This is a genomic window from Ochrobactrum chromiisoli, assembly GCF_026241335.1.
GTDB classification, from domain to species: Bacteria; Pseudomonadota; Alphaproteobacteria; order Rhizobiales; family Rhizobiaceae; genus Brucella; species Brucella chromiisoli.
Genome location: NZ_JAPHAV010000001.1, coordinates 57,120 through 172,197 on the forward strand (window position 1 = coordinate 57,120; position 115,078 = coordinate 172,197).

Below are 115,078 nucleotides of genomic sequence, written 5' to 3' on the forward strand. Positions count from 1 at the left end.
CACGTTCATCCGGCACGATACCACGTGCCCGCACCCAGACATGCTGGCTTGGTGGCAGTTTTTCGCGCGAAAAATAATGTTTGAGTGACACCGGCTTGATCTCAATGGGGCGCTCCTGCTCCCAATATTTGCGCACGCCTGCCGGTGCCAGATGCAAATACTCTTCCTTAAGATCATGATCGCCCATCAATTGTTCCGGCATGGGAAGCCCCTCGGGCATATTGATCTGGTGCTCCAGACCATTTTCATCAATCTGGAACGATGCTGAGAGCGTAAAAATCGCCTTGCCGTGCTGCTTTGCCAACACGCGGCGCGTGTTGAAGCTTGACCCGTCGCGGATGCGATCCACCTCATAAATGATCGGGATAGCCGGATCGCCCGGCCGCACAAAATAGCCATGCAGCGAATGAACATGCCGTTCGGGGTCGACGGTGCGCTGCGCTGCGATCAGCGCCTGCCCGATCACCTGCCCGCCAAAAACGCGCTGCCAGCCCACCTGCGGGCTGTTGCCGCGGAAAAGATCCATTTCAAGCGTTTCAAGATCAAGCGTGTCGAGGAGCTGCTGCATGGCAGCAGTCTGCTCAGCCTTCAATAGATCGGTCTTTTCGTTATTCGACATGGACAGCCTGTCTCCTGGAACCTTATATAGACGATATATTTTGTTGAACTGTTTGGGCCTGCATAGACGAAACTGTCAAGTTCCTGTGTCCTGTTGCAGCCTGTTATGTTCATCGAAGAGCGCTCTGAAGATATCCGAAAGGAAGAGGCAATGGCTGCGGCAAGCAAGCAGAAAACCACGGAAAAAAGCGATCTGGTAATCGCAGGCGGCGGCTATGTCGGCCTCGTTACTGCCGTGGCGGTCAAGGCAGCGGCTCCGCATCTTTCTGTTGCCGTCATTGACGGCGCCCCGGTGGGCGCATGGAAGAAGGACCCACGGGCATCCTCCATTGCAGCGGCGGCTTCGCGCATGCTCGATAAACTCGGCTGCTGGCAGGAGATCGTTGCCGACGCGCAGCCGATCACTGAAATGGTCATCACTGATTCCCGCACCTCCGATCCTGTGCGCCCGGTCTTTCTAACCTTTTCAGGCGATGTGAACCCCGGCGAACCTTTCGCACACATGGTTGAAAACCGCGTGCTCAACACTGCGCTGCACAAAAAGGCACACGAACTCGGCATCACCTTCATTGAGGGCATGAGTGTCGAGACGTTTAAAACCAGCCCTAAATCCGTCACCGTCACGCTGGCCAATGGTGAAACACTCATCACACGTCTGTTGATTGCCGCGGATGGCGCAAAATCGCGCCTGCGTGACATTGCTGGCATCAAGACAGTGAACTGGGACTATGACCAATCAGGCATTGTCTGCAATGTTAAGCATGAGCGTCCGCATGGTGGCCGCGCGGATGAACATTTCCTGCCTGCCGGCCCCTTTGCCATCCTGCCACTCAAAGGCAATCGCAGTTCGCTCGTGTGGACAGAACGCAGAGCTGATGCCGAACGTCTGGTCCGCGAAGATGATTTCATCTTTGATGCCGAGCTTGAGCAGCGTTTTGGACACCGTCTTGGCGCGCTGCACGTTGAAGGCCCTCGCCGTGCTTTCCCGCTTGGCCTGACACTGGCCCGCGAATTTGTGAAGCCACGCTTTGCGCTTGTGGGCGATGCAGCCCACCGTATCCACCCGATTGCCGGCCAGGGCCTCAATCTCGGCTTCCGTGATGCAGCAGCCATTGCCCAAGTTATCGTTGAAACAGACCGCCTCGGCCTCGACATCGGCTCCTTTGCAGCGCTTGAGCGCTATCAGGCTTGGCGTCGTTTCGACACCGTGCAGATGGGCGTCACAACCGACGTGCTGACAAAATTGTTCTCCAACGACAATCCCGCAGTCCGGACCATCCGCGACATCGGACTGGGCCTTGTGGACCGCGTACCAAGCCTCAAATCCTTCTTCATCAAGCAGGCAGCCGGTCTTTCGGGCGAAACGCCGCGCCTATTGCAAGGCGAGGCGATTTAATCTGGAAGCTTGGGGAGGCTGCCCTATCTGGTGGTTAGAAACCAATCAAGAGGAGCTTCCCAATGGACAGAAAAGCAACCGCAGTCTGGAAAGGCACACTCAAGGAAGGCAAAGGCACGCTCAACACGCAGAGCGGCGCGCTCAAAGACCTTCCTTATGATTTCAAGGCGCGCTTTGAAGATGAAAGCGGACGCGCAGGCACAAATCCCGAAGAGCTTCTGGGGGCGGCGCACGCCGGCTGCCTCGCCATGCAGCTTTCAGCACTTCTGACAGAGCACGGCACACCACCGGAAAAGCTTGAAGCAACAGCGGCTATAAGCGTTGGACCGGCTTCAGGTGGTGGCTTTGCAATCAGCAAGAGCGCAATCACGCTTACAGCCACAATCCCTGGCATTGAAGAAGCTGATTTTGCGGCGCTGGCAAAAAAGGCGAAGGAATCCTGCCCCTTGTCAAAAGCACTGGGTGCCATTGAAGTGACACTGGACGCCAAGCTGGTTTAAAGCGTATCCCGAGAAGTGTGAAACGGATTTCGGACAAAGATGCTCGTTAAAATAAATAATGCGAGCGCCCATCTCACGCGAGCTGGCAGATAATCGAAAGGCGGGCATGGCCCGCCTTTTTCATTCGGGAAGATGACAGACCGCTTCGATATTATGCCCGTCAGGATCAAGCACGAAGGCTGCATAATAATCGGGATGATAATGCTCGCGGATTCCCGGTTTGCCATTGTCACGCCCACCCGCAGCCATGGCAGCCTCATAAAAGCGATCAACCTCCGAGCGGGTGCCTGCCGAAAAAGCCACATGCAAAACGCCTTCGAGTTTTGCGCCCTTCTGCTTGCCGATCCAGAATTCCGGCTTGCCATTGCGGCCATAGCCGACCCAGTCACCAAACTCCATCGCCCGCGTGATGCCGAGTGGCGCCAACGCAGCGTCATAGAAAGCGCTGGACTTTGGCATGCTGGAAATATTGAAACCGATATGATCAAGCATGATGCCCCCCTGAAGCAGCGTTAAGTTTCTGCTTTCAGATCAGATATGGCCAGCACGGAAAAATCAAGCCTCCGCCATTATTTTGGCAAAAGAAAAGGGAGGCAGAGCCTCCCTTCTATCGATTATGAAAACACGTTCTACACGCGGCGCTCGACCATCATCTTCTTGATTTCGGCAATCGCCTTGGCAGGGTTGAGACCCTTCGGGCAGGTCTGCGCGCAGTTCATGATGGTGTGGCAGCGATAGAGGCGGAACGGATCTTCGAGATTGTCGAGACGTTCGCCCTTGGCTTCGTCGCGACTGTCGATCAGCCAGCGATAGGCCTGAAGCAGCACAGCCGGTCCAAGGTAACGATCGCCATTCCACCAATAGCTTGGGCACGAGGTCGAGCAGCAAGCGCAGAGAATGCATTCGTAAAGACCATCGAGCTTCTGACGATCTTCGTGGCTCTGCAGCCATTCCTTCTGCGGCTCCGGCGATACCGTCTTGAGCCAAGGCTCAATCGAACGGTGCTGGGCGTAGAAGTTGCTCAAATCCGGCACCAGATCCTTCACCACCGGCATATGCGGCAGCGGATAAACCTTGATGGAGCCCTTGATCTCATCCATGCCCTTCGTACAGGCAAGCGTGTTGGCACCATCAATGTTCATGGCGCAGGACCCGCAAATGCCTTCACGGCACGAACGGCGCAGCGTCAGCGTCGGGTCAATCTTGTTCTTGATATAAAGAAGACCGTCGAGCACCATCGGGCCGCAATCGTCACGATCGACATAATACGTGTCGATGCTTGGATTTGCGTCGTCATCCGGCGACCAGCGATAAATGCGGAACTCCGTGACATTCTTGGCACCATCTGGACGCGGCCAGGTCTTGCCTTCCTGCATGCGGGAGTTCTTGGGAAGTGCGAGTTCAACCATTGCTCATTCCCTCGATCAGTAAACGCGCTTCTTGGGCGCAATCTTGGCCAGATTGATGCCGCCTTCTTCCTCGGTCGTCAGCGGATCGAGATGAACTGGACGGTAATCAAGCTTCACTTCGCCATTTGGCGACAGCCAGGAAAGGGTGTGTTTACGCCATTCGGCATCGTTACGGTCCGGGAAATCCTCATGCGCATGCGCACCGCGGCTTTCTTGACGGGCTTCAGCCGAAACGACTGTCACCATCGCGTTTGCCATCAGATTTTCCAGTTCCAGCGTTTCAACCAGATCCGAATTCCAGATCATCGAACGGTCACTGACCTTAACGTCAGGCAGTTCTTTCCAGATTGCGGACATACGCTCGACGCCTTGCTTGAGCGATTCAGAAGTCCGGAAAACGGCTGCATCTTCCTGCATGGTGCGCTGCATTTTTTCGCGCAGTTCTGCGGTCGGTGTCGAGCCGTTGGCATAACGCAGGCGATGGAAGCGATCCATGATCTTATCGACGGCTGCTTCGTTGATGTCAGGAATCTTCGCAGCGCGGTCGATCACTTCGCCAGCGCGAATTGCAGCCGCACGGCCAAACACAACAAGGTCAATCAGCGAGTTGGAGCCAAGACGGTTGGCACCATGCACGGATGCGCAACCTGCTTCACCCACAGCCATCAGGCCCGGCTGAACGCGGTCAGGATCTTCTTGCGTCGGGTTCAGCACTTCGCCCCAATAATTGGTTGGAATGCCGCCCATATTATAGTGCACGGTTGGCAGAACCGGGATCGGTTCCTTGGTCACATCAACGCCTGCGAAAATCTTGGCCGACTCGGAAATACCCGGCAGGCGTTCATGCAGAACAGCCGGATCAAGATGGTCGAGATGCAGGTAGATGTGGTCCTTGTTCTTGCCAACGCCGCGACCAGCGCGGATTTCCATGGTCATGCAGCGCGAAACAACGTCACGCGAGGCCAGATCCTTGGCGGAAGGCGCATAACGCTCCATGAAGCGCTCGCCTTCGGAATTAACGAGATAGCCGCCTTCGCCGCGTGCGCCTTCCGTAATCAGGCAGCCCGCGCCGTAAATGCCGGTTGGGTGGAACTGAACGAATTCCATGTCCTGGAGCGGAAGCCCCGCACGCGCCGCCATGCCGCCGCCGTCGCCGGTGCAGGTATGCGCCGAAGTCGCCGAGAAATAGGAACGACCATAACCACCCGTCGCCAGAACCACCATTTTGGCAGAAAAGCGATGGATCGTCCCATCATCAAGGTTCCACGCAACAACGCCGGTGCAAACACCATCAGTCATGATGAGATCAAGCGCGAAATATTCAATGAAGAACTGCGCGTTGTTTTTCAGCGACTGGCCGTAAAGCGTATGCAGGATCGCATGACCGGTACGGTCAGCGGCCGCACACGTGCGCTGTACTGGTGGACCATCACCAAAATTCTGCATGTGGCCGCCGAATGGGCGCTGATAGATTTTGCCTTCTTCGGTACGCGAGAACGGAACGCCGTAATGTTCCAGCTCATAAACCGCAGCCGGTGCTTCACGCGCCAGATATTCCATAGCGTCCGTATCGCCCAGCCAGTCCGACCCCTTGACGGTGTCGTACATATGCCACTGCCAGCTATCCGGCCCCATATTTTTCAGCGAAGCGGCAATGCCGCCCTGCGCTGCAACCGTGTGCGAACGCGTTGGGAACACTTTGGTGATACAGGCGGTCTTAAAACCCTGTTCGGCCATACCGAGCGTTGCACGCAGGCCAGCACCGCCAGCGCCAACGACAACAACGTCGAATTTGTGATCGATGAACGTATAGTTCTTTTCGCCCGCAGCATTGGCTGCATTGTTTTGTGCACTAGCCATCGGGCTATCAACCTCCGAAGCTCAGCTTGAGGATCGCATAAACGCAAGCCACGCCCACAACCACCGTGAAAAAGGTGTTGAGCATGACGAGCAGGACCTTCATGCCTTCGCCGTGAATGTAATCTTCAATAATAACCTGCATGCCAAGACGCATGTGATAGACGCCGGTCAGCACGAACAGCGCCATCACCAGAGCGGTGAACGGATGCGCCAAAGCGGCCTTTACTTCGGCATAGCTTGCGCCGTGAAGCGAAATAACCAGACCGATGAAAAACAGAACGAGCGGCACGAGTGCGACAGCACTCATGCGCTGAAACCAGAAATGGCCGGTGCCTTCCTTGGCCGAGCCAAGTCCACGAACCTTGCCGAGAGGCGTACGCATATCGTTCATGTCAGAACTCCTTTCAGCGCACTGCAAAAGCAACAACCCAGACAAGGATCGTTGCAGGCAGCGAGAAGGCCAGCGTCAGCCATGCAATCTTGCTGGCTGTGTGCTTTTCAAGACCGGCACCCATGTCCCAGATGAAATGGCGCACACCGCCGGCCAGATGGTGCAGAAGCGCCCAGGTGTAGCCAAACAGAACCAGATAGCCAAACCACGAACTGTAGATTGCGCTTACGGTGTTGAAGGCATCTTCACCGATTGCAGCCGCAATCAGCCATGCAGCGAGGAGAAGGGTTCCGAAATAAAGGGCGCCGCCCGTGATACGATGGATGATGGACATCGTCATCGTGATCTTTGGTCGATAAATCGACAAATGCGGCGACAAAGGACGCTGACGCGTTGCGGTCGGTTGTGTCATGGCTCTCGTGGGCTTCCCTGACGTTTCTACCCGCCTTATCCCGCCAAACACGTTTGGCATGACAAAGCGAATGGCCGGTTCATGCAGAACCGAGTTCGATGTCGTTCACAGCACAGGAAACAGAATCTTCAATCCTGCGCCGGCACGACCCAGAAAATGTGGCTGGATCGTGTCACACGACCCTATGAGGCGCTTTCTACTGCGCTTTCACCACCACGTCAAAGACGCTTTTTCACGAAAAGACTAACAATTGGTCGCACCTCAACGACACATTCGCGTGATTCCTGAATTCAAACGATTGAAGTCGATGTTTCACAAAAACATGTGTAATTTCATCTACTTTTGCGGACGCAGCTTAGTTGCCAAAGCGAATCACATAGCTGGACCAGTCGGCAGCGGCGGCAATCTGCTCATATAACTTGCGGCCATCTTCAGGAACACGCGGCGCATTGAGCATAAGCTTCGACCAGCTGCGCTCTTCCGCCTTGTCGGCAAGCAGATCAATAAACGCTTTGGCGATACCCTTACCGCGATGATCATGATGCACATAAATATGGTCAACCTGGCCGGCGCGCAGGCCGGAAATAGGTTCAGGAAGATCATAAAAAATCACAAAGCCAACCAGATTGCCATCCACGCGTGCGCCGAGAATTTCTGTGGCACGATCCTGCAAAAGCTGCTCGGCGTAAAACTCATCCGGGCGACGTGGTGCCCCGCGCTTCAACGCTTGTGCATAACTCGCAAGCAGAGGCGCAAACTCATGCGCGTCCCGCAGATGAAGCAGCCCGATATCGACGGAATGATCATTGGTCATAAGAACTCTCTCTCGAAACACAGCCCAGCATCACGGAGCTCAACGATTGTAGACGCCAGCCCGACCAAAGGTAAAGCACGGCGCGCACAAAATCAGATGAGCCAGAGCATTTCCTGTTTGATTGAAGCATTGGAAGTGCTCAACGACCTTTGGCAGCACCACGAAGCTCGACCACATTATCGTCAAGCATCATCGGAAGTGCCGTGCGAACGCAATTGCGGCCATTCTTCTTGGCTTCATAGAGCGCGCCATCAGCCCGCTTAAAGACATCGGCAAAGACATCGTCGAACTCCATTTCCGTCACGCCAAAACTCACCGCGAAACCCACATCGCCCGAAGGACCGGAAAGCGTTATATCGGCACAGGCCAGCCGCACGCGTTCAGCAAAACGCCATGCCGACTGGATGGTATGGCCGGGCAACAGAACAGCGAATTCCTCGCCGCCCATCCGTGCGGCAATGCCATCCTTCGCCGCCGCCGCACGACGCAATTCATCAGCAAAAGCTGCAATCACCCTGTCGCCCAAAGCGTGTCCATGGGTATCGTTGATCGACTTGAAGTAATCAATATCGCAGATAATGAGCGAAAGTGCCTGTCGCATGCGCTTGGATTTTTCGATCGCCGCTTCGGCGCGGAACTCAAAACCGCGCCGGTTGAGAAGTCCGGAAAGCTGATCCGTCTCCGAACGCAGCGTCACATCGGAAATCAGCTCCCCCATCAGACTGAGCAGAAGCAGCAAACCACCGGCAACCGAAAGCCCGGCACCGATCGACTGAACCAGCAGCGCATAATTGGTATGCATATAATCATCAGGCGAAGCACCAACACCGCCGACCATAGTGGCGAGAACCGGTTTAATCAGAAAATGAAGGGCGCTCACCATAAAGAGCGCCGCCATCATGCCATCCAATGCCCCCCACGACCTGCCAAAGGGCTTGCTGCGGGAATGAACGCTCGTGCGGCTGCGCAAAACGATCCACGCAGCCAGCACGAGGATCAGAAAATACGGCAACTGATAAAGAATACGGCCAAGCATCTGACTGCGGGCGATATCGTAAATCGCAAAGATCATGACCAGCGAACCGGCAAAGAGAAGCCCCAGCCGCACCCACGGCACAGGAAGACCATACATGCGGGCAAGACCGACAACCAGACAGGAAAGCGTTATGAAATACATGCCAAAACTGAGCATGTAAGCGAATTTCTGGCTGGGGAGGAAGGAGATGAGGATCTCAGTGAGAAAGTACAGCATCGCAAAAACAAAGCCGAGCCCAAACACGGGGGCGGCAGCGTTATCACGGGCATAGGCAGCGATACCGAAAAAGGTGAGAGCAAACAGACCCGAAACCGTCGTATTTATAAGCAGTATGAACTCAGCACCATCCATCCGTCCATCCCTGCATATATCTGGTGGCGCGAGAAGACCATACCCCGCACCATTCATTGAATGCCATATTAGACCAAAACCGCTAAAAAAGCATCTAATTTAGAAATGCAAATAATACGTTGTTTACGAAACAAAAAAACCGCCGGATCACTCCGGCGGTTTTCTCAATCATCTTTTACGACCATCAGTTCCAGTCGCGAATGTCCACGAAATGACCGGCAATCGCTGCAGCGGCTGCCATGGCGGGCGAAACGAGATGCGTGCGACCCTTGAAGCCCTGACGGCCTTCAAAGTTACGGTTTGACGTCGAAGCGCAACGCTCACCCGGCTTCAGACGGTCATCATTCATGGCAAGGCACATCGAACAGCCCGGCTCGCGCCAGTCAAAACCCGCTTCGATAAAAATCTTGTCGAGACCTTCGGCTTCCGCCTGCTCCTTCACAAGGCCCGAACCCGGAACGATCATGGCGTTCACGCTTGCCGCAACCTTCTTGCCTTCGACCATACGGGCTGCATCGCGCAAATCCTCAATACGTCCGTTCGTGCAAGATCCGATGAAAACGCGGTCAATGGCGATGTCCGTCATCTTGGTGCCGGGCTTCAGGCCCATATAGTCAAGCGCACGCCACTTGGATGCACGCTTGGTTTCGTCCTTGATCTCGTCCGGGTTGGGAACGATACCGGTGACGAAGACCACATCTTCCGGCGATGAGCCCCAGGATACAACCGGCGAAATCTTGGCAGCATCAAGCTCGACGATCTTGTCGAAATGCGCCCCTTCATCCGAATTGAGCGTCTTCCAATACCGGATCGCCTGCTCAAGCTCTTCGCCCTTGGGCGCACGCGGCTTGTCTTTGATATATTCAAATGTGGTTTCATCCGGCGCAATAAGACCGGCGCGCGCACCACCTTCAATCGACATGTTGCAGACGGTCATACGACCTTCCATCGACAGCGAGCGAATGGCGCTGCCTGCATATTCGATCACGTAGCCGGTGCCACCTGCGGTGCCGATTTCGCCGATGATGGCAAGCGTGATGTCCTTGGCAGTAACGCCCGGAGCCAGTTCACCCTCAACACGCACCAGCATGTTCTTGGCTTTTTTCTGGATCAGCGTCTGCGTTGCCAGAACATGTTCGACTTCCGATGTGCCGATACCATGCGCCAGCGAACCAAATGCACCATGCGTCGATGTATGGCTGTCACCGCACACAATCGTCATGCCCGGCAGCGTAAAGCCCTGCTCTGGACCAACGATATGCACCACGCCCTGACGACGATCACGCTCGGAATAATATTCAACGCCAAAATCAGCGGCATTCTTGGCAAGAGCCTCAACCTGAATGCGGCTTTCTTCATTCTTGATGCCGTTGATACGATCTGGCGATGTTGGAACATTATGATCGACAACAGCCAGTGTACGCTCTGGATGGCGCACCTTGCGGCCCGTCATGCGCAGGCCTTCGAAAGCCTGTGGGCTTGTCACTTCATGCACAAGATGGCGATCAATATAAAGGAGGCAGGTACCATCGTCCTGCTGATCCACCACATGGTCGTCCCAGATCTTGTCATAAAGTGTACGCGGCGCGCTCATTGCGAGAGTTCCTTTGAATAGTTCTTAATTGGCTGTCATATGCACCCGCCACCGCATTTCGTCAAGAAACACAAACCGCAACAGGGTGTCGCAGTAACAATCTTGCGCAATGTAGGCGAAATTGTGCAATATGTTACGCAGCCTTTTGGCTTTTGCAAATAAAAAAGGCGACCCAAAGGCCGCCCTTTTCAGATTCTTGCACAACTGGCTTATTCAGCAGCAGTCTTTGCAGCTTCTGCCTTGGCAGCAGCGATCTTGTCGGCTTCGCGTTCTGCCTTGGAGCGGTTGTCTTTCTTTTCAGCAATACGTGCAGCCTTACCGGTGAGGCCACGGAGGTAGTAAAGCTTCGCGCGACGGACCTTACCGCGGCGAACAACTTCAACACCTTCTACGATTGGCGAATAAACCGGGAATACGCGCTCAACGCCTTCGCCGTAAGAAATCTTACGAACGGTGAAGTTTTCGTTGATGCCAGCGCCGGAACGGGCAATGCAAACGCCTTCATAGGCCTGCACACGGGTACGTGTACCTTCGGTAACGCGCACCTGAACGCGAACGCTGTCACCTGGCTGGAAATCTGGAAGCTTGCGCTTTTCTTCGATCTTGGCTGCCTGTTCGGCTTCAAGCTGACGAATGATATTCATCGTCTCTTCCTTCTGAATTCTTCTCAAACAGCCAGAGCGCTCTGCACTCACCACCAAGCATCTTTGGCCCTGTGGTTATGCCCGAAAAATCAGGCAGGAGCGGTACACCATTTATTGGTTTAAAGATGTCGGGCTTTTGCCCAACTGGCGCGGCAATACACCATTGCTGTCAATGAATCAATATCAGCGCAACGAAATCGCTATTTTCCGCCAATACGGCCAAGATGCGTATCCTGAAAACCGGTTCCGTATTTAAGGCCGAAGCCAAGCGCACGATCCACGCCAATATGAACAGCCCAGATAAGCGCAATCAAAAGGCAAACTGGCCAGCTCATAACCCAGCCAAGCACGGCCACAAGCACAACGCCAATCCAGCTATGCGCGATATTATAGACGACAGCGCCCGTGCGTGGTCCTTTAAGATAAGCAAAGAACGATAGATCCGGTGCAAGGACGAGAATCGCAAACAGCCACCAGTTTGCGCCCATCACCCAATATGCGCCAAGCGCCAACAGCGCCAGAGAAAGGCTTTCAAGCCGCTGGATCAGGTTCATGAGCGCTTGCCCTTGCGATAGGCTTCCCAAAGATCAGGACGCCGTTCTTCTGTAATGCGTTCAGCCTCAGCATGGCGCCATTTATCAATCGCACCATGATTGCCGGAGGTGAGAATTTCAGGGATCGAGCGATCCTCCCAAATCTGCGGGCGGGTATAATGCGGATGTTCCAGAAGCCCGGTTTCAAAGCTTTCCGTCTCGCCCGATTCCCGGTTGCCCATCACGCCAGGCAAAAGCCGCACAATCGCATCCAGCAAAACGATGGCCGCAGTCTCGCCACCCGACAGAATATAATCGCCGATCGAAATCTCTTCGAGCGCGCGTCCTTCGATCACCCGCTCATCGACACCTTCAAAACGGCCACACAGAATAATCGCGCCCGGACCGTCAGCCAGTTCACGCACGCGCTTTTGTGTGAGCGGCGCACCGCGCGGACTCATCAGCAGCATCGGGCGATCATCAGCAACCGAATCGAGCGCGCGCGCCACCACGTCCGGTTTCATCACCATGCCCGCACCACCACCCGATGGCGTGTCATCCACCATGCGGTGCTTGCCTTCAGCAAAATCGCGAATCTGCACTGTATCAAGCAACCACGTGCTTTCAGAAAGCGCCTTGCCAGCAAGCGAAATGCCAAGCGGCCCCGGAAACATTTCAGGATAAAGCGTCAGCACCGAAGCATGAAATCCCGGTCGCGCTTTATCCGTATCAGAAAGCGCGCTCATGATTTCTTTGGTCGCTTCTGGTCGTTTTGCTGCTTGGTATATTCGCGAAGCGCTGCCTCATCATCCTCGGCAATCAGTCCCGCAGCATAAGGCTCGACCGTTATAGTCCCCTTGTCAAAATCGATTTCCGGCACCGCTGCTTCCGTAAACGGGATCAGCATTGGACGTTTGCCTTTGAGACTGAGCTCAATCAGATCGCCGCCACCAAAATCGAAAAGGGCACTCACAACCCCATAGGATTGACCGTTCGCATCAACGGCTTCAAGCCCGATCAAATCCGTCTGGAAAAACTCATCTTCATCAAGTTCATCATCGTGCAATTGTGAGCGGTCGATGAAAAGCTCGGTGCCGTTGAGCGCTTCGGCAGCATTGCGATCATTGACGCCCTTGAAGCGAACAACAACCACTGTCTTTGCCGCACGGGCTTCCAGCACCTCATAGGCCTTGCCCTGCGCATCATAGAGATGGCCGTAATCAGCAATAGCCAGCGGATCATCGGTAAATGTCTTGACCCGGACTTCGCCACGTATGCCATGCGCGGCTCCGATGACGGCAAGCTGGATTGGGTTCTCGGGACGAGGCATGAATATTTCCGTGATTAGATACAATTGCTAATCGCATACCCAATTTCTCGCAAGAACGCCAAGGAAAAGAGCGAAAAGCAATATTTACTGCCCGGCAACCTATCGCTGTCACACTGCACCGACAACAACGCCAAGAGCGAATCCCGATCATGACCAGCAAAGCCGAATTCCTTATCCCAGCCCGCGCCGACCTTGCGGCGGCACGCGAGGAATGGCTGAAATCACTCAAAGACATGCGCCGTCTTTCGGAAAACACCCTTGAAGCCTATGAGCGCGACACACGCCAGTTTCTGCAATTCATGACCGGGCATCTGGGCGAGCCGCCGTCGATCAAAGACATCGGCAATCTGCGTATCGCGGATTTGCGCTCCTATCTTGCCAATCGCCGCAACAATGGTGCAGGCGCGCGCACGCTTGGCCGCGGTCTCGCAGGCGTTCGCTCGCTGTTGCGGCATCTGGAACGGCGCGGCCTGATCAATGCAGCCGGTGCAGGTGCCATACGCGCACCGCGCCAGCCAAAGTCGCTGCCAAAGCCACTCACCGCAGAAGATGCGCGCCGCGTTGTTGCTGCCGATGGCCAGATGGCGGAAGAGCCGTGGATTGCAGCGCGCAATGCTGCCGTTCTCACACTGCTCTATGGGTGCGGCCTGCGCATTTCAGAAGCTTTAAGCCTTGCAGGTGATGCGCTAAACGACCCATCCGTGCTTTCGATCACCATCACCGGTAAAGGCGGCAAGTCCCGCATGGTGCCACTGTTGCCAGCGGTGCATCGCGCCGTGGCGCAATACAGAGCGCTTTGCCCGTTTGATCTTTCGCCCGACAAAGCTTTGTTCCGCGGTGCCAAGGGCGGACAGCTTCATGCCGCCATTATTCAACGCGAGATGCAGAAACTGCGTGCCGGCCTCGGCCTTCCCGATACCGCAACCCCGCATGCCCTGCGCCATTCCTTTGCCACGCATCTGCTTGGCCGTGGCGGCGATCTGCGCACCATTCAGGAGCTGCTCGGTCATGCGAGCCTTTCAACAACACAGGTCTATACCGGCGTCGATACCGCGCGCCTTCTCGAAGTGTATGACAACGCGCATCCCCGCGCCTGACTACGCTGTTTCGGAACAATCAGCGCAACCGGCGGCACCGCCTGCCCCACCGGCACAAAACTGACAAAAAAGGCCTGCGCGAGCAGGCCTTTCTTCATATCGGTTTGAACCAATAATTACATATGGATTGGTTTGGCAAAGGTTGCCAGCGCCGATTCACGAACGGCTTCCGACATGGTTGGATGCGCGTGGCAGGTGCGTGCGAGATCTTCGGACGAACCACCAAACTCCATCAGAACAGCCAGCTCGTGGATCATTTCGCCGGCATTATAGCCGAGGATATGGGCGCCAAGAACGCGATCCGTTGCCTTGTCGGCGAGGATCTTCACAAAGCCATCCGTGTGCTGCATGGCGCGTGCGCGACCATTGGCCGTGAACGGGAATTTGCCGATCTTGTATTCGATACCTGCGGCTTTCAGCTCTTCCTCGGTCTTGCCAACGGAGGCGACTTCCGGCTGCGTATAAACAACGCTTGGAATAACGTCGAAGTTTACATGTCCCGCCTGACCGGCGATGATTTCCGCAACGGCAATGCCTTCGTCTTCGGCCTTATGTGCGAGCATTGGGCCCTGAACCACGTCACCGATGGCATAAATGCCCTCGACATTGGTGCGCCAATGATCATCGATTGCCACACGACCGCGATCATCGACATTGACGCCTGCTTCAGCAAGACCAAGACCATCGGTATAAGGACGGCGGCCCGTCGAAATCAGAACGGCATCGGCTTCGAGTGTTTCCGCATCGCCGCCCTTGACTGGTTCAAAGGTCACTTTTGCGCCCTTACCAGCCTTTTCAACGCCCGTCACCTTTGCGCCAAGCTTGAAAACAATGCCCTGCTTTTCAAGAAGACGCTGGAACTGCTTGGACACTTCGCCGTCCATCGCGCCCAGAACCTTGTCGAGATATTCGACAACCGTCACTTTCGCACCAAGACGGGACCAGACGGAACCAAGCTCCAGACCGATCACGCCGCCGCCAACGACAACCAGATGACCCGGAACCTTGTCGAGCGCGATTGCCCCCGTTGAAGACAGGATGACCTTCTCATCGATGTCCACCTTGACACCGGGAATGCCAGCAACGTCCGAACCAGTTGCGATAATGATGTTCTTGGCTTCGATTTCCTGAACGCTGCCATCTTCGGCCGTCACGGAAACCTTGCCCTTGGCAACGATCTTGCCAGTGCCGATGAATGGCGTGATCTTGTTCTTTTTGAACAGGAATTCGACGCCCGACGTATTCGACTTCACCGTCGCATCCTTGTGCGCCATCATCTTTTCAAGATTGAGCTTCGGCGTACCGACTTCAACACCCAGCGTATCAAAAGAATGTCCGGCTTCCGCAAACACTTCCGATGCGTGCAACAACGCCTTGGAAGGAATGCAGCCAACGTTGAGACACGTGCCGCCAAAGGTCTTGCGCTTTTCGATCACCGCCACCGAAAGGCCAAGCTGTGCGGCCTTGATTGCAGCAACATAACCGCCGGGGCCGGTACCGATGACAACCACATCGTATGACATTAAACTATCCTTCTTCAGTCTGATCCAGAATGGCCGTTACGGCCCTTAAACTGTTACAAAACCGGAAATCCGGTCATTCTTCAGGGGTGCAGGCCTTGAAACGAAACGTCTCGAACTGAAGCGGCTTTTCAGGCTTCGCTGCACCAAAATCATATCCGTCGAGCGCTGTTGCCAGATCGGGAAACAGAATGGCCTGCGCTGCCGGCTCATCGGCCTTGGGCAACACATCGGCTTCCGCACCTTCTTTCAGCGCATAGATAACACTCTGCCAGAGACTGCAATCATCAAGGTCTTCAGGGTCAGTGCCACCGTTCTTGCAGTTATAGGTAATGAGCGCATACGGACGTGCAACGCCCTCTTCCGGCCAGATCACCAGACCGGAAAGCTTGAACTCCGGCTTGTCATCGGCGGTAATCGTGAATTCATTGGTGGGGGCCGGATTCATCTTGAGCGCGTTCGACTGCCCCTCATGAAACGTGAGCGTGTAAGCATCACCCCGGTCACGATACACTGCACGGTTCTGCGTGCAAGCGGCCTGAACAGCACTTGAGAAAACCGTAACGGCGAGCGCAGATGCTGCCACCACTTTGAAGAGCTTCTTAACATCAGGCATCTGTCGGTTCTCCTCGTTCATCCGGCAGCTTTAATGCGCCTTTTCAGCAGCAAGTTTCAGACCAAGCGCAATGAAAACAACGCCACTCGTTCTGTCGATCCACTTTGAAGCACGCGAAAAAACCGCGCGCATCTTCGGCGTTGTCATAAAGAGGCTGACACCGATAAACCACGAAATCAATGCTGTGGCCATCACAACGCCGTAGCCAAGCTTGACTTCTGTCGGTGTATGAAGACTGACGACGGTCGAGAAAATCGACAGAAAGAAAAACACCGCCTTGGGGTTAAGCGCATTGGCGGCAAAACCAAGGCTGAAAGCCTTGAGCGCGCTCTGCTTGCGTTGCTTGTCCTGCTCTCGCATGTCGATATCGATCTTCGTCGTACCAGCGCGCAGTGCCTTGATGCCGATATAGACCAGATAGGCCACACCGCACCATTTCACGATATTAAACAGATAGATCGACTTGGAAATAATCAGCCCGAGACCAAGCACCGTATAGGTGACATGCATCATTAAGGCCGCACCAATGCCGAAACTGGTGATGATGGCCTCACGACGTCCATGCATCAGCGACTGGCGGATAACCATAGCCAAATCAGCGCCCGGCGAAACGATAGCAAAGGCAAAAATCGCCATCAGGGATGCAAGTTCAAACAGATAGGGATGCATCGCTTTTCCTTCGCCGCCGCATCAAGAGATGCAGGCAACCATCAAAAAACCAGATTGAAAAACATGCACGCAAGCCCGGCCAGCGAACCGATCCAGACAAGCGAGCGGATATAGGGAATGCCCGCAAGATAAAGCGGCACATAGATAATGCGGCAGATAAACCAGATCCATGCACCATAAAGCCCGAAACCTGCCGCCTCCCCTTTGAACACAAGTGCAAGAGCGAGCGCAACAAATGCAGGATAGGTCTCGCGGAAATTGGCAGACGCACGGTCCGCACGACCGGCCAGATGACCGGAGGGCTTGCGCCCTTCATCGCGCGGACCTGCATTCCATTGGGAGCCGAGTTCCCTCGTCGCCGTAAAGCCCTGCAAGAGGATGTGAACCACCAGCAGAACCACACTCCAGCCAATCAGCGGAAGAAAAGGCGACGATGAAAACATGCCCGGCTCCATCACTGTCTCCGATTAAAGATCAAGAACCAGACGCTCCGGATCTTCCAGGCTTTCCTTGACGCGAACAAGGAAGGTCACGGCTTCCTTGCCGTCAACGATGCGGTGATCGTAGGAGAGTGCAAGATACATCATCGGACGGATGACGATCTGGCCGCCAACAACAACCGGACGTTCCTGGATCTTGTGCATGCCAAGAATACCCGACTGCGGCGAATTGAGGATCGGCGAAGACATCAGCGAGCCGTAAACACCACCATTGGTGATGGTGAATGTGCCGCCCTGCATGTCGGCCATCGACAAAGAACCGTCGCGTGCCGCTTTCGCAAGACGACCCAGTTCCTTTTCAACGCCTGCGATCGAAAGCTGATCAGCGTCGCGGATAACAGGAACAACAAGACCCTTGTCGGTGCCGACGGCCATGCCGACATGCGCAAAGTTCTTGTAGATGATATCGGTGCCGTCGATCTCGGCATTAACAGCCGGAATTTCTTTGAGCGCATGCGTCACAGCCTTCGTGAAGAAGCCCATGAAGCCGAGCTTCACGCCATGCTTCTTCTCAAAAATATCCTTATAGCGCGAACGCAGTTCCATCACTGCCGACATATCGACTTCGTTGTAAGTCGTCAGCATCGCAGCGGTATTCTGCGCATCCTTGAGGCGCTTGGCAATGGTCTGGCGCAGACGGGTCATCTTCACGCGTTCTTCGCGTGGTGCATCATCAGCCGACGAAGCCGGACGCGCTGCAACAGGAGCGGCTGCCGCAGGAGCAGTCGAAACACCCTTGGCGATCGCGTCAAGAACATCGCCCTTGAGAACCTGACCGCGCTTGCCCGAACCTTCAACCTGATCAGCCGAAAGGCCTTTTTCAGTGAGGAGCTTTGAAGCGGCGGGGGCTGGCTGCATTGCCGGGCCCGACGATGCCGACGCAACAGGGGCCGCAACCGGAGCAGCAGCTGCAGCTGGCTTGGCTTCTTCCTTCTTCGGAGCAGGTGCAGCACCCGCACCGGAAATCTGGCCGAGCAGTGCGTTCACTTCAACCGTGTCGCCTTCCTGTGCCACGATTTCGGCCAGTACGCCCGCAGCCGCAGCTGGAACTTCCACTGTTACCTTGTCGGTTTCCAGTTCCACCAGAGGTTCATCGACAGCAACAGCATCGCCGACTTTCTTGAACCACTTTCCGATGGTTGCCTCAGTAACGGACTCCCCAAGCGTGGGAACGCGAATTTCGGTAGCCATGGTTTCTTCTTCCGTTGATCTTCAATCGTTAGATTTGACTTCAATTCAAGCGGAAGCAGCTTTTTTCAAACTGCTTCCGGCCGAAAGTTAAATTAATTGCCGAGTGCATCCTCAAGGAATGCGGCCAGCTGTTCAAGATGCTTCGACATCAGGCCCGTTGCAGGCGATGCCGCTGCCGGACGACCGGTATAGCGAACGCGCTGATGCTTGGCATCGATATGCGCTAAAACCCATTCCAGATACGGATCGATGAACGACCACGCACCCATGTTCTTCGGCTCTTCCTGACACCAGACAATTTCTGCCTGACGGAAGCGCGACAGCTCATTGATGAGTGCCTTGGCCGGGAACGGATACAGCTGTTCGACGCGCAGAAGATAGACATCGTCAATGCCACGCTTTTCGCGCTCTTCGTAAAGATCATAATAGACCTTGCCCGAGCACAGAACGACGCGACGGATCTTTGCATCCTTCTGAAGCTTAATGCCTTCATCGCCCTTGTTGTACTGTGCATCATCCCAAAGCAGACGGTGGAATGACGAATCACCCGACAATTCGTTCAGGCTTGAAACAGCACGCTTGTGGCGCAGCAGCGACTTCGGCGTCATCATGATAAGCGGCTTGCGGAAGTCACGCTTCATCTGACGGCGCAGAATGTGGAAGTAGTTAGCCGGCGTGGTAACATTGGCAACCTGCATGTTATCCTCAGCGCAAAGCTGGAGATAACGCTCAAGACGCGCTGACGAATGCTCTGGACCCTGACCTTCATAGCCATGCGGCAGAAGGCAGACGAGACCCGACATACGCAGCCACTTGCGTTCACCCGACGAGATGAACTGGTCGAAGACAACCTGCGCACCATTTGCGAAATCGCCGAACTGGGCTTCCCAGAGCACCAGCGCACGTGGATCGGACAGCGAATAACCATATTCGTAACCGAGCACGGCTTCTTCCGAAAGCATCGAGTTGATGGCTTCGTAGATCGCCTGACCCTTCTGAACATTGTTCAGCGGAATGTAGCGGTTCTGGTTTTCCTGATCGTAAAGAACCGTATGACGCTGCGAGAAGGTACCGCGTTCAACATCCTGACCCGACAGACGGATCGGATGGCCCTCCGAAACAAGCGAACCGAAAGCAAGCGATTCAGCCGTTGCCCAATCAATGCCTTCGCCCGTCTCAACCATCTTGGCACGGTTATCAAGGAAGCGCTGGATGGTGCGGTGGACATGAAAGTCCTTTGGCACTTCAACAAGCTTCTTGCCGATTTCTTTCAGCGTCTTGATTGGAACACCGGTCTTGCCACGACGCTGCTCATCGGCATTGTCAGCCGTGCGCAGACCACTCCAGGCACCATCGAACCAATCAGCCTTGTTCGGCTTGTAGCTCTGGCCAGCTTCGAATTCCTGCTCAAGCTTTTCGCGCCAGTCAGCCTTCATCTTGTCGACGTCAGCCTGTACCAGCAAACCTTCAGCAATCAGCTTTTCACTGTAAAGCTGAACAGTTGTCTTGTGCGCGCGGATTTCCTTATACATCAACGGCTGCGTGAAGGATGGTTCGTCACCTTCATTGTGACCAAAGCGGCGGTAACAGAACATGTCAATGACCACCGGCTTGTGGAAGATCATGCGGAATTCCATCGCAACCTTGGCTGCAAAAACAACCGCTTCCGGATCATCGCCATTGACGTGGAAAATCGGTGCTTCAATCATCTTGGCCACATCCGACGGATAAGGCGAAGAGCGCGAGAAGCCCGGATTGGTGGTGAAGCCAATCTGGTTGTTGATGATGAAATGCAGCGTACCGCCGACACGGTGACCGCGCAGACCTGAAAGACCAAGGCACTCAGCAACCACACCCTGACCGGCAAAAGCAGCATCGCCATGCAGAAGCAGCGGCAGAACCTTGGCGCGTTCCGTCAATGGCACCATGTCATCGCGGGTGCGGCCAACAAGCAGATCCTGCTTGGCGCGTGCCTTGCCCATGACAACTGGATTGACGATTTCGAGATGCGACGGGTTTGCAGTCAGCGAAAGGTGAACCTTGTTGCCATCAAACTCGCGGTCCGAGGAAGCACCAAGATGGTACTTCACGTCACCCGAACCTTCCACATCGTCAGGCGCATAAGAGCCGCCCTTGAACTCGTGGAAGATTGCGCGGTGCGGCTTGCCCATAACCTGAGACAGCACGTTCAGACGACCACGGTGCGCCATGCCAAGCACGACTTCCTTGAGGCCCATCTGCCCGCCACGCTTGACGATCTGTTCGAGCGCCGGGATCAGCGATTCACCGCCATCAAGACCGAAACGCTTGGTGCCCTTATACTTCACATCGATGAACTGCTCAAAGCCTTCAGCTTCGATCAGCTTCGACAGAATGGCCTTCTTGCCTTCAGCGGTGAAGGCATAGCCTTTATCCGGGCCTTCGATGCGTTCCTGAATCCAAGCCTTTTCAACCGGATCAGAGATGTGCATGAATTCGACGCCGATATTGCCGCAATAGGTGCGCTTGAGGATTTCAAGCATCTGCGGCACGGTCGCATATTCAAGACCCAGAACATTGTCGATGAAAATCTTGCGATCATAATCGGCAGGTGTGAAGCCATAGGTTGCCGGATCAAGTTCGCTAAAGTCGTTTGGCTTTTCAGCAAGACCAAGCGGATCAAGATTGGCATGGAGGTGGCCGCGCATACGATAGGCGCGGATCATCATGATGGCGCGAACGCTATCACGTGCAGCCTGTGCAATCTCTTCGGCGGTCAATGCTGCAGCGGCACTCTTGGCGTCAGCCTTGGCCTTGTCCTTCAGCTTGTCGGTCACATGCTTTTCGACACTGGCCCAGTTGCCGTCAAGCGCCGAGATCAGCTCGCCATTGGCCGGAATGGGCCAGTTCTTGCGCGTCCAGCTTGCGCCCTGCGCGTTTTTACGCACATCGTCGGCATCATCTTTCAGCTGTGCGAAGAACTCACGCCACTCGGGATCAACCGATGTGGGATCATCCTCGTACTTGGCATACAGCTCCTCAATATAGTCGGCATTGCCGCCATAGAGGAATGAGGTAAGGGCGAAAACGTCGTTGGCTTGTTCTTGCCTTGCCATAACCTAATCCGGAGCCTCCGCTCCGTCTCCTTGTAGTAGCTCATCATGCGCGGGCCGGAAGCTTTTGACCTTCATCCCTCACGCCGCCGGGGAGGAACCACAACAGACCCCGGCATAACTCGATCACAAACTTGATTCATGCGGAAGAATGATGGCCAAAGCCTGACATTCTCTTAACCGGCCGCCCCGGTATCTGTATGAAACCCGGCAGCAGCTTTCGCCACTGCCGGGGCATTTCAATCGACAATGCGCAATCTTAGCCCTTAAGGACTTCAACCAGCGTCTTGCCCAGCTGTGCTGGCGAAGGAGACACGCGAATGCCAGCCGATTCCATGGCTGCAATCTTGTCTTCTGCGCCGCCCTTGCCACCGGAGATCACAGCACCCGCATGGCCCATGGTGCGTCCGGCAGGAGCGGTACGGCCAGCGATAAAGCCAACCATTGGCTTGCTTCGACCGCGCTTGGCTTCGTCCTTCAGGAACTGCGCAGCTTCTTCTTCAGCCGAACCGCCGATTTCACCGATCATGACAATCGACTTGGTTTCGTCGTCGGCCAGGAACATTTCCAGCACGTCGATGAACTCGGTGCCCTTGACCGGGTCGCCGCCGATACCAACAGCCGTGGTCTGGCCGAGACCTTCGTTCGAAGTCTGAAACACTGCTTCATAGGTAAGTGTGCCGGAGCGGGAAACAACACCCACAGAACCCTTCTTGAAGATATTGCCCGGCATAATGCCGATCTTGCATTCTTCTGGGGTCAGGATGCCCGGGCAGTTTGGTCCGAGCAGGCGCGACTTTGAGCGTTCCAGACGCTCCTTGACGCGAACCATGTCCATGACCGGAATGCCTTCGGTGATGCAGACGATGAACGGAACTTCAGCGTCAATCGCTTCGATGATTGCGTCCGCCGCACCTGCTGGCGGAACGTAGATCACCGATGCGTCTGCACCTGTGCGTTCCTTGGCTTCTGCAACAGTTGCGAAGATCGGAAGCTTTTCGCCTTTCGAACCTTCCCAGGTTTCGCCACCCTTTTTCGGGTGAATACCGCCGACCATCTGCGTGCCGTAATAAGCAAGCGCCTGTTCGGTGTGGAAAGTACCGGTCTTGCCGGTCAGGCCCTGTACGAGAACCTTGGTGTCCTTGTTAACGAGAATGGACATGCCTTAATTCCCCTTCACTGCAGCGACGATTTTCTGCGCCGCATCGTCGAGATCGTCAGCTGAAATAACATTCAGGCCGCTCTCGTTGATGATCTTCTTGCCAAGCTCGACATTGGTGCCTTCAAGACGGACAACCAGAGGAACCTTGAGGCCGACTTCCTTGACGGCAGCAATCACGCCTTCAGCGATCACGTCGCACTTCATGATGCCACCGAAGATGTTGACCAGAATGCCCTGAACAGCCGGATCAGCGGTGATGATCTTGAACGCAGCCGTGACCTTTTCCTTGGAAGCGCCGCCGCCAACGTCGAGGAAGTTAGCCGGTTCAGCACCATAGAGCTTGATGATATCCATGGTTGCCATGGCAAGGCCTGCACCATTGACCATGCAGCCGATATTGCCATCAAGAGCAACGTAAGCGAGATCGTGCTTGGAAGCTTCGATTTCCTTTTCGTCTTCTTCCGACAGATCGCGCAGTTCCTGAATGTCAGGATGACGGAACAGTGCATTGCCGTCGAACGATACCTTGGCATCGAGAACGCGCACGCGACCATTGGTCATGACGATCAGCGGGTTGATTTCCAGAAGGCTCATGTCCTTCTCGGTGAAGGCCTTGTAGAGGATCGGGAACAGCTTGAGGCCGTCTTCACGGGCTTCGCCTTTAAGCTCTAACGCATCGGCGAGCTTGTTGGCGTCTGCATCGGTCACGCCCTTGGCAGGATCGATGGCAACCGTGATGATCTTTTCAGGGGTTTCTTCCGCAACAGCTTCGATATCCATGCCGCCTTCGGTCGAAACGACGAAAGCAGGACGGCCAACGGTGCGGTCGATGAGGATCGAGAGATAAAGCTCGCGCTCAATATCTGCACCATCTTCGATGTAAAGACGGTTGACCTGCTTGCCAGCTTCGCCGGTCTGCTTGGTGACGAGCGTGTTGCCGAGCATTTCCTTTGCATTGGCAACCACTTCCTCGACAGACTTTGCGAGGCGCACGCCGCCCTTGGCATCAGGGCCGAGTTCCTTGAACTTGCCCTTGCCGCGTCCACCAGCATGGATCTGGCTCTTGACGACATAAAGCGGGCCGGGAAGCGTCTTTGCCCATTCTTCCGCCTGTTCGACGGAATAAACAGCCACACCATTGGCGATCGGTGCGCCGTAAGTGTGGAGCAGGCGCTTGGCCTGGTATTCGTGAATATTCATCTGGTTGTCCTCTGCGGATTCCCGACCCTTTCAACAGAGCCGGTACGGATTGACAGCCGGAAAAGGCCGGGCGCGCCCAAGAGCAACCCGGCCTTGTCTGGAACTTATTTCAGTGACGGAGCAATGCCGATGCAAGCTTCGCAAAGACCGGCAACAGATGCGACCGACTTTTCGAACTCAGCCTTTTCGCCCTTATCAAGATCGATCTCGATAATGCGTTCAACGCCATTGGCACCAATCACGGTTGGAACGCCGACATACATGTCGTTCACGCCATACTGACCGGAAAGCTGTGCTGCGACAGGCAGAACCCGCTTCTTGTCCTTGAGGTAGGATTCAGCCATCGCGATTGCCGACGAAGCAGGCGCGTAGAAAGCAGAACCGGTCTTGAGCAGACCGACGATTTCTGCGCCGCCATCGCGGGTGCGCTGAATGATCTTGTCGAGCTTTTCCTGTGTGGTCCAGCCCATCTTGACGAGATCTGGCAGCGGAATACCGGCAACGGTCGAATAACGAGCGAGCGGAACCATTGAGTCGCCGTGGCCACCAAGCACGAATGCAGTGACATCTTCGACAGACACGTTGAATTCTTCCGACAGGAAGTAGCGGAAACGGGCGCTGTCGAGAACGCCAGCCATGCCGACAACTTTGTGCGCTGGCAGGCCGGAGAACTTCTGCAAAGCCCAGACCATCGCATCAAGCGGGTTGGTGATGCAGATGACGAAAGCTTCAGGCGCATATTTCTTGATGCCTGCGCCGACCTGTTCCATGACCTTCAGGTTGATACCCAGAAGATCGTCGCGGCTCATGCCCGGCTTACGCGGCACGCCTGCGGTAACGATGACAACGTCTGCGCCTTCAATTGCGGCATAGTCGTTTGCACCGGTGAACTTCGCATCAAAACCGTCAACGGGTGAAGATTCTGCAATATCCAGTCCCTTACCCTGCGGAGTGCCTTCCGCAATATCGAAAAGGACGACGTCGCCGAGTTCCTTCAGGCCAGCAAGATGAGCGAGCGTGCCGCCGATCATGCCGGAGCCGATGAGGGCAATCTTGTTGCGTGCCATGATTGTTTCTTTCCTCAAGTTTGATCCAGAAACGCATGAAGCTATCCGGTTTCCTCCCGGAAAACGCGTCTGCGCTGCGAGGGTTCGATAGGACTCTTTGCAAAAAAACTCAACTCATTATTTTGCGACTAATGTTTTCAATCGGTTAGATTTATATGTTCTTACGTAAACGTAAGATATTTTGACAAAATGAAGGCAACTCGACTCTATCGTCCGGCTGTTTCGCATCTTGAAAGATGCACCAGCCGGGCCGCAGGTGATCGTCTTAAAGAGCTTGCTGAAGGAGCACCGCTCCTCCCGCATTCTGCCCTTTTTGCAAAGCAACATAGCCCGAACTTTCTATAAGTCGAGTCTTTGTCAATTCGATGATAGGGCGCAAAGACGGCGAAGCTGTCTCAGCCTTGAGCTCTTTCTGAAAAACTGTCGAGATATTCTGCGCTCTGCATTTCAAAAAGGCGCGAGGCTGTACGGTCAAACTCAAAGGCTTCCACGCCCTGCTTAGCCTCATAGAGCTTTTCAGGCTGCGCTTCGGCAGAGATGAAAAGCCGCGCATGATGATCATAAAGCACGTCGATGAGCAAAATAAAGCGCTTGGCTTCATTGCGGCGCGAATAGTCAAGCATCGGCACATCATCAATAAACAATGTCGAATAGCGCGTGACGATAGCGATATAATCATTGGCTGCAAGCGGCTGCGCGCACAGTTCATCAAAGCTGAAGCGTGCTGCCCCCGGCACTGCACGGCGCACGGAAATATCGCGCCCCTTGATGTGGATCACATCCGGCTTTTCTTGCCGACCAGCCTTCAGCGCTGTCCACGCAGCCTCCATCCGTTTGCTCGTCTCGGAATTAAGCGGTGTCAGATAAACCGGCTGACGGTCGAGCTTTTCCAGCCGGTAATCGGTGCGCGAATCGAGATTGATCACATCGACATGCTGCTTGAGAATATCGACAAAGGGCAGGAACAGCTGACGGTTCAGCCCATCGCGATAAAGATTGTCGGGTGCCACGTTGGACGTCGCAATCAGCACCACGCCGCGCGCAAACAAAGCGCTGAACAGGCGCGACAAGATCATCGCATCCGCAATATCGGTCACAGTAAATTCGTCAAAGCAAAGCACCCAAGCCTGTTGCGCCAAAGCTTCTGCAACCGGCGGAATCGAGTCTTCCTGCTTGGTTTCGCCACGCTTCAAGGCCTGACGATGCGCATTGATACGCTCATGGACATCGGCCATGAAATCATTGAAATGCGCGCGGCGTTTGCGTTCGACCGGCAAAAGCTGGAAGAACATATCCATCAGCATGGTCTTGCCACGCCCAACCTCGCCATGGACATAAAGGCCTTTGACGGTGGCAATCTCTTTGCGCTTGCCAAACAGCCAGCCCAGCGCACTCGATTTGCGCGACAGGCGTTTGCTGCAAACTTCCTCGATCAGCCGGTCATAGCGTGCAGTCAGTTCAAGCTGCGCGGGATCGGCCTCGACTTCCCCCGCTTTGACCAGCGCGTCATAATGCTCGCGAACCGAGGGGAACGCCTTCAGATTACCGTCGAAAGACATGATTGTCTGTCCCACCACTCAATTGCAGAAAAGGCGGAGCGTCTTGCGACTGCTCCGCCTGTCTTTAACGCAGTTGCTTTATCAGCGCGACAGCGAAACGGCCTGACCGCTTGTGGTCTGGCCGTCAAATCGGCTCGGACCGGAAGAATAAAGCGTTGCGACCGTGCCGCCATTCGCATCATAGAGCGAAAGCTGCTTGCCATTGACCGCCCATGAAGCGAGGCTTCCAAGTTCACCGGGGCAGCGCAATGGGCCAGCGCGGAAACCCTGACCATATTTGGTCTGCGGGGTTGCGATCTTGCAGTTCTGACCGGCAAGGGAAGCATTCCACACGCCAGCAACCTTGCCCGGCGTCAGATCAGGTGCCGATTCGGGCGGCAGACTTGCAACCTGCGTGCCTGCGGCAGGCATTGAAGTGTCAGTCGTCGGCGCCGTCGGAAACGATGTCGGCGCGTTCAAATTGCCGGACTGCACAGAACTGACGGGAGCAGAGCGCAGCGGTGCTGGTGGCGGCGGCGATGCATTATTGTCAAAACCTCCGACCCGGGAGCTTTGGCAACCGGCCAGAATAGCGCCCGCCGCAGCAATGCTGAGCAAACTTGCTTTTGAAATTCCCATCTGGTTCTCCAATTCCTGGTCTTGGTGGGGCCAACAAGTGGGGGAGTGCCCCTTGCAGGATCGAGTTTGAAAGCTCGACCTAAAACATTATTGCACCGATAAAATGGCGATATGGTTAAAAAATCAACTGTAGTCTTGTGCGAATTTCGTCAAAACAGGATCAGGAAGGCTTGAAAGTGCTTAGAAATTTTCAAAATGGCGCAGGAAGGACACAGTTTTTGCGCAAATAGCGATCCACAAGTTCAGCAATCAGACAGAGCTGAAGCCAATCGTGCACCGGTACTGGCAATTTGTGGGCTTTTCCGCCATATAGAGCCTTTCTAAACGAACGGGACCACGAACCAGCAATGAGCAAGGCCATCTTCGCCAAGATGAACGGATTGGGCAACAAGATCATTGTTGCTGATATGCGCGGACGCAGCGATCATATTGCTGCGACTGCTGCTATCCGTTTGGCCGCAGATGAGGCAACCGCGTTTGATCAAATCATGGCCATTCATGATCCCAAAACGCCCGGCACCGATCATTATATCGAGATCATCAATTGCGATGGCACGCAGGCGCAGGCTTGCGGCAATGGTACGCGCTGCGTTGTGCAATGGCTTTCCAAAGAAAGCGGCAAGCAGGATTATACGTTCCAGACACTGGCTGGCATCCTGACCGCCAATGAGCACGAAGATGGGCTGATTACCGTCGATATGGGCAAGCCGCATTTCGGCTGGAAGGAAATCCCCCTCGCCCATGCAGTTGAAGACACAAGCGCCATCGACCTGTCTGCTGGCCCTGCTGATGCGCCTGTTCTGCAAGCGCCGTCGATCGCATCCATGGGCAATCCGCACGCGATCTTCTGGGTTGAAAACGATGTCTGGTCCTATGCACTGGATAAATATGGTCCCGGACTGGAACATGCCCCGGTCTTCCCGCAACGCGCCAATATTTCCATCGCCCAAATCACATCGCGCGACAGCATGAACCTGCGCACATGGGAACGTGGCGCGGGCCTCACCCTTGCCTGTGGTTCTGCCGCCTGCGCTGCTGCCGTCTCAGGCGCACGCACGGGACGCACCGAACGCAATGTCACCGTGAATGTCCCCGGCGGCCCACTCAAAATCGAATGGCGCGACGATGATCACGTCATGATGACCGGGCCTGCCGAGTGGGAGTTTGATGGCACATTTGATCCTGTAACCGGCGAATGGGACTACGCCCCCAATCAAGACCGGGGAGCTGCCTGATGGCCGTGGAAGTCATAACCTTTGGATGCCGCCTCAACACCTATGAATCCGAGGTGATGAAGCGCGAAGCGGATAATGCCGGTCTTGGTGAACTCAAAGACGGCGCGATCATCTTCAACACCTGTGCGGTCACGGCAGAAGCCGTCCGTCAGGCGCGTCAGGCCATTCGCAAAGCCCGGCGCGACAACCCGGAGGCTCGCATCATTGTGACGGGCTGTGCCGCGCAAACGGAATCGGCAAAATTTGAGGCCATGGACGAAGTCGACCTCATTCTGGGTAATGAGGAAAAGCTAAAGGCCAATTCCTATCGCATGCTGCCCGATTTCGGCGTGAACCAGTTCGAAAAAGTGCGCGTCAACGACATTATGGAAGTGCGCGAAACCGCAAGCCATATGGTCGATGCCATTGAAGGCCGCGCGCGCGCTTTCGTGCAGGTGCAGAATGGCTGCGATCATCGCTGCACCTTCTGCATCATTCCTTATGGGCGCGGCAATTCGCGTTCGGTGCCAATGGGCGGCGTGGTCGATCAGGTCAAACGCCTTGTCGATAACGGCTATCGGGAAGTCGTTCTAACGGGCGTGGACATGACCTCTTACGGTCCCGATCTGCCGGGTAGCCTGCGTCTTGGAAAACTGGTCAAAACCGTTCTCAATCAAGTGCCGGATTTGCAGCGCCTGCGTCTCTCATCCATCGATTCCATTGAGGCCGATGAAGACCTGATGGAAGCAATCGCCAATGAAAAGCGCCTGATGCCGCATCTGCATCTGTCGCTTCAGGCAGGCGACGACATGATTTTAAAGCGCATGAAGCGCCGTCATTTACGCGATGATTCCATCCGCTTCTGCGAAGATGTACGCGCACTTCGCCCCGACATCGTGTTCGGTGCCGACATCATTGCCGGTTTCCCGACCGAAACAGAAGAGATGTTCGCAAACTCGATGAAAATCGTTGAGGAATGTGGCCTGACACATCTGCACGTCTTCCCCTATAGCGCACGCGAAGGCACACCGGCTGCACGCATGCCACAGGTCAGACGCGAAATCGTGAAAGATCGCGCCGCACGTTTGCGTGCCGTTGGTGACCGCGCATATCAAAAACACTTAGCTTCTCTCAATGGCACTGTGCAGCGCCTGTTGATCGAGAAGGAAGGCATTGCCCGCACGGAAGGCTTTACGCTTGCCGCTGTGGATCAGGGCAATGCTGGCGAAATTATCGAACGAATTGTGACGGGGCATGACGGTGAAAAACTCCTCACCCGTCAGACAGAGCCGCAAGCGGCTTAAAGCTTAAGGGCATCAAAATTCATGGCAATGGGTTTCATCAAGAAAATGTTCTCCTTCGGCAAGAAGGAGGTCGAGGAAAAACCGGTCGAAGAACTGGCTCCCGATTCTTTGGAAGCACAGCTTCCTGAAACCACCGAGTTAGCCGCAACCGAAGTGGTCGTTTCCGAACAGGACACACCAGTTGTTATTGCTGATCCTGAGCCGGTTGAGGAAGAGAAGGCAGAACCGGAACATCCGGTTGCCGAGATTGAAATTCCGATTGAACAGCCTCCAGTGATGGAGCCAATCGTCGTTGAAGCCCCTGTTGCAGAGCCGAACATTGAGCCAGAGCCGGAACCTGTTGCTGAACCTGAACAGGTTGAAGTGCCGGCAATCCCCGAGACAGCGACTGTTGAGGATGGGGTTGAACCCGCCGTTCAGCCGGAACCGGTAAAGCCCAAAAAGGTCAAGGTCGCAAAGGCCGTTGAAGAGCATCAGGAAGAAGTGCCGGTTGAGGCAGCGCCTGAACCAAGGCTTTCCTGGTTCGAGCGCCTGCGCCGCGGGTTGTTGCGCTCATCGAATTCATTAAGCGATTCCATCGGCAGCATTTTCACCAAGCGCAAGCTCGATGAAGATACGTTGCAGGATCTTGAAGACGTACTCATTCAGGCCGATCTCGGTCTTGAAACCGCGATGCGCGTCACCGACGCGCTGTCATCCGGCCGTTATGGCAAGGACGTGACTGGCGAAGAAGTCCGAAACATCATGGGCGCAGAAATCGAGAAGGTTCTCGGTCCCGTTGCTAAACCGCTGGAACTCGATCTTTCGCATAAGCCGCATGTCATTCTGGTTGTCGGCGTCAATGGAACCGGCAAGACCACGACCATCGGCAAGCTGGCGGCAAAACTCACCGCTGGCGGCCTCAAAGTCATGCTTGCGGCAGGCGACACATTCCGCGCCGCAGCCATCGAACAGCTTCATATCTGGGGTGAGCGCACCGGCTCTCCGGTTGTTTCGAGCAAGCTTGGCGCCGATGCGGCAGGCCTTGCCTATGATGCATGGAAGCAGGCGAAAGAGGCGGGCAGCGATGTGCTCATCATCGACACCGCAGGCCGTTTGCAGAACAAGGCCGAGCTGATGGACGAACTCGCCAAGATCGTCCGTGTGCTTGGCAAGCATGACCCGGAAGCCCCGCACACCGTCCTTCAGACGCTGGATGCCACCACCGGGCAGAACGCGCTCAATCAGGTCGAGATTTTCAAAAATATCGCTGGCGTCAACGGCCTTGTCATGACCAAGCTGGACGGCACGGCACGCGGTGGCATTCTGGTGGCAATCTCTGCCAAACATAAGCTCCCAATCTATTTCATCGGCGTCGGCGAAGGTGTCGACGATCTTGAACCATTTGCGGCCAAGGATTTTGCCCGCGCCATCGCAGGAGTTGCCTGATGGAGCATCCCGTTTTCGAACGCGATCCCTCGCAAAAAACCGAAGCCGAACGCAAGGAAGTGCCGCCGCTGCTCAAGCTTGCGCTGGAACTCGGGCCGCTTCTGGTTTTCTTTTTCGCCAATGCGCGTGGTGAAAGCCTGATTGAGCATTTTCCGGTGCTCGCTCAGATTGGCGAGCCGATCTTTCTGGCAACTGCCCTCTTCATGGTTGCGACCGTCATAGCCCTTGCCATTTCATGGTCGATGACACGCACCTTGCCGATGATGCCACTCATTTCCGGTATCGTGGTGCTGGTTTTTGGTGCGCTCACACTCTGGCTGCACAACGACACCTTCATCAAAATGAAGCCCACAATCGTCAACACGCTGTTTGGCGCGATCCTGCTTGGCGGACTGCTGTTCGGCAAATCCCTGCTCGGTTATGTGTTTGATTCGGCCTTCCGGCTTGATGCCGAAGGCTGGCGGAAACTGACCTTCCGCTGGGGCCTGTTCTTCATCTTCCTCGCAGTGGTGAATGAAGTGGTGTGGCGGAATTTTTCGACCGATGCCTGGGTCTCTTTCAAGGTCTGGGGCATTATGCCGATCACCATTGTCTTCACGCTTTCACAAATGCCGCTTATCCAGAAGCACACATTGCCTGAAGCTAAAAAAGATTAGAGCATGTCTCCCAAAAGTGGGAACCGGTTTTGGGACAAAGACATGCGTAAAAACAAAGAATTAGAGCGAGCGCAACACGCTCTAAGATATATGGGAGGACGCCATGTTACGCCTGGACATTGAACAATTCATCTGCCGCAGCGATAATTATGGTGTTCTCATTCATGATCCCGAAAGCGACCTGACAGCTGCAATCGATGCGCCGGATGCGGCAGCCATTGAAGCGGCACTAAAACGCCGTGGCTGGACACTCGACTTCATCTTCACGACGCATCATCACCTTGATCATGTTGAAGGCAATGCGGCGTTGAAAGCCAAATTCGGCGTCAGCATCATCGGCCCGGAAGCAGAAGCCAGCAAAATCCCGACGCTCGACCGCAAGATGAAAGACGGCGACGAATTCACCTTCGGACTTTTCAAGGTGAAAGTGATCTCCACCCCCGGCCATACGGCTGGCGAGATTTCCTTCTATCTGCCGGAAGCGAAAGTCGTGTTCACGGGCGACACGCTTTTTGCATTGGGCTGCGGTCGTCTGTTCGAAGGAACACCGGCAACCATGTTCCAGTCTCTGCAAAAACTTGTGAGGCTTCCGGGTGACACGGTCGTTTATTGCGGTCATGAATACACGCAGAGCAATGCGCGTTTCGCCCTGACGATTGATCCTGACAATTCGGCCTTGAAAGAACGGGCGGCAGAGATTGCGCGGTTGCGTGCGGCTGATAAAATGACCCTGCCCACAAGCATTGCGCTTGAAATGGCCACCAATCCGTTTCTGCGCTGGCACGATAGTGGCATTCGCGCACGCCTTGATATGCGCGAAGCAAGTGATGAAGCCATTTTCGCAGAAATCCGTAAGCGCAAAGACCATTTCTAGGATACGATCATGACGACCTTTTCCCGCATCAAGAAGTTCAACGCAGCCGCAGTCTTTGGCCTTTCGCTTATCGTCCTTCCGCAATCATTGAACGTCACTTATGCCGAAGATATTATTGCGATTGCCACGCCGCCGAAGACACCAGAAGAAATCAACAATTTCAAGCTGAGCGAAGACCTGCTCACGCGCATGGAAAAAATCCATAACAAGCTTGAGGAAATGCAGCTTTCGCCCACGGCAGAAGAAGGTCAGGATGCACGTCCGACCATGGATTCCATGGTAAAAAGCATTGAATCGCGGCCACAGGTTGTTGCTGTTATGAAGGCTGAAAATATCGAACCACGCGATTATCTTCTTGCCTATTTCGCCATGATGAACGGACTTGCGGCGGCGGATGCCGAAGAAGAAGAACAGCTCGTCGATGAAGTGAAGCAGATTAATCCCGAACACCTCGCCTTTGCCAAGCAATATGGTGAACGCATTCGCGAACTGATCGGCGAGTAAATATAAAAAAAACGGCGAAGTTTTCTTCGCCGGTTTTGGTTTTACGAAGGTTGTCTTAACAAACGCAGCGCGTTGATTGTCACGAGAACTGTTGCACCCGTATCGGCCAGAATAGCAGGCCAGAGGCCGGTAATCCCAAGCACCGTGGTCACGAGGAACACCGCTTTCAGCCCAAGCGCGATTGTGATGTTCTGATGGATATTGCGCATGGTCCGCTTCGACAGATCAACCATCGCAGCCACATCACCCACCCGGCCATGCAGCACCGCTGCATCAGCTGTTTCAAGCGCCACATCGGTGCCGCCGCCCATGGCAATGCCAACATCGGCAGCAGCCAGTGCTGGCGCATCATTGATGCCGTCGCCAACCTTGGCAACAATCTGACCGTCATTGCGAAACGCGCCAACAATCCGTTGCTTGTCTTCCGGCAGGAGCTCGGCGTGAACTTCAATACCGAGATCCTTACCAATGGCTTCTGCGGTACGGCGATTATCACCCGTCAGCATGACGGTGCGAATGCCTGCATTTTTCAGCACCTTCAGCCCTGCAATGGCATCCGCACGCGGCTCATCACGCATGGCGATAGCGCCTGCAATTTTGCCGTCTGCAACCAAAACAGAAACCGTTTTGCCTTCATCATTGCAGGCGGCAATCCGAGCTGCAAGATCGTCCGGAATGGGAGAGATTTCATTGGCAGCCTTGCGCGAACCAAGGAACAGCTCAATCCCATCAGCTTTACCTGACACACCCTTGCCGCCATGTGCCTTGCCAGTCGCAACGGAGGAGAGCTTCAGACCGCGCGCATCTGATGCGCTGACAATTGCAAGCGCCAGCGGATGGCTGGAACCTGCATCAAGCGAAGCAGAGAGACGCAAAACTTCTTCTTCCGAAAGTGCTCCCGGCAGAACATCCGTTACCTTCGGCTTACCTTCGGTGAGCGTTCCGGTTTTATCAAAACAGGCGGTCGTGATCTTTCCGATGGTTTCAAGGACAGCACCACCTTTCAAAAGCAACCCGCGCCGCGCACCCGCCGAAAGCGAAGCCGCAATGGCCGCAGGCGTCGAAATAACCAGCGCACAGGGGCAGCCGATCAGTAGAATGGCCAGACCCTTGTAAATCCACTCCCCCCATTCAGCGCCCGCAACAAGCGGCGGCAGAATGGCAACCAGTGCAGCCACAACAACCACGCCCGGCGTGTAATAGGTCGAAAAGCGATTGATGAAACGCTCGGTCGGCGCTTTGGCTTCCTGTGCTTCCTCAACCAGCCGCACAACGCGTGCGATGGTGTTGTCCTCAGCCGCAGCCGTCACCTTCACCCGCAGCAAGCCATCGCCATTGATCGTGCCTGCAAAGACGTTTTCGCCCACGCCCTTGCCAACCGGCGTGCTTTCGCCCGTCACCGGTGCTTCATCAATGGCACTTTCACCCGAAATGATCTCACCATCAGCTGGCATACGATCACCGGGGCGCACCACAATCACATCGCCCACATTGAGCGCCGCCGCAGGCACTTCACTGGTTACGCCATTGCTTTCAACAAACGCGGTCTTGGGCACCAGCGCGGTCAGCGACTGGATGCTGTCACGCGCTTTGCCAGCAGCAACCCCTTCGAGCAATTCGCCGACCAGAAACAGAAAAACAACCGCTGCTGCTTCTTCTGTCGCGCCGATAATGACAGCGCCAATGGCTGCAATCGTCATTAGCATTTCGATGGAAAACGGTGTGCCATTGATGGCTGCCGAATAAGCGCGTTTTGCAATCGGTATAAGACCGATCAGCATGGCAGCCGTGAACGCCCACAGTGCAACCGGTGGATAAAAATAGCCGACAACATAAGCCACCACCAGACCACCACCGCAGGCGAGCATCATCTTGCCCTTTGCGGTTTGCCACCAGCGCTTTTGCTTTTCTGGCGCGGCAGGCTGGAGCTTGCGCGTGGCGGTTGATTGCGCACTGGCCTTATAGCCAAGTGCCGTCACCTTTGCGGCAATCGCATCAACACTGGCCGAGCCATCATGATTGACGATCATGGTGCCATTGGTCACCGAAACAGACACATCCTGCACACCACCGACGCGACGCACAGCCGTATCGATCTTGGCCGCGCAAGAGGCACAATCCATCCCCTCCACACGAAAACGCAGACTGTCAGCACCCGCAACAATCTGCTTTGCTTCAGCTTCGTCATGAACGTGATCATGGTGATTGTGGTCATGCTTATGATCATGGCCGCCGCAGCCTGCATGATCGTGATCGTGATCGTGATCGTGATCGTGATCGTGATCGTGATGCTCGTGTTTGTGAGGCGCTTTTTTGTCAACCAATTGTTCGATGCCATAGCCAAGGCTGCGCACTTTTTTGGCAACGCTTTCCAAATCGCTGCTGCCATCATGACGCACCGTCATCATGCCTGTCGTCACCGACACGGAAACATCTTCCACACCCGAAACACGACGCACAGCCGTATCGATTTTCGTCGCGCAGGAAGCACAATCCATACCTTCCACGCGAAACCGGTTCTGTTTTAAAATCTCATTCATAATCTGCCCCTGTCGAGACCACTCTTGAATTGTCTGAAACAAGGTCTACATCCTCTAGTGACTAGAGGAGCAAGAGCAAAAATGATCACCAACGTTCCGATCGGCGAAGCATCCAAAGCCAGCGGTGTGAAAGTGCCGACAATCCGTTATTACGAGCAAATCGGACTTCTTCCGGTGCCCCCGCGCACGCAAGGCAATCGTCGCCTTTATGACAATGCTGACATTCAGCGGCTGTTATTTATCCGCCATGCGCGCGATCTGGGCTTTGAGGTCGATGCAATCCGCACGCTTCTCGACCTTCAGGACAATCCCGACCAGTCGTGCGCTGCCGCTGATTCGATTGCGCGCACACGCCTGATCGATGTCGAAAATCGCATCGCAAAACTGATGTCTTTGAAAACAGAACTGTTACGGATGCTGGATTGCACGGCACATGGCCGCATCGACCAGTGCCGGGTTATCGAAATTCTCGGCAATCACGAGGGATGCCTTCACCCCAGCCACTGACACTATTTTGCCAGAAGTGGGATTTTCTGGATATGCTCTAACCTGATTGCGTGGAAGCCGCTTCTTTGCGCCGCGATAGAATCATGTCTTTTGCAGCAAGTGCTGCACCTGCCGTGATCAACAGGCAGGCGGCGAGGATGCGCATGGATGGTTGCGCCATACCGGCTGAAATAAGCACAAGCGTCGAAAGAAGCGGCGCAGCGTAACTTGCCGCGCCCAGCACCTGAATATTGCCGCGCTTCACTCCAAAATCCCAGGCATAGAAGGCCGCCCCTACTGGCAAAAGGCCAAGCGCCATAACACTGAGCCACTGCGTTGCGGTTTCCGGCCACACTGTCTGCTCAAGTGCCAGATGACAAATCAGCGATAAAACAGCCGTCGCCACACAGAACCCAGTCACAGCATCGGTTGGCACACTCGAAAAACGGCGGGAAAGCAGCGAGTAGCTGGACCATGTCAAAGCGCAAAGCGCAGCCATTGCATAACCAAAACTATAGCGGGCTTCAAAGCCGATACCGTCCCCTTTGCTTACAATGAGCGCCGTCCCGCCAAGCCCAAGAAGCGCGCCAACGATATGATACCAGCGCAGCCGTTCGCCCGGCATCAGGGCAGATCCGACCACAATCAGCAGGGGCCAGAGATAGGCAATCAGGCTGGCATCGACCGCTGGCGCATTTCGGAGTGCTGTAAAATAAAAAAAGTGGTAACCAAACAGACCAATCACGCCGACAAGCCAGACGATTGGCGGCTGACGCAGATGTTTGATGGCCCCCGGCCGCCACAGCCATGAAATGAGACCGATGGATGCGCCAATCGAAAACGTCATGGCTGAGAGTTGGAAAGGCGGAACCTGACCGGAACCCGCAGTAAAAAGCGCCAACAGCGCCCACATCGCGATAGCCGAAAAACCGATCAGCGTTGCCAGCTTCATAATGAATCCCCCATTTGCGGGATCACATGCGCGTCTTACGCCGTCTTTTGCGTCCCGTTACCTTATCTTTTCAAATCGCGTAGCTTCGATCTTCAGCGTCCCCAGCTGTGTGCCGATGCGTGCCACGACGGGCGCATAAATACCGGAATGGCCCAAGGAAGCAAAAGAAATCGTTATCTTGCTGCGATTGGCAAGATAATCGATAGCCTTCTTACCCTTCTGATAGCCGGAAATCGGCACGAACTTTGCCGAGCAGATCACCGATTCGCCGGTAAAGCCCTTTGTGGTGAAGGATTCCGTGCCATTGAAACTCAATTTTAAATCGGCGCGCGTCTGCCCGTCAAAAACCTGAAGCGTACGATTGCACACAGCTTTGGGATCGTTGGTTGGAATCATGAGCGCGCTCAATGGATCACTGACATTCACCAGATCATTCGGTCCGCTCTCCACCCAGGGATCGCGCTTTTTGACCGGCGGCACATTTTCAGAAGCGATCACTTTGCCATCGGCAAAACGGATCATGGTGCTCTTATTTTTCCGCCCATGCTTGTAGGCGAGATCAAAAGCCGATGGCATGACCTTGCCCTGAGAGGAACTGCCACCGACATAGACCGTACCGTCGGTATCATCGAAAATCCGTGCAATGCCCGACGTTTTGAATCGTCCATTCACACCATAATTGGCACCCTTGACGATGGTTTCTATCGCTGAACGCGCAATAGAAAGACCAAACATCGAGATTTCATATTCGGTGCGATAGAGATCCTCAGCCCGGGCGCTGCTCATCGCAGATAGGCTCGCAATCGACAGCACAGTAAAAAAAGCGATTCCCCGCTCCCAAGCCTGCTTCTTCACCGTTTGTTCGAAATGCACCTGCTCGATCATGCAGATTTTCCTTTCGATTTATCAGCCCTGATAGCATTCACCCACATGAATGCTATATGGCAAATCCGAAACACATCTGCGAACCGATTCTGCTTTTCTGCCAGATGCGATTTTTATCTTTGAGCTTTCGCCTGTAGATCACTCCAAATCTGCTTTGGATTTTCGATTCATACCCACTGTCGAACAAGAAAAGCTGGCAAAGTTATGATCAGGAGGCGCAAAGGATACTGCAAACGACCGTAAATGCGCACCTTTCAAGCTTCAAAGCGGAATCTGTCTTGACTGTTTTCTCTCCTGTCACTATAGAAACGCGACTTTCCCAATAGGCCGCCTGTCCGAGATCGCGCGCCAGCAGCAGCAAACTGCTATGATTGCTTTGAATTCGGACATTCGGGTCGGGGCCTGAGAAACAAAAATTTGAAGGTGAGACCAAAATGTCCCGCGCTTGTGAATTGACCGGCACTTCGGTCCAGTACGGCAACAATGTAAGCCACGCAAACAACAGAACGCGTCGTCGCTTCCTGCCAAATCTCTGCAACGTTACGCTGATGTCCGAAGCACTCGGCCAGAGCTACCGTCTTCGCGTTTCCGCTTCTGCTCTGCGTTCGGTTGAGCATCGCGGCGGCCTCGACGCTTTCCTCGTCAAGTCTGACGACAAGGAACTCTCGCAGCGCGCGCGCCTGCTGAAGCGTCAGATCGTGAAGAAGCAGGCTGAAGTTGCTGCATAAGCAATCAGCTTTTTAAGTTTTGACAAAAAAGGCTGACAAACGTCAGCCTTTTTTGCTGGTTCCATCACCCAGGATAAAAAAATGCCTATGACAGGTTCTTCCTTTGCCCGGTTGATTCCGGCCATTTTTTGCATGTGCGCAGCGGTTGCTGCCTCCAACATTCTTGTCCAATATCCGTTTGAGCATTTCGGCCTTGGCGAGCTGCTGACCTATGGCGCTTTCACCTATCCGGTGGCCTTTCTCGTCAATGACCTCACAAATCGCCGTTTTGGACCCGCAGCAGCGCGCAAGGTCGTCTATGCGGGGTTTGTGCTTGGTGTCGTCATGTCGATCTGGCTTGCCACGCCACGCATTGCCATTGCTTCCGGTTCGGCATTTCTGATCGCACAATTAATGGACATCACTGTCTTCAACCGCCTGCGCCAGAAAACATGGTGGAAAGCACCTTTTGCCGCCGCCATGTTCGGCTCCGTTGTCGATACGGTGCTGTTCTTCTCCATCGCCTTTGCCGCGCAGTTTGCATGGATTGACGCAATAACGGGCATGCCCGATTCGTCGCTTGCGGAGCCTGCCTCACTCCTTGGACTTGGCGTCCCGCTCTGGGCTTCACTGGCGTTCGGCGACTTCTTCGTGAAGGTTGTGATGGGAACGCTGATGTTGGTGCCCTATGGTGCCATTCTGGCGATTTTCGCGCCAGCGCTTTATGCCCCTGACAGGCTGAACACGACCAAGCGCTGATCGGAAACATGCCGGTCGGCGTACTGCCTTCACGTTCCGTTTATCTGAATGAAAATCAATTTCATTGCAGTGTTTTCATATCTATATACAGCACTCCGATAAGTCGGCACGAATGATATGCCGACTATCTTTTCTGAATTCGGCTCCTATATTGTTCTCAATAATCATAATCTGCATGGATTTATTTCCATCGCGGGCTTCGTGATTTTGGTGGATATATTTATATTTAGATAAGGGTAATTTAAATGTCTATTAACAAAGAAAAACGTCCACTCGCCATCATCACCGGCGCAAGTTCCGGCATCGGCCTTGCCAGCGCAAAAATGTTTGCGGATCGCGGCCACCCCTTGCTCCTGCTGGCGCGCCGTCTTGATGCGATGGAAAAGCTCAACCTGCCCAACACACTCTGCAAGTCCGTTGACGTGACCGATCGAAAGGCACTTGTGGCGGCAGTTCAGGAGGCCGAAGCAAAATTTGGCCCCGCCGATGTCATTGTCAACAATGCCGGTGTGATGCTGCTGGGCGATGCAACCAGGCAGAATCCCGATGAATGGGACCGCATGCTTGATGTGAACGTCAAGGGCCTGCTCAACGGCATTCATGCAGTCTCAAGCGGAATGGTCAAGCGCAAGCACGGCACCATCATCAATATCAGCTCGGTGGCAGGTCGCAAGACCTTCGCCAATCATGTGGCCTATACGGCCACGAAATTCGCCGTACACGGGCTTTCTGAAAACTTGCGTGAAGAACTCTCTCCGCATGACGTGCGCGTCGTGACAATCGCACCCGGTGCCGTTGAGACCGAGCTTCTCAGCCACACCAGTGATACAGGCATCAAAGCCGGCTATCAGGACTGGAAGAAGAGCATGGGCACGCCCGTGCTTGCAGCAGACGATGTCGCGCGCGCCATCGTCTATGCTTACGATCAGCCGCAGGGTGTCTGCATTCGCGAAATCGTTCTCGCAGCAACCCGCCAGCAGGCATAATGGCATAAAAAAGGGGCCGGTCCGGCCCCTTTTATCGATCTGTATTTTATCGTTTTCCTGCGCGGCGGCGCCCCTGCCCTGCGCCACCTGCCCCTTGTTCTTCGAACAAAGAGGCAAGCTGCTCGGTCATAGCACCGGCAAGCTCTTCCGCGTCCACAATCGTCACAGCACGCTGATAATAACGCGTCACATCATGGCCGATACCGATGGCAATCAGTTCAACCGGCGAACGCGTTTCGATCTCTTCGATAACCGCACGCAAATGACGCTCCAGATAATTGCCCGGATTAACCGAAAGCGTTGAGTCATCCACTGGTGCGCCGTCCGAAATCATCATCAGAATCTTGCGCTGTTCAGGACGTGCCAACAGGCGCTGATGTGCCCAGATCAGTGCTTCGCCGTCGATGTTTTCTTTCAGCAAGCCTTCGCGCATCATCAATCCGAGATTGTTGCGCGCACGACGCCACGGCGCATCTGCGCGCTTATAGATGATATGGCGCAGATCATTAAGGCGGCCCGGATTGGACGGCTTGCCACGACCAAGCCAGGCTTCGCGCGATTGTCCGCCCTTCCATGCCTTGGTGGTGAAGCCGAGGATTTCGACCTTCACACCGCAACGCTCAAGCGTGCGCGCCAGAATATCCGCACAGGTCGCTGCAACCGTAATCGGGCGGCCGCGCATGGAGCCGGAATTATCAATCACCAGCGTCACGACCGTATCGCGGAAATCTGTATCGCGCTCCATCTTGTAGGAAAGCGGCTGCGTGGGGTCGATCACGATACGCACAAGACGCGCACTGTCGAGATAGCCCTCTTCCAGATCAAAATCCCATGAGCGGTTCTGCTGCGCCATCAAGCGGCGCTGCAAACGATTGGCAAGCCTGCCGACCACACCCTGCAAATTAGAAAGCTGTTTATCGAGAAAGCCGCGCAAACGGCTCAGTTCCGCCTCATCGCAAAGATCGGTGGCTTCGACTTCCTCATCGAATTCACGCGTGAAAACCTTGTAATCGACATGCTCGGCAAAATTGGCGAAGGGCTGGTTCTGACGGCGCGTGTCACCGGGCGTTTCCGCGTCGACATCTTCGCTGTCATCCATATCGTCAGAGGAAGCGTCCGTGGCTTCCATCTCGCCCTGCTCGCCCTCTTCGCTGGAATTATCCGATTCATCACTTTCAGCGGAATCAGAACCTTCCTGGCTTTCGTCTCCGCCTTCCTCGTTTTCATCCGGATCCGGCGTCTGTTCGTTGTTATCGTCCTGCTCGTCGCTTTGCTCTTCCTGCGAAAGCTCCTCAGCCATATCCATCGAAGCGAGCATATCGCGCACAGTGCGCGCAAAGGCCTGCTGATCTTCAATATTTTCACCAAGGCGGGTAAGCGTGCTGCCGGCCTTCTGTTCGATCCATTCGCGCCACAGATCAAGCACAGGCCCCGCTTCGGCTGGTGCTTTGCGCCCGGTCAGCTTTTCACGCAGCAGAAGCGAAATCGCTTCCTCTAGCGGCGCATCATCCTTGTTGGTGACAGAAGAGAAATTGGCGCGGGCATATTTATCCGCCAGCATCACCGAAAGATTTTCGGCAACCCCGGCCATCGCGCGCGCACCAATGGCTTCCACACGCGCCTGCTCAACCGCATCATAAATCGCACGCGCCTGTTTGCCTTCCGGCGCAAGGCTTGCGTGTATGCGCGCATTGTGGCGCGCCTGACGCAGCGCCATGGAATCACCCAAACCCCGCGTAACGGCAAGATCATGCGCCGTCGGGCGCTTTGGCAGTTCAGGCAGACGGGCACGATTGCCAGTCAGCGCCGGACGGTCATTGCTGAAAGCCACTTCCAGCTCGTTCTCGCCGGAAATAGCGCGCATGGTCGCCGTCATCGCTCGCTTGAACGGTTCGGAATCCACCGGTCCGTTTTTACGCTCGCGCGAATTATCGCCTATTGCTGACTTCTGGCCCGACATCTGCCTATCCTGACTTCACAACACAACACCGCCGCCCGGTCTGGGCGGCAGGCATTATCCAACCTTATGCCAATACGATATTGGCAGCAGATTCTGGAAGTTCCTCACCGAAAGCACGCTGATAAAACTCAGCCACAGTCTGGCGTTCAAGCTCATCACACTTGTTGAGGAAGGTCAGGCGGAATGCAAAACCGACATCATTGAAAATGGCAGCATTTTCAGACCAGGTAATGACAGTACGCGGGCTCATCACGGTCGAAAGATCGCCATTGATGAAAGCCTGGCGGGTCATATCGGCCACGCGCACCATCTTGTTGACGATCTCACGGCCTTCCGCATTCTGATAATGCTTTGACTTGGCAAGAACGATGTTCACTTCGTTATCATGCGGCAGATAATTCAGCGTGGTGACGATCGACCAGCGGTCCATCTGCGCCTGATTGATCTGCTGCGTGCCGTGATAAAGGCCGGTCGTATCGCCAAGGCCAACCGTGTTGGCGGTGGCAAACAGGCGGAACGCCGGATGCGGGCGGATGACCCGGCTCTGATCAAGAAGCGTCAGACGGCCCGAGGTTTCCAGAACACGCTGGATCACGAACATAACATCCGGGCGACCGGCATCATATTCATCGAAAACCAGCGCGACATTGTGCTGATAGGCCCAAGGCAGAATGCCGTCCTTGAATTCGGTAACCTGCACACCGTCCTTGACGACGATGGCATCCTTGCCGACGAGATCGATACGGCTGACGTGGCTGTCGAGATTGATGCGGACACACGGCCAGTTGAGACGGGCTGCAACCTGTTCAATATGGGTCGATTTACCCGTTCCGTGATAACCGGAAACCATCACGCGGCGATTATAGGCAAATCCTGCCAGAATTGCGAGCGTCGTCTGACGGTCGAAAATATAATCCGGGTCCGTTTCCGGCACATAGGAATCGCCCGCCGCATAGGCTGGCACACGCATGTCGGAATCGATTCCAAACACGTCGCGTACCGAAACCGTTGTATCCGGCAAATTGGCTATATCCCGCTCAACCTTGTTCATCATGCCTCCAAAGCAGCAGGACTATCCCACCGCGACATTCAAATTCGATCAGGGAGCCTTGCGGTGAACCGGATGACGCCCTTCTGTTTCGTTGCGGGCATCCGTAATCGCATCCGCGCAAAAGCGCAGTAGATGAATGTCCGTCAGGGCATGGTCACGCCCTGATACTCGGCTTATAAAGCCCAGACAGGCTTTAGCAAAAACCTGCCGTCTTGAGCAATTGATAAGCCTGAATGACCTCACGAAATCTTTCTTCCGACCCGCGGTCACCACCATTTGCATCGGGATGGTGTTGCTTCACAAGTTCTTTATAGCGTGCCTTAATCATATCGCTAGTCGAATTTGCTTCAAGACCAAGTGTCGAAAGCGCTTTTATTTCCAAAGTACGCGGTTTGCGCGGTGCATTGCCCGCCGAGGCCGCTTTCGCACCCCGCACGAAGCCAAATGGATCGCGCATACGATTCTGATAGGCCGCAGACCCGGAACGACGCGTCGCCATATCAGGCGACGTGCGCGCAGACCCTGTCGAATTGGATGCGGTTGACCAGGTCGGACGATTGCCGATAATCGCATCCTTCTGGAACTTCGATATTTCCCCATCGGAAAGACCGGAGAAATAATTGAAATTCTTATTATATTCGCGGACGTGATCCACGCAGAAATGCAGATACTCACCCTCGCGCATACGCCCAACCGGCGCACGATGCGTACCAGGCTTATCGCAACCATCCCATTGGCAGCAGGGACCACTGGACTTCTTTTCCGCTTCCTTCTTGGGACGGATGCGGATGCTGTCGAAAAGTTTTGAGTGCGTTGTCATCGAATCAGATTATGCGAATTAAGAGTGGCTAAACAAGAATTGACATTTCGTCCCGAATGGTTTTGGCCATGACTTCAGGGCAAAATCGAATACAGATTGCAATTCCTGTGCGGATTTGCCCCACCGATTGTCGCCGGGGCGACGTCTATATGAGGCACAGCGTCTATATGGGGAGAACTGGCCCAAATGTCCATTCACAATAGCAAACAATCTTCGATGGAAGCAAAACTGCGTGCAGCTTTTGCACCCGAAAGACTTGAAATCATCAATGAAAGCCATCTCCATGCCGGCCATCATCACGAAGATCGTGGCAATCATGAGGTCTATGACGGCACCGGCGAAACACATTTTCGCGTGCGCATCGTGTCCGAAGCTTTTGCAGGCTTAAGCCGTGTTGCACGCCACCGCGCGATCAATGAGCTTCTGAAGCAGGAGCTGGATACCGGCGTTCATGCGCTGGCATTGGAGCCATCCGCTCCCGGTGAAGCCACACGCCGCTGATCGTCCTTATGCCTGAACCTTAAGCCATTTGCGCAAACGCCCCCGCGCATTGGCATAGGGTGAGGATGTATTGAACTGGATCATCCGACCCAGCGTATAGTTCTCATACCATTGAACGCCATATAGTTCGGCGTCTGTATGCGCCGCGATGAGCGCGACCAGCGCATTTTTCGCAGCTTCAAAGCGCAAAAGCAGGTCTAAAAAAGCCAGCGTCTCATAGTCACGGTAAAATTTTGCGGCAAGAGCGCCAAGTTCATTCCATTTAAAGCCCGTTTCTGGAAAATCGACCGCAAGCCGCTGATTACGGCGCTCACACCATTTAAGCACCAGCTCGTTCCATCCGACCAGATAGGCAACAAGATCATGCACGCTCATCAGCGTGCCCTTTGCATGGCCTTCCATGGTCTTTTGCATGGCCTGCTCGGGTTTTACACGCGCAAGATCAAGCTTGAGCCGGGCATAATTTGTTTCAATTGCCGCAAGCAGTTCCAGTTTATTTGAGGGCACAGCCATCAGGCGGAAAGACGCTCTTTCAGGAATTCCAACACCGCGGCAGGCGGTACGTCCTTGGCAATGAAAGATTGGCCGACACCGCGCGTCAAAATGAAGGTGAGTGCACCGCGCGCCACTTTCTTGTCCTGCGCAATGAAATCCATCAGCTTTTCAGCATCCGGCAGACCGCCCGGCACGTCATTGAGCGTGGTCGGCAGGCCAACGGCCTTCAAATGCGCTTCGACACGTTCTGCATCCTCAACGCCGCAAAGGTTCATCTTGACCGAAAAACGATGCGCAAGCGCCATACCGATGGCAACACCCTCGCCATGCACCAGACGGCTTGAATCGTAACCCGTTGCCGTTTCAAGCGCGTGACCAAATGTATGACCAAGATTAAGCAGCGCACGATCGCCATTCTCACGCTCGTCACGTGCCACGACCGCAGCCTTTGAGCGGCAGGACTCAGCAATGGCTTGCGCGCGCGCAGCCCCCCCTGCAAAGACGTCCTGCCAGTTCTTTTCAAGCCAGGCAAAGAAATCCGGGCGGTCAATCAGGCCATATTTGGCCACTTCCGCATAGCCTGCACGAAATTCACGTGGGCTCAGTGTATCAAGCACCTGCGTGTCGGCCAGCACCAGCTGCGGCTGATAGAAAACGCCAACAAGGTTTTTGCCATATTGCGTGTTGATGCCGGTCTTGCCGCCAACAGACGAATCCACCTGCGCAAGCAACGAGGTCGGCATCTGAACAAAATTCATACCGCGCCGCACGATACCGGCTACAAAGCCGGACAGATCGCCCACAACACCGCCACCAAAAGCCACGACCGCGTCACCACGCTCAAGCCTTGCGGCGAGCACAGCATTGGTCACGGTTTCCAGGGTCGAAAAGGATTTCGATTTTTCGCCGGGCGCCACGATAACAGGCGTGGATTCGATGCCCACACGTGCAAAACTTTCCGTCAAAGCTTCCAGATGTGCCTTGGCTACACTCTCATCGGTGACGATAGCCACACGAATGCCCGGCAGGCGCTTTGCAACTTCTTCACCCGCGCGTGCAATCAGACCTTTTCCGATCAGAATGTCGTAAGATCGCTCCCCCAGCGAGACCGGAACTGTCACACTGTCGGCGTTTAAAGAGGCACTCATGCAAATCGTCTCCCAATGCATGTCGTGGAAAAGTGGAAACCGGTTTTCCGATAACAACATGCGTAAAACAACAAATTAGAGCAAGCGTGGCATGTATGATCAGGCCCGCCACGCCCTATCATCAGGCCTGGCCCTTGCTCAGATGCGCGATCAGCGTATCGATCAACTCTCCCGCAATCACTTCCTTCTTATCGTCCCGCGTCATCACATGCAGATCAGCGAAAGCATAAACAGGATAACGGACCTCCATCAGCCGCTGCATCACGCCGCGCGGATCGTCATTTTTCAAAAGCGGGCGGTTCTGACGGCGCGAAACACGGTCCATCAGCACGTCAAGCTCAGCATTCAGCCAGATGGAAACACCGGCATGCGCAATCGCCTCACGGGTTTCGGCATTCATATAAGCGCCGCCGCCGGTCGCCAGAATCATCGGGCCATCATCGAGAAGCCGCAGGATCACCCGGCGCTCCAGATCGCGAAACTCTGCTTCACCATAGGTTTCAAACAGTTCAGGGATGCTCATGCGCGAAACGGTTTCTATTTCCGTATCCACATCGCGGAAAGGCAGACCGAGCATCGTTGCCACTTTACGACCGACTGTCGACTTGCCTGCACCCATCAGCCCAACAAGAACAACCACTTTTGTGCCAAGAAGCCGGCGAACGGCATCTGCCTTGTCGTTAAGATTTGTCTGATTTGCTGTACTGCTCATTGACCTCGTCCATTTATATCGGTTCCACATGAAAAACCGTGCGGCGTCAATTGCTTTCGTCGTCTAAAATGAACCGAAGAGGGCTTTTTATGCATAGAAACAGCCCGTCGCTGCTTTCGTAACACCCCTCCTTGCTTTCGTATCAATAGCACAGCATAAACGCACCATGCCCACGCTGACGCGCATTCTTCTGTTGCTCGCTGTCCTTGCTGCCATTGTCTATGGCGCAATGTTTTCCCTTGCCAATTTTGTAAAACCCACAACCCACGAAATAACGGTGGAGATTCCATCGTCGAAACTCAAACAGACCGTGGTGGCACCACCTGCGCCTGCAACACCGGATGACCAGCAGGCAACAAGCGAAGCGGGACAGGAATAAGATGCGTGCTTCACTGGCGATTGAAAATTTTCTTGAAATGATGAGTGCGGAACGCGGCGCTGCAAGCAACACGCTTGAATCCTACCGCCGCGATCTGGAAGCTGCGGCTGATGCGATGAAGACGCGTGGCGTCAATCTGGCAGAAGCCAGAACTGACGATATCCGTAATGTTCTTGATGGCATGTCGAGCGAAGGCTTTGCCGCCACCTCTCAAGCGCGGCGTCTTTCAGCGCTCAGGCAATTTTTTCGTTTTCTTTATGCCGAAGGCTTTCGGCAGGATGATCCAACCAGCATTATCGATGCCCCCAAAAAGCAAAAGCCGCTGCCAAAAATCATGAGCGTCGAGAATGTCGGGCGTCTTCTTGATCGCGCCGAACGTGAGGCGAAAGAAGCAACAGAGCCATCGGAACGCATCAAAGCCTTGCGCCTGCATGCACTGCTTGAAACGCTTTATGCAACAGGATTGCGTGTCTCCGAACTTGTCGGTCTTCCGGTGAGCGTTGCGCGCACCGATCACCGTTTTCTGATCGTGCGCGGCAAAGGGGCGAAAGATCGCATGGTACCCTTGTCGCAAAAGGCGCGTGAGGCTTTGCAGGCGTTTCTGGCACTGCGCGATTCCCTGCCCGGCTATGATGACAACCCGTGGCTCTTCCCAGCTTTCTCCGAAAGCGGCCATCTGGCGCGTCAGGTTTTTGGCCGGGAACTGAAAAATCTTGCTGCAAGAGCAGGGCTTTCAAGCGCCTCCGTCTCTCCGCATGTGCTGCGCCACGCCTTTGCCAGCCACCTTTTGCAAAACGGCGCAGACCTGAGAACCGTACAGCAATTGCTTGGACATGCAGACATTTCGACCACCCAGATTTACACCCATGTTCTGGAAGAAAGACTGCATAAGCTGGTAACTGAACATCATCCGCTTGCCGATTAAACGCTCTGCGGGTAAGAGGATTTCAGAAAAATTTGCAAGATGCGCGCGAAGTTAATATGTAAGACGCCGTAAAACAGCCGTTTTCTGGCATGTTTTATGCCCGATATCTCTGGAAACGCACAATAGTCAGGCCCGATGTATAACTATCTCGACTTTGAAAAACCCGTTGCCGACCTCGAAGGCCAGATCCTTGAGCTGAAAAAGCTCGCACAGGAACAGGGCAGCGTCGAGATGAGCGACGAGATCAGCCGTCTTGAGAAACGCTCGGCCGATGCACTCAAGGATATTTATCGCAAGCTGACGCCATGGCAGAAGGCGCAGATCGCCCGCCATCCTGATCGTCCGCATTGCCTCGAATATATCAGCCAGCTGTTCACGGAATTCACGCCACTGGCCGGCGACCGTCAGTTTGCCAATGACGAAGCCATTCAGGGCGGCTTTGCCCGCTTCAATGGCCTGCCCGTTGCCATTCTCGGTCAGGAAAAAGGCTCCGACACCAAGACCCGCCTCAAGCATAATTTCGGCTCGGCGCGTCCGGAAGGCTATCGCAAAGCCGTTCGCATTATGGAAATGGCTGACCGTTTCCAGCTTCCCCTCATCACTTTTGTTGACACCGCCGGCGCCTATCCCGGCGTAAGTGCTGAAGAACGCGGACAGGCGGAAGCCATTGCACGCTCCACGGCTGAGTGCCTCAAGCTGCGCGTGCCCGTCATCTCGATCATCATCGGTGAAGGCGGTTCGGGCGGCGCCATTGCGATTGCTGTCGCAAACCGCGTCTATATGCTCGAACATTCAATCTATTCGGTGATTTCGCCTGAAGGGGCAGCTTCCATTCTCTGGCATGATTCCACTCGCGCCAAGGATGCAGCCTCGAATATGCGCATTACCGCGCAGGATTTGTTTGATCTTAAGATTATCGACGGCATCATTCCTGAACCGCTCGGCGGCGCGCATCGCGGTAAAGATGCTGTTATTGCGGCGGCTGGGGACATCATCACCGCCTCATTGCGTTCGATGAAGGATGTTGACGGCGAAACGCTCAAACAGGAGCGCCGTCAGAAATTCCTCGATATCGGCCGTAATATTTAATTTACCATAAAATTCAAAAACTTGCTCCGGCGCAGCCCAAACTGCGCCGGATTTGCATCATGCCGCTATTTCCGCCATATTGCGGACACGCTGTTTTTTAGGTATTTGAGCAAGGATTTATCAACGATACCGAAAGGTTTTGTTGTTAATTTGCGAAGACTGAAAAGTCAGATTTCGAACAGGCTTGATGCGATATGAAGATCAGAACCGCACTTTTGGGAACTCTCATGGCATCCGCTTTGCTGGCGGGCTGTCAGGGTTCGTCCGTTTCCGATCTCAGCCTGCGGGCTGAAAAGCCGCTTCCGCAAAAGATTATTGCCAAGATGCAGGCGAAGGGCATGACCCGCACATCGCCGGTTATGGTGCGCATTTTCAAGGAAGAAGGCGTGCTTGAAGTCTGGAAGCAGAAAAACAACGGCAAGTACGACCAGATTGCATCTTACGAGATTTGCAAATGGTCCGGCAAGCTCGGTCCAAAGTTCATCGAAGGCGATCGTCAGGCGCCAGAAGGCTTCTACACCGTGCGCCCGGCTCAGATGAACCCGAATTCGCAATATCATCTCGCCTTCAATATCGGCTTCCCCAATGCCTATGACCGCGCCCATAACCGCACCGGTCAAAATCTGATGGTGCATGGCGCGTGCTCGTCATCGGGCTGCTATTCAATGACCGATGACAGCATCAGCGAAATTTACGCTTTCGGCCGCGACGCCTTCAAGGGTGGGCAGCGGGATTTCCAGATACAGGCCTTTCCGTTCCGGATGACTGCCGCCAATATGGCGCGTTACAAGAACGATCCGAATTACGGCTTCTGGAAAATGCTCAAGCAGGGCTACGATTCTTTCGAAGCGACGAAGGTGCCGCCGAAGGTTGACGTTTGCGAAAAACGGTATGTCTTCAACGTACCGACACCAAACGGCCAGCCGCTTTCGGCAACCGACGCCTGCCCGCCTTCAGCAACAGCTGAATCGATGGCTTATACCTCGTCTTATGAAAAGACGTTCCAGTCCGCTTTCAGTGCAGCGCAGAAAAAGCCGGCACCATCCATTCAGGGCATCACGGAAGCGAAGCTTGTTTCGGCATGGAGTGCGGCACGTGCACGTGGCGAAAAAGTAACGCGGGAACCGCCTTCGCTTTCACCAAGCTCGGCAGAAACCCCGAACGCACCGGATATTGCGCCAGCGGCAACGCCGATCTCGGCTGTGCCAACCACGGCTATTGCGGCAACGCCAGCAGTCGCCACCAACCCGGTTCAGGCGGCCAATGTGCCAGTGCCACAGCAAAACCCGGCCAATGTTTCGCCAATGACCACGGCAAGCACTGTTGCAGACACCGTTGCGGCTAAAGCGCCTGAAAAGAAAAAAGCCTGGTGGAAGCTCGGCGGAAACTAAAGCGCAATGCGTGAAGAGATAGCTGTCTATGACTTAAGGGGGCTTAAATGCCCTCTTCCTGTTTTAAAAACCCGCAATCGCCTGCAAAACATGGCCTCTGGTTCGCTTCTCTGGGTGGAAACAACCGACCCTTTGTCGGGCATTGATCTTCCGCATTTCTGCACGCAGGAAGGTCACGCTCTGATCAAACAAGAGCGTGACGAAAAACTTTACCGTTTTCTCATTCAGAGAAAATAATCAGCGCGTTGAAAAGCCCGGAATAGCCAGTGGATTGTCCATCATTGCTGCCCGATCCGGGCGATCAATCCCCGCTTTGCCAAGAAATGCATCGAACAGTTCACGCACGTAACTCTCTGGCAAATCCTTGACGATCATCACCAAAAGCGTCTCATGCTCATCCTTCGGCCATTTTGGCAGACGAGCAGGCGGGTGGAAAATCTTCTGCACACCATGGATGACCAGCGGACGATCCGGGTCTTCGGCAATCTGCACAATGCCTTTTACGCGCAACAGCTTTTCGCCATGGGTTGAGCGCAGCAGATCAAGAAACATCTCGAATGTCGAAAACGGAATTGGGGCCTTGTGCCGCAGCGAAAAGGAACGGATCGCATCATCGTGGTGGTGATGATGATGGTGGTCATGATCGCAATCAGGGCCGCACACATGGTCATGGCCATGATGATGGTGCGAATGGTGATGATCGTGATGATCATCATCTTCATAGGCTTCTGCATTGAGCCAGTGCTGCACATCTGCCGTCTTGGTTTCAGGATTATAAAGGCCGCATTCAAAGAGTGCAGCATAACCGGTGCGCGCATCAGAGGCTTCCAGAATGTCCGCACCCGGATTAAGCAGCTTCAATCTTGCCCTGAGTGCTGCAAGCCCGGCCTTTGCTTCGGGCATATCCGCCTTGGTAATGATAATGCGATCGGCCATGGCAGCCTGCTTGACCGCTTCCTCATGATGATCAAGCGTCGCCATTCCATTGACGGCATCAACGGTTGCAAGCACACCGTCAAGGCGGAAAGCCTGCATCAAAACAGGATGCCCCATGATCGAATGCAGCACCGGAGCCGGATCGGCAAGGCCCGTTGTTTCGATGATCACGCGCTTCAATGCCTTGATACGACCTGTCTGAAGACGATCAATCAGATCGGCCAGCGTATCCACCAACTCACCACGCACCGTGCAGCACAGGCAACCATCGGCAAGCTCGATCACCCCTTCACTGGCTTCTTCAACCAGCAGATGATCAATGCTCACTTCACCAAACTCGTTGATAATGACGGCCGTATCGGTCAGCGCCGGGTCTTTGAGCAGACGATTGAGCAACGTTGTCTTGCCCGAGCCAAGAAAGCCGGTCAGTACGGAAACAGGGATTGGATGCGACATGATACGATCTTAATTGATTGAGGCGGCGGCACGCTGTGGGCGTGGCATCGGTACAGGAACCTGCGAAATATCAAGCTGGCCTACGCGGGTAATCTTTGCAGGCGGCGCGGAAACAAGCCCAACCTGAACCGGAACAGGCTCACGGGTCATCGCATGGATATAAGGCGAATTGAGCTGCAAATGCCCCTCGACATCACGGCCATCCCAGCGATCAGCCATGGCCTGCTGGCTGCAGATCGTCTTACGCATATCCACCGCCTGATTGACGGCACTGCTGGCTGGCGGCACCATCGATCCTAAGGTCGGCACACCGGCACCATTGCTGCGAAACGCATCCGTCATAAGCTGTGCAGCCTGCACAGCACGGGTTTCCTGACGGTCGGCCCCAAGCACAACGGCCAAAATAGTGCGTCCCTGACGTGTTGCGGAACTGGCAAGATTAAACCCCGATGCACAGACAAAACCGGTTTTCATCCCATCAGCACCATCGAAGCGGCCGAGCAGAATGTTGTAATTGGCCTGTGGCTTCTTGCCGTCACCCGCATCAATCGCTTCTGTATTGAAATAATGCGCATATTGCGGAAACTCACGGCGCAGTTGCACGCCAAGCACAGCAAGATCGTGTGCGGTCGAATAATTGTTCGGATCATGCAAGCCATTCGGATTGGCAAAATGCGACCCGGTCATGCCGATGCGCTGCGCTTCCGCATTCATGCGCTTGACGAAACCGGCTTCGCTTCCGCCCACGGCCTCCGCAACGGCCACGGCCACATCATTGGCCGACTTTACCAGCATGATCTTGAGCGCATTATCGAGCGTCAATACCGACCCCGGACGATAGCCCATCTTGCTCGGCGGCTCTTTCGAAGCATTGACTGTCATTTTAACAGGCGATTCAAGCGTCAGCTGACCCGACTGAAGCGCGCGAAACGTGACATAAGCCGTCATCATCTTGGTCAGCGAAGCCGGATACCAGCGCTGGAAAGGATCCTGCGCAGAATAAACCTTGCCGGTCGCCACATCGACAGCAATCGATGGATTGGCCAGAGCAGCCGACAAAGTCAGGGCGGATAAAACCGCTGCTGCACCCAGGATTTTCAACGACTTCGCGATCATTTGTAGTTCCAATCAGCAAGGGCCTTAAAAGCCTGCGAATATATCAGTCAAAAAGCAAGATTTGCACTGCTCTTATCTATGCCATGTGGCAACCAAAAGGCAAATAGCGCATGCGCGGAAAAGTGGGAACCGGTTTGCCGATAACGCATGCGTGAGGAATAATCCCTGAAGCGCCAGGCGCTTTAGGGATTGCCCGCTTTCACCGAAACGTCATATTCTCCCGACATCTGCTTATTGAGAATCTCAGGATATTTCCGAAATGCCAGTGCTTAATCGTGTCGTCGAAACTGAAAGCCAGATCGCCGCATGGCGCCGCCATCTGCATCAGAACCCGGAACTGCTTTATGATGTTCACGAAACGGCGCGTTTTGTGGAAGAAAAGCTGAAATCTTTCGGCTGCGATCTGGTTGAAACCGGCATTGGACGCAGCGGCGTCGTTGCGGTCATCAAGGGCCGCCATGGCGATGGTCCGGCCATTGGCCTGCGCGCCGACATGGATGCGCTGCCGATCACCGAGACCAGCGGCGTTGAATGGGCATCCAAAAATCCGGGCAAAGCGCATTCCTGTGGCCATGATGGTCACACATCCATGCTGCTGGGCGCTGCACAATATCTGGCTGAAACCCGCAATTTCCGCGGCTCTGCTGTTGTGCTGTTCCAACCGGCTGAAGAGGGTGGCGCTGGCGCGCTGGCCATGGTTCAAGATGGCGTGATGGATCGCTTCGGCATTTCGGAAGTCTATGGCGTGCACAATCTGCCGGGCCTTCCTGTTGGCCAGTTTTCGATGTGCAAAGGCCCAATCATGGCCGCAACAGACGAGTTCGACCTGTTCATCACCGGACGCGGCGGCCATGCAGCCCAGCCGCACCGCACGATTGATCCGATCCTTGCCGGGTCGCAACTGCACCTTGCCATTCAGGGCATTGTGGCGCGCAATATCGATCCGCTCGATTCTCTCGTGATCTCGGTCACGAAGTTTCATGCGGGCGAGGCCTATAACGTCATTCCTGAAACGGCCAAGCTTTCGGGCACCGTGCGAACCTTGAGCAAGGAAACCCGCGCCTATGCAGAGCGCCGCATTCGTGAAGCGGCAGCGGGCATTGCAGCTGTGACCGGTGCAGACATTACGGTTCGCTACAAAAACAACTATCCTGTCACCTATAACCACGCCGAGCAGACCGATTTTGCGGCGCGCGTGGCAAAAAATGTGGCAGGCGAAGGCAAAGTGAAAACCGATGTCGCGCCGATGATGGCCGCAGAGGATTTTTCCTACATGCTGGAAGCACGCCCCGGCGCTTATATCTTCCTCGGCAATGGTGACACGCCCGGCCTGCATCACCCTGCCTATGACTTCAACGACGCAGCCATTCCTTATGGCGTGAGCTATTTTGTGTCGGTGATTGAAACCGCGCTTGCCGCCTGACGTCGAGAGCATTTGATGTTTTGAGTGAATCGCTGAAAATGCTCTTTTTATTAAGAGAAAATGCGCCTCCCCCGCTTTTTGCGGGGTTGGCGAATGGCACGAAAAACAGTATGTGTCGAAAAATGCTTAGCTTAGAGCGCATCCCGAAACAAGCGAAGCGGTTTTCGGATTAAGATGCGCGTTGAATAATTATTTTGAGCATTCAGATTGCTGGTCCCGTAGCTCAGTAGGATAGAGCGCAAGATTCCTAATCTTGAGGCCACTGGTTCGAATCCAGTCGGGATCACCATTTAAATGCCTGTTATCTTTTTCAAATCAGCATGAACATAATTCACCCGCAAACAAGCTAATTAGCCCGCTCAAAAGCGATCCCAATAAAGCAAATGAGATAATTATTCAGTTACAAGACGGTAGATGAGATCGTTAACTTTCTAATTTCTTGACGGCACTACATGACTCTGCCAGCTTACCAATATATCGGGATTTAAATTTCGAGTTGCTTATGGGGGATAATGTATGAGCACTTTCGAAGAAAGCATCAAAGTTATTGCTGAACGTGTAAAAACGCATTCGAGTACTATGGCGACAGAGGAGGCAGTTAAGACAGCTGTTGTCTTACCTTTTCTTCGAGCTTTAGGTTACGATGTCTTTGATCCCAATGAAGTCATTCCCGAATTTACAGCCGATGCGGTTGGAAAAAAAGGCGAGAAGGTCGATTATGCAATCTACATGGATAATCAAATACGCATTCTGATAGAATGCAAGCCAATCAACGTTAACTTGGAAAAAAAGCACTTAGATCAGCTTTATCGGTATTTCAGCGTCACCAGCGCCAAATTTGCCATTTTGACCAATGGTCGCACATTCAATTTCTATACCGATCTGGATGCGTTAAATAAGCTTGATACCCGTCCCTTTTTCGTTTTCGATCTCGCAGACTTTAACCCGGTAATCGCAGCGGAACTAAAAAAATTCGAAAAAGGCAGTTTCAACGAAGACAGTATTTTAGCCACTGCTGAACGTCTAAAGTACACTTCGGGTATAAAAAAGGCTATCAACAAGCTCATAGAAGATCCATCAGAGGATTTTGTTAGAATCGTTTCGAGTGATGTGTATGAAAAGCGCTTCACGGCCAGCGTAAAAGAAATGCTTACTGCGGTAACCAAGTCTGCCTTCCGCGACGTAATTATGGATGCGGTGAAGAACCGCTTATCCAACGCACTTGCTGAAACACAGCAGGTTATTGAAGAGATCGAACAGCCCGAAGAAGAAGCCGAAATCGTAACAACCGAAGATGAAATCGAAGGTTTTATGATTGTCCGGGCCATATGCCGAGAAGTGGTTCCGGCGAAGCGGATTGTAATGCGCGATGCCAAGTCATATTGCGCCATTCTTCTGGACGATAATAATCGTAAGCCGCTGGTACGCCTACATTTCAATCGCGCAACAAAGTACATCGGGATTTTTGACGGCGATACTGAAGACCGCGTAATCATCGAAACCCTTGATCAAATATATGAATATGCAGATCGTATAAAAATCGCAGCTCAAAAATACTCTTGATTACAATAAACTCATCTGCCAGCCGAGCTACTATAACATAGTTTATAGGCTCGACTGACAGTTTGAAAAATTCTTTTTAGCAAAGATCACCACCGTTTCCTCATCCTTCATAGGGCCAATTGGCTTGTGAAAACACACCGCCATCAACCCATAAAGTTTGCCCGGTTACAAACTGCGCGGCATCGGATGCAAAAAACAGCGCTGGACCACAAATATCATCCGCAGTGCCCACCCGTCGCAGCGGCGTAATGCGGCTCCATGTGCCTGCATAATCCGGCTGCTCCTGTGCTGTGCGTTCGTTGAGAATAGCGCCGGGTGCCACGCAGTTCACCCGAATGCCGTGTGGGCCCAGTTCAACCGCGGAAACCTTGGTGAACTGCTCGATACCACCCTTGGAGGCCGTATAGGAAACCAGTTTCGGAAAAGCCAGTTTGTTGCAGCCAGAGCCGATATTAATGATCGATCCGCCCTTGCCCACATCGATCATCCGCTTGGCTGCGGCCTTGGTGTTGAGAAAACAGCCCTTCATATTGGTGCGGATAACATCGTCCCAGCCCTCTTCGGAAAGCTCCAGCAAGGTGCTCCATACCTGAATACCGGCATTGTTGATCAGCACATCCGGCGCATCGCCATACCAGCTGCAAACCTCGTCAAAGAACTCTTCAACCTCCGCGCCAAGACCCACATCGCATTCAAGCCCAAGTGCCTGACCACCAGCCGCTTCAACCGCCTGCATCAATGTGTCTGCCGTATCAACATCACCCCGGTAGCTGAAAGCAACCGCATATCCCGCTCTGGCCAGAGCCAGCACGAGATGCCTTCCAATGCCGGTGCTTCCACCTGTGACGACTGCAAACCCACTCATAAAATTCCCTCCCAAAGAATATCGAAAAGGAATTTAATCAAAGTTCGGCAATGGTAAAGCTGAGAAATTGGAAATATCAATTTTCCCGAAAGAGGAGAGCAAGATGAACCCCGATATTGAAACTGCCAATGGCGCCTGCCACTGCGGAACGGTTCGCTTTCGTGTGAAGCTTTCCGATGGTCTTCACACGGCACGCCGCTGCACCTGCTCCTATTGCCGGATGCGCGGCGCTGTCGCCGTTTCTGCCGAACTCAATGGCGTTGAAATTCTGGAAGGCAAAGAGGCGCTGACGCTCTATACATTCAACACAGGAGCCGCGAAGCACTATTTCTGCTCGAAATGCGGGATCTACACCTTCCACCAGCGCCGTTCAAACCCACAGCAATATGGTGTCAACGTTGCCTGTCTCGAAGGCATTTCACCCTTCGACTTTGCCAGTATTCCGGTCAATGATGGCGTAAACCACCCATCTGACAATCCGAAGCGCAAAGGGTCTGGCATTGCTGGCTATCTGCATTTTGAGCCAGTTGTGGATGAAGATTAAATCCTTGATCGCCGCTTCTGTTCATTTTTCTCCCATGAAAACACAAAAGGCGGCAGCGGGTCGAGACCGCGAATAATATCCGCACCCTTTTCGCCGACCATGATGGTCGGCGCATTGGTGTTGCACGACGGAACACGTGGCATGATCGAACTGTCGCACACCCGCAGACCTTCAAGACCGCGTACTTTGAGCTCCAGATCGACAACAGCCATCGCATCTGTCCCCATCCTGCAGGTGCCGACCGGATGATGATCGGTCTTGGCATTGGCACAGGCATAATCGAACAGATCATCATCACTGACGACCTTTGGGCCCGGTAGACGCTCGGCCATGACATAAGGTTTCAATGCATCCTGGCTCAGGATTTCGCGCGCGATCTTCAGGCCTTCCAGCGACATTTTGCGATCATGCGGATCGCTCCAGTAATTGGGGTCAATCAGGGGTGCTGCAGCCGGATCACTGGAAGCCAGCCGCACGGTGCCACGCGAGCGCGGATGCAGATAAGCGGAATTAAGCGTCACGCCTGCATTTTTGAGCTTCTCAACACCCGCCTCAATGCCCGAACCAAGCCCCAGATGAAACTGGATATCCGGTGAGCGGGCATCCGGGTCCGCATACCAGAAGCCGCCGGTTTCAAAGAGGCTCGATGCCACCGGGCCAGAGCGCAAAAAGATATATTGCAAGCCCGCGCCCAGCGTCCGGTGCAATTTCACCACGCCATCATAGGTGTGATCGCCCGTACATTCGGCAATGACAAACAGATCAAGATGATCCTGCATGTTCTCACCCACACCCGGCAGATCATGTTTTACATTCACGCCCACTTTTTTAAGATGATCGGCAGGGCCGATGCCCGATTGCAGCAGAAGTTTTGGTGAACCAATGGCACCGGAGGAGACAATCACCTCGCGGTTTGCGCGCAAAACCTCGCCGCTCATCAGCGTAACACCGGTGACTAGGGTGTTTTCCAGATTGACCGCGCGCACCGGCGCATTCATCCGCACGGTCAGATTTTTGCGATCCCTGATCGGTGTGAGATAAGCAAGGGATGCCGACGAGCGACGGCGATTGCGCTGGGTGAGCTGATAAAAACCGACGCCTGCCTGATCACGACCATTAAAATCCGCATTATACGGAATGCCGAGTTCTTGACCCGCGCGGATATAGGCATCACAGATAGGCAGCGGCGCTGAAGGCATCGAAACGCCAAGCGGCCCGCCATAGGAATGAAAATCATCGTTGAACCGCTGATTGTCTTCAGCGCGTTTGAAATAGGGCAACACATGGCGATAGTCCCAGCCGGTACAGCCGTCCTCATTCGCCCAGAGATCATAGTCGACTGCATTGCCACGCGTGTAAATCTGCGCATTGATGCTGGATCCACCGCCGATGACTTTTGCCTGCGTATAGCGCAAAACACGATTTTTCAGATGTTTTTGCGGAACGGTCTCCCAGCCCCAACTGGCCACCCCCTTTGTCATCTTGGCAAAACCGGCAGGCATGTGAAACAGCGGATTCCAGTCGCTTCCACCGGCTTCCAGCAGCAGCACTTTTATCGCTGCCTCTTCACTCAATCGATTGGCGAGAACACAACCGGCAGGACCGCCACCAACGATGATATAGTCATACTTCATGCGTTTCTCCTCCCGAGAAACTAAAGCTTCGCAATCGACAGGCCGCCATCGACATTGATCGCCGAGCCTGTCGCAAAAATGAAATCGCCACTGGCAAGTTGCGCCACAATCGCACCGACATCGCCTGCCTCTCCCCAGCGTTTCATCGGCACCAGACCGCCTTCGATCAGTCCGTCATAACGCTCGGCAACACGCGCTGTCATATCGGTGCGGATGATACCAGGACGCACCTCAAACACGCCGATCCGTGCTTCGGCAAGACGCAGCGCTAGCCCCTGCACGAAAGCTGTCAGTCCCGCTTTACTGATGCAGTAATCAAGCCTTTCGGGCGAAGTCATCACCGATGAAACCGAACTGATCGTCACGATACTGCGCGGAAAACGCACATCCGTCACCGCCAGCATGGATTTCACCACCGCTTGCGTAAAAAACACTGTGCCGCGCAGGTTCACGCTCATAATCGTGTCGAAATTCTCAAGCTTAAGCCCAAGAAAATCCCCGCGCTCGACTGAGCCCATGCCAGCATTGTTGACGAGACAATCAATGCCACCCAGCGCCTTCACTACGGCTGAAACCGTCGCTTCATGCGTTTCGACACAAGCCAGATCGCTTTCAAAGAAAACCACCCTTCCCCCAAGCCCGCGCAATTCATGGATGACCGCCTCGTCACGCTCTCGGTCGGTAATCGCCAGATCGAACCCTTTGGCGGCCAAGGCGCGCGCGATGCCAAGCCCGATCCCGCGCCGCCCGCCAGTCACCAGTGCCACTGGTCTTTGACGGTTCATAGGAGCCTCTCCCGGTTCAGGTAATCAGCAACGCGCAGAGCCTGCGCGGCAATGGTCAGCGCAGGATTGACCGCCGCCGAAGTCGGCAGAAATGACGCATCGACCACGTAGAGATTGGGATGGTCATAAGCACGGCAATAAGGATCAAGCGGCGCAGTTGCGGAATCATTGCCAATCCGCACCGTGCCGCATTGATGCGATGGTGTTCGCCTGTCGAACGCCCGCGACAGCACGATTGGAAACCCTGCCTGCTTGAGCGCAGATTTGAGCTTATCAACCAGCATCAGATGCGCCTTCCAGTTGGAACGCACCCAATGCAGAACGATGCGATCACCATCCACGCTCAAGCGACTTTCCGGCGATGGCAGATCTTCGCTCATCGCGTAAAAATCAATCGTATGCCCGGCAATGCGGTTTAAAAGCCATTCCGGCACCTGGCGCATGTTGGATTTCAGGATCGCGCCCGACACCCGCCCCAGCAACTGCACATTGCCAAGCGGCGGCCCACCCGCCCCATCGCTTAGATAGTAATCGTTGAAGCCAAAGGTCTTCTGATAAACGCTGTCATTGCGATAATGCGGATCAAACCCAATCACCGCACTGGCATTGTGGTTCATGAAATTGCGACCGACCTGATCGGAACGGTTCGCCAGTCCCGAACGCAGCAAAAGCGCTGCCGACTGCACGGCTCCCGCTGAGAGAATGACCAGCTTTGGATGCAGGACCAGCGCCTCGCCATTCTTCACATAATGAACTTCTGTAATGGTTTTACCATCGGGCCCGGTTTCAAGCTTTATTACCCGCGCGGATGTTTCAAGCCGGACATTCGGATGTTTAAGCGCTAGTGCTAACGGACAAGTTTCCGCATCCATTTTGCCGTCATTGCTGTTGGGATGCGCATCCCACGGCGTTTTGGCCTTCGCCAGCCAGCGATCAATATCAACGCCCAATGGCAAGGAAGCCGGATGCAGCCCTGCTTTCTTCAGCCGTGCGCGCAGATCGGCAATCGGACGTTCATCCCGGATTGCCGGATAGGAATAGGGCTTTGAATGATAGGGTTCAGTGGGGTCATCACCCAATTCACCGCGCACCTGAAAAAGCTCTTCCGCCTTGCAATACCAGGGCTCAAGCGCGTCGTATGAAAATGGCCATGCGGGAGACACGCCTTCCAGATGCACCAGCTCCTCAAAGTCCTCGCGCCGATAGCGCACCAGCACTGCGCCATAGAATTTGGAATTGCCGCCGACATTGTAATAATTACCGGGATTAAACGGCGTACCATCCGTCTCATACCAGAACTCTTTCGGGCGAAAGAAACCACGCTGGAAAATAGCGCGCGGGTCGCGGTTTTCCGGCCTGTCCGGCAAATGCTCCCCTGCCTCAAGAATAAGGATGTCAGCACCTGATGCGCTCAGACCGGCGGCTATGCTAGCACCGCCGATACCCGATCCGATGATGACAATATCCGGCTGTCCTCCCAAAGCCGTCACTCCTATTTTCCTTGCGGCATCCACCAGCCCGTCCGCGCACCGATATGCATGTTGAGCGTCTTGGTTTCGGTATAGTCCTCCACCGCATGACGGCCCAGTTCGCGGCCGAGACCCGACTGGCGATAACCGCCAAAAGGCAATTCCGGCGTGCCATCCATGAAAGTGTTCATCCAGACCGTACCAGCCCGCACCTTGCGGCCAATGTTCATGCAGGTGTCGAAATCGCGGCTCCACACGCCAGCCGACAAGCCATAATCAACCGCATTGGCAATCGAAATTGCCTCATCCACCGTATCAAAAGACAGCACCGACAGAACCGGCCCGAATACTTCTTCACGCGCAACGGCCATGTCGGCTTTCACACCCGCAATGATGGTCGGTCCCATATATTGGCCAAGGCCGAGATCCAGCACATCCCCGCCATGGGCAATGGCAGCACCCGCCTTTTTAGCCTGTTCGACATAGGCGCCAACCTTGCTCAGATGCTGTGGCGTGATAATCGCGCCCACCTGCGTGTTGACATCCAACGGATCACCGACGATAACTTTCTTCGACAGATCAGCGACCCGACCGACAATCTCATCGACAATTGAGCGATGCACGATCAGTCGCGAACCGGCATTGCAACACTCGCCCGCATTGAACCATGCGCCGAACACGGCCGCATCGATAAAGGCATCCATATCCGCATCCGGGAACAGGATTTGCGGATTCTTACCACCAAGCTCCAGCGATACTTTCTTGAGCGTCTGCGCCGCATTGGCCATGGTCAGCTTTCCAACACCTGTGGAGCCTGTGAACGACACCATATCCACTTCCGGATGCGTGCTCATATGCTGGCCGACATCAGCGCCCGTTCCGGTGATGATGTTGACGACACCGTCAGGGACGCCTGCTTCGGCCAGAATTTCGCCGAGTAACAATGTTGATCCGGAAGTCAGCTCCGAAGGTTTTACGACTGCCGTGCAGCCCGCGGCCAATGCAAATGGCAGCTTCTGGCCCACGATCAGGAACGGGAAATTCCACGGCGTAATGATCGACACAACACCAATCGCCTCGCGCAGCACGACACCCAACGTGCCATCACCCAAATTGTTGTAGCTTTCACCGTGCAGATCGCGCGCAAGCGCTGCCGCATAGCGCCAGATGTCAACGGAGCCGGCAATTTCGCCGCGCACCTGAGAGATGGGTTTGCCCGCTTCAATCGCATCGAGATAGGCGAGTTCTTCCGCCCGTGTTTCAATCAGATCAGCGGCTTTCAGCAAGATCAGCGAACGCTGCGATGCCGTTTTTGACGACCAGCGCCCGTCATCGAAAGCCTTACGCGCGCTCGTAACCGCGCGTTCCACATCTGCCTTGTTGCCAGCCGGATAGCGGCTCACCGTGACGCCATGGCCGGGCGCTACACGTTCAAGTGTCTCGCCGCTTTGACTGCCAACCCATTTGCCATCGATCAGCATCGAGAATTCGCGAACTTCAAGCCCGTTCAGCGGCTGTGGTTTAACGACTACGCTCATCACCATTTTCCTTCAAAATTCGCTTCGCGCTTTTCGGTAAACGAGCGCACGCCTTCTTTCAGATCGTCGGTCTTGGCGACAAGAATGGACCCCAGCGCCTCGACTGCCGTGCCATTATCCTCACCATTGGCGACCGACAGCATCAGTTTGGAAATTTCCAGCGCAGCCGGTCCGCGTTTTGCCACCCGCGTCGCATAGTCTTGCGCGGCTTTTAACGCCTCGCCCGTCTCCACCACAGCATCGACCAACCCGTGCGACAGCGCTTCCTCGGCCGTGAACATTTCGCCCCCCAGCACCATACGGCGCACAATCTGCGCACCAAAGCGGCGCACGAGGCGCTGCGTGCCCGACCAGCCGGGGATCATGCCGAGCGATGTTTCCGGCAGGCCGATTTTTGCCTGACGCTCAGCAATGCGGATATCGGCAGCACCCGCCAGTTCCAGACCGCCACCCAAAGCATGACCATTCATCGCTGCAATCAGCGGCACACGCAAAGTCGCAAGCCGCTCGAACACACGATGCCCATAGCGCACCCATGCATGACCGAATTCTTGCGGTTCCATGCCGCCCCAAGCTTTGATGTCGCCGCCTGCCGAAAAGGCCTTGCCTTCGCCAGTCAGGATCGCAACCCGCACGGAGCCATCGGCTTCCACCTGATCACAGGCCGCAGACAATTCCTGCAAAAGCTCAATATCAAACGCATTAAGCTTTTCGGGCCGCTTGATAAGCATGACTGCGATGTGGTTCTCGATTTTAATCTCAATCCGTTGAGCCATTTAAGCCTCCAGCTTTCGTGCAGGCTTTTGCGGCAATTCAAGCCCTATCGGCTCGTCACGAAACAGTGCCTCATCCATGCGTTTAAGCTGATCCGAAACAATCAGCGGAAACTCAGCCTGATCGAGAATATGCGTCTGCAAATCCACACCCGGCGCGATCTCGGTGAGCACAATGCCTTCTGGCGTGAGCTTTAAAACCGCGCGCTCGGTGACATAGGTAATGTCCTGCCCCTGCTCGACACTGCGCGCACCGGAGAAAGTAACATGCTCAACCTCATTAACGAACTTTTTGAGCTTCCCTTCCTTCTCGATCACCAGCTTACCGTCAGCGACCGACAATTTCGCCCCTGCATTGAACATGCCGGAGAAGACGATCTTCCTGGCCCTTGCAGTAATATCAACAAAACCGCCAGCACCAGCCGTCACATGCGGACGGAATGACAGCTTCGACACATTGACCGAGCCATCGCGTCCGATCTCAAGGAAGGACAGAAGTGAGGCATCAAACCCCGCGCCCTGAAAATAGGTGAACTGATAAGGTGACGGCATATAAGCATCCGCATTGGACGCACAGCCAAAAGCAAAGTCGAGAAGCGGCACGCCGCCAACTGCACCCTGCTCAATCACCCAGGTAACGGCACCATGCAGCCCTTCTTCCAACAGAATGCGCGGTACATTGGCGGAAATGCCGAAGCCGAGATTGACCGCACTTCCGGCCTGTAACTCCTGTGCGACACGCCGCGCAATCGCCTTCTGAATATTGAACTCGGCCAAGCGGAACGTATCGAGCGGACGGAAAATTTCGCCTGAAATTGCCGGATCATAAAGTGTCTGTGTTGTCTGCTTCTGATCGGGATCAACCACGATATAATCAACCAGAATGCCCGGCACGCGCACATCATGCGGTTTCAGCGTGCCCTCCTTGGCGATACGCTTCACCTGCGCAATGACGATGCCGCCATTGTTACGCGCAGCCAGCGCCTGATCCAGCCCACCAAGATATGCGCCCTCATGTTCATAGGTGAGATTGCCGCGTTCATCCGCAGTGGTGGCGCGGAGGATCGTCACATGCGGCACGATATTGGGAAAATACAGCCAGTCTTCGCCTTCAAAACTGACCTGCTTGACCACCGGCTCTTCACGCGCCTTGTCGTTCATTGCTGATCCCTGACGTTTGGGATCAACGAAAGTATCAAGCCCCACTTTGGTCAGTACACCAGGGCGCTTGGCAGCTGCCTCACGATGCATGTCGAACAGAATGCCCGACGGAATATTATAGGCGGGAATCTCGTTATTGGTGATCATCTGCCAGATCAGCGGCGGTTCGGCGCTGGACGGTCCTGAGGGATAAGAACCGCCGATGATCTTTTTCAAAAGCCCCTTTTTGGCGATGTAATCAACGCCCTTGATGCCGCTCATATCGCCCGCAGCGATCGGGTGCAGTGTGGTGATATTTTGCGGGTGGCCGGTTTCATCAAACCGCTCGCCAATCGCTTTCAGCATCATATCGGGACAGCCGAGGCCACTGGATGAAGAAACAGAAACGACAGCACTGTCGGGAATAAGCGATGCTGCTTCCGCAAATGAAATATGTTTGCTCATAATTTTCAAAGTCCTGAATGAACAGCGGTTGCCTTGCCGGTCTTTGCAGCCTCAAGCACGGCGAGCCCGGTCGCCAGCGACCAGATGCCATCCTCCAGAGTTGCGGAAGGCTGGCCTTTGCCTGCAATGGCATTATGGAAAGCCTGTAAGGCCGTTTCGTAGAGATTCTTCTGGTCGAGCGGCAATTCGTGCTCGCCATTTTGATCACGCAGAATGACGGTCCCCACAGGCTTCTGCGTCATGACATTGCGTGCAATGAGCGAGCCTTCACGCCCATGCACTTCAAAGCCGGTTTCCGCATATTTGGTGGTGAAAGCATCGTGGAACTGGGCAATCGCGCCAGATGGAAAACGCAAAACGCCCATCACGCCATCTTCCAGCCCTTCGCCGCTTAAACCGCCCTGCTGGTTGAAAGCCAAAGCTTCGACCGGGTTTTCACCCAGCACAAAACGCAATGTATCGACATCATGCACGGTAATATCGAGGATCACACCGCCGCCCGCATCGGGCCGTTCAATGCGCCAGCCCTGCAAATGCGGCGGCAGATAAACCGCGTGAAAAACCCGCGCGCCGAGCACCTTGCCGATCTTGCCTTGAGCAATCGCATCACGCATGGCGCGGTGGCTTGCAGCATTGCGCAAGTGATGATTGGTGGCTGCCACCACACCAGCCTCACGCACGGCGTCTAGCATCTGATGCGCGTCGCCAATCGTCAGCGCCAGCGGCTTTTCACAGAGGATATGCTTACCCGCTTGTGCTGCTGCAATCGCCTGATCGCGGTGCAGTTCATTGGTGGTGGAGATATAGACAGCGTCAATTTCAGGATCATTCAACAGCGCATCAAGGCTTGTTACAGAGCGGGCAATCCCATTCTCACGGGCATAGGCCTCGCCACGTGTAGCATTGGTGCTGTAAACGGAAACAACTTCGCCACCAGTCGCGCGAATGGCACTGATGACCCATTCTTTTGCAATGGTGCTTGCGCCTATAAGGCCCCACTTTGCCATGCGAATTTCTCCTCCTTTTTAGACTGCGTACCGCAACTTGCACGCACCGCAAGACGCACCGACAAGCGCTGCGCCTCCGCCTCCACCCGTTCTGAATTGATCTGTTTCAGCAAAAGCTGCGCCGCACGTTCTCCCAGACCTTGCGGATCAACAGCCACAGTTGTCAGTGCCGGAACAGCGGTCTTTGCTTCGATCACATCGTCAAAACCAACCACCCCGAAATCGCGGCCCGGTTCCAGATTTGCGGCACGCAAACCATCGCAAACGCCAAAAGCTACAGCATCATTGAAACACACTGCTGCCGTCGGTTTCGTGCTCTGCCGCAACATGCGCTCAACTGCTTCCACACCGCCAGCCCGCGAGGGTGCTGAGGTAAAGACCAGCGCATCATCAAACACCAAGCCCGCCTGCTCAAGTCCCGCACGATAGCCCGCAACTCTTTCGCTAAAAACAGCCGTGTCCGCATAGCCGCCCATGAAAGCAATGATGCGATGGCCCAGTGAGAAAAGATGCTCGACCGCCTTTGCCACGCCACCACGATTATCCGAAACAATCGACGACACACCAGATCCCGGCACATCGCGCACCATCTGCACAACCGGAAGGCCGCTTTTTGCCAATGGTTTCAGATCACCAGCCTCGGTGCCGCGGGCAGGCGAAACGATCAGCCCCGCAATGCCATGCTCGCGCATCGAGGCAATCACCTCGCGCTGGCGATCAATGCTTTCCGCCGTATTGGCGAGAAACTGCACATAGCCTGCCGACTGCATGACACGATCAACACCCACCGCAAGCTCGGCAAAAAAGCTGTTGGTCAGATCATTGACCACAAGCCCGATGATCTTCGATTTCGACTGCCGGAGATTGGCCGCCGAGCGGTTATAAACATAGCCGAGCTTGTCGATTGCTTCCTGAACTTTTGCGCGGGTCTCAGCACGCACCAGCGGACTGTCACGCAGAACAAGCGACACGGTTGACTTCGACACGCCAGCCTCGCGTGCAATATCAATGACCGTAATGCTGCTCTTGCTCATGCCAAACTCCTGTTCCCATCATTTAATTGGAACGTTCCAAATTTGTCAACGATTTTAAACCACACCTGATTGAGCGCGAAACAAAGCTGAAAATGCTGCGGAAAAATCAAAAAATGCGATCAATTTTCGACTTTCCCGTAAAATAGATGCCCATTTTTCGCATTTCACAAATTATCCGCCATTAAGACATAATCGCGCCTTATTTAATCCCGTCTTGATATTTGGAACGATCTAAATTATTCATGTCGTCGTGGAGTTGGAGGATTGACATGAGTGCATTATCGGAAAACGTGCTATCCCTACCCTTTGCAGACGGAAGCGTAAAAGCCTATCACTTGCGTGGCACCCCGACACCGCGCCCCGCCTCTCCTCCGAAATTCAATCGCATCGCTTATGCGGCAGCACATGTGGTTTCAGACCCGCTCAGAGACAGCACGCCATGGAATGCTCCGGCGATTGACTGGGATGCGACCATGGCTTTCCGCCATCACCTCTGGAGCCTTGGCTTTCAGATCGCGGAAGCAATGGACACATCACAGCGCGGCATGGGCCTCAACTGGGCTGGTGCACAGGAACTCATCCGCCGCTCGCTCACAGAAAGCAAAACCGTGAGTGGCGCCGATCTGGCATCCGGCGCAGGCACCGATCATCTTGATCCGGCGGAGGCAAAAAGCCTTGATGATGTGATTAAAGCCTATGAAACACAGGCTGAATTCATCGAAAAACATGGCGGTCGTTTCATTCTCATGGCCAGCCGCGCGCTCGCCCACATTGCCCGTTCACCCAACGATTACATCAGGGTTTACAACCACATCCTCACAAACGCGCGCGAAAAAGTGGTCCTGCACTGGCTGGGCGATATGTTCGACCCACAGCTTAAAGGTTATTGGGGTTCGGACAGGTTTGAAGACGCACTTGATACAGTCATCGGCATTATAGAAACCAATAGCGACAAAGTAGAAGGCATCAAAATTTCACTGCTCGAAGAACGCTATGAGATCGCGCTGCGCAACCGCCTGCCGGATGGCGTTCTGTGTTTTACGGGCGATGATTTCAATTACGCACCATTGATCGAAGGTGATGGCAACAAGCACAGCCATGCGCTGCTTGGGATTTTTGATGCGGTTGCACCACAGGCTTCAAGCGCCCTTACCGCCCTTGCCAAGGGTAACAATGCAGGCTTCCGCGCGATCATCGAACCGACCGTGCCCCTATCGCGCAAAATTTTTGAAGCCCCCACACAATATTACAAGGCAGGCGTTGTATTCCTCGCCTGGCTCAATGGGCATCAGACCCATTTTACCATGCCTGCCGGGATGCAATCAGCCCGTGGCATCCTGCATTATGCGGAGATTTTCCGCCTGGCAGATCAGGCCAATGTTCTCGACCAGCCCGGCCTTGCAATCCAACGCATGAAAAATCTGCTTACTTTGCATGGCATAGAATAGAGACAATCAAAGACTTATAAAGCTTTATAAAAAAACACCTTCCTCATACAAAAATGCCATGGCGCATCCAAAGCGATGTGTGATCACGCACGTCCTCACTTCCCAATATACGGCCAGCTATAAGATAAATATTTAAATCAATAATGCTTGATTTTTATCCCAGCATCTCACTAGAATAAATTAAGTCTTTATTAAGTATTGCATACATTTAAATTATAAAATTCTAAATGAGAGCTGTATATTCCATGTCAAAATATAAGTTAATACTAAAATCAACAATAATTATGACAATCAGTTCTCAAGCCTGGGCTGACGCTCCTCTTTATGAAGTTCACGGTTCTTTCGGAGGATCACGCGCTGATGCAGTCACCATATCTGCGGACGGCAAAACATTTGGCGTAAGGCGAATGTCAGCAAGTGGTGCGTATGACAAATCTTTTGTCATTACCCCGGATGGTATAACCGATCTTGGGTCCCTTGATGGCTCTGGCGAAACCGCAATTCATGTGATTTCGGCAAACGGACGTGCTGCAATCGGCAGCAGTTCTGTCAGTGCCACACAAACAAACGCATTCTGGTGGACACGGGATACAGGCATGCGCAACATTGGCACGCTGGGGGGAAATACATCCTATACCACCGGGGTTTCAGCCAATGGCGATGTTGTCATTGGCAACAGTTCTCTCGCCGATAATGCCGAGACCAATGCGTTTCGCTGGACACTTCAGGATGGCATAACCGGTCTTGGCACGCTGGGTGGAATATCGTCCTTCTCCAACGCTATTTCCGCTGATGGCACCACCCTTGTTGGCTATAGCACAACCCAAACATTGCAAACAAAAGCATTTCGATGGACACAAGCCACGGGCATGGTCAGTCTTGAGACACTGGGCGGCAATAATTCAACCGCACGCGGCGTTTCAGCGGATGGATCCGTAATCGTCGGTGCCAGTGATACCGCCGATCATCAGCAACATGCTTTTCGCTGGACGGCAGAGACCGGCATGGTTGATCTCAATGCGCAGGGAAATATACAAAACAGCATTGCTGACTTGGTTTCCGCAGATGGAAAAGTTGTGATCGGCACAGCGACTATAGACAGCGGCTATGATCAGGCTTTTCGCTGGACATCGGAAACTGGCATGATGAGTTTGGGCTCACTGGGTGGTGAGATTTCACATGCTCTTGGCATGACCAGCAATGGCAAAGCGGTGACTGGTTACAGCTACACAGATACAATGGCGATGCGCGCTTTCCGGTGGACGGAAAATGACGGCATGATTGATCTGGGAACAATTGGCGGGGACAATGCCATTGCCTATGATATTTCTGATGATGGCAGCGTTATAGTTGGGACGGCCCAAACCGCTCAGGGTGAACTTCACGCGACATTATGGAAACTACCGGCAATCAATCCCGGAACGGATGAAGAGACGGATCCCGAGACAAATCCGACAAATCCCGGAACTGATCCTGATCCTGGGACGACACCAACAAATCCGGGAACCGATCCTGATCCTGGGCCGACACCGGGTGAAAATCATGGCGCTGGGCCGACACCAAACTCTCCATCAGCCGAGCCCGTGACCAAACCCACAGTCATCGATGTCGATCACACCGTTGCGACCGTGTTAAAGCTGGCATTCAGCGGCTTTTCCGCCATGGAAGCGCAGCGCCTGACGCTGAATAAATTGCAGGGCACCTGCAATGTGGATCGTGCCGGCCAGACCTGTTATTCGCAGTTCACAGACATCAGTGGTTTTGGCGATCAGCGCGATTTACTGACAGGTTTCACGCTCGCACACGGCTTTACCGATAGTTTCTCGGCAGGCGCCACCATCGCCCATTCTTTCTGGCAAGAACAGCCGGACGGTTTTGACACAGCACACGACAATTTCGGTGGCGGTATTTATGCGCAATGGAAACAAAAAACGGCAAATGGCGCGTGGTATGTGCGCGCAAGCCTTGCTGCAAACCGTTACGACACAGATATAACCCGCCCGCTCCTTCCCTTTACAGAAGCGGGAACCGGCACAACACGCCTGCAAGGCTGGAGCACAGCGCTTGAAATCGGACGCACCGACAATCTCAGCGTGAACAATGCAGCGTTCGGCTATTATGGTGGTCTGCGTTACAGCGATATTTCCATGGATGGATACACGGAAAACAATGTGCTGTTCCCGTTCACCTACAGCACGATGAAATATCAGCTCACAACGGCTTATGCAGGCGCCAATTACAGCATGCCGCTCAGCGATCGGTTCCGGTGGTCCGTCAATGGTGAGATCGAACAGGATATCGCGCACAAAGACCCGGAATTTGATGCGCACGCAGATTATATCGGCGCGCTGGTATATGGTTCGGACTTTGCCCATATGCGCGGTTCCGCATCAACAAGCCTCAGCTATGCGGTCAATAAATCAGTCGGTCTTTCATTAACGCCCTATATCATGCGCACCGCATCGCGCGAAAATGCTTATGGAGCGACGGTGCGAATATTCGGAGAATTTTGAGAAACTTAAAGCATGTCGCGGAAAAGTGGGAACCGGTTTTCCGATAACGACATGCGTGAAGAAAAAACCATGTCGCGGAAAAGTGGACACCGGTTTTCTGATAACGACATGCGTGAAGAAAAAAACCATGTCGCGGAAAAGTGGACACCGGTTTTCTGATAACGACATGCGTGAAGAAAAAAACCATGTCGCGGAAAGTGGGCACCGGTTTTCTGATAACGACATGCGTGAAGAAAAACACAGAGAGCCTTTCCAAGGATTCAGTCTAAACAGGAAATACTCCGAACCCTCGCGGCACGTTATGCCGCGAGCGTTTAATCAGGCCGCGTGTTAGCGCCAGCCCAGTGCCGGTGCAACATGCTTGAGGATCGCTTCGATCACATGGGCATTGTATGCAACGCCGAGCTGGTTCGGCACGGTCAGAAGCAGGGTATCGGCTTCGGCAATCGCTTCATCCTTTTGCAACTCTTTGATAAGCGCATCGGGCTCTGCGGCATAGGAACGGCCGAAGATGGCGCGCGTGTTCTCATCAAGATAGCCGATGGAATCCTGCTCTTTGCTCCCGCCACCGAAATAAGCCCGGTCGCGGTCATCAACCAGCGCAAAGATGCTGCGGCTCACCGAAACGCGTGGCGTGGTTGTATGGCCTGCTTCTTTCCATGCTTCGCGATAAGCACGGATTTGCGCTGCCTGCTGAACATGGAACGGCTCACCCGTTTCATCATCCTTCAGCGTCGAGCTTTGCAGGTTCATGCCAAGTTTTGCGGCCCAACGTGCTGTGGCATTGGAACCGGCACCCCACCAGATTCGATCCCGCAAACCTTCCGAATGCGGTTCAAGACGCAGCAGGCCGGGAGGGTTCGGAAACATCGGACGCGGGTTGGGCTGTGCAAAGCCTTCGCCTTTGAGCGCGCCCAAAAACACTTCCGCATGCTGGCGGCCCATATCGGCATCGCTTGTGCCTTCATCCGGCTTATAGCCAAAATAACGCCAGCCATCGATCACCTGTTCAGGCGATCCGCGGCTCAGCCCAAGCTGCAATCGGCCCTGCGCAATGAGATCGGCAGCACCGGCATCTTCAGCCATATAGAACGGGTTTTCATAGCGCATATCGATCACGGCAGTGCCGATCTCAATCTTGCTGGTTTTGGCACCCACGGCTGCAAGCAATGGAAATGGCGAAGCAAGCTGGCGCGCAAAATGGTGCACGCGGAAATAAGCGCCGTCTGCGCCCAGCTCTTCAGCGGCAACCGCCAGATCGATGGATTGCAGAAGCGCGTCACCCGCTGAACGGGTTCCCGACTGCGGAGAAGGCGACCAATGGCCGAATGAAAGAAAGCCTATCTTTTTCATGACGATTGTCCTTGCGTGCGAGGAAGCACTTTTCATCTGTTTTGTCAGAATATGGCACCGGGCGATAGTCATTGAAAGGCCGCTGAACACTGTGTTCATGAAACGGAATATAACGCGCGCAAGCCGGGCTGTGATGACAACACGTTGACAGTCTATTCGGACCGGATTAAGCCTCAAAAGACGCGGTTAAGCCCTTCAATCCGGGGAACCGGATATTGAGCCTATGCCGACAGACGACGCACCAAAACAGGGGAGATTTTCATGCGTTCTATGCTTCTGGCCTTGCTGGCCGCAACGGCCATCGCAACGCACGCGCAGGCCAAAGACGTAACGGTTGCCGTTACGGCCATTGTTGAGCATCCGGCACTGGATGCGGCACGCGATGGCGTCAAGGATGCGCTGGCAGAGGCCGGCTTCAAGGAAGGCGAAAATCTGACATTCGTCTATCAGTCCGCGCAGGGCAATCCGGCAACCGCCGCACAGATCGCACGGCAGTTCGTGGGGGACGCGCCGGATGTAATCGTTCCGATTTCCACGCCTTCGGCACAGGCCGTTGTTTCCGCCACCCGTGATATTCCGATTGTCTTCACCGCTGTTTCTGATCCGGTCGGCGCACAGCTCGTCAAGGATATGGCAAAACCGGGTGGCAATGTCACCGGCCTTTCCGACATGTCGCCGGTTGTCGAACACATCAAGCTCATCAAGGAAGTGATGCCGAACATCAAGAAGCTCGGCTATCTCTATAATTCCGGTGAAACCAACTCCGTTTCGCTTCTGGCAGCACTGAAAGAAGCGGCTGCGGCTGAAGGCATTGAAGTGGTTGAATCGGCTGCAACCAAGTCGGCAGAAGTTCAGGGTGCAGCCCGCGCGCTCGTTGGTCGTGCAGATGCGATGTATGTGCCAACCGACAACACCATCGTTTCAGCGCTTGAAAGTGCGGTCGGTGTTGCTGAAGAAAGCAAGCTGCCGCTCTTCACCGCAGATACGGATTCGGTCAAGCGCGGCGCACTCGCCGCTCTCGGCTTCAACTATTACGACGTTGGCAAACAGACCGGCGCTGTGGTTGTAAAAATCCTCAACGGCGAAAAGCCGGGCGATATTCCTGTCGACATCGCAAAAGGCACCGACCTCGTCATCAATCTTTCTGCTGCAAAGAAGATGGGCGTCGAGTTCCCACAGGCTGTTATCGACCGCGCAACCAGCAAGGTCGAATAATTGCAATTTCTATTGTAAGGAAAAGGGCGGGACGATCTCCCGCCCTTTTCTTTTAAACATGTTTCACATCTGTTGAGCTTTTAAAATGCCCGCCATCCGTATCCTTCCCGCTGATGACAATACCAATGGCTGGAGCAGGATATTGCCTGCGCGCGCACCACGCCCTGCCCTCAAAGGCCACATCAAAGCCGACTGGATCGTGCTGGGTGCAGGCTATGCCGGTGTCGCGGCAGCAAGACGGCTTGCCGAAAACCGGCCCAATGATCACATTGCACTGGTTGATGCACAGGAAGTGGGAAAAGGCACGTCGGGCCGGGCGGCAGGTTTTGCCATTGATCTGCCGCATAATGTCAGCTCATCCATGGAGGAACTGGCCAAGTCGCACAGCTACCGCGCACTGGCACGCGCGGCAATCGATCACCTCAAACAGCAGATTGACCAGCATGGCATCGACTGCGACTGGCGGCAGGATGGCAAGTTTCACGCCGCCGTTTCCGATCAGGGGATGCGCAAAGTTCTGGAGCCGACAGTCAAGGAGCTTGAGCGTCTTAACGAGCCCTTTGATTGGCTCGAAGGCAATGCTTTGACCAAACGGCTCGGCACCAGCCATTTCAAAGCAGCGATCTTCACCTATGGCACCGCGCTTTTAAATCCGGCCGCTCTGGTGCGTGGCCTTGCAGACAGCCTGCCCGCAAATGTCACGCTTTATGAAAACTCTGCTGTCACCAAAATCGACTATGGTGATCGCATCCTCATTACCACGGCAGAGGGCCGGCTTCAGGCCCGCGCCATGATCCTGACGGTCAATGGGTTTGGTGAACAGTTTGGCTTTTTCAGACATAAGCTACTGAACTTCGCAGCCCATGCGAGCCTCAGCCGTCCACTTGATGATCAGGAATACAAGGCCATAGGCGAAGTCGCACCGTGGGGCCTGACGCCTGCCAATTCTTTTGCCGGGATCACCATGCGCCTGACTTCTGATCGGCGCATTCTGGTGCGGCAGAACGTGCATTTCTGCCCGTCGCTGCGCCAGTCGAATGCGCAGCGTGAAACAATCAAGCGCGAGCACAAGCGGCTTTTTGATCAACGTTTCCCGATGCTGGCCAATGTCGATATGCAACACACCTGGACGGGTTTTATTTGCCTGTCGCGCAACGGTGCACCGGGTTTTGGCCAGATCGCCAAAAATATTTACACCTCACTCTGCCAGAATGGAGTCGGCATCACCAAGGGTACGATTGGCGGCATCCTTGCAGCCGACATGGCCTGCGATCTCGACAATCCGCTGATCGACGACATGTTAAAACTTGGAAATCCAAGCGGGTTGCCACCGCGCCCATTCCTCGATATCGGCGTCCGCGCGCGTTTTGCCTGGGAGTTGTGGCGAGCGCGCGGCGAAGTCTGACCCGCAAATAGCTCGAAAAATGTTGTAACCCGCCCACAGAACGCGGCTTTTCAGCGCTTTTTCAGCGATAATGCTTGCTTGTTGAAACTTTTGAGTTGTATCCGCAAAAAGAGTTAGCCAGAACAAGCGCAATCAATGCAATTGCGCATGCAAAACCGGGGGATGGTTCCACAAGGCTTTCGCTTCAAGGAACAAACTCAAATCAAAACCGGTCGTGATTGAAGCAGACCTTCCAGGCGGTCTTTGGCAAATGCCAGAACCTCCAGAAGGCCGGTAATGATATGGCGCTGAAAAGCTGCCCTATCATCTTCGATGACGGCAAAGAACAAGGAATCGCAATGTGAGTCAGATCGCCTTCTGGGGCGCGGTCGAACTGGGCCTCGTCTTTTCTTTTGTCGCCATTGGCGTCTATCTGGCTTTCCGCGTGCTCGATTTCCCCGATCTGACCGTGGATGGCTCGTTTCCGCTCGGTGCGGCGGTCACGGGCGTTCTGATCCTTGCTGGCTGGAATCCATGGCTGTCTGCTGGTGTTGCAATGATTGCAGGCTCGATTGCCGGTCTTGTAACAGCAACGCTGAATGTGCGCTTCAAGATCCTTAATCTGCTCGCTTCCATTCTGACGATGATTGCGCTGTTCTCGGTCAATCTGCGCATTATGGGCCGTCCAAACATTGCACTCATCAATCAGGATACAATGCTGTCTCCGTTTTTCGGTCACGGCATTCCTGAATATTATGTGCGCCCGGCCTTCCTGTTTGTGCTGGTTGCCATCGCAGTGTTCCTGGTCTGGCGCTTTCTCGAAAGTGACATGGGCCTTGCCATGCGCGCAACCGGTGCCAATCCGAGAATGGCGCGTGCGCAGGGCGTGCGCACCGATCGCCAGATTTACCTCGGCATGGCACTCTCCAATGCGCTCGTAGCGCTTGGTGGCTCGCTTTTTGCCCAGACAAACGGCTTTGCAGACGTCACCTCCGGCGTCGGCACCATTGTGGTTGGCCTTGCCGCTGTGATCATCGGTGAAACCTTGCTGCGCTCGCGCCTCATCCTTGTCATTCTCATTGGCTGTGTTTTGGGATCGATCATCTACCGTATCGCCATCCAGCTCGCACTTTCCAATGGCAGCATCGTCGGACTTCAGGCTTCCGACCTCAATATCGCAACAGCGCTTCTTGTTACATTCGCCCTGATCTTGCCGCGCCTGCGCCGTGGAGGAGCATCATCATGATTGAAGTATCCAATCTGGACGTTATTTTCGGCCGTGGAACACCGCTGGAAAAGCAGGTGCTCAACAAGATCAATCTGACTATGGATCGCGGTTCATTTGTAACCGTGATTGGCTCCAATGGCGCTGGCAAATCCACACTGCTAGGCGTTCTTGCTGGCGATGTCATTCCGACAGCCGGTAAAGTTGAGATCAGCGGACAGGATGTTACACGCAAATCCACCGCTGAGCGCGCCGGTCTTGTGGCGCGCGTGTTTCAGGATCCGCTTGCAGGCAGCTGCGGCACGCTGACGATTGAAGAAAACCTGGCGCTGGCGGCATCGCGTGGAGCACGTCGTGGTCTCACCCATGCGCTTCATGCCAAGCGGCGCGACTGGTTTCGTGAACGCGTGGCAAGCCTCAATTTGGGCCTCGAAAGCCGTATGCAGGATCGTATGGAGCTGCTCTCGGGCGGCCAGCGTCAGGCGCTTTCGCTCATCATGGCAACACTGGCCGGCTCGGAAGTGCTGCTGCTGGACGAACATACGGCAGCGCTTGATCCAGGCATGGCGGAATTTGTGATGGAGCTGACCCGCACGCTGATTGCTGAAAACAAGTTGACGGCACTCATGGTCACCCATTCCATGCGTCAGGCGCTTGATTATGGCGACCGCACCATCATGCTGCATGGCGGCAAGATTTTGCTCGACGTCACCGGCGATAAACGCAAGACGCTTGGCGTGGAAGACCTGATCGACATGTTCCGCAAAGTGCGTGGGCAGACACTCGATGACGATGCTTTGCTGATCGAATAACATTACAAACAGCTTTGTTTCACAGCCACCGCTCTTAAAGACCGATGGCTGTTTTGTTTGAAGGCAAATTGCGCTAGTTAATCCTTATGGCGCAAAAGAAAGCACATGAAGTCGATCAGTTTATTGGCAAACCGAGCAGCTCGTTTCCGGTTGTGCTGCTCTATGGCCCCGATAAGGGGCTGGTAAGCGAACGTGCGCATCGGTACGCAAAAGCCACCAAATTACCGCTGGACGATCCATTTGCAGTCATTCGCATGGATGCCGATGAGATCGATGCTGATCCGGCAAAGCTTGCCGATGAAGCACGAACCATTTCCATGTTCGGTGGTGAGCGGCTGATCTGGATCAAAAATGCCGCCGGACAAAAGAAGCTGGCGGAAGCCGTGAAACTTCTGGTGAGCGAGCCGCCGCGTGAAACCTATATCCTCGTCGAAGCGGGCGATCTCAAAAAAGGTGCCGGCCTTCGCAGCGCTGTAGAAAACGGTTCTGCCGGCATGGCATTGCCGTGTTATTCAGACGATGCGCGCGGCATAGACGGCGTGATTGATGACGTGCTGGCCGAATGGAGAATGCAGATCACCATGGACGGACGGCAACTGTTGCGCGCAAGCCTCGGCGGTGATCGTCTGGCCACACGTGGTGAGTTGGAAAAGCTCTGCCTTTATGCACGCGGCAAGGAACGCATCGATATAGACGATGTGCGGGAAGCTGTCGGCGATGTGGCGGGACTTTCCACCGATGAAGTGGTGGACGCCGTTCTGACAGGCGATCTGCCGCGTTTTGAGGCCACATTTGACCGTGTCGTGAAATCGGGCACAGCACCCTTTCTGGTGCTCAACACGGCAGCGCGTCAGTTTCAACAGATACAGACGCTGCGCCATATCGCGGATACCGAACGCAAAAACGCGTCCGTTGTTGTCGCCTCGGCGCGACCACCGATCTTCTTCAACCGCAAGAAACTGATTGAAAATGCCGTTAGCCGATGGAATGCCGAAAGTCTTTCGCGTGTGATGGAACGTGTGCAGCGAGCCGTTCTCGAAAGCCGTCAGAATGCGGCGCTGTCGGTACCAATCATCCGTCAATGCCTGCTTGCAATTTCCGTTGAAGCCGTGAAACTTTCACGGCGGTAAAGCATTTCCAGCAAAAGTGCGGAGCGGTTTTGCGCAAGGACAATGCTTAAAAAACAAAGCATTTCCAGCAAAAGTACGGAGCGGTTTTGCGTAAGGACAATGCTTAAAAAAACAAAGCATTTCCAGCAAAAGTGCATGAACTTTTGCGTAAAACAAAAAGATAAAACGGCAGATGCGCTCTATCCGAGCTTAAGCTGTGGGCTTTGCTGGTATTTTCTCCACAACGCGATAAGCCAACCACCAAAATACCCGGCCGAAGCACCTGATACAACACCTGTAATCAGCGTGAGATTGGCATGATCTTCTGGATAAAGAACATTCAACACCGCAAGCACATATTGAGCGCAAAAGAAGATCAGGTTGCGGATGAGCGGCAGCGTGGCGCCAGCCCGCTCGATGGTTTTGTTTTGGCGATCAACGGCAATAATTTTCGGACCTGTGAGCAATCCAAACGGAGCCAACAGCACCAGAGCGATAAACCACGCGGTCAAAAATGAACCAAACAGCTCAGAGCTGTCGTCGAAATGCAAAAAGCCCACACCAATGAATATGATCGGCACAAAAAGCATTCTCCAGACGGAAACAATCTGTGTTTCACGCCCCTTGATGCCTTGTATGATCAGATAAGCCAGCAATCCCCATACATAGATCGGCGTATAGATGACAATCTGAACAAGCATATCCATAAGCATTGCCCTCCCCTTGAGCGACCGGTAACTTCGAAACCTAGCAGTCCAAACAGAAAAGCGATCAGCGGTTTAAATGACCACCAATCGCTTTAGATGATGGATGCTGTGAAAAATCGAAACCCCAATTTCTCAGCAAGTGATTCACACCGAGCGCATTTCCTTCTCCGACTTTTGGGGACGCGCTCTAGCTTTGCAGGCGGCGGCAAATCTCATCGAGCTGTTCCAGCGAGCTGTAGCGAATTTTCACATCGCCACCGCGTTCGCGATGATTGATTTCGACCTTCATGCCAGTGACATCAGAAAGCAGCTTTTCGAGCGCTTTGGTATCGGCATCTTTCTCCACAGGGGCACTCTTGCCCGGCTTTGGCTCGCCACCATTGCGCGCCTGCGATAAAGCTTCCACCTGACGCACAGACAGACCTTCCTTGACCACGCGTTCCGCAAGAGCAGTCGGATCGTCCATGGTGATCAGGCTGCGCGCATGCCCCGCCGACAAAGCACCGTCTGAGATAAAATCCTGTACCCGCTGCGGCAGTTTCAACAGGCGCAGCGTATTGGCGACATGACTGCGGCTCTTGCCGATAACCTGTGCAAGATCGGCCTGCGTATAGTCATGATTATCGATAAGCTGTTGATATCCCATTGCTTCTTCAACTGCATTGAGGTCTGCACGCTGTACGTTTTCAACGATTGCGATCTCAAGCGCCACGCGATCATCAACATCGCGGATAATAACAGGGATCGTATCGACCCCTGCACGCTGTGATGCACGCCAGCGGCGTTCACCGGCAATCAGCTCAAACCGGTCTGGTTCACCGGGTGCCGGACGAACCACAATCGGCTGAACGACACCATGTTCCTTGATGGACTGCGCCAGATCTTCCAGTTCGACTTCCGAGAACATGCGCCGCGGATTGCGTGGATTGCGTGTTACGAATTCAATCGGAACATTGCGCTCGCTGGAGATTGGCACCTTGCGCTCTTCCGCCGGGCGGTCGATTTCACCAATCAGAGCGGCCAGGCCGCGGCCAAGCCGCTTTTTTGAAGGATCATCGTTCATCGTCAGCAGTCCCCAGAATCGTTACGTAGTCGAATCTATAAAGCATCGCCTGCGCGACACTCACTTAACTTATGCAGCTTTAAGCTGCCGCTCGCGCTGTATAACCTCAGATGCAAGCTGCAAATAAGCCTGGCTGCCCGCGCATTTCAGATCATAAAGAATCGCTGGCTTGCCATGCGATGGTGCTTCCGACACGCGGACATTGCGTGGGATAACAGTGCGATAGACCTTCTCTCCCATAAATGCGCGCACATCGTCAACAACCTGCGATGCAAGATTGTTCCGGCTATCAAACATTGTCAGGACAATTCCCTGAATTGTCAGTTCGGAATTGATTGTCGAACGCACCTGATCAACCGTCTGCAACAACTGGCTCAACCCTTCCAGCGCAAAGAACTCACACTGCAACGGCACCATAACAGAATCCGCAGCAGCCATTGCGTTCAACGTCAACAGATTCAGGGACGGAGGACAGTCGACGAGAATATAGGAAAACTTGTCAGCAACTGCGGAATCGAAACGCAATGCATCACGCAAGCGGCGGGTTCGATCCGGTGCCTGCGCAATCTCCATTTCGATACCCAGAAGATCCAGCGTCGATGGCACAATGTAAAGATTGGGCACGTCGCTCTGCATCGCTGCATCATTGGCAGATGCAGCCTGGGTCAATACATCATAAGACGACAAGGGGCGGTTAAGGCGATCAATACCGAGCCCTGTACTGGCATTGCCCTGTGGATCGAGATCAACGATCAGCACAGTTTCGCCAATGGCTGCCAGTGCTGTGGCGAGATTGATGGCAGTCGTTGTCTTGCCAACGCCACCCTTCTGATTTGCAATGGTTATGATCCGGGATCTTTTGCTCATTACCGTCGCCCTGCTGCTTTCTGTCTTATCGATGATGAATTAACCGGAGATACGACGCAGATTGCTGATCTCGAGTATCACTGAGGCTTTATCGATAGCACTTTCGTGTTGTATCAGATCAAAGCTCCAGTCGACACGGCTTTCATCAATTTCCCGCTGGTAATCCCGACCTTTTTGAAAAAGAGCTTTAGCCCCTCCGGTAAGCCAAGGTTCCGCGAGCACGAAAAGATCGTTCAGCGAAGCGAGTGCGCGGGCCGTTACAACATCCGGCACCTCGATTTTGTCCCACATCGCTTCGATACGGGCGGAGGAAACGCGTGCGGGAACAGTTAGCTGGCCAGCAGCCGTGCGAAGAAATGCGGCCTTTTTGCCGGCACTTTCGACCAGATCAATCGAAGCACCCGGAACTTCCTTGAGAAAGCAGGCGGTTACAATGCCGGGGAACCCCCCGCCCGATCCCAGATCAAGCCATCGCTTTGCATCGGGAGCGAGCGGAAATACCTGCGCACTGTCAAGAATATGACGGCTCCAGAGATCCGCCAATGTGGATGGAGAGGCCAGATTGATGGCTGAACACCATTTGCGAAACAGCGCTTCAAAAGCAATCAATCGCTCCGTTGTTTCACGTGAAACACCAGGAACAATCGTTTTCAAGCTAGAATAACGGCTATCCACAGTCATGCTGCGCCCTTCTCGGCGTCCAACTCATCTGCCGCCCGCGCCCGCGCGCCATGCTTCTTGATATGCGTAATCAGCAAAGCAAGAGCCGCCGGTGTAATGCCTTCCACACGCTGCGCCTCGGCAATCGTTTCCGGCATACGCTGTTTAAGCTTGGCTTTCAGCTCATTCGACAGGCCGGAAATCGAATCAAAATCCAGCGATGCCGGAATGAAAAGCCGTTCCTCACGCTCCATCACCGCTATATCACTTTGCTGCCGATCCATATAAACCGCATATTGCGCTTCAATCTCCAAAGCTTCGCGGGTCACAGATGCAATGCCATCGAGTTCTGGCCAGATAGCTTTCAGCTTCTCCAGATCAATATCAGGATAGGACAAAAGATCATAGGCTGAGCGACGCACACCGTCCTGATTGAGATGCAACGCATAGCGGCTCGCCTGATTGGGCGTGATCATCAGTTGCTTTGTCATGTCGCGCGCAGCGGACAATGCCTCTTCACGCGCCACAAACCTCTCGCGCCGTTCCTGACTGAGAATGCCAAGCTGATCAGCCAGCGGCGTCAGACGCTTATCGGCATTGTCCGCACGCAATGACAGGCGAAACTCGGCGCGCGATGTGAACATGCGATAAGGCTCACTCACTCCGCGCGATGTCAGATCATCCACCATCACGCCGATATAGGCTTCGGTCCGCTGGATGATAACAGGGTCACTGCCCCCTGCCCGTCTTGCGGCATTCAGGCCTGCCAGCAATCCCTGCGCACCGGCTTCTTCATAGCCGGTCGTGCCATTGATCTGACCGGCCAGAAACAGACCAGTCACCCGGCGGGTTTCAAGACTGCGCTTCAACTCGCGCGGATCGATGAAATCATATTCAATAGCATAGCCCGGCTGGAGCATAATCGTCTTCTCAAGACCGGGAATGGTCTTGAGATAAGCAAGCTGCACTTCTTCCGGCAATGATGTGGAAATGCCATTCGGGTAGACCGTGTGATCATCCAGTCCTTCCGGCTCAAGAAAAATCTGGTGCCCATCACGATCACCAAATTTGACGATCTTGTCTTCGACCGATGGGCAGTAACGCGGACCAATCCCCTCAATCGAACCGGAATACATCGCGGAACGATGCAGGTTAGCGCGAATGATAGCATGGGTCTCAGGTGTTGTGCGCGTGATGCCGCAATCGATCTGTGGCGTGGTGATCCTGTCCGTCATCAGTGAGAATGGAACCGGATCCTCATCTGCGGACTGCATATCAAGGCTTTGCCAATCAATGGTGCGGCCATCAAGGCGCGGCGGCGTGCCGGTCTTAAGACGCCCAACGGCAAAACCCAGGCCGCGCAATGTATCTGACAGGCCAAGCGCCGGCTTCTCACCCATGCGGCCAGCCGGTATCTTCTTCTCGCCGATATGGATCAAACCGTTGAGGAAAGTTCCTGTGGTCAGGACGACCGCAGCACAGGCAAGCCTGCGCCCATCCCCCAGAACAACGCCGGTAATCACGCCGTCAGTCACGCAAATATCCGATGCACCACCTTCAACGACAGTCAGATTATCCTGCGCCGAAATCAGCTCTTGCATGGCAAGGCGATAAAGCTTGCGGTCCGCCTGGGTACGAGGACCGCGAACAGCCGGACCTTTGCGACGATTAAGCAGACGAAACTGGATGCCTGCCTTGTCGGCAACACGTCCCATCAATCCATCCAACGCATCGATCTCACGCACAAGATGACCTTTGCCCAGTCCGCCGATAGCGGGATTGCATGACATAACGCCAATCGTATCAAAGCGATGCGTGACAAGTGCTGTACGAGCGCCCGCGCGTGCAGAAGCTGCGGCCGCTTCGCAGCCCGCATGTCCACCACCAATGACAATGACGTCAAAAGCTGTCGCTTCGGCAGAACCTGAAATGTTCATCCTGATGCACCCAAATCAATTCGAGAAAGCAGTCTCTTTGACATGTTTCAACGTTGAACGGAAGGGGGAAGTCGGGCAAAGCCTCATCAACTCTTTGCTAAAATTGATATGAAATGCGACTCACGCTTCCGTTCTGGAGTCAAGAAGGATAGGCAGATTCCACAGATGTTTCACGTGAAACAATCACCTCAACGCAGTCACCCCGCGATGGTGTTTCACGTGAATCACTCATTTTCCGATGCAGAATTGCGAGAAAATCACATCCAATATTTCTTCAACATCAACATCCCCGGTGATGCGTCCGAGATGTTGCGATGCGCGGCGCATATTCTCCGCACGCAATTCCAAAGGAAGGTCATCGCGCTCAATCGCGATGTTCATTTCCGAAATTGTTGATTGCAGCAGATTGATGTGCCGCTGCCGGGTTGGCACGGCATCATTGATCAACCCGATGCGCTTTTCAGCAAAGCCCTGTAAGGCTGCCAGCAAAGCATCAAGCCCCTCAGAGGTCCGCGTGGAAATGCGATAGTCCCAATTGCGCTCAGTCAAACCTTCAAGATCGGTTTTGGTACCAACTGTCCAAATGTCAGCAGCGCCCTCGTCAAGCGTAACGGAAATCGGCTCCTGCATATCTTCCAGCAACAGAACCAGATCCGCCTCAGCCGCACGTTCGCGCGCACGTTCAATCCCGATGCGTTCAACCTGACTTGTCGTCTCCCGCAAGCCGGCCGTGTCGGTCACATAAACCGGTATTCCACCGAGATTGAGTTTAACCTCAAGAAGATCACGCGTCGTACCCGCCTCTTCAGAAATAATCGCGATCTCGCGCCCGGCAAGAAAATTAAGCAGACTGGACTTTCCCGCATTGGGCGCACCCGCGATAACGACGTGCAAACCATCGCGCAGCATCGCGGCCCGTTTGCCGCTCTCTATATGGCGCGCAATTTCACCGCGCAAAGATTTGAGCGTGTCCCAAACCTGTCCGGAAACCGAACCGGGAACATCTCCCTCATCGGCAAAATCCAACTCCGCCTCAATCAATGCCCGTGCGCGGATCAGTCTTTGACGCCATTCTGTATAGAGCTGACGCTGCGCGCCCGATGCGACCTGAAGAGCCAGACGACGCTGGCCTTCAGTTTCAGCAGCAATCAAATCAGCCAGACCTTCTGCAATCGTCAGGTCCATCTTGCCATTGATGAAAGCGCGTCGCGTAAATTCGCCCGCTTCCGCAATCCGACAATGAGGAAAATGGGCAAATTCTTCCAACAGTTTTTCAACAACAGCAATGCCACCGTGAAGGTGGAACTCCGCGCAATCTTCACCGGTAAAGCTGTTTGGTCCGGCAAAGAACAGCGCCAATCCCCTATCGATCGCTTCACCATTGCGCGTGCGAAAGGTTTTGTAGGCGGCATATCGCGGTTCGATAGTCTGACCCAAAACCGTTTCGATAACGAATCGAACTTGCGGGCCAGATATGCGAACCACTGCCACGCCCGACGGCAGGCGTCCGCTCGACAAGGCAAAAATAGTGTCGTGAAGATGTTGCGGCTCGCTCATTTGATTTCCCGTTCTATATAGATTGTTACGTGATATTCATTCGTGTGAGGAAAGAAAAGGCTTATGACTGATATCAGCAGCAACCGGCTCGGCAAGGAGCCAAGCGCTTATCTTCGTCAGCACGCCGATAATCCGGTGCACTGGCAGCCCTGGAGCAGGCAAGCGCTGGATGCTGCCCGCGCCCTCAACCGCCCTATCCTGCTTTCCATTGGATATGCCGCTTGTCACTGGTGCCATGTGATGGCGCACGAGTCTTTTGAAGACCCGGAAGTGGCAAAAGTCATGAACACGCTTTTCGTCAATGTGAAGGTCGATCGCGAAGAACGTCCGGATATTGATCAGATTTATATGGCTGCGCTTGGCGCCATGGGCCAGCAGGGCGGATGGCCGCTCACAATGTTTCTGCGCCCGGATGGGAAACCGTTCTGGGGTGGCACCTATTTTCCACCAAAAGCAAGGCACAATCTGCCCGGCTTCGTTGATGTCCTCAAAGCAGTTGATAATCTCTGGCGAGAAGATCAAGAAAGAATTAACCATAATGCCGATGCGGTCTTCAGCCATCTCGAAAGCCACCTTGCCGCGCAAACAGTGGCCAGCGCCAATGAAATTGCGCATTTTGATCGGGTCACTGATCGCATATATGCGATGTTCGATCCCGTTCGCGGCGGCCTTGAGAATGCACCCAAATTCCCCAGCGCACCCTTTATGGATGCTTTGTGGTTGTCCTGGCTCTACAACCGCCAGAACCATCATCGCGATACATTCCTGTTGTCGCTGAAAACAATGCTGCAAGGTGGCATCTATGATCATTTGGGTGGCGGCCTTTGTCGCTACAGCGTCGATGCAGACTGGCTCGTGCCGCATTTCGAAAAGATGCTCTATGACAATGCACAACTCATTCGGCATGCAACCTATGCCTATGCTGAAACGCAAAATGATTTGTTCCGTATCCGAATCGAAGAGATCATTGACTGGCTGATCCGGGAAATGCGTTTGCCAGACGGAAGTTTTGCATCAAGCCTCGATGCCGACAGCGAAGGCGAAGAAGGAAAGTTCTATATTTTTACTGACACTGAGATTGATCATGTTCTCGGAGAACAGGCGTCAGCCTTCAAAGCCTTCTATGGCGTCAAACCGGAAGGCAATTTTGAGGGAAAAAATATTCTCAACCGCCTTCATGCTGTTGATGAAACAGCGGTGCATCCTGCCGATATAGAGGCATCAAGGAAAAAGCTGCTCGATTATCGCTCCAAACGTGTGCGTCCCGGACGTGACGAAAAAGCGCTGACAGACTGGAACGCACTGGCAATTCGCGCGCTGGCAGAAGCAGGACGCTGCTTCCAGAGACAGGACTGGATTGACCATGCGCTGACCGCTTACCGTTCAACAGGGTCATCCTTTCACGATGGCCGCATGGCGCATTGCCGGATGGATGACACGCTGCTCTACCCTGCCCTTGCAACCGATTATGCAGCAATGATCAACGCTGCAATTTCGCTGTTTGAAGCAACATCAGACCCAACATTCATTCAGGACGCGCTGGCGCTCAAAGAGGCGCTTGATAAAAACAATCGCGATGCGTCAGGCAATTACCGGCTCTCCGCAATCAACGCCGAAGATGTCATCCTTCATAGTTATGGCGATTATGACGAGGCAATCCCCAGCGCCACCGGTCAGATTATCGAAGCATGCACCCGCTTGTTTCTCATAACCGGCGATCTGCATCTCTATCATCAGAATGAGCGACTGGTCGAACAAGCCATGGGCCGCGCGCTTGTGCAACAATATGGACAGATCGGCATATTGAATGCGAGCCGATTTGCAGCCGAACCACTATCGCTTGTTATTGCCGATGACAGCGCTGAGGGAGACTTAACCGCAGTGGCTCGGAAAATTCCTGATCCACGACGTGTCGACAAGATTATCCGTTTTGAAGCGGGTAAAGCTATCGCGCTTCCGACAGGTGGCATTGCACAGGCCGATAAACCTTCAGCCTGGCTCTGTAAGGGGCAGGTCTGCCTCGCACCCGTAGAGACAGCGGCAGCGCTTAGAATCCTTCTCAGCGAGCATCCATGACGACTTTTCACAGCCAAACAAAACGCCGCGCTGATTGCTCAACGCGGCGTTTTTCATAACAACGAAGTCGAGAAATTACGTGTTCATCGAATCGAAGAACTCGCTGTTGCTCTTCGTCTGCTTGAGCTTGTCGATAAGGAATTCAATCGCATCGGTCGTTCCCATTGGAGCAAGGATACGACGCAGCACGAAAATCTTCTGAAGATCGGCGCGTGGAACAAGCAGATCTTCCTTACGGGTGCCGGACTTGAGAATGTCCATGGCCGGGAAGATACGCTTGTCGGCAACCTTGCGGTCGAGAACGATTTCAGAGTTGCCCGTGCCCTTAAATTCTTCAAAGATCACTTCGTCCATGCGCGAACCCGTGTCGATCAGCGCCGTTGCAATGATGGTGAGCGAGCCACCTTCTTCAATGTTACGGGCTGCACCAAAGAAGCGCTTTGGACGTTGCAGAGCATTCGCATCCACACCACCGGTCAGAACCTTGCCCGATGACGGCACAACCGTGTTGTAGGCGCGGCCAAGGCGAGTGATGGAATCAAGAAGGATCACAACATCGCGGCCGTGTTCAACAAGCCGCTTGGCCTTCTCGATGACCATTTCAGCAACCTGCACGTGACGCGTTGCCGGCTCATCGAAGGTCGAAGAAACAACTTCACCCTTCACCGAACGCTGCATGTCCGTCACTTCTTCCGGGCGTTCATCAATCAGAAGCACGATCAGATAGCATTCAGGATGATTTGCGGTGATCGAATGCGCGATATTCTGCAACAGAACCGTTTTACCGGTGCGTGGCGGCGCAACAATTAGACCGCGCTGGCCCTTGCCGAGCGGTGCAACAAGATCAATCACACGCGACGAAAGATCTTTCGATGTTGGAACTTCCAGTTCCATCTTGAAGCGCTCATTTGGATAGAGCGGCGTCAGATTGTCGAAGTGAACCTTATGGCGGATCTTTTCAGGATCTTCAAAATTGATGGTGTTGACCTTGAGAAGCGCAAAATACCGTTCGCCTTCCTTGGGACCGCGGATCGGACCTTCAACCGTATCACCGGTCTTCAACGAGAAGCGGCGAAGCTGGGAAGGTGAAATATAAATATCGTCCGGACCCGGCAGATAATTCGCGTCAGCCGAGCGCAGGAAGCCAAATCCGTCCTGCAACACTTCGACCACGCCTTCGCCGATAATTTCGACGTCCTGAGCAGCGAGGCTTTTGAGGATCGCGAACATCAGTTCCTGCTTGCGCATGGCGCTTGCATTTTCGACCTCAAGCGTATCGGCAAATGCCAGCAGCTCAACCGGAGTTTTGTTTTTAAGTTCTTGTAGTTTCATTTCCTGCATGGGTGAGGAACTCTTTTGAAATATAAGGAGAAAAATGCAGTTGTTCGGAAAGGTGGGTCACTTGGAACGCGACCGGCATCGAAGGCCTGCTGTCATGGTGGGAAGAGGACTCACTCATACCGGTTTGCGGCATGAAGAGCAAGTCTCAGTTAAGGACTGCTGGAAATTTGTGCAATAGGAAAAAGGTAGAAGCCCGGAAAAAAATCCGGGCTATCTTGTAAAAATATAAAAATCAGAATGGTTTCACGATCACCAGAATGACGATCAAGATCATCAAAATGGTTGGAACTTCGTTGATGACACGCCAATGTTTTGCAGATTTGGTGTTCTTATCCTGAGCAAAAAGCCGTGTCGCCTTTGACAGATAGCCGTGTACGCCCGACAACAGCACCACGAGAAGAATTTTTGCGTGCAGCCAGCCGCCCTGAAAATCAAATATCTCCCAGGCCATCCACAGACCGGCAATCCACGTTACAATCATAGCGGGATTTATAATAAACCGCAGCAACCTCCGCTCCATAACCTTGAAGGTTTCAGAGGTTTCAGAGCCGGGCGTTGCCGCACAATGATAAACGAAAAGTCGCGGCAGATAGAGCATGCCCGCCATCCAGGCGATCACCGCAATAACGTGGATAGACTTGACCCAAAGATAAGCATCAGCTGGATTCACGTGAAACAATCCCCATAAACCGAGTAGCACAATCACCAAAGCGGCAATGATGCGGATCAGAGCGGCTTTGCCGCTGTTTGTGTTGTCAGAGGCCACAATCAGTACCCTCCACGAACCCGATCAATCATACGCTGAACATTTTCAATCGGTGCCTGTGGCGTAATTCCATGGCCGAGATTGAAAATCAGCGGACCGTTGCCAAGATTTTTGAGGATCGCATCAACGCCTTCATCAAGCGCCGCTCCACCAGCAACAACCCGCAGCGGATCAAGATTACCCTGAATGGCGCCTTCCTTTTGCAATTCCTGCGCAAAAGAAACCGGCACCGACCAGTCAAGCCCCAGAACATCGACACCGGTTTTTTCACGATAGCCTGCATAAAGCATTCCCGCACCTTTCGGGAAACCGATAATGCGCGCGTCAGGATATACGGCCCTCACCTTTTGCACGATACGCGCAACAGGACGAATGCAGAAACGCTCAAAGCAATCTTCATCCAGAACGCCGGACCAGGAATCAAAAATCTGAACCGCATCTGCGCCGGCATCAAGCTGTTCGATCAAATATTCGGCTGAAACATCCGCCAGATCATTCAAAAGCTTTTCGAAAGCTTCCGGGAAGCGATAGGCAAACAAACGCGCGGGAGCCTGATCCGGGGTACCATGACCGGCGATCATGTAGGTCGCAACGGTCCAGGGAGCGCCACAGAAGCCCAACAGCGTTGTTTCGTCGGGTAACTGCTCGCGAAGCAGCCGAACCGTCTCATAGACCGGCTCCAGGCGTTTTGCGACACCTTCGGTTTCAAGCCAGAAGATTTCATCCGCATCAATCGGTGTCATCAAAGGCCCTCTTCCTTCTTCAAAGCGAAGGTCACGCCCAAGGGCATGAGGGACAACCAGAATATCGGAAAACAGAATGGCTGCATCAAAGCCAAAACGGCGGATAGGCTGAAGTGTGACTTCGACAGCCAGATCGGGCGAATAGCAAAGGTCGAGAAAGCTTCCGGCCTGTTTGCGGACTTCGCGATATTCAGGAAGGTATCGCCCTGCCTGGCGCATCATCCAGATCGGAGGTGGAAAGACTGTCTCACCGTCTATGACTTTCAAGACTTTGCGCTTCATTGCATTCCACCCTGTCTGATTTTCGTTATCTCGTGTGAAAGTTTTCCCGTCCGGCTTTCATAAAGAAAGGATGATTCAGGAATCTTTTGATTCTTAGAGTCTGTTGGAATCGGGGATTAAGCTTTGTCCGCTTTTTCTCCACAGTTCCGCTCTGGCCATCAAAGCCTGTGCGAACATTCACCGATCATTCTGCCAAATGCAATGAAAACTAAATTCTTTCATTGAATATAAGGAGTTACCAATTGCCGCAGTTTTGCACTATTTGTGGACAAGCTGGGTATATCGATGAGTTTTCCAAATGTTACGAGTCTTGTCCACAGTGACTTTCAAAAGCGGCCCACATGTTGGCTGGCTGTGGATGACTTGCCAAGTTTCCCACCGCCTGCCATGGCTTGTGGATGAAACCTGCGTTTTACGCACACTCGTCAACAGGGGCGGGAGAAAACTGTGACCAGACCGCTTTCTTACTTTCATCTTCATCTGATTTCTGATGCGACAGGAGAGACTCTCCTTGCTGCAGGGCGTGCAGCTTCAGCGCAATATGCCAATGCGCGCGCCATTGAGCACATCTATCCGCTTATTCGCACCGAGAAACAGTTGCGCAAAGTTCTGGAAGATATCGATGCTGAGCCGGGCATCGTCCTCTATACAATTGTTGATCAGAAGCTCGCGGCCATGATTGATGAAACCTGTGCGGAAATGGGTGTACCAAGTGTTTCGGTGCTCGAACCCGTGCTCAACACGTTTCAATCTTATCTTGGCGCACCGGCGCATCGCCGAGCCAGCGCGCAACATGTGCTCAATGCCGATTATTTTCGCCGGATTGACGCGCTCAATTTCACCATGGAGCATGATGACGGGCAATTGCCGCTCGATATAGAAGAAGCAGATGTCATTCTGGTGGGGATTTCACGAACCTCGAAAACGCCCACAAGCATCTATCTTGCCAATCGCGGTATCAAGGCAACCAATGTGCCGATTGTGCCGGGCATCCCGCTTCCCGATGTGCTTTTTACTGCAAAACGTCCGCTGATTGTCGGGCTTGTCGCAACGGCGGAACGGATTTCGCAAATCAGGCAGAACCGCCCGCTTGGCAATGCGCCTTCGCTCAATACCGGACTTTATACAGACCGCGTTTCAATTTCCGAAGAACTGGCTTATGCCCGCAATCTCTGCAACCGCAACGGCTGGCCGCTCATTGATGTGTCGCGCCGGTCAATTGAAGAAACAGCCGCAGCGATCCAGTCTTTGCTGCGTGATGGCAAGAAGGAAGATCAGGTATGACCGCAAAACTTATTCTCGCCTCCAAAAGCCCCTTTCGTTCAGCACTTCTGAAAAATGCTGGCATCGAATTTTCAAGCGAAAGCGCTGATATTGACGAGCGCGCCGTTGAAGCGCCGCTTTATAAGACCGGCGCAACACCGGAAGAAGTGGCGCAGGTTCTGGCGGAAGCCAAAGCCTTATCGGTCAGTGAAAACAATCCCGATGCTGTGGTGATTGGCTGTGATCAGACGCTTTCGCTGGAAGATCAGATTTTCCACAAGCCTGTGGATATGGACGCGGCGCGCCGCCAGCTTTTGCAGTTTTCGGGAAAAACCCATCAGTTGAACAGCGGCGTGGTTCTGGTGAAAAACGGCAAGCCCTTCTGGCGGCACGTCTCGGTGGCGCGCATGACCATGCGCGATCTTGATCCCGGGTTTATTGGCCGTTATCTGGGTCGCGTTGGCGATATTGCCCTTTCCAGCGTCGGCGCCTATCAGGTCGAAGGTCCGGGCATTCAGCTTTTTGAAAAAATCGACGGCGATTATTTCACCATTGTCGGATTGCCGCTGCTGCCGCTTCTGGCTGAATTAAGGAAAGAAAATCTGATCGATGGCTAAAAAGGCATTTGTCACCGGATTTCCGATTAAACATTCGCGCTCGCCGCTCATTCATCGCTTCTGGCTCAAAGAGCACGGTCTTGACGGCTCTTATGAAGCCATTGAAGTGGCGCCGGAAAATTTTGCCGAATTTGCTGCTTCATTGGCGCAAAATGGCTATGCCGGTGGAAATGTCACGATTCCGCATAAAGAAGCAGCTTATGAGAGCGTGGAAAGCCATGATGAAGCAGCGCAGGCTATAGGTGCGGTGAACACGCTCTGGTTTGAAAAGGGCAGGCTTTGCGGTGGCAATACCGATGCCTATGGCTTTGCCGCCAATCTTGATGCGCTTGCACCGGGTTGGGACAATGCCGATACGGCTCTGGTTCTGGGTGCAGGAGGTGCGGGTCGCGCGATTGTGCATGCCTTGCAGACACGTGGTTTCTCCCACATTGCCATCGCCAACCGGACCTTAAGCCGCGCGCAGGACCTGGCCAGCCATTTTGGCGATGGGGTTTTTGCCCATGGATGGGATGCCGCGCAGCATTTTGTCAAAGAAGCGGGATTGATCGTCAACACGACCGCGCTCGGCATGAGCGGGCATGGAGAAGAAACACACGTTTTTCCCCTTGATCTGAACGAAGCGCAAAAATCAGCGGTTGCCACGGATATTGTCTATGTTCCTTTGAAAACGCCCTTTCTGGCTAAGGCTGAAAGCGCGGGGCTCAAAACGGTCGATGGACTTGGCATGTTGCTGCATCAGGCGGTTCCCGGTTTTGAACGCTGGTTTGGCAAAAAACCGCAAGTGACAGATGCGCTGCGCGCGCATATTCTGGATGATATGAAAAAGGCTGGCGCTTTATGATCATCCTCGGACTGACCGGCTCGATCGGCATGGGAAAATCCACCGCCGCAAGCATGTTTGCAGATGCGGGCGTGCCAGTTTATAGCGCCGACGATGCGGTGCATCAGCTTTATGCAGGCCGCGCCGCCCCCCTGATCGAAGCCGCCTTCCCCGGAACAGTTGTCAATGGCACGGTTGACCGGACCAGGCTTTCGAGCGCTGTCCTCGGCAAACCGGAAGCACTCAAAAAGCTTGAATCCATCATTCACCCGCTTGTGCATGAAGAGGAAGCCGCCTTTCTTGCGCGCGCGCGTGCGGATGGGGCTGATATTGCATTGCTTGATATTCCGCTGCTGTTTGAAACGGAGGGCCAGAACCGCGTGCACAAGGTGGCGGTTGTCTCAGCCCCTGCCCACATTCAGCGAAAGCGGGTTCTTTCGCGCGAAGGCATGATGGAAGAGAAGCTGGAGGCCATTCTTGCCCGGCAGACACCGGACGCTGAAAAGCGGTCGCGCGCCGATTTCATTATTGATTCTTCAGGCGGCTTTGAGGACATGAGACAGCAGATTAACGCCATCCTTGCGCAATTGCGGGGAAAGCCGGCAATTTCATCGTGAGCGCAGTTTCGCCTGTGCTATAACGAACAATCATTTAAGAGGTTTTTCAATGCGTGAGATCGTTTTCGATACGGAAACCACTGGCCTTGAACGGCTTGAGGATCGGGTGATCGAAATCGGTGGCGTGGAAATGATCAACCGCTTTCCCACGGGCCGAACCTTTCATAAATTCATCAACCCACAGGGGCGTAAGGTTCATCCGGATGCGCTCGCGGTTCATGGGATCACCGATGAGCAATTGCTCGACAAGCCGACTTTTGCCGATATTCTCGATGAATTTATGGAATTTTTCGATGGCGCGAAGCTTGTCGCGCATAATGCCATGTTCGATCTTGGTTTCATCAATGCCGAATTGAGCCGCCTGGGTAAGCCGGAAATAGACGTTGATCGCATTGTCGATACGCTTGCGCTTGCGCGCCGTCGAAATCCGATGGGGCCAAATTCGCTGGATGCACTTTGCAAGCGTTATGGCATCGACAATTCACACCGCACATTGCACGGCGCATTGCTCGATTCTGAAATTCTGGCTGAAGTTTACATCGAACTGATTGGCGGAAAGCAGACAGCTCTCGGTCTGAGTTCCTCTGACAATTCCGGCAATGATGATCGCGCTGATCATGCCAGCCGAATTGCGCTGCGTCAGCGCCCTGTGCCGCTTGCACCCCGCATCAGTGAAAAAGAGCGTGCCGCGCATGATGCCCTTGTTGCCAAAATGGGTGATAAGGCGATCTGGAAGAAGTATTCTTCATAAAAAAACCCCGCAAAAAGCGGGGTTTTCTTTTGATATCAACGCAAGATCAGCTCTTTACAGCGTTCTTGGCTTCTTCTTCAGCCATACGGCTCTGGAACATCTGTGCAAAATCGATTGGATCGATCATCAGTGGTGGGTAGCCACCATTGCGCGTTGCATCAGCAACGATCTGACGGGCAAATGGGAACAGCAGACGTGGGCATTCGATAAACAGCAGCGGAAGCATATGTTCCTGCGCAATGCCCTGAATGCGGAATACGCCGCCATAAGTCAGCTCGGTGTTGAACAGAACGTCCTTGCCGTCCACAGCCTTGGCTTCGAGTGTTAGAACAACGTCGAAATCCGTTTCGGAAAGCGGGTTGGCGTTTACATTGACATTGATGTTGATCGAAGGCGCTTTGTCGCGTGGGCGCAGCGACAGAGGCGCGCCGGGGCTTTCAAAGGAAAGATCCTTGATATACTGGGCCAGAATGTTGAGGGACGGCTGGGTGGCTGCGCCATTGCCGTTCTTTGCTTCGTCCGCTACGGGCTTATCGCTCGGCGTTTTTGCCATTATCGGAATGCCTTCTTTTATTGTGATTAATCTGATTGCCTGTAAAGCAGCGATGCTTGGCTAGCATGTGTGGGTAGATGAGGCAAGAAACCGTTTTTAGGTTAGTAATTGCGCAATCAACGATCCTTGTGGTCAGGATTCCACGGTGAATTTTCGTCCGGCTTTGCTGTATAATCTTCCGGGTCGAGGTCGATCACGTTATTCTCTTTGCGCTCATAAGGACGATAGGCTTCCGAATAGCGGGTGGACGCTGTGGCAACGACGAGACGATTGCGCACAAATCGGTTCCAGACAAGATCGCGAATGAAGGGCACGAAAAGCAGCAGGCCAATGGCGCTTGTGACAAAGCCGGGCACGATCAGCATGATGGCAGCAACCACGATCATGGCGCCATGCATCATTTCGCGATCCGGCACACGCCCCGCAGCACTTTCCGCGCGGATGCGCTGCAACAGCCCGAAACCCTGCACGCGCAGCAGGAAAAAACCGAGCATCGTGCTTAGAACGACAAGACCCAGCGTTGCCAGAACACCGATTTTACTGCCGACAATCACAAAGCCGGCAATTTCGATGAACGGCATTGCCAGCATGAGCAGAGGGGCAAAGGAAAAGGACACGGCAGTTATGATCCTATGTTTATTGATGTTTTCATCAAAGATCTTCAGTCTATCATGAATTTGCAGATAGAGCGCATTCCGAAAAGTGAAAAGCGGTTTTCGCAATGAGATACGCCTAAAAACAAATAGGTATGCGTGATCGGGATTTGAATGATCAATCAAGGCGATCTATATGTATATTGAAAGAAATTGATGGCGGGAGCGGGATTCGTGATCGTTATCCGTTAAATGGTGGCAGGCGGTATGGAATTTTTTGATTTTGGTACGATATTTTTCTTCATCGCAGCGGTGGTGATATTTCTCCAGCTGCGCAATGTTCTCGGTCGTCGTACTGGAAATGAAAAGCCGCCGGTTGATCCCTACACATCTGCCCGTAATTCCGACACACAGACCAGTGGCGGCGAAACGGATAATGTTGTTTCCCTGCCGCAGCGTTCCGGCGAAAAAGATTATAGCGCAATCGATAAAATTGCGCCGGTCGGCACACCGGTCAATGATGGGCTGCGTTCCATCAAGGCCGCCGATCCATCTTTTGATCCGGTGAGTTTTGTGGATGGCGTGAAGATCGCTTACGAAATGATCGTCATGTCTTTTGCCGATGGCGATCGCAATGTTCTGCAAAATCTTTTGTCCAGGGAAGTCTATGAAGGATTTGTTTCGGCGATTGATGAGCGCGAAGCACGCGGTGAAACCATACGTTCCACCTTTGTTGGCATCGATAAGGCGGAAATCGCCAATGCCGAAATGAAGGGATCTGAGGCGCATGTGACGCTGAACATTGTCAGCCAGATGATTTCGTCCACACTCGACAAGAACGGTAATGTGGTTGAAGGCGATCAGGAAAATGTGGTTGAAATCCGCGATCTGTGGACCTTTGCCCGCGACACCCGTTTGCGCGATCCAAACTGGAAGCTTGTGGCGACCGAAGCAGAAGATTAAGAGAGTGAAGACCAAGGGCCGCTAATTGAGTGGCCCTTTTAAATAGCGCGTTTTACGGATCCGGCTGTGAACCAATTGTCGAAACTATTCCACCCGCTGGGCTTTTCCAATTGCCCGGGCTGGGATCGGGACGATCAGGCACACGCCTTTTCGGCCTTTCGCCGTTCGGCCGATTATGCGCACCACAACCGCTATAACAGCGGCAGTCTCGGTATTTCTTTTAAGGCGCTTGAACCGGCTTTTGCTGCTGCACGATTGCTTGATAACCCAAACACAGCGCAGGCGCGTGGTTTTTTCGAAGCGCATTTTGTTCCGTGCCGCATTGATGCCCAAGGCTTTGTCACCGCTTTTTACGAGCCGGAGATCGAAGCATCACGCACACCAGACGCGCATTTTACGGTGCCATTTTTAAAAAAGCCCGATGATCTTGTGAAAGTCACGGACGAAAACCGTCCTTTGGGACTTGATGCGTCATATGCTTTTGCGCGCCAAACGCCCGATGGTCTTTTAGAATATGATGACCGCCGCACAATCGAGCAAGGCAGCCTCAGAGGTCGTGGGCTGGAGCTTGCTTATGTTGCCGATCGGGTCGATGCGTTCTTTGCGCATGTTCAGGGTGCGGCACGGCTCAAGCTGACCGATGGCAGTTTTATGCGGATTACCTTCGCTGCCAAAACCGGCCATCCATTTACGGGGATCGGGCGTATTCTGGTAGCGGAAGGCGAAATTCCGGCTGATCAGATTTCTATGCAGACAATCCGCCAATGGCTCAAAGATCATCCCGAAAAGGCGGATGACCTCATTTGGCAGAACCGTTCCTATATCTTTTTCCGCGAAGCAGCCGTTGATGATCCGCAGCTTGGGCAGATTGCGGCCGCCAAGGTTCCGTTGACCGCCGGACGCTCTATCGCCGTGGACAGGTTTTTGCATACTTTCGGAACGCCATTTTATGTTGATGCGCCGACTGTGACCAAATTTGACAACGCGCCCTTCTCCCGGCTGATGATTGCGCAGGATACCGGCACGGCAATTGTTGGCCCGGCCCGCGGCGATCTCTTTGCAGGATCCGGGGATGAAGCCGGTGAAATTGCAGGCGGCATAAAAGACAAAGCTGATTTTTATGCGCTCGTCCCTCGCGCAGTTTGCGGAATTAATCGATGACCTCCAACAACGAAAAACCCGCAAAAGATTATCTCAATCCCGAGGATCGCATTCTCTGGGAAACGGTTGCAAAGACAGCCAAGCCACTGGCTGGCAAAAAGCTTCAGGCTGAAGAGCTTTCGGTTTTTAGCGAACTGATGGCGCAGGAGGCAGAGAAGAAGCCTGTGAAAAAAGCGCCCTCGCCTGTTGCTGAGACGCAGCCACCAAAAAAGAAGGTCAGCTCGCTTAAGGAAATGCCGATCCATGCCTTTGATCGGCCCACTCATCGCAAAATTTCCAAAGGGCGTGTGGATATTGAAGCGCGTATCGATCTGCACGGGCTGACACAGAACGATGCTTATGAGCTGCTTTACGGCTTTCTGCTCAGCGCCCACGCGCGTGGGCTCAAGCATGTGATGGTGATTACCGGAAAAGGCCGATCATTCGGCAGTGAGGGCGTGCTCAAACAGGCCGTGCCGCACTGGTTCTCAACGCCCTTGTTCCGGCTTCTGGTCAGCGCCTATGAAGATGCAGCGCATCATCATGGTGGTCATGGTGCGCTTTATGTGCGGCTGCGCAAGCAAACGCAGAATGGGGGGCTGCTGCGATGACGCCGTTCGGCAAGCGATTGCGGGAATTGCGGGAAGAGCGCAATGTCACCCAGAGGGAAATGGCAGCAGCGCTGCGTGTGTCCCCGGCCTATTTGTCAGCATTGGAACATGGGCGGCGTGGCCAGCCAACCTGGGATATGCTGCAACGCATCATCACCTATTTCAATATTATCTGGGATGAAGCGGAAGAGCTTCAGGATCTTGCAACGATTTCGCATCCGCGGGTGGTGATTGACACATCCGGCCTGTCGCCACAGGCAACCGAGCTTGCCAATCTTCTGGCGCGTAACATCCGCATCATTGATCGCGAAACGATCAAGCATTTAAGCGATGAAATTGAAGTAGCACGCAAGCGCCGCCGGGGAATAAGTTAGGTATATTTTTAGCGGATATTATATTAGAAGATTATATTTTTCATAGAAAATATTAATATAAATAATATAGTATATTATGGTGTAATTTCATCGGATTTTTTTGGAATTATTATAAATTTCGATGAAAATATCATATTTCTATTGACAGAAATTTTCATCAATCATAGCCTGATAACACTCTGTGTATTTCTGAGTCTGAAAAGCTGAATAAGGGCATATTCCCAAATAATCAGGTTTTCATACGATTTGATCACAGTGTTTTGGTGTATTTTTTCAATGTATATATTATAATTTGGAGATTAAAATGACGAAGAAAAATCGTGAATCCACGGATATACCAAGCAAAGATATTCTACGATTTGATAACACATATCAAATTGATTTGGATACGTCTAGTTATAGAAATGGAGATAACCGCGCATATATTACTATTTACAGTGACAGTGCTTTTATTGGAGGCGCAACCGTAAAAGAAAATCAAATACCACTTGTTTTATCTGCTATGAGTTGGCTTAATAATAATAATTCAAATTTAGATTTACTGGTATGGACAGATAATACTGTTTCTGATTACATATTTTATGGATTTGAATCTTCGGTATCTAAAAAAGCTCTTGAATTACCAAAGTAATTGATAGTTGGGTGATTTCAGTTGTATTTTATTCCGGTTATTCAAATTGTATTACAGGATAAACCGAATTTTCTCACTGAGATCACCCACAAACATCTAAATTTTTTTGAGAGACTACCTTCTGCAGAATGTAAGCAAATTTTTGAATGAATTAATATAAGAGTGCTTGCGCATTTGCTCCAGCGAAATTTCCCTCCGTGAGGCGTCTAAGGATTTTTTTAAGCTTTCACCATCGGGTGATTGGACGCGACATATTACACAAATCGGTTCCCACTTTTCGGGATGTGCTTTAAGGGCTTGAGCCGATCAAACCGACCGGCTCCTGAGATTTAATCACACTTAAAAAAGCGCCTTTAGCTCATCAAGCTTGGTGTTGACCAGCCAGCCATAATAGTTTTCCTGCGGCATCACTGGAGCCTGTCCAGATGCTTTCAGCTTAGCATTCTCATTGGCAAGTGCGCGGGCGCGAGAATCTGCACCGCCGGTGTTATAAAGCGTTGCCGTAATTCCGGGGTTTTTTGAAATGTCGAAATCGGCAATCTGACGATAGGCGGTGATCGACTGTTTGAGCGTCGCTGCGATATAGGGCAGCGTCAGATCCGGGTCCATGATGGTTTTATAGACCGCGTTGCCATTATCGGCATCAAGCTTTGGCAGGCCGGAAACGCGGTTCACCATGTCCGACATCTGCAAGGCCGTCAGCGGGTTCATCTGGCCTAAGCCGAAAGTCTGGCCAGCATAGAAGGGCTGAAAGAACACGGCACTGAAGCGGTTGTTCGGATAGCTTTTGCCGCCCACGGATTTGCCGCGGAACTGCTTGTTCCAGACTGTTTCGCGGCAGCCCCACAGCGAATAGCTGTCCTTGAATCTGAGGCACTCGGAAAACTCCGGGCGCTTGACGAACTGGCCGATGCTTTCGCCATTATAGCCAAAGCTCACGCCCTGGTTCACATAGGACATCGCCTTGACGTAATAGGTCTGCAAGCGGTCATAGACATCGACATTATAGGTGTGTTCGCCAACAATCGCGCCGACAATATGGATCGGATCAATGCCGTAAGCCGAAGCCGTCGACTTGATCTTTGAGCGCAGCGAAGCATCCTTTTTCAGAAGATTATAAATCTTGCGATATTTGGCTTCATAGGTGGTGCTTAATTCCTTGGTGCGCTTGGCGGAAGCGCCGGGAATGGGCGGCTGTTCGGCGTTGCGGTTGCCGGGTGGCACGCTTACGGCTGCAAGGGCGCTCTGGCAGGAGAAAGCGATGGCGAGGCAGATGCCTGCAATACGGTTCAGTCGACGGGTCATTGCGGGAAAACGGCCTCAACAGGGTAAATGATATGTAAATTTGGCGGCAAATTAAAAAAACCCCTCGATGAAGTCGAGGGGTTTCTTGCCTTTGAGGCGAAAGCCACCGCAGCGTGGCTTTCCGGTCACTTTTTAGTTTTACAGAATGAAGCGCGAAAGATCGGTATTCTTGGCAAGATCGCCAACGGTTTCGCGGACATAATCCCCATCCACCTTGAATTCCGAACCGGCCTTGTCGGGGGCGTTATAGGAAATATCGTCCAGAACGCGCTCCATCACCGTCTGCAAGCGGCGCGCACCGATATTTTCGACCGTTGAGTTGAGATCAACCGCGATATCGGCCAGAGCATCAATCGCATCGTCGGTAATATCGAGCTTCACTTCTTCCGTGGCCATCAGCGCAATATATTGCTTGATCAGGCTGACTTCGGTTTCCGTCAGAATCCGGCGGAAATCTTCGCGCGTCAGTGCACTCAGTTCCACGCGGATCGGCAGACGTCCCTGCAATTCCGGCAAAAGGTCAGACGGTTTTGAGACATGGAACGCGCCCGATGCGATGAACAGGATATGGTCGGTTTTCACCGGACCATATTTTGTTGCAACAGTGGTGCCTTCAACAAGCGGCAGCAGATCGCGCTGCACGCCTTCGCGTGACACACCCGCTCCCATGCCGCCTTCGCGCGCTGCGATTTTATCGATTTCGTCCAGGAAAACGATACCGTCATTTTCGGTTGAACGCAGGGCTTCCTGAATAAGCTGATCCTGATCAAGCAGCTTGTCGGACTCGTCATTGATCAGGATGGCGTAGGAATCCTTGACCGTGGTCTTGCGCGTCTTGGTGCGCCCACCCATCGCCTTGCCGAAAATATCGCCAATATTGATCATGCCGATATTGGCACCGGGCATACCCGGAATTTCGAAATTCTGGCCTGACCCCGTATCGGCCACTTCGATTTCGATTTCCTTGTCGTCCAGCTCGCCATCACGCAGCTTCTTGCGGAAGCTTTCGCGGGTGGCGGGGCTTGCCGTTTTGCCGACAAGACCGTCAAGCACGCGCTCTTCAGCATTGATATGGGCCTTGGCCTTCACATCTTCGCGTTTCTTTTCACGCACGAGACCAATCGCTGCTTCAACCAGATCACGGATGATCTGTTCGACATCGCGGCCCACATAGCCGACTTCGGTAAATTTGGTGGCCTCGACCTTGATGAAAGGCGCACCGGCAAGCTTGGCGAGACGACGCGAAATTTCCGTCTTGCCAACACCGGTCGGTCCAATCATCAGAATGTTTTTTGGCATGACCTCTTCGCGCATCTGGCCTTCCAGCTGCTGCCGGCGCCAGCGATTGCGCAAAGCAATGGCCACGGCGCGCTTGGCATCGTTCTGGCCGATGATGAAGCGGTCAAGCTCGGAGACGATCTCGCGGGGGGAGAAATTGGTCATGATTAAATTCCACTTTGCCACTGCTTAATGAACTCGAACGGATGCAGCGGCATGATCACGTTGAGCGGAAGGTTGCAGCCGATGACGATCAAAGCACCCAAGCCCAACGCTGTTTGTCAGAGGTTGAGGCTTGCAAGGGTACGGTCATTCGGCGTCGAGGCTTTCAACCAGAATGCTGTGATTGGTGTAGATGCAGATATCGGCGGCAATTTCCATTGCCTTACGGGCGATTTCTTCGGCATTCCTGTCTGTGTCGATCAGCGCGCGCGCTGCCGCCAGCGCATAATTGCCGCCTGATCCAATGGCCATGACGCCGTGTTCGGGTTCAAGCACATCGCCCGTCCCGGTCAATGCCAGCGTCACCTTGCTGTCGGCAACCAGCATCATGGCTTCGAGCTTGCGCAGATAGCGGTCGGTACGCCAGTCTTTGGCAAGCTCGACAGAAGCGCGCATCAGCTGGTCAGGATATTGTTCGAGCTTGGCTTCAAGGCGCTCAAGCAGTGTGAAGGCATCTGCGGTTGCGCCTGCAAAACCGGCAATGACATTGCCTTTGCCGATGCGGCGCACTTTGCGCGCATTGCCCTTCATCACGGTGTTGCCGAGCGAGACCTGCCCGTCACCGGCGATGACCACCTTGTTACCCTTGCGAACGGTAACAATGGTCGTGCCGTAAATTGTCGTAGGATTGTGTTCGATCATGGATCACTCCTTTGGCGGCTTACAGGTTTCCATCTGGCAAACGCATAAGCCCCTGATATGGGGAAGCCTCTTTCCTTTGGCTCAAGCGCGAACGGAATCGGGTTTCGTTGTGAATATTTAAGAACCATCTGGCAAAATGCAAATGGCTAACAGCGCATTCCAAAAAGTGGGAACCGGTTTTTGGGTAAAATGCGCTGCTGGGGGAAACCGCATTCCAAAAAGTGGGAACCGGTTTTTGGGTAAAATGCGCTGCTGGGAAAACCGCATTCCAAAAAGTGGGAACCGGTTTTTGGATAAAATGCGCTGCTGGGGAGACCGCATTCCAAAAAGCGGGAGCCGGTTTTTGGATAAAATGTGCGTGAATAAAATTCAGAATGTTGCGAGCAGTTCTAAAAGCATTGGCAAAAGCGGCCAGCTGTTCTAGAACGCCAAAAGATTTCAACAGAGGAAATGCTATGACGGCTGAAAGCGCCCGCAAAGCAAGTATCGAACGTTCAACAAAAGAAACGAGCATTGCCGTTTCTGTCGATCTGGACGGCAACGGCAAGTTCGACATTACAACCGGTGTCGGCTTCTTCGATCATATGCTGGAGCAGCTTTCGCGACATTCGCTCATCGACATGCGCGTCATGGCCAAAGGCGATCTGCATATCGATGATCACCACACGGTGGAAGATACGGGCATTGCGCTTGGTCAGGCTGTGGCAAAGGCGCTGGGTGAGCGTCGCGGCATTGTGCGTTATGCATCGATGGATCTTGCTATGGACGATACGTTGACGGGTGCTGCGGTCGATGTTTCGGGCCGTGCCTTTCTGGTCTGGAACGTGACTTTCACAACAGCCAAGATCGGCACTTTCGACACCGAGCTGGTGCGCGAGTTCTTCCAGGCTTTTGCGATGAATGCAGGCATTACGCTGCATATCAACAATCACTATGGTGCCAACAATCATCATATTGCAGAATCGATCTTCAAGGCTGTCGCAAGGGTTCTGCGCACGGCACTGGAAACCGATCCGCGTCAGAAGGATGCAATTCCTTCGACCAAGGGGTCGCTGAAGGGATAAGCCAATGGCGCAATTCGTCGTTCTGGAGAAAGAAGGCGCTGACGGCGCTGAAAACTCTGTCTTTGTGCGCGACGGATTCTATACTTTGGCGCTGATCCTGCCTGTTGTCTGGCTGTTGTTGCAGCGACTGTGGTTTGAGGCTTTTGCGGTTTTGGGTCTAACGATCCTGCTTGGATTTGCCGGTGCCATGCTTGGCATCTCCAATGCGGTTCCCCTGATCACCTTGGTGTTTTCGCTCTTTGTGGCGCTGGAAGGCGCCAACTGGAAGATTGCAAAACTCAAGCGGCAGGGGTTTGGCGAGAAAGCAGTCATCGATGCGGCTGATCTGGAAGAAGCGGAAATGCGCTATTTCTACGGTCTCGCAGATGCGGCGCAGCCAACCACGGCTCTCAACGAAACGCCTCAACCTAAATGGGCGCAAGAGGCCCCTCGTCCCACCTATTCCTCATTTGGCTCGACGATCGGATTTGTCGGTCATCGCGGAGAAAACTGAAAATGCGTGTTGCAATTATCGATTATGGTTCCGGCAATCTTCGCTCGGCCACCAAGGCCTTTGAGCGTGCAGCCCATGAAAGCGGTGTGAAAGCGGACATCGAACTCACAGCGGATGCGGATCGTGTGGCGAGTGCCGATCGCATCGTGCTGCCGGGTGTCGGTGCCTATGCCGACTGCCGCCGTGGCCTTCATGCGGTTCCTGGCATGGTGGAAGCACTGGACGATGTGGTTCTGAAAAAGGCGCATCCGTTTCTTGGCATCTGTGTGGGCATGCAATTGATGTCCGAACGCGGCCTTGAAAAGGAAGTGAGCGAAGGTCTCGGCTGGATTGCCGGCGATGTGCGTGAAATGACGCCATCCGACCCAACGCTCAAAATTCCGCAGATCGGCTGGAACAGGATTCACGTGAAACATTCGCACCCGGTCTTTGATGGTATCCACACCGGCGAAGACGGTTTGCATGCTTATTTCGTGCATTCCTATATGTTCGACGCGAAGAACAAAGCCGACGTGCTGGCCGTCACCGATTACGGTGGTGATGTGACTGCAACGGTGGGCCGCGACAACATGATCGGCACGCAGTTCCATCCTGAGAAGAGCCAGTTGCTCGGTCTCTCGCTCATTGCCAATTTCCTGAAATGGAAGCCTTGAAGATATGATCCTTTTCCCCGCTATCGATTTGAAAGACGGTCAATGCGTGCGCCTCAAGCTTGGCGACATGGATCAGGCGACCGTTTACAATGAAGACCCTGGCGCACAGGCCAAAGCTTTTGAGGATCAGGGCTTTGAATGGCTGCATGTGGTCGATCTCAACGGTGCCTTTGCCGGTGAAAGCGTCAACGGCAAGGCTGTTGAAGCCATTCTCAAAGCCACCAAAAATCCGGTTCAGCTTGGTGGCGGCATCCGCACACTCAAGCATATCGAAAGCTGGCTTTCCAAGGGGCTGCGCCGCGTCATTCTCGGCACAGTCGCCGTGCGCGATCCGGCGCTGGTGATTGAGGCCTGCAAGGAATTTCCGGGTCAGGTTGCCGTCGGCATTGACGCCAAGGGCGGCTATGTCGCGGTTGAAGGCTGGGCGGAAGCCTCTGAGCTTGGTGTGGTGGAACTGGCGAAAAAATTTGAAGGTGCAGGTGTTGCAGCCATTATCTATACCGACATCGACCGTGACGGCGTTCTGGCTGGCATCAACTGGGATTCAACGCTTGGTCTTGCAGACAGCGTTTCCATTCCGGTGATTGCTTCGGGCGGTCTTGCCTCCATGGAGGACATCAAACGCCTCGCCGCACCCGATGCCCGTAAGCTTGAAGGCGCAATTTCTGGTCGCGCGCTTTATGATGGCCGTATCAATCCGGCAGAAGCACTATCCCTGTTGAGGGCCGCAGCATGACACTCAAAGCACGCGTAATCCCTTGTCCCGACGTGAAAGACGGGCGCTACCGGCTGCCCGCAGCGAATAGTCCGGCGCAGGCCGGACCGCGAGGACAGGCAAAGCTAAAAAGAGACACGGCAGATCGAGGACAAAAATGCTGAAAGCACGCGTGATACCCTGCCTCGATGTAAAAGACGGCCGTGTCGTTAAGGGCGTCAACTTTGTCGATCTGATTGATGCCGGTGATCCGGTGGAAGCAGCGCGCGCCTATGATGCGGCGGGCGCGGACGAATTGTGCTTCCTCGACATCACGGCGTCTTCGGACAATCGCGAGACAATTTTCGATGTCATCGCCCGTACAGCCGAACAGTGCTTTATGCCGCTCACCGTTGGCGGCGGCGTGCGTCAGGTGGCTGATATTCGCAAGCTGCTGCTTGCCGGAGCCGACAAGGTTTCGATCAACACGGCTGCGGTCAAGAACCCGGAATTTGTTGCGGAAGCCGCTGATAAGTTTGGCAATCAATGCATCGTTGTGGCCATTGATGCCAAAAAGGTTTCGGGTGAAGGCGAGAGTGATCGCTGGGAAATCTTTACCCATGGCGGCCGCCAGACGACCGGCATTGATGCGGTGGAATTTGCGCAGAAGGTGGTGAGCCTGGGCGCCGGTGAAATCCTGCTGACTTCGATGGACCGTGATGGCACCAAGGCCGGCTATGACGTGGCGCTGACGCGGGCTGTTGCAGACAGCGTGCGCGTTCCGGTGATCGCTTCGGGCGGCGTTGGCAATCTGGATCACTTGGTGGCAGGCATCCGTGATGGTCATGCAACCGCGGTTCTTGCAGCATCCATCTTCCATTTCGGCACCTATACGATTGGCGAAGCCAAGCGCTATATGGCCGAGGCTGGCATTCCGATGCGGCTCGATCCGGTCCGTTGATTATACAGCATGTCGCGGAAACGTGGGAACCGGTTTTCCGATAACGCCATGCGCAAAAGCCTAAAGGAAATCCGATGAGCGAGTTCACCCTTTCCGACCTTGAACGCATCGTCGCAGAGCGTGCAAATTCAACGGATGGATCATCCTATACGGCAAGTCTTGTGGCCAAGGGCCAGACGCGCGCTGCCAAAAAGCTTGGCGAAGAGGCCGTTGAAACGGTGATTGCAGCCGTTGAGGGAAACCGCGCGGAAGTGGTCACGGAAAGCGCCGACCTGCTTTATCATCTGCTGGTGGTTCTGAAGATTGCAGACGTCCCGCTCAATGAGGTTCTTGCAGAGTTGCAGCGCCGCACGGCACAGACGGGCCTTGAGGAAAAGGCCGGTCGTTCGAAGGCGTAAATGCAGATCAAACACGAAGTGCTTGAATTGGCGTTGAGGGAGAGCAGCGACAATATGTGGGAAAAAATAGACCAGCTAACGCCGTCGCGTTACTCGCCTTACCGTTTTTTTTCGGCGCAAGAGTGGGCAGGCTTTCGCGCTGATACCCCCCTCACCCTTACCTATGAAGAAGTCAAACGGCTGCGCTCGCTGGGCGATCCGATTGATCTGGATGAAGTGCGGCGCATTTATCTGTCGCTGTCGCGCCTGCTCTATGCGCATGTGGAAGCAAGCCAGCTTCTGTTCCGCCAGCGCCAGCAGTTTCTCAATATGGAGGACAGTTTCAAGACGCCCTTCATCATTGGCATTGCAGGCTCTGTGGCTGTGGGGAAATCCACGACTGCGCGTATTCTCAAAGAACTGCTTGCGCGCTGGCCTTCAAGCCCGAAGGTCGATCTGGTGACGACGGATGGCTTCCTCTATCCCAACGCGATTCTGCGCGATCAGAACATGATGGAGCGCAAGGGTTTTCCCGAAAGCTATGATGTGGGCGCGCTTTTGCGTTTCCTGTCGGCGATCAAGGCAGGCATGAGCCGTGTGCGTGCACCGCTTTATTCGCATTTAAGTTATGACGTGCTGCCAGGCGAATATCAGATTGTCGACAAGCCCGACATTCTGATCTTTGAAGGCATCAATGTTTTGCAGGTCCGCGATCTGCCGGAAGACGGCAAAATGGTGCCCTTTGTCTCCGATTTTTTCGATTTCTCGATTTATATCGATGCGGAGTCGGAGCTGATCCACAAATGGTATATTGACCGTTTCATGCGTCTGCGTGAGACGGCTTTCGTCAATCCGCAGTCGTTCTTCCATCGCTATTCGCAGCTTTCTCAAGATGCGGCCCGTTCTATCGGCGAAGGCCTCTGGAACAATATCAACATGAAGAACCTGCGCGAAAACATTCTTCCCACCCGCCCCCGCGCCGATCTTATCCTGCGCAAAGGCAGCGATCATCTGATCGAAGAAGTGGCGCTTCGAAAGATTTAAATCTCAGGAAACCAGAATGGCGCAAGTGCTGGAAATGTATCAGGTGGACGCGTTCACCAAACATGTCTTCGCCGGAAACCCTGCGGCGGTTCTGATCCTGAAAGACTGGCTGAGCGATGCGACCATGCAGGCAATCGCTGCCGAAAACAATCTCGCGGAAACAGCTTTTGCATGCCCTGCAGAGGATGGCTGGAAGCTCAGATGGTTTACACCGACGCTTGAGGTCGATTTCTGCGGCCATGCGACTCTGGCAACGGCGCATGTTCTGGCTTGGCACCACAAGATTGATGGTGAACTGCATTTTCACACCCGCATAGGCGAGATCAGTGTTTCGCGCGCGGGCGACGATTATGTGCTTGATGTTCCATCCATTGCTCCCGACCAGCTTTCCGAGCTTCCTCCGTTCATAGCATCACTGTTTGAGAATGAGAGCGGAGCCACGTTCTTCAGAAATTTCGAGAATATCTATGTGCAGCTTGAGGATGAGGCTGCGGTCAGGGCTTTCGTCCCCGATCATATTCAGATTGAGAAACTGGGATCAGTCGGCCTGGTGATCACCGCGCGAGGATCGTCGCACGACTTTGTTTCGCGTTATTTTGCGGCGGGATCGGGTATCCCGGAAGATCCGGTTACTGGATCTATCCATGCGACGCTCGTTCCCTATTGGGCTCAAAAGATCGGGAAAAACAAACTGTCCGCTTATCAGGCTTCGGCCCGTGGCGGACATTTGGGATGTGAGCTGAAAGGCGACCGTGTCTTGCTCACCGGCAACGCCGTGACATTCATGAAATCCGAGATTTATATCCCGTAAAGAATAAGGGCGCCGAATAGTTCGGCGCCCTGATCGCTTTTGGGTCATTTTTGCAATCAAGCAAGCGGTGGAATGCGCAGCACCTGGCCTGGATAGATTTTATCCGGATGCGTCAGCATTGGCTTGTTGGCTTCAAAGATAATGTCGTTCTTTGCGCCCTTGCCTTTGCCATATTGGGCTTCGGCGATTTTCCAGAGATTGTCGCCCTTCTTAACCGTGTAGAAGACAGGTTCGGCACCGGTCGTCCCGGCATCGTCGACTTTTAGTTCAGAAGCTTCGACCTTGGAAACGCCCAGTGAGTTGCCGACGGCGATGATCGCTTTTTCAAAAGCTGACTGATCCTTCACATTGCCGCTCAGGACGGCTTTGTCGCCCTGCACGCTTACCTGCACACCATCGGTGCCGAGATTATGCGAATCGAGTTCCTTCTTCAGATCCTCGGCTTTGGGCTCATTTTCACCGAAGCCAAGCTTGGTTCCGACCGATTTCACGAAATCGAAAATTCCCATGGGCAAATCTCCTTGTTGTTAAGACCGTATCTTTCAATCAAACCCGTCATCGCAACCCGTGCGGCTTCCGGTTCGTCAATAGCCAGTAAGGTACAGCGCCCAACAAATTGGTCAAGTCCGGATTGTTCCCGGATTGTTCAATGAGTTCGGGCACTTAATTAGCATTTTAACAAGCTCTACCGGCCCAGATTGGTCTTCGCCAGCTCGACGATTTCATCGCCACGACCGCTGATGATGGCCTTGAGCATATAAAGGCTGAAGCCTTTCGCCTGCTCGGCCTTGATTTTGGGGGGCATGACAAGCTCTTGCTTGGCTGTCACCACATCAACCAGAACCGGACCATCATGGGCAAAAGCTTGCTTTAAGGCCTCCGGCAGATCAGCGGAATCCTCCACCCGGAATCCCTTGATACCAATGGCTTCGGCCATGGCTGCAAAATTCGGATTGTCGAGATCCGTTCCCGACGTCAGATAGCCGCCAGCTTTCATTTCCATGGCCACGAAGCCAAGCGAGCCATTGTTATAGACAATGATCTTGGCGGGCAGATTGAGCTGTTTCAGCGACAGGAAATCGCCCATCATCATGGTGAAACCGCCATCGCCGGACAGCGAAACGACTTGTCGTTCCGGTGCTGCACCCTTGGCGCCCAGCGCCTGAAGCATGGCATTGGCCATTGAGCCATGATTGAAAGAACCAAGCAGACGACGCTTGCCATTCATGGTGAGATAGCGCGCCGCCCAGACGGTTGGCGTGCCGACATCGGCTGTGAAGATCGCATCCGCATCCGCAATCTCATTGACGAGGCGGGTCAGATATTGCGGATGGATCGGCTGTCCCGGTTTTGACGGTACGGCCAGATCATCCAGTGCTTCGCGCGCCTTGGTATAATGCGTCTTGGCGGCATCGAGGAATTTCGTGCTGCGAGCGGATTTAAGCTTCGGCAGAAGGGCGGCGATTGTTTCCGCCACATCGCCCGTCACACCCAATGTCAGCGGCGCCCGCCGACCAAGCTGTGATGGATCATTGTCGATCTGAACGATCTTGGCCTTGTCGGGATAGAAATTGCGATACGGAAAACTGGTGCCAAGCATCAGCAGCGTGTCGCAGTTGAGCATGGCGTGATAGCCGGATGAAAAGCCGATCAATCCGGTCATGCCGACATCAAACGGATTGTCCCATTCGACATGTTCCTTGCCGCGCAGCGCATGGACAACGGGGGCTTCGAGCTGTTCGGCCAACGAGACCACCGCATCATGGGCGCCAGCACAGCCGCTGCCTGCCAGAATGGTGATTTTCTCAGACCCGTTGAGAATGTCTGCGAGTTTTGCGACATCCTGATCAGACGGAACCATCCGGGGAAGCGAGATCGGCGTCCAGTTTTGCTTGATCCCTTCGGGGGCTTGCTTGAGCGCCACGTCGCCCGGAATAACGATCACCGCCACGCCGCGCTTGCCAATGGCGGCACGCATCGCGCGGTTCAACACTTCCGGCATTTGTGCGGGATTGGAAACCAGCTCGACAAAATGGCTGCATTCACGAAACAGTTCCTGCGGATGGGTTTCCTGGAAATAATCCAGGCCAATTTCCGACGAAGGAATATGCGCTGCAATCGCCAGCACGGGTTCGCGGTTGCGGTGGCAATCAAACAACCCGTTGATGAGGTGCAGATTGCCGGGACCGCAGCTACCGGCACAAACGGCCAGTTCGCCGGTGACAGCCGCTTCCGCGCCGGCGGCAAAGGCTGCGGTTTCCTCGTGCCGGACATGCATCCAGTCGATTTTACCGAGCCGTCGCAGGCTGTCATTTAATCCGTTGAGGCTGTCACCGGTGACACCCCAGATACGCTTAACGCCCGCTTCGGCCAAGGTTTGAGCCAGAAGATCCGCAACAGTCATGCCCATGATCATTTCACCTTTTTCGCAATCTCACGCACTATCTAGTGCGCTTTGGCGAACAGGAAAGAATCAACTTCTTTTGATGTGCAGCAGCAGAATTGTTATGTCGTGCAGTCGCGAGATTTTGGCGCTCAGAGTGCGTAAAATAAAGGGAGCGCCCGTCTGGGTTAACGGCCAGATGTAGAGGCTTATTTCCCCTTTGACCTGTAAGCAGGTCTCGTCAACACACCTTGAGCCGAGCATTGGGCATTTACGTTTTTGGGCCGACCTGCACTCTGTGCAGAGTATCGGACGGCCCCATGGAAAATGAGCTTACTTGAAATCCCCTGTCATCCGCGAGGTCCGCACCTCAATGATGCGCATTCAGAAACGGATGACGCGCACGCTGTAAGGATAAAATCTTTTGCAACAGACCCTCTCTTATTGCGAGGTATTCAAATAATGAGCCCACAAATGAGGGCGCGCCTTCATCAAATCCATCAACATGATCGGGAGGACTATATCTTCGTGTCATAGATATCAGTTTATTAAAATGTAATTAGGTTTAAAATGGATACGTATTAACATCTCAAAATAATTAATAAATTGAATGGGATTATTATCATGGCAATAGTCGTTAAAGGGGATACTCTCCCAGATGAATGTGTAAGTGTAGTGAATGGATTTGGAATTGGATACAATGAACTTGCAGACGTTTATCTGATTCCAGGAGGGATTCAACTCCTTCCATCAGAGCAGTCTTATTATGAAATAGTATTTTTATCTGGAAGAAATGGGAGTTTAATAAATAAATTTCGTAGCCTAAGTCCTTCTAAAACCACTATAAAAGTCATATCTTATAATAATCATTATGTATTCCTCGGTTTGTATCCTTTTAGTGGTAATTCAGATATTCCGGAGGGTTTTGTTTCTGGTATAGGTTATGCATATTCAAGTGGAGCTGACATGACAAAGATCAATGTTATTGATCTTCCTGGTGAGTTGAAAGATTCATGCTTTTATACAGTGACATATGATAAGAAAAATAGAAATTATTACTTCGGTGGTGTGTTGCCAGATTATGATGGTGCGGCTTATGTTATAATTGATGAAGTAGAAAAGAAATACAAAGGTTGTATAAAAATAAAATCTCATATAAATATTACTGCATTTCAACCGCTATGCAGCAATAATGGTGTGTTGTACGTTCCTTCAAATACGCCTGGTAAGGTATATAATTGCATAGATAAATATGATGTACATGGAAATGTATTTATAGGTTCTATAATAGCGCTCAATACTTTTGACTCTTACTTAACTATTCACGGAATTAATTTAGATGATTATAATAATATATTGTATATTATTGTAACTTATAAAGATATTGGTAATAATTTTACTGAAGTGCAAATTTATGATATTAATAAAGGGGAGTTTATTGGTCATTTCTTATTGAATCTAATGCTCGCAGATGGGCAGAGAACATATTTAGATTCAAAGCTAAAAAGACTTTATTTATGTAGTTCAGAAAATATGATTGTTGTTGTTGATTTAAATAAAAAGAAGATAGTTAATACTATAAAAATTGAAACTAATGGACGAATTTGTTACTTCATATACTCTGAGCGTAATAATTCTGCACTTGTGATAACAGATCTAAATTCTCCAGATTCTTTATTGCAATGCTTTATTATTAAGGACATTAATACAGTAGATTCTACGGTCCTGTCGTAAAGTACTGGATATGCGAAAGGCGTGATTATTTCTGGGCGCACTTATGCTGCGCGGTCGGCAAAGGGCTGGATTGGCCAGCTGGTTTTTTGGATCATGTGAGCCAATCCTATCCCTGAAAGGTATCTGATACCCTATCGCTTCATAGCCGCATGATCGACGCATGCGCTTGGTTCTTCGTTGGTTTTCTGAAGGTTGCGATAGGAACCTGAATAGCGAGCATAAAAGAATACCGCATTCAGGATGATACTTTTGTGAAAGTGCTCCCTTTGAAATCCACTGTCATTTCTTTGTATCTCGCTCAATTATGCGCACTCGCGAGCGAATAGTGCATTAAGGGTGAAAATTTTGTACGAGCCGCCGTGGGGGCGAAACACGCTTCTTTTGATGTGCAGCAGCAGAATTGTTATGTCGTGCAGTCGCGGATAAAACGCGCAAGATAGGCGTCAAATTCCGCTGGCTGCTCGCGGAATGGCGCATGCCCTGCATTGTCAATCACGTGGGTTTTTGCTTCCCAGAGATTGCCGAATTTCACTTTTGAGACAAAAGCGAGTTCGACAAAAGGTTCGTCGCGACCATTGACGACTGCAATGGGAAGCTTTGCGCTGGCGACGATGTCGCGCTGGTTGCCGCCAGATCCAGCGGCAAATTTTTCAAACATGATGCGGCGTGCGCGTCCGTCAGTGCGGGCAACAATATCAAGAAGTGATGCATCGAATGGCTCGCCGCAGGTGCTGCGTGCATAAGATTCCACGTCACGCTCGGAAAACACCTCCTGCCCGGCAAGCGCCATATCAGGCCCGCTCTTGAACCCCTGCCCCACTTCCTCACGCGCCACAGGCGGTGTTCCGGTAATCATCAGGCCGCGCATGTCAGGATAACGGGCAATCATCTCGATACCGATATGGCCGCCAAGCGACCAGCCGAAAACAACGGCATCGGCAATGCCGAGCTTTTGCATGACCTCCGTCATTGCATCTGCATAGCCATCCATCGAATAGCTGCGATCAGGATCAATCGCATCTGCGGATTTGCCATGGCCCGGAAGATCAGGCGCAATGACACGCCATTTTTTGCCAATTTCACCTTCAAACTGTGGTGCAAAAATCGCGCCCGAACTTGAATTGCCATGGATCATCAGGAGGGGCGCGCCCGCGCCTTCACTTTCACGCACAGCAATGCGGCCATGGCTGGTTTCAAGCTCGTGATAATTGATTGTCATGTTGTCTGTTCCCACAGTCTGGAAATTTTAGTCAAAGGAAACCTTGCCACGGCCTTTTTTGATATCCGAGCGCCCGGATTTGGCTTTGAGGCGGCGTTCAACCGAGCCTTTGGTTGGTTTTGTTTTTCTGCGCGGCGGCGGTGGCGGAACGGCTGCTTCTTTGATGAGCGCAATCATCCGCTCGCGCGCATCTTCCCGGTTGCGTTCCTGCGTGCGAAAACGATTGGCCTCAATCAGAACGTCCCCATCCTTGGTGCCTTTCTGACCGGCAAGCTTGAAAAGTCGCGAAAGCACATCTTCGGGCAGGCCGGAGCGTGCCGCATGAAAGCGCAGCTGTACGGCAGTGGAAACCTTGTTGACGTTTTGACCACCCGGACCGGATGAGCGAATAAAGCTCTCCTCCAGATCGTCCTCGTGGATCGTCAGGCGGTTGGTGATGCGAATGATGTTGCGGCTTTCTTCCATGCTAAAAGTGATACACCGCTTTTTATCCGTTAGACAAAAGAAAAAC

The 115,078-nt window shown here is 53.6% G+C and carries 113 protein-coding genes, 1 tRNA gene and 1 pseudogene (1 of these 115 running past the window's edge); 50 read left to right on the forward strand and 65 right to left on the reverse strand.

Annotated elements, in window-relative coordinates; all coding sequences use genetic code 11:
- On the reverse strand, nt 1–619 hold the 5' portion of the coding sequence (tesB, locus tag OPR82_RS00305; protein WP_265982356.1) for an acyl-CoA thioesterase II. 293 nt of this gene lie to the left of the window's left edge; 619 of the gene's 912 nt are visible here — the first part of the coding sequence; the start codon lies at nt 617–619; its stop codon lies beyond the left edge, outside the window.
- Nucleotides 620–769: 150 nt separating this feature from the next.
- Here tesB and OPR82_RS00310 point away from each other — a divergent pair, with 150 nt between their 5' ends.
- Nucleotides 770–2,014, forward strand: coding sequence for a ubiquinone biosynthesis hydroxylase (locus tag OPR82_RS00310; RefSeq protein WP_265982357.1), 1,245 nt, complete (start codon nt 770–772; stop codon nt 2,012–2,014).
- 62 nt (nt 2,015–2,076) lie between these two features.
- Nucleotides 2,077–2,514, forward strand: a complete 438-nt coding sequence (locus OPR82_RS00315; protein WP_265982358.1) for an OsmC family protein — start codon at nt 2,077–2,079, stop codon at nt 2,512–2,514.
- Nucleotides 2,515–2,634: 120 nt separating this feature from the next.
- Here the strand turns inward: OPR82_RS00315 and OPR82_RS00320 are convergent, their stop codons facing one another.
- The 12 genes from OPR82_RS00320 to rimM form a co-directional block, all read right to left on the reverse strand.
- Nucleotides 2,635–3,006, reverse strand: coding sequence for a VOC family protein (locus OPR82_RS00320; protein ID WP_265982359.1), 372 nt, complete (start codon nt 3,004–3,006; stop codon nt 2,635–2,637).
- Nucleotides 3,007–3,143: 137 nt separating this feature from the next.
- Nucleotides 3,144–3,923 carry a succinate dehydrogenase iron-sulfur subunit gene (locus tag OPR82_RS00325; RefSeq protein ID WP_265982360.1) on the reverse strand — a complete coding sequence of 260 codons (780 nt, stop codon included), beginning with the start codon at nt 3,921–3,923 and terminating at the stop codon, nt 3,144–3,146.
- A 15-nt stretch (nt 3,924–3,938) separates the two neighbouring features.
- The gene (gene sdhA / locus OPR82_RS00330) at nt 3,939–5,783 is read right to left on the reverse strand and encodes a succinate dehydrogenase flavoprotein subunit (protein WP_265982361.1); all 1,845 of its coding nucleotides are present in this window, start codon (nt 5,781–5,783) and stop codon (nt 3,939–3,941) included.
- A gap of 7 nt (nt 5,784–5,790) precedes the next feature.
- A complete protein-coding gene (gene sdhD, locus OPR82_RS00335; protein ID WP_265982362.1) occupies nt 5,791–6,174 on the reverse strand; it encodes a succinate dehydrogenase, hydrophobic membrane anchor protein in 384 nt (127 codons plus the stop codon).
- A gap of 13 nt (nt 6,175–6,187) precedes the next feature.
- On the reverse strand, nt 6,188–6,586 hold the full coding sequence (gene sdhC / locus OPR82_RS00340; RefSeq protein ID WP_265982363.1) for a succinate dehydrogenase, cytochrome b556 subunit: 399 nt from the start codon (nt 6,584–6,586) through the stop codon (nt 6,188–6,190).
- A 355-nt stretch (nt 6,587–6,941) separates the two neighbouring features.
- Nucleotides 6,942–7,400, reverse strand: a complete 459-nt coding sequence (locus OPR82_RS00345) for a GNAT family N-acetyltransferase (protein ID WP_265982364.1) — start codon at nt 7,398–7,400, stop codon at nt 6,942–6,944.
- Nucleotides 7,401–7,539: 139 nt separating this feature from the next.
- Nucleotides 7,540–8,787 (reverse strand): GGDEF domain-containing protein, encoded by a 1,248-nt coding sequence (locus OPR82_RS00350; RefSeq protein ID WP_265982365.1) that lies wholly within the window; start codon nt 8,785–8,787, stop codon nt 7,540–7,542.
- A 184-nt stretch (nt 8,788–8,971) separates the two neighbouring features.
- Nucleotides 8,972–10,381 (reverse strand): 3-isopropylmalate dehydratase large subunit, encoded by a 1,410-nt coding sequence (gene leuC, locus OPR82_RS00355; RefSeq protein ID WP_265982366.1) that lies wholly within the window; start codon nt 10,379–10,381, stop codon nt 8,972–8,974.
- Nucleotides 10,382–10,590: 209 nt separating this feature from the next.
- Nucleotides 10,591–11,025, reverse strand: a complete 435-nt coding sequence (gene rplS / locus OPR82_RS00360) for a 50S ribosomal protein L19 (RefSeq protein WP_265982367.1) — start codon at nt 11,023–11,025, stop codon at nt 10,591–10,593.
- A 200-nt stretch (nt 11,026–11,225) separates the two neighbouring features.
- On the reverse strand, nt 11,226–11,579 hold the full coding sequence (locus OPR82_RS00365) for a DUF4260 domain-containing protein (RefSeq protein ID WP_265982368.1): 354 nt from the start codon (nt 11,577–11,579) through the stop codon (nt 11,226–11,228).
- Nucleotides 11,576–12,304, reverse strand: a complete 729-nt coding sequence (gene trmD, locus OPR82_RS00370) for a tRNA (guanosine(37)-N1)-methyltransferase TrmD (RefSeq protein ID WP_265982369.1) — start codon at nt 12,302–12,304, stop codon at nt 11,576–11,578. Before trmD ends, OPR82_RS00365 begins: the two co-directional genes overlap by 4 nt.
- Complete coding sequence (gene rimM, locus OPR82_RS00375; protein ID WP_265982370.1) at nt 12,301–12,888, reverse strand: ribosome maturation factor RimM; 588 nt, start codon at nt 12,886–12,888, stop codon at nt 12,301–12,303. The genes trmD and rimM overlap by 4 nt, the downstream gene beginning before the upstream one ends.
- Nucleotides 12,889–13,037: 149 nt before the next feature.
- Between rimM and OPR82_RS00380 the strand changes: the two genes are divergently transcribed.
- Nucleotides 13,038–13,985, forward strand: a complete 948-nt coding sequence (locus OPR82_RS00380) for a tyrosine recombinase XerC (RefSeq protein ID WP_265982371.1) — start codon at nt 13,038–13,040, stop codon at nt 13,983–13,985.
- Nucleotides 13,986–14,101: 116 nt separating this feature from the next.
- Here OPR82_RS00380 and lpdA read toward each other — a convergent pair whose 3' ends face one another.
- From lpdA to OPR82_RS00435, 11 genes are all read right to left on the reverse strand, one after another.
- On the reverse strand, nt 14,102–15,508 hold the full coding sequence (lpdA, locus tag OPR82_RS00385) for a dihydrolipoyl dehydrogenase (RefSeq protein ID WP_265982372.1): 1,407 nt from the start codon (nt 15,506–15,508) through the stop codon (nt 14,102–14,104).
- A gap of 73 nt (nt 15,509–15,581) precedes the next feature.
- Nucleotides 15,582–16,121 (reverse strand): hypothetical protein, encoded by a 540-nt coding sequence (locus OPR82_RS00390; RefSeq protein ID WP_265982373.1) that lies wholly within the window; start codon nt 16,119–16,121, stop codon nt 15,582–15,584.
- A gap of 30 nt (nt 16,122–16,151) precedes the next feature.
- Nucleotides 16,152–16,790: a LysE family translocator gene (locus OPR82_RS00395; RefSeq protein ID WP_265982374.1), complete on the reverse strand. Its 639-nt coding sequence runs from the start codon at nt 16,788–16,790 to the stop codon at nt 16,152–16,154.
- A 41-nt stretch (nt 16,791–16,831) separates the two neighbouring features.
- Entirely contained in the window at nt 16,832–17,245 is a 414-nt protein-coding gene (locus tag OPR82_RS00400) for an MAPEG family protein (RefSeq protein ID WP_265982375.1), read from the reverse strand.
- Between the two features lie 12 nt (nt 17,246–17,257).
- The gene (gene odhB / locus OPR82_RS00405; RefSeq protein ID WP_265982376.1) at nt 17,258–18,481 is read right to left on the reverse strand and encodes a 2-oxoglutarate dehydrogenase complex dihydrolipoyllysine-residue succinyltransferase; all 1,224 of its coding nucleotides are present in this window, start codon (nt 18,479–18,481) and stop codon (nt 17,258–17,260) included.
- A 92-nt stretch (nt 18,482–18,573) separates the two neighbouring features.
- Nucleotides 18,574–21,576 carry a 2-oxoglutarate dehydrogenase E1 component gene (locus tag OPR82_RS00410; protein WP_265982377.1) on the reverse strand — a complete coding sequence of 1,001 codons (3,003 nt, stop codon included), beginning with the start codon at nt 21,574–21,576 and terminating at the stop codon, nt 18,574–18,576.
- Between the two features lie 256 nt (nt 21,577–21,832).
- Nucleotides 21,833–22,735: a succinate--CoA ligase subunit alpha gene (gene sucD / locus OPR82_RS00415; protein WP_265982378.1), complete on the reverse strand. Its 903-nt coding sequence runs from the start codon at nt 22,733–22,735 to the stop codon at nt 21,833–21,835.
- Between the two features lie 3 nt (nt 22,736–22,738).
- Nucleotides 22,739–23,935: an ADP-forming succinate--CoA ligase subunit beta gene (gene sucC / locus OPR82_RS00420; protein WP_265982379.1), complete on the reverse strand. Its 1,197-nt coding sequence runs from the start codon at nt 23,933–23,935 to the stop codon at nt 22,739–22,741.
- A 104-nt stretch (nt 23,936–24,039) separates the two neighbouring features.
- On the reverse strand, nt 24,040–25,002 hold the full coding sequence (gene mdh, locus OPR82_RS00425) for a malate dehydrogenase (protein ID WP_265982380.1): 963 nt from the start codon (nt 25,000–25,002) through the stop codon (nt 24,040–24,042).
- 395 nt (nt 25,003–25,397) lie between these two features.
- Nucleotides 25,398–26,561 carry a cell division protein ZapE gene (gene zapE / locus OPR82_RS00430; RefSeq protein WP_265982381.1) on the reverse strand — a complete coding sequence of 388 codons (1,164 nt, stop codon included), beginning with the start codon at nt 26,559–26,561 and terminating at the stop codon, nt 25,398–25,400.
- An 81-nt stretch (nt 26,562–26,642) separates the two neighbouring features.
- The gene (locus OPR82_RS00435) at nt 26,643–27,179 is read right to left on the reverse strand and encodes a protease inhibitor Inh/omp19 family protein (RefSeq protein WP_265982382.1); all 537 of its coding nucleotides are present in this window, start codon (nt 27,177–27,179) and stop codon (nt 26,643–26,645) included.
- Nucleotides 27,180–27,526: 347 nt separating this feature from the next.
- On the opposite strand from OPR82_RS00435, the gene dapF reads away from it, so the two are divergent.
- From dapF to OPR82_RS00465, 6 genes are all read left to right on the forward strand, one after another.
- Nucleotides 27,527–28,414 (forward strand): diaminopimelate epimerase, encoded by an 888-nt coding sequence (gene dapF / locus OPR82_RS00440; protein ID WP_265982383.1) that lies wholly within the window; start codon nt 27,527–27,529, stop codon nt 28,412–28,414.
- Complete coding sequence (gene mtaB, locus OPR82_RS00445) at nt 28,414–29,697, forward strand: tRNA (N(6)-L-threonylcarbamoyladenosine(37)-C(2))-methylthiotransferase MtaB (protein WP_265982384.1); 1,284 nt, start codon at nt 28,414–28,416, stop codon at nt 29,695–29,697. Before dapF ends, mtaB begins: the two co-directional genes overlap by 1 nt.
- 21 nt (nt 29,698–29,718) lie before the next feature.
- Nucleotides 29,719–31,125 (forward strand): signal recognition particle-docking protein FtsY, encoded by a 1,407-nt coding sequence (gene ftsY, locus OPR82_RS00450; protein WP_265982385.1) that lies wholly within the window; start codon nt 29,719–29,721, stop codon nt 31,123–31,125.
- Nucleotides 31,125–31,781 (forward strand): septation protein A, encoded by a 657-nt coding sequence (locus OPR82_RS00455; RefSeq protein ID WP_265982386.1) that lies wholly within the window; start codon nt 31,125–31,127, stop codon nt 31,779–31,781. The genes ftsY and OPR82_RS00455 overlap by 1 nt, the downstream gene beginning before the upstream one ends.
- A gap of 103 nt (nt 31,782–31,884) precedes the next feature.
- Nucleotides 31,885–32,655, forward strand: coding sequence for a hydroxyacylglutathione hydrolase (gene gloB / locus OPR82_RS00460; protein ID WP_265982387.1), 771 nt, complete (start codon nt 31,885–31,887; stop codon nt 32,653–32,655).
- 9 nt (nt 32,656–32,664) lie between these two features.
- Complete coding sequence (locus OPR82_RS00465) at nt 32,665–33,159, forward strand: hypothetical protein (protein WP_265982388.1); 495 nt, start codon at nt 32,665–32,667, stop codon at nt 33,157–33,159.
- Nucleotides 33,160–33,200: 41 nt separating this feature from the next.
- On the opposite strand, the gene OPR82_RS00470 is transcribed toward OPR82_RS00465, so the two are convergent.
- A complete protein-coding gene (locus OPR82_RS00470; RefSeq protein WP_265982389.1) occupies nt 33,201–35,699 on the reverse strand; it encodes a heavy metal translocating P-type ATPase in 2,499 nt (832 codons plus the stop codon).
- Nucleotides 35,700–35,783: 84 nt separating this feature from the next.
- On the opposite strand from OPR82_RS00470, the gene OPR82_RS00475 reads away from it, so the two are divergent.
- Nucleotides 35,784–36,206, forward strand: a complete 423-nt coding sequence (locus OPR82_RS00475; protein ID WP_265983800.1) for a MerR family transcriptional regulator — start codon at nt 35,784–35,786, stop codon at nt 36,204–36,206.
- 37 nt (nt 36,207–36,243) lie between these two features.
- On the opposite strand, the gene yddG is transcribed toward OPR82_RS00475, so the two are convergent.
- Both yddG and OPR82_RS00485 read right to left on the reverse strand, forming a co-directional pair.
- On the reverse strand, nt 36,244–37,137 hold the full coding sequence (yddG, locus tag OPR82_RS00480) for an aromatic amino acid exporter YddG (protein ID WP_265982390.1): 894 nt from the start codon (nt 37,135–37,137) through the stop codon (nt 36,244–36,246).
- A gap of 57 nt (nt 37,138–37,194) precedes the next feature.
- Nucleotides 37,195–38,022: a DUF3108 domain-containing protein gene (locus OPR82_RS00485; protein WP_265982391.1), complete on the reverse strand. Its 828-nt coding sequence runs from the start codon at nt 38,020–38,022 to the stop codon at nt 37,195–37,197.
- A gap of 434 nt (nt 38,023–38,456) precedes the next feature.
- Between OPR82_RS00485 and rpmB the strand changes: the two genes are divergently transcribed.
- From rpmB to OPR82_RS00500, 3 genes are all read left to right on the forward strand, one after another.
- A complete protein-coding gene (rpmB, locus tag OPR82_RS00490) occupies nt 38,457–38,750 on the forward strand; it encodes a 50S ribosomal protein L28 (protein ID WP_265982392.1) in 294 nt (97 codons plus the stop codon).
- Nucleotides 38,751–38,831: 81 nt separating this feature from the next.
- A complete protein-coding gene (locus OPR82_RS00495) occupies nt 38,832–39,488 on the forward strand; it encodes a queuosine precursor transporter (RefSeq protein ID WP_265982393.1) in 657 nt (218 codons plus the stop codon).
- A 245-nt stretch (nt 39,489–39,733) separates the two neighbouring features.
- Entirely contained in the window at nt 39,734–40,474 is a 741-nt protein-coding gene (locus tag OPR82_RS00500) for an SDR family oxidoreductase (protein WP_265982394.1), read from the forward strand.
- 46 nt (nt 40,475–40,520) lie between these two features.
- On the opposite strand, the gene cobT is transcribed toward OPR82_RS00500, so the two are convergent.
- The 3 genes from cobT to OPR82_RS00515 form a co-directional block, all read right to left on the reverse strand.
- Entirely contained in the window at nt 40,521–42,434 is a 1,914-nt protein-coding gene (cobT, locus tag OPR82_RS00505) for a cobaltochelatase subunit CobT (protein WP_265982395.1), read from the reverse strand.
- A gap of 64 nt (nt 42,435–42,498) precedes the next feature.
- Complete coding sequence (gene cobS, locus OPR82_RS00510; protein ID WP_265983802.1) at nt 42,499–43,485, reverse strand: cobaltochelatase subunit CobS; 987 nt, start codon at nt 43,483–43,485, stop codon at nt 42,499–42,501.
- Between the two features lie 193 nt (nt 43,486–43,678).
- Nucleotides 43,679–44,305, reverse strand: a complete 627-nt coding sequence (locus tag OPR82_RS00515) for a J domain-containing protein (RefSeq protein ID WP_265982396.1) — start codon at nt 44,303–44,305, stop codon at nt 43,679–43,681.
- 186 nt (nt 44,306–44,491) lie between these two features.
- On the opposite strand from OPR82_RS00515, the gene OPR82_RS00520 reads away from it, so the two are divergent.
- Entirely contained in the window at nt 44,492–44,806 is a 315-nt protein-coding gene (locus OPR82_RS00520) for a BolA family protein (protein ID WP_265982397.1), read from the forward strand.
- Nucleotides 44,807–44,812: 6 nt separating this feature from the next.
- Here OPR82_RS00520 and OPR82_RS00525 read toward each other — a convergent pair whose 3' ends face one another.
- The 3 genes from OPR82_RS00525 to OPR82_RS00535 all read right to left on the reverse strand — a co-directional run bounded on the left by OPR82_RS00525 (nt 44,813) and on the right by OPR82_RS00535 (nt 47,161).
- Complete coding sequence (locus OPR82_RS00525; RefSeq protein ID WP_265982398.1) at nt 44,813–45,319, reverse strand: ClbS/DfsB family four-helix bundle protein; 507 nt, start codon at nt 45,317–45,319, stop codon at nt 44,813–44,815.
- Nucleotides 45,319–46,449, reverse strand: coding sequence for a 3-dehydroquinate synthase (gene aroB, locus OPR82_RS00530; protein ID WP_265982399.1), 1,131 nt, complete (start codon nt 46,447–46,449; stop codon nt 45,319–45,321). The genes OPR82_RS00525 and aroB overlap by 1 nt, the downstream gene beginning before the upstream one ends.
- Nucleotides 46,450–46,570: 121 nt before the next feature.
- The gene (locus OPR82_RS00535; RefSeq protein ID WP_265982400.1) at nt 46,571–47,161 is read right to left on the reverse strand and encodes a shikimate kinase; all 591 of its coding nucleotides are present in this window, start codon (nt 47,159–47,161) and stop codon (nt 46,571–46,573) included.
- A gap of 166 nt (nt 47,162–47,327) precedes the next feature.
- Here OPR82_RS00535 and OPR82_RS00540 point away from each other — a divergent pair, with 166 nt between their 5' ends.
- The 5 genes from OPR82_RS00540 to OPR82_RS00560 all read left to right on the forward strand — a co-directional run bounded on the left by OPR82_RS00540 (nt 47,328) and on the right by OPR82_RS00560 (nt 51,182).
- Nucleotides 47,328–47,540, forward strand: a complete 213-nt coding sequence (locus tag OPR82_RS00540; protein ID WP_265982401.1) for a hypothetical protein — start codon at nt 47,328–47,330, stop codon at nt 47,538–47,540.
- A gap of 1 nt (nt 47,541) precedes the next feature.
- Nucleotides 47,542–48,465 (forward strand): site-specific tyrosine recombinase XerD, encoded by a 924-nt coding sequence (gene xerD, locus OPR82_RS00545; protein ID WP_265982402.1) that lies wholly within the window; start codon nt 47,542–47,544, stop codon nt 48,463–48,465.
- A 135-nt stretch (nt 48,466–48,600) separates the two neighbouring features.
- On the forward strand, nt 48,601–49,554 hold the full coding sequence (locus OPR82_RS00550; RefSeq protein WP_265982403.1) for an acetyl-CoA carboxylase carboxyltransferase subunit alpha: 954 nt from the start codon (nt 48,601–48,603) through the stop codon (nt 49,552–49,554).
- Nucleotides 49,555–49,748: 194 nt separating this feature from the next.
- A complete protein-coding gene (locus OPR82_RS00555; RefSeq protein WP_265982404.1) occupies nt 49,749–50,945 on the forward strand; it encodes a hypothetical protein in 1,197 nt (398 codons plus the stop codon).
- A gap of 6 nt (nt 50,946–50,951) precedes the next feature.
- Nucleotides 50,952–51,182, forward strand: coding sequence for a sulfurtransferase TusA family protein (locus tag OPR82_RS00560; RefSeq protein ID WP_265982405.1), 231 nt, complete (start codon nt 50,952–50,954; stop codon nt 51,180–51,182).
- Here the strand turns inward: OPR82_RS00560 and OPR82_RS00565 are convergent, their stop codons facing one another.
- Both OPR82_RS00565 and OPR82_RS00570 read right to left on the reverse strand, forming a co-directional pair.
- The gene (locus OPR82_RS00565) at nt 51,183–52,337 is read right to left on the reverse strand and encodes a CobW family GTP-binding protein (RefSeq protein ID WP_265982406.1); all 1,155 of its coding nucleotides are present in this window, start codon (nt 52,335–52,337) and stop codon (nt 51,183–51,185) included.
- Nucleotides 52,338–52,346: 9 nt separating this feature from the next.
- Nucleotides 52,347–53,453, reverse strand: coding sequence for a D-alanyl-D-alanine carboxypeptidase family protein (locus tag OPR82_RS00570; protein WP_265982407.1), 1,107 nt, complete (start codon nt 53,451–53,453; stop codon nt 52,347–52,349).
- A 259-nt stretch (nt 53,454–53,712) separates the two neighbouring features.
- Between OPR82_RS00570 and OPR82_RS00575 the strand changes: the two genes are divergently transcribed.
- From OPR82_RS00575 to OPR82_RS00585, 3 genes are all read left to right on the forward strand, one after another.
- Entirely contained in the window at nt 53,713–54,876 is a 1,164-nt protein-coding gene (locus OPR82_RS00575) for a M20 aminoacylase family protein (protein ID WP_265982408.1), read from the forward strand.
- Between the two features lie 212 nt (nt 54,877–55,088).
- Nucleotides 55,089–55,165 (forward strand) — tRNA-Arg (locus tag OPR82_RS00580).
- Nucleotides 55,166–55,392: 227 nt separating this feature from the next.
- On the forward strand, nt 55,393–56,439 hold the full coding sequence (locus OPR82_RS00585; protein WP_265982409.1) for a type I restriction endonuclease: 1,047 nt from the start codon (nt 55,393–55,395) through the stop codon (nt 56,437–56,439).
- A gap of 100 nt (nt 56,440–56,539) precedes the next feature.
- On the opposite strand, the gene OPR82_RS00590 is transcribed toward OPR82_RS00585, so the two are convergent.
- Entirely contained in the window at nt 56,540–57,304 is a 765-nt protein-coding gene (locus OPR82_RS00590) for an SDR family NAD(P)-dependent oxidoreductase (RefSeq protein WP_265982410.1), read from the reverse strand.
- A 103-nt stretch (nt 57,305–57,407) separates the two neighbouring features.
- On the opposite strand from OPR82_RS00590, the gene OPR82_RS00595 reads away from it, so the two are divergent.
- Complete coding sequence (locus OPR82_RS00595) at nt 57,408–57,848, forward strand: GFA family protein (RefSeq protein WP_265982411.1); 441 nt, start codon at nt 57,408–57,410, stop codon at nt 57,846–57,848.
- Here the strand turns inward: OPR82_RS00595 and OPR82_RS00600 are convergent.
- The 8 genes from OPR82_RS00600 to OPR82_RS00635 are packed head-to-tail and all read right to left on the reverse strand — an operon-like array spanning nt 57,845 to nt 67,693.
- A complete protein-coding gene (locus OPR82_RS00600) occupies nt 57,845–59,482 on the reverse strand; it encodes a GMC family oxidoreductase (protein WP_265982412.1) in 1,638 nt (545 codons plus the stop codon). The two genes, OPR82_RS00595 and OPR82_RS00600, sit on opposite strands and share 4 nt — an antisense overlap.
- A 20-nt stretch (nt 59,483–59,502) precedes the next feature.
- The gene (locus OPR82_RS00605; RefSeq protein WP_265982413.1) at nt 59,503–60,267 is read right to left on the reverse strand and encodes a 3-ketoacyl-ACP reductase; all 765 of its coding nucleotides are present in this window, start codon (nt 60,265–60,267) and stop codon (nt 59,503–59,505) included.
- Nucleotides 60,264–61,748 (reverse strand): GMC oxidoreductase, encoded by a 1,485-nt coding sequence (locus tag OPR82_RS00610; RefSeq protein WP_265983803.1) that lies wholly within the window; start codon nt 61,746–61,748, stop codon nt 60,264–60,266. Before OPR82_RS00610 ends, OPR82_RS00605 begins: the two co-directional genes overlap by 4 nt.
- An 11-nt stretch (nt 61,749–61,759) precedes the next feature.
- A complete protein-coding gene (locus tag OPR82_RS00615; protein ID WP_265982414.1) occupies nt 61,760–63,280 on the reverse strand; it encodes an aldehyde dehydrogenase family protein in 1,521 nt (506 codons plus the stop codon).
- Nucleotides 63,274–64,050 carry an enoyl-CoA hydratase/isomerase family protein gene (locus OPR82_RS00620; RefSeq protein WP_265982415.1) on the reverse strand — a complete coding sequence of 259 codons (777 nt, stop codon included), beginning with the start codon at nt 64,048–64,050 and terminating at the stop codon, nt 63,274–63,276. Before OPR82_RS00620 ends, OPR82_RS00615 begins: the two co-directional genes overlap by 7 nt.
- Nucleotides 64,051–65,652 (reverse strand): acyl CoA:acetate/3-ketoacid CoA transferase, encoded by a 1,602-nt coding sequence (locus OPR82_RS00625; RefSeq protein ID WP_265982416.1) that lies wholly within the window; start codon nt 65,650–65,652, stop codon nt 64,051–64,053.
- A gap of 5 nt (nt 65,653–65,657) precedes the next feature.
- The gene (locus tag OPR82_RS00630) at nt 65,658–66,659 is read right to left on the reverse strand and encodes a Gfo/Idh/MocA family protein (protein ID WP_265982417.1); all 1,002 of its coding nucleotides are present in this window, start codon (nt 66,657–66,659) and stop codon (nt 65,658–65,660) included.
- The gene (locus OPR82_RS00635; RefSeq protein ID WP_265982418.1) at nt 66,638–67,693 is read right to left on the reverse strand and encodes a LacI family DNA-binding transcriptional regulator; all 1,056 of its coding nucleotides are present in this window, start codon (nt 67,691–67,693) and stop codon (nt 66,638–66,640) included. Before OPR82_RS00635 ends, OPR82_RS00630 begins: the two co-directional genes overlap by 22 nt.
- 269 nt (nt 67,694–67,962) lie before the next feature.
- Between OPR82_RS00635 and OPR82_RS00640 the strand changes: the two genes are divergently transcribed.
- A complete protein-coding gene (locus OPR82_RS00640) occupies nt 67,963–69,141 on the forward strand; it encodes a dihydrodipicolinate synthase family protein (RefSeq protein ID WP_265982419.1) in 1,179 nt (392 codons plus the stop codon).
- 407 nt (nt 69,142–69,548) lie between these two features.
- Nucleotides 69,549–71,654, forward strand: coding sequence for an autotransporter domain-containing protein (locus OPR82_RS00645; RefSeq protein WP_265982420.1), 2,106 nt, complete (start codon nt 69,549–69,551; stop codon nt 71,652–71,654).
- A 330-nt stretch (nt 71,655–71,984) separates the two neighbouring features.
- On the opposite strand, the gene OPR82_RS00650 is transcribed toward OPR82_RS00645, so the two are convergent.
- Entirely contained in the window at nt 71,985–73,007 is a 1,023-nt protein-coding gene (locus OPR82_RS00650) for an LLM class flavin-dependent oxidoreductase (RefSeq protein ID WP_265982421.1), read from the reverse strand.
- Between the two features lie 261 nt (nt 73,008–73,268).
- On the opposite strand from OPR82_RS00650, the gene OPR82_RS00655 reads away from it, so the two are divergent.
- The 5 genes from OPR82_RS00655 to holA all read left to right on the forward strand — a co-directional run bounded on the left by OPR82_RS00655 (nt 73,269) and on the right by holA (nt 78,773).
- Entirely contained in the window at nt 73,269–74,222 is a 954-nt protein-coding gene (locus OPR82_RS00655) for an ABC transporter substrate-binding protein (protein WP_265982422.1), read from the forward strand.
- Between the two features lie 85 nt (nt 74,223–74,307).
- Nucleotides 74,308–75,627 (forward strand): NAD(P)/FAD-dependent oxidoreductase, encoded by a 1,320-nt coding sequence (locus tag OPR82_RS00660; protein WP_265982423.1) that lies wholly within the window; start codon nt 74,308–74,310, stop codon nt 75,625–75,627.
- A 340-nt stretch (nt 75,628–75,967) separates the two neighbouring features.
- A complete protein-coding gene (locus OPR82_RS00665; RefSeq protein WP_265982424.1) occupies nt 75,968–76,852 on the forward strand; it encodes an ABC transporter permease in 885 nt (294 codons plus the stop codon).
- The gene (locus tag OPR82_RS00670) at nt 76,849–77,643 is read left to right on the forward strand and encodes an ABC transporter ATP-binding protein (protein WP_265982425.1); all 795 of its coding nucleotides are present in this window, start codon (nt 76,849–76,851) and stop codon (nt 77,641–77,643) included. The genes OPR82_RS00665 and OPR82_RS00670 overlap by 4 nt, the downstream gene beginning before the upstream one ends.
- A gap of 86 nt (nt 77,644–77,729) precedes the next feature.
- The gene (gene holA / locus OPR82_RS00675; RefSeq protein WP_265982426.1) at nt 77,730–78,773 is read left to right on the forward strand and encodes a DNA polymerase III subunit delta; all 1,044 of its coding nucleotides are present in this window, start codon (nt 77,730–77,732) and stop codon (nt 78,771–78,773) included.
- A 179-nt stretch (nt 78,774–78,952) separates the two neighbouring features.
- Here the strand turns inward: holA and OPR82_RS00680 are convergent, their stop codons facing one another.
- From OPR82_RS00680 to mnmE, 6 genes are all read right to left on the reverse strand, one after another.
- Entirely contained in the window at nt 78,953–79,459 is a 507-nt protein-coding gene (locus tag OPR82_RS00680; RefSeq protein ID WP_265982427.1) for a hypothetical protein, read from the reverse strand.
- A 187-nt stretch (nt 79,460–79,646) separates the two neighbouring features.
- Nucleotides 79,647–80,522 (reverse strand): ParB/RepB/Spo0J family partition protein, encoded by an 876-nt coding sequence (locus OPR82_RS00685; protein WP_265982428.1) that lies wholly within the window; start codon nt 80,520–80,522, stop codon nt 79,647–79,649.
- 69 nt (nt 80,523–80,591) lie between these two features.
- Nucleotides 80,592–81,389: a ParA family protein gene (locus tag OPR82_RS00690; protein WP_265982429.1), complete on the reverse strand. Its 798-nt coding sequence runs from the start codon at nt 81,387–81,389 to the stop codon at nt 80,592–80,594.
- A 39-nt stretch (nt 81,390–81,428) separates the two neighbouring features.
- Nucleotides 81,429–82,070 carry a 16S rRNA (guanine(527)-N(7))-methyltransferase RsmG gene (rsmG, locus tag OPR82_RS00695; RefSeq protein ID WP_265982430.1) on the reverse strand — a complete coding sequence of 214 codons (642 nt, stop codon included), beginning with the start codon at nt 82,068–82,070 and terminating at the stop codon, nt 81,429–81,431.
- On the reverse strand, nt 82,067–83,986 hold the full coding sequence (gene mnmG, locus OPR82_RS00700; protein WP_265982431.1) for a tRNA uridine-5-carboxymethylaminomethyl(34) synthesis enzyme MnmG: 1,920 nt from the start codon (nt 83,984–83,986) through the stop codon (nt 82,067–82,069). The genes rsmG and mnmG overlap by 4 nt, the downstream gene beginning before the upstream one ends.
- Before the next feature lie 228 nt (nt 83,987–84,214).
- Nucleotides 84,215–85,543: a tRNA uridine-5-carboxymethylaminomethyl(34) synthesis GTPase MnmE gene (gene mnmE / locus OPR82_RS00705; RefSeq protein ID WP_265982432.1), complete on the reverse strand. Its 1,329-nt coding sequence runs from the start codon at nt 85,541–85,543 to the stop codon at nt 84,215–84,217.
- 63 nt (nt 85,544–85,606) lie between these two features.
- Here mnmE and OPR82_RS00710 point away from each other — a divergent pair, with 63 nt between their 5' ends.
- On the forward strand, nt 85,607–87,619 hold the full coding sequence (locus OPR82_RS00710) for a thioredoxin domain-containing protein (protein ID WP_265982433.1): 2,013 nt from the start codon (nt 85,607–85,609) through the stop codon (nt 87,617–87,619).
- Nucleotides 87,620–87,694: 75 nt separating this feature from the next.
- On the opposite strand, the gene rho is transcribed toward OPR82_RS00710, so the two are convergent.
- The 3 genes from rho to hemE all read right to left on the reverse strand — a co-directional run bounded on the left by rho (nt 87,695) and on the right by hemE (nt 90,751).
- Entirely contained in the window at nt 87,695–88,960 is a 1,266-nt protein-coding gene (rho, locus tag OPR82_RS00715; protein WP_265982434.1) for a transcription termination factor Rho, read from the reverse strand.
- Between the two features lie 232 nt (nt 88,961–89,192).
- Nucleotides 89,193–89,729, reverse strand: coding sequence for a protoporphyrinogen oxidase HemJ (gene hemJ, locus OPR82_RS00720; RefSeq protein ID WP_265983804.1), 537 nt, complete (start codon nt 89,727–89,729; stop codon nt 89,193–89,195).
- Nucleotides 89,729–90,751 carry a uroporphyrinogen decarboxylase gene (gene hemE / locus OPR82_RS00725; protein WP_265982435.1) on the reverse strand — a complete coding sequence of 341 codons (1,023 nt, stop codon included), beginning with the start codon at nt 90,749–90,751 and terminating at the stop codon, nt 89,729–89,731. Before hemE ends, hemJ begins: the two co-directional genes overlap by 1 nt.
- A 447-nt stretch (nt 90,752–91,198) precedes the next feature.
- On the opposite strand from hemE, the gene OPR82_RS00730 reads away from it, so the two are divergent.
- The 5 genes from OPR82_RS00730 to dnaQ are packed head-to-tail and all read left to right on the forward strand — an operon-like array spanning nt 91,199 to nt 94,822.
- The gene (locus OPR82_RS00730) at nt 91,199–92,035 is read left to right on the forward strand and encodes a pyruvate, water dikinase regulatory protein (RefSeq protein WP_265982436.1); all 837 of its coding nucleotides are present in this window, start codon (nt 91,199–91,201) and stop codon (nt 92,033–92,035) included.
- The gene (locus OPR82_RS00735) at nt 92,032–92,631 is read left to right on the forward strand and encodes a Maf-like protein (protein ID WP_265982437.1); all 600 of its coding nucleotides are present in this window, start codon (nt 92,032–92,034) and stop codon (nt 92,629–92,631) included. The genes OPR82_RS00730 and OPR82_RS00735 overlap by 4 nt, the downstream gene beginning before the upstream one ends.
- Nucleotides 92,624–93,475, forward strand: a complete 852-nt coding sequence (locus OPR82_RS00740) for a shikimate dehydrogenase (RefSeq protein ID WP_265982438.1) — start codon at nt 92,624–92,626, stop codon at nt 93,473–93,475. Before OPR82_RS00735 ends, OPR82_RS00740 begins: the two co-directional genes overlap by 8 nt.
- Nucleotides 93,472–94,071 carry a dephospho-CoA kinase gene (gene coaE, locus OPR82_RS00745; RefSeq protein ID WP_265982439.1) on the forward strand — a complete coding sequence of 200 codons (600 nt, stop codon included), beginning with the start codon at nt 93,472–93,474 and terminating at the stop codon, nt 94,069–94,071. Before OPR82_RS00740 ends, coaE begins: the two co-directional genes overlap by 4 nt.
- A gap of 49 nt (nt 94,072–94,120) precedes the next feature.
- On the forward strand, nt 94,121–94,822 hold the full coding sequence (gene dnaQ, locus OPR82_RS00750) for a DNA polymerase III subunit epsilon (RefSeq protein ID WP_265982440.1): 702 nt from the start codon (nt 94,121–94,123) through the stop codon (nt 94,820–94,822).
- Between the two features lie 46 nt (nt 94,823–94,868).
- Here dnaQ and secB read toward each other — a convergent pair whose 3' ends face one another.
- Nucleotides 94,869–95,375, reverse strand: coding sequence for a protein-export chaperone SecB (secB, locus tag OPR82_RS00755; protein ID WP_265982441.1), 507 nt, complete (start codon nt 95,373–95,375; stop codon nt 94,869–94,871).
- 116 nt (nt 95,376–95,491) lie between these two features.
- Nucleotides 95,492–95,992, reverse strand: a complete 501-nt coding sequence (locus OPR82_RS00760; protein ID WP_265982442.1) for an FxsA family protein — start codon at nt 95,990–95,992, stop codon at nt 95,492–95,494.
- A 243-nt stretch (nt 95,993–96,235) separates the two neighbouring features.
- On the opposite strand from OPR82_RS00760, the gene OPR82_RS00765 reads away from it, so the two are divergent.
- From OPR82_RS00765 to OPR82_RS00785, 5 genes are all read left to right on the forward strand, one after another.
- On the forward strand, nt 96,236–96,931 hold the full coding sequence (locus OPR82_RS00765) for a Tim44/TimA family putative adaptor protein (RefSeq protein WP_265982443.1): 696 nt from the start codon (nt 96,236–96,238) through the stop codon (nt 96,929–96,931).
- Between the two features lie 42 nt (nt 96,932–96,973).
- Nucleotides 96,974–98,092, forward strand: a complete 1,119-nt coding sequence (mltA, locus tag OPR82_RS00770) for a murein transglycosylase A (RefSeq protein ID WP_396996104.1) — start codon at nt 96,974–96,976, stop codon at nt 98,090–98,092.
- Complete coding sequence (locus tag OPR82_RS00775; protein WP_265982445.1) at nt 98,089–98,682, forward strand: Smr/MutS family protein; 594 nt, start codon at nt 98,089–98,091, stop codon at nt 98,680–98,682. The genes mltA and OPR82_RS00775 overlap by 4 nt, the downstream gene beginning before the upstream one ends.
- Nucleotides 98,679–99,056 (forward strand): helix-turn-helix domain-containing protein, encoded by a 378-nt coding sequence (locus OPR82_RS00780; protein WP_265982446.1) that lies wholly within the window; start codon nt 98,679–98,681, stop codon nt 99,054–99,056. Before OPR82_RS00775 ends, OPR82_RS00780 begins: the two co-directional genes overlap by 4 nt.
- Nucleotides 99,057–99,360: 304 nt before the next feature.
- Nucleotides 99,361–99,687 (forward strand): hypothetical protein, encoded by a 327-nt coding sequence (locus OPR82_RS00785; protein ID WP_265982447.1) that lies wholly within the window; start codon nt 99,361–99,363, stop codon nt 99,685–99,687.
- Nucleotides 99,688–100,026: 339 nt separating this feature from the next.
- Here the strand turns inward: OPR82_RS00785 and OPR82_RS00790 are convergent, their stop codons facing one another.
- From OPR82_RS00790 to OPR82_RS00810, 5 genes and pseudogenes are all read right to left on the reverse strand, one after another.
- Nucleotides 100,027–100,992 carry a DUF1402 family protein gene (locus OPR82_RS00790; RefSeq protein ID WP_265982448.1) on the reverse strand — a complete coding sequence of 322 codons (966 nt, stop codon included), beginning with the start codon at nt 100,990–100,992 and terminating at the stop codon, nt 100,027–100,029.
- Nucleotides 100,993–101,130: 138 nt separating this feature from the next.
- Entirely contained in the window at nt 101,131–102,435 is a 1,305-nt protein-coding gene (gene hslU, locus OPR82_RS00795) for an ATP-dependent protease ATPase subunit HslU (protein ID WP_265982449.1), read from the reverse strand.
- Nucleotides 102,436–102,437: 2 nt separating this feature from the next.
- Nucleotides 102,438–102,518 (reverse strand): annotated as a pseudogene (locus tag OPR82_RS00800) (DUF2585 family protein); the annotation flags it as partial.
- 61 nt (nt 102,519–102,579) lie between these two features.
- Complete coding sequence (gene hslV, locus OPR82_RS00805) at nt 102,580–103,134, reverse strand: ATP-dependent protease subunit HslV (RefSeq protein ID WP_265982450.1); 555 nt, start codon at nt 103,132–103,134, stop codon at nt 102,580–102,582.
- A gap of 19 nt (nt 103,135–103,153) precedes the next feature.
- On the reverse strand, nt 103,154–103,576 hold the full coding sequence (locus OPR82_RS00810) for a hypothetical protein (protein WP_265982451.1): 423 nt from the start codon (nt 103,574–103,576) through the stop codon (nt 103,154–103,156).
- Between the two features lie 13 nt (nt 103,577–103,589).
- Here OPR82_RS00810 and hisB point away from each other — a divergent pair, with 13 nt between their 5' ends.
- The 8 genes from hisB (at nt 103,590) to OPR82_RS00850 (ending at nt 109,231) form a co-directional block, all read left to right on the forward strand.
- A complete protein-coding gene (gene hisB / locus OPR82_RS00815) occupies nt 103,590–104,198 on the forward strand; it encodes an imidazoleglycerol-phosphate dehydratase HisB (RefSeq protein WP_265982452.1) in 609 nt (202 codons plus the stop codon).
- 4 nt (nt 104,199–104,202) lie between these two features.
- Nucleotides 104,203–104,691, forward strand: coding sequence for a DUF2628 domain-containing protein (locus OPR82_RS00820; protein ID WP_265982453.1), 489 nt, complete (start codon nt 104,203–104,205; stop codon nt 104,689–104,691).
- Between the two features lie 2 nt (nt 104,692–104,693).
- On the forward strand, nt 104,694–105,344 hold the full coding sequence (hisH, locus tag OPR82_RS00825) for an imidazole glycerol phosphate synthase subunit HisH (protein WP_265982454.1): 651 nt from the start codon (nt 104,694–104,696) through the stop codon (nt 105,342–105,344).
- A gap of 4 nt (nt 105,345–105,348) precedes the next feature.
- Nucleotides 105,349–106,080 carry a 1-(5-phosphoribosyl)-5-[(5-phosphoribosylamino)methylideneamino]imidazole-4-carboxamide isomerase gene (hisA, locus tag OPR82_RS00830; protein ID WP_265982455.1) on the forward strand — a complete coding sequence of 244 codons (732 nt, stop codon included), beginning with the start codon at nt 105,349–105,351 and terminating at the stop codon, nt 106,078–106,080.
- A gap of 136 nt (nt 106,081–106,216) precedes the next feature.
- Nucleotides 106,217–106,999, forward strand: coding sequence for an imidazole glycerol phosphate synthase subunit HisF (hisF, locus tag OPR82_RS00835; protein WP_265982456.1), 783 nt, complete (start codon nt 106,217–106,219; stop codon nt 106,997–106,999).
- 74 nt (nt 107,000–107,073) lie between these two features.
- On the forward strand, nt 107,074–107,397 hold the full coding sequence (locus OPR82_RS00840; protein ID WP_265982457.1) for a phosphoribosyl-ATP diphosphatase: 324 nt from the start codon (nt 107,074–107,076) through the stop codon (nt 107,395–107,397).
- 54 nt (nt 107,398–107,451) lie between these two features.
- Nucleotides 107,452–108,420: a type I pantothenate kinase gene (gene coaA, locus OPR82_RS00845; RefSeq protein WP_265983805.1), complete on the forward strand. Its 969-nt coding sequence runs from the start codon at nt 107,452–107,454 to the stop codon at nt 108,418–108,420.
- 16 nt (nt 108,421–108,436) lie between these two features.
- On the forward strand, nt 108,437–109,231 hold the full coding sequence (locus tag OPR82_RS00850) for a PhzF family phenazine biosynthesis protein (protein ID WP_265982458.1): 795 nt from the start codon (nt 108,437–108,439) through the stop codon (nt 109,229–109,231).
- 56 nt (nt 109,232–109,287) lie between these two features.
- Here OPR82_RS00850 and lysM read toward each other — a convergent pair whose 3' ends face one another.
- Both lysM and poxB read right to left on the reverse strand, forming a co-directional pair.
- Nucleotides 109,288–109,740, reverse strand: a complete 453-nt coding sequence (lysM, locus tag OPR82_RS00855; RefSeq protein WP_265982459.1) for a peptidoglycan-binding protein LysM — start codon at nt 109,738–109,740, stop codon at nt 109,288–109,290.
- A 176-nt stretch (nt 109,741–109,916) separates the two neighbouring features.
- Nucleotides 109,917–111,641 carry a ubiquinone-dependent pyruvate dehydrogenase gene (gene poxB / locus OPR82_RS00860; RefSeq protein WP_265982460.1) on the reverse strand — a complete coding sequence of 575 codons (1,725 nt, stop codon included), beginning with the start codon at nt 111,639–111,641 and terminating at the stop codon, nt 109,917–109,919.
- Nucleotides 111,642–112,238: 597 nt separating this feature from the next.
- On the opposite strand from poxB, the gene OPR82_RS00865 reads away from it, so the two are divergent.
- Nucleotides 112,239–113,348, forward strand: a complete 1,110-nt coding sequence (locus tag OPR82_RS00865) for a hypothetical protein (protein WP_265982461.1) — start codon at nt 112,239–112,241, stop codon at nt 113,346–113,348.
- 403 nt (nt 113,349–113,751) lie between these two features.
- Here OPR82_RS00865 and OPR82_RS00875 read toward each other — a convergent pair whose 3' ends face one another.
- On the reverse strand, nt 113,752–114,567 hold the full coding sequence (locus OPR82_RS00875; protein ID WP_265982462.1) for an alpha/beta fold hydrolase: 816 nt from the start codon (nt 114,565–114,567) through the stop codon (nt 113,752–113,754).
- A 27-nt stretch (nt 114,568–114,594) separates the two neighbouring features.
- Nucleotides 114,595–115,032, reverse strand: coding sequence for an alternative ribosome rescue aminoacyl-tRNA hydrolase ArfB (arfB, locus tag OPR82_RS00880; RefSeq protein WP_396996008.1), 438 nt, complete (start codon nt 115,030–115,032; stop codon nt 114,595–114,597).
- Nucleotides 115,033–115,078: the final 46 nt, after the last annotated feature.

Coding starts and splice junctions, on each gene's coding strand:
- OPR82_RS00310 (WP_265982357.1), top strand. CDS start 770: ATGGCTGCGGCAAGCAAGCAGAAAACCACGGAAAAAAGCGATCTGGTA.
- OPR82_RS00315 (WP_265982358.1), top strand. CDS start 2,077: ATGGACAGAAAAGCAACCGCAGTCTGGAAAGGCACACTCAAGGAAGGC.
- OPR82_RS00320 (WP_265982359.1), bottom strand. CDS start 3,006: ATGCTTGATCATATCGGTTTCAATATTTCCAGCATGCCAAAGTCCAGC.
- OPR82_RS00325 (WP_265982360.1), bottom strand. CDS start 3,923: ATGGTTGAACTCGCACTTCCCAAGAACTCCCGCATGCAGGAAGGCAAG.
- sdhA (WP_265982361.1), bottom strand. CDS start 5,783: ATGGCTAGTGCACAAAACAATGCAGCCAATGCTGCGGGCGAAAAGAAC.
- sdhD (WP_265982362.1), bottom strand. CDS start 6,174: ATGAACGATATGCGTACGCCTCTCGGCAAGGTTCGTGGACTTGGCTCG.
- sdhC (WP_265982363.1), bottom strand. CDS start 6,586: ATGACACAACCGACCGCAACGCGTCAGCGTCCTTTGTCGCCGCATTTG.
- OPR82_RS00345 (WP_265982364.1), bottom strand. CDS start 7,400: ATGACCAATGATCATTCCGTCGATATCGGGCTGCTTCATCTGCGGGAC.
- OPR82_RS00350 (WP_265982365.1), bottom strand. CDS start 8,787: ATGGATGGTGCTGAGTTCATACTGCTTATAAATACGACGGTTTCGGGT.
- leuC (WP_265982366.1), bottom strand. CDS start 10,381: ATGAGCGCGCCGCGTACACTTTATGACAAGATCTGGGACGACCATGTG.
- rplS (WP_265982367.1), bottom strand. CDS start 11,025: ATGAATATCATTCGTCAGCTTGAAGCCGAACAGGCAGCCAAGATCGAA.
- OPR82_RS00365 (WP_265982368.1), bottom strand. CDS start 11,579: ATGAACCTGATCCAGCGGCTTGAAAGCCTTTCTCTGGCGCTGTTGGCG.
- trmD (WP_265982369.1), bottom strand. CDS start 12,304: ATGAGCGCGCTTTCTGATACGGATAAAGCGCGACCGGGATTTCATGCT.
- rimM (WP_265982370.1), bottom strand. CDS start 12,888: ATGCCTCGTCCCGAGAACCCAATCCAGCTTGCCGTCATCGGAGCCGCG.
- OPR82_RS00380 (WP_265982371.1), top strand. CDS start 13,038: ATGACCAGCAAAGCCGAATTCCTTATCCCAGCCCGCGCCGACCTTGCG.
- lpdA (WP_265982372.1), bottom strand. CDS start 15,508: ATGTCATACGATGTGGTTGTCATCGGTACCGGCCCCGGCGGTTATGTT.
- OPR82_RS00390 (WP_265982373.1), bottom strand. CDS start 16,121: ATGCCTGATGTTAAGAAGCTCTTCAAAGTGGTGGCAGCATCTGCGCTC.
- OPR82_RS00395 (WP_265982374.1), bottom strand. CDS start 16,790: ATGCATCCCTATCTGTTTGAACTTGCATCCCTGATGGCGATTTTTGCC.
- OPR82_RS00400 (WP_265982375.1), bottom strand. CDS start 17,245: ATGGAGCCGGGCATGTTTTCATCGTCGCCTTTTCTTCCGCTGATTGGC.
- odhB (WP_265982376.1), bottom strand. CDS start 18,481: ATGGCTACCGAAATTCGCGTTCCCACGCTTGGGGAGTCCGTTACTGAG.
- OPR82_RS00410 (WP_265982377.1), bottom strand. CDS start 21,576: ATGGCAAGGCAAGAACAAGCCAACGACGTTTTCGCCCTTACCTCATTC.
- sucD (WP_265982378.1), bottom strand. CDS start 22,735: ATGTCCATTCTCGTTAACAAGGACACCAAGGTTCTCGTACAGGGCCTG.
- sucC (WP_265982379.1), bottom strand. CDS start 23,935: ATGAATATTCACGAATACCAGGCCAAGCGCCTGCTCCACACTTACGGC.
- mdh (WP_265982380.1), bottom strand. CDS start 25,002: ATGGCACGCAACAAGATTGCCCTCATCGGCTCCGGCATGATCGGCGGC.
- zapE (WP_265982381.1), bottom strand. CDS start 26,561: ATGTCTTTCGACGGTAATCTGAAGGCGTTCCCCTCGGTTCGCGAGCAT.
- OPR82_RS00435 (WP_265982382.1), bottom strand. CDS start 27,179: ATGGGAATTTCAAAAGCAAGTTTGCTCAGCATTGCTGCGGCGGGCGCT.
- dapF (WP_265982383.1), top strand. CDS start 27,527: ATGAGCAAGGCCATCTTCGCCAAGATGAACGGATTGGGCAACAAGATC.
- mtaB (WP_265982384.1), top strand. CDS start 28,414: ATGGCCGTGGAAGTCATAACCTTTGGATGCCGCCTCAACACCTATGAA.
- ftsY (WP_265982385.1), top strand. CDS start 29,719: ATGGCAATGGGTTTCATCAAGAAAATGTTCTCCTTCGGCAAGAAGGAG.
- OPR82_RS00455 (WP_265982386.1), top strand. CDS start 31,125: ATGGAGCATCCCGTTTTCGAACGCGATCCCTCGCAAAAAACCGAAGCC.
- gloB (WP_265982387.1), top strand. CDS start 31,885: ATGTTACGCCTGGACATTGAACAATTCATCTGCCGCAGCGATAATTAT.
- OPR82_RS00465 (WP_265982388.1), top strand. CDS start 32,665: ATGACGACCTTTTCCCGCATCAAGAAGTTCAACGCAGCCGCAGTCTTT.
- OPR82_RS00470 (WP_265982389.1), bottom strand. CDS start 35,699: ATGAATGAGATTTTAAAACAGAACCGGTTTCGCGTGGAAGGTATGGAT.
- yddG (WP_265982390.1), bottom strand. CDS start 37,137: ATGAAGCTGGCAACGCTGATCGGTTTTTCGGCTATCGCGATGTGGGCG.
- OPR82_RS00485 (WP_265982391.1), bottom strand. CDS start 38,022: ATGATCGAGCAGGTGCATTTCGAACAAACGGTGAAGAAGCAGGCTTGG.
- rpmB (WP_265982392.1), top strand. CDS start 38,457: ATGTCCCGCGCTTGTGAATTGACCGGCACTTCGGTCCAGTACGGCAAC.
- OPR82_RS00495 (WP_265982393.1), top strand. CDS start 38,832: ATGCCTATGACAGGTTCTTCCTTTGCCCGGTTGATTCCGGCCATTTTT.
- OPR82_RS00500 (WP_265982394.1), top strand. CDS start 39,734: ATGTCTATTAACAAAGAAAAACGTCCACTCGCCATCATCACCGGCGCA.
- cobT (WP_265982395.1), bottom strand. CDS start 42,434: ATGTCGGGCCAGAAGTCAGCAATAGGCGATAATTCGCGCGAGCGTAAA.
- cobS (WP_265983802.1), bottom strand. CDS start 43,485: ATGAACAAGGTTGAGCGGGATATAGCCAATTTGCCGGATACAACGGTT.
- OPR82_RS00515 (WP_265982396.1), bottom strand. CDS start 44,305: ATGACAACGCACTCAAAACTTTTCGACAGCATCCGCATCCGTCCCAAG.
- OPR82_RS00520 (WP_265982397.1), top strand. CDS start 44,492: ATGTCCATTCACAATAGCAAACAATCTTCGATGGAAGCAAAACTGCGT.
- OPR82_RS00525 (WP_265982398.1), bottom strand. CDS start 45,319: ATGGCTGTGCCCTCAAATAAACTGGAACTGCTTGCGGCAATTGAAACA.
- aroB (WP_265982399.1), bottom strand. CDS start 46,449: ATGAGTGCCTCTTTAAACGCCGACAGTGTGACAGTTCCGGTCTCGCTG.
- OPR82_RS00535 (WP_265982400.1), bottom strand. CDS start 47,161: ATGAGCAGTACAGCAAATCAGACAAATCTTAACGACAAGGCAGATGCC.
- OPR82_RS00540 (WP_265982401.1), top strand. CDS start 47,328: ATGCCCACGCTGACGCGCATTCTTCTGTTGCTCGCTGTCCTTGCTGCC.
- xerD (WP_265982402.1), top strand. CDS start 47,542: ATGCGTGCTTCACTGGCGATTGAAAATTTTCTTGAAATGATGAGTGCG.
- OPR82_RS00550 (WP_265982403.1), top strand. CDS start 48,601: ATGTATAACTATCTCGACTTTGAAAAACCCGTTGCCGACCTCGAAGGC.
- OPR82_RS00555 (WP_265982404.1), top strand. CDS start 49,749: ATGAAGATCAGAACCGCACTTTTGGGAACTCTCATGGCATCCGCTTTG.
- OPR82_RS00560 (WP_265982405.1), top strand. CDS start 50,952: ATGCGTGAAGAGATAGCTGTCTATGACTTAAGGGGGCTTAAATGCCCT.
- OPR82_RS00565 (WP_265982406.1), bottom strand. CDS start 52,337: ATGTCGCATCCAATCCCTGTTTCCGTACTGACCGGCTTTCTTGGCTCG.
- OPR82_RS00570 (WP_265982407.1), bottom strand. CDS start 53,453: ATGATCGCGAAGTCGTTGAAAATCCTGGGTGCAGCAGCGGTTTTATCC.
- OPR82_RS00575 (WP_265982408.1), top strand. CDS start 53,713: ATGCCAGTGCTTAATCGTGTCGTCGAAACTGAAAGCCAGATCGCCGCA.
- OPR82_RS00585 (WP_265982409.1), top strand. CDS start 55,393: ATGAGCACTTTCGAAGAAAGCATCAAAGTTATTGCTGAACGTGTAAAA.
- OPR82_RS00590 (WP_265982410.1), bottom strand. CDS start 57,304: ATGAGTGGGTTTGCAGTCGTCACAGGTGGAAGCACCGGCATTGGAAGG.
- OPR82_RS00595 (WP_265982411.1), top strand. CDS start 57,408: ATGAACCCCGATATTGAAACTGCCAATGGCGCCTGCCACTGCGGAACG.
- OPR82_RS00600 (WP_265982412.1), bottom strand. CDS start 59,482: ATGAAGTATGACTATATCATCGTTGGTGGCGGTCCTGCCGGTTGTGTT.
- OPR82_RS00605 (WP_265982413.1), bottom strand. CDS start 60,267: ATGAACCGTCAAAGACCAGTGGCACTGGTGACTGGCGGGCGGCGCGGG.
- OPR82_RS00615 (WP_265982414.1), bottom strand. CDS start 63,280: ATGGTGATGAGCGTAGTCGTTAAACCACAGCCGCTGAACGGGCTTGAA.
- OPR82_RS00620 (WP_265982415.1), bottom strand. CDS start 64,050: ATGGCTCAACGGATTGAGATTAAAATCGAGAACCACATCGCAGTCATG.
- OPR82_RS00625 (WP_265982416.1), bottom strand. CDS start 65,652: ATGAGCAAACATATTTCATTTGCGGAAGCAGCATCGCTTATTCCCGAC.
- OPR82_RS00630 (WP_265982417.1), bottom strand. CDS start 66,659: ATGGCAAAGTGGGGCCTTATAGGCGCAAGCACCATTGCAAAAGAATGG.
- OPR82_RS00635 (WP_265982418.1), bottom strand. CDS start 67,693: ATGAGCAAGAGCAGCATTACGGTCATTGATATTGCACGCGAGGCTGGC.
- OPR82_RS00640 (WP_265982419.1), top strand. CDS start 67,963: ATGAGTGCATTATCGGAAAACGTGCTATCCCTACCCTTTGCAGACGGA.
- OPR82_RS00645 (WP_265982420.1), top strand. CDS start 69,549: ATGTCAGCAAGTGGTGCGTATGACAAATCTTTTGTCATTACCCCGGAT.
- OPR82_RS00650 (WP_265982421.1), bottom strand. CDS start 73,007: ATGAAAAAGATAGGCTTTCTTTCATTCGGCCATTGGTCGCCTTCTCCG.
- OPR82_RS00655 (WP_265982422.1), top strand. CDS start 73,269: ATGCGTTCTATGCTTCTGGCCTTGCTGGCCGCAACGGCCATCGCAACG.
- OPR82_RS00660 (WP_265982423.1), top strand. CDS start 74,308: ATGCCCGCCATCCGTATCCTTCCCGCTGATGACAATACCAATGGCTGG.
- OPR82_RS00670 (WP_265982425.1), top strand. CDS start 76,849: ATGATTGAAGTATCCAATCTGGACGTTATTTTCGGCCGTGGAACACCG.
- holA (WP_265982426.1), top strand. CDS start 77,730: ATGGCGCAAAAGAAAGCACATGAAGTCGATCAGTTTATTGGCAAACCG.
- OPR82_RS00680 (WP_265982427.1), bottom strand. CDS start 79,459: ATGGATATGCTTGTTCAGATTGTCATCTATACGCCGATCTATGTATGG.
- OPR82_RS00685 (WP_265982428.1), bottom strand. CDS start 80,522: ATGAACGATGATCCTTCAAAAAAGCGGCTTGGCCGCGGCCTGGCCGCT.
- OPR82_RS00690 (WP_265982429.1), bottom strand. CDS start 81,389: ATGAGCAAAAGATCCCGGATCATAACCATTGCAAATCAGAAGGGTGGC.
- rsmG (WP_265982430.1), bottom strand. CDS start 82,070: ATGACTGTGGATAGCCGTTATTCTAGCTTGAAAACGATTGTTCCTGGT.
- mnmG (WP_265982431.1), bottom strand. CDS start 83,986: ATGAACATTTCAGGTTCTGCCGAAGCGACAGCTTTTGACGTCATTGTC.
- mnmE (WP_265982432.1), bottom strand. CDS start 85,543: ATGAGCGAGCCGCAACATCTTCACGACACTATTTTTGCCTTGTCGAGC.
- OPR82_RS00710 (WP_265982433.1), top strand. CDS start 85,607: ATGACTGATATCAGCAGCAACCGGCTCGGCAAGGAGCCAAGCGCTTAT.
- rho (WP_265982434.1), bottom strand. CDS start 88,960: ATGCAGGAAATGAAACTACAAGAACTTAAAAACAAAACTCCGGTTGAG.
- hemE (WP_265982435.1), bottom strand. CDS start 90,751: ATGAAGCGCAAAGTCTTGAAAGTCATAGACGGTGAGACAGTCTTTCCA.
- OPR82_RS00735 (WP_265982437.1), top strand. CDS start 92,032: ATGACCGCAAAACTTATTCTCGCCTCCAAAAGCCCCTTTCGTTCAGCA.
- OPR82_RS00740 (WP_265982438.1), top strand. CDS start 92,624: ATGGCTAAAAAGGCATTTGTCACCGGATTTCCGATTAAACATTCGCGC.
- coaE (WP_265982439.1), top strand. CDS start 93,472: ATGATCATCCTCGGACTGACCGGCTCGATCGGCATGGGAAAATCCACC.
- dnaQ (WP_265982440.1), top strand. CDS start 94,121: ATGCGTGAGATCGTTTTCGATACGGAAACCACTGGCCTTGAACGGCTT.
- secB (WP_265982441.1), bottom strand. CDS start 95,375: ATGGCAAAAACGCCGAGCGATAAGCCCGTAGCGGACGAAGCAAAGAAC.
- OPR82_RS00765 (WP_265982443.1), top strand. CDS start 96,236: ATGGAATTTTTTGATTTTGGTACGATATTTTTCTTCATCGCAGCGGTG.
- OPR82_RS00775 (WP_265982445.1), top strand. CDS start 98,089: ATGACCTCCAACAACGAAAAACCCGCAAAAGATTATCTCAATCCCGAG.
- OPR82_RS00780 (WP_265982446.1), top strand. CDS start 98,679: ATGACGCCGTTCGGCAAGCGATTGCGGGAATTGCGGGAAGAGCGCAAT.
- OPR82_RS00785 (WP_265982447.1), top strand. CDS start 99,361: ATGACGAAGAAAAATCGTGAATCCACGGATATACCAAGCAAAGATATT.
- OPR82_RS00790 (WP_265982448.1), bottom strand. CDS start 100,992: ATGACCCGTCGACTGAACCGTATTGCAGGCATCTGCCTCGCCATCGCT.
- hslU (WP_265982449.1), bottom strand. CDS start 102,435: ATGACCAATTTCTCCCCCCGCGAGATCGTCTCCGAGCTTGACCGCTTC.
- hslV (WP_265982450.1), bottom strand. CDS start 103,134: ATGATCGAACACAATCCTACGACAATTTACGGCACGACCATTGTTACC.
- hisB (WP_265982452.1), top strand. CDS start 103,590: ATGACGGCTGAAAGCGCCCGCAAAGCAAGTATCGAACGTTCAACAAAA.
- OPR82_RS00820 (WP_265982453.1), top strand. CDS start 104,203: ATGGCGCAATTCGTCGTTCTGGAGAAAGAAGGCGCTGACGGCGCTGAA.
- hisH (WP_265982454.1), top strand. CDS start 104,694: ATGCGTGTTGCAATTATCGATTATGGTTCCGGCAATCTTCGCTCGGCC.
- hisA (WP_265982455.1), top strand. CDS start 105,349: ATGATCCTTTTCCCCGCTATCGATTTGAAAGACGGTCAATGCGTGCGC.
- hisF (WP_265982456.1), top strand. CDS start 106,217: ATGCTGAAAGCACGCGTGATACCCTGCCTCGATGTAAAAGACGGCCGT.
- OPR82_RS00840 (WP_265982457.1), top strand. CDS start 107,074: ATGAGCGAGTTCACCCTTTCCGACCTTGAACGCATCGTCGCAGAGCGT.
- coaA (WP_265983805.1), top strand. CDS start 107,452: ATGTGGGAAAAAATAGACCAGCTAACGCCGTCGCGTTACTCGCCTTAC.
- OPR82_RS00850 (WP_265982458.1), top strand. CDS start 108,437: ATGGCGCAAGTGCTGGAAATGTATCAGGTGGACGCGTTCACCAAACAT.
- lysM (WP_265982459.1), bottom strand. CDS start 109,740: ATGGGAATTTTCGATTTCGTGAAATCGGTCGGAACCAAGCTTGGCTTC.
- poxB (WP_265982460.1), bottom strand. CDS start 111,641: ATGGGCATGACTGTTGCGGATCTTCTGGCTCAAACCTTGGCCGAAGCG.
- OPR82_RS00865 (WP_265982461.1), top strand. CDS start 112,239: ATGGCAATAGTCGTTAAAGGGGATACTCTCCCAGATGAATGTGTAAGT.
- OPR82_RS00875 (WP_265982462.1), bottom strand. CDS start 114,567: ATGACAATCAATTATCACGAGCTTGAAACCAGCCATGGCCGCATTGCT.
- arfB (WP_396996008.1), bottom strand. CDS start 115,032: ATGGAAGAAAGCCGCAACATCATTCGCATCACCAACCGCCTGACGATC.